117 protein-coding genes, 1 tRNA gene and 1 riboswitch (2 of these 119 only partly in view) are annotated in these 114,715 nt (G+C 39.5%); of the genes, 38 read left to right on the forward strand and 80 right to left on the reverse strand.

Going from position 1 to position 114,715, the window contains the following annotated elements; all coding sequences use genetic code 11:
- The 3 genes from lnt to ABDZ97_RS15195 all read right to left on the reverse strand — a co-directional run.
- Positions 1-1,514 carry the 5' portion of an apolipoprotein N-acyltransferase gene (gene lnt / locus ABDZ97_RS15185; protein ID WP_343789632.1) on the reverse strand. Its footprint begins 121 nt before the window's first position, so only the first 1,514 of its 1,635 coding nucleotides appear in the window; its start codon is at positions 1,512-1,514; its stop codon lies beyond the left edge, outside the window.
- Between the two features lie 102 nt (positions 1,515-1,616).
- Positions 1,617-2,828: a pyridoxal phosphate-dependent decarboxylase family protein gene (locus ABDZ97_RS15190; protein ID WP_343789635.1), complete on the reverse strand. Its 1,212-nt coding sequence runs from the start codon at positions 2,826-2,828 to the stop codon at positions 1,617-1,619.
- Between the two features lie 88 nt (positions 2,829-2,916).
- Positions 2,917-3,639: a class I SAM-dependent methyltransferase gene (locus tag ABDZ97_RS15195; RefSeq protein WP_343789638.1), complete on the reverse strand. Its 723-nt coding sequence runs from the start codon at positions 3,637-3,639 to the stop codon at positions 2,917-2,919.
- 112 nt (positions 3,640-3,751) lie between these two features.
- Here ABDZ97_RS15195 and ABDZ97_RS15200 point away from each other — a divergent pair, with 112 nt between their 5' ends.
- From ABDZ97_RS15200 to ABDZ97_RS15220, 5 genes are all read left to right on the forward strand, one after another.
- The gene (locus ABDZ97_RS15200; RefSeq protein WP_343789641.1) at positions 3,752-4,648 is read left to right on the forward strand and encodes a hypothetical protein; all 897 of its coding nucleotides are present in this window, start codon (positions 3,752-3,754) and stop codon (positions 4,646-4,648) included.
- A gap of 65 nt (positions 4,649-4,713) precedes the next feature.
- Complete coding sequence (locus tag ABDZ97_RS15205) at positions 4,714-5,334, forward strand: START domain-containing protein (RefSeq protein ID WP_343789644.1); 621 nt, start codon at positions 4,714-4,716, stop codon at positions 5,332-5,334.
- Between the two features lie 30 nt (positions 5,335-5,364).
- Positions 5,365-5,919 carry a GNAT family N-acetyltransferase gene (locus ABDZ97_RS15210; protein WP_343789647.1) on the forward strand — a complete coding sequence of 185 codons (555 nt, stop codon included), beginning with the start codon at positions 5,365-5,367 and terminating at the stop codon, positions 5,917-5,919.
- Between the two features lie 161 nt (positions 5,920-6,080).
- Positions 6,081-6,686 (forward strand): hypothetical protein, encoded by a 606-nt coding sequence (locus ABDZ97_RS15215; protein ID WP_343789650.1) that lies wholly within the window; start codon positions 6,081-6,083, stop codon positions 6,684-6,686.
- A 219-nt stretch (positions 6,687-6,905) separates the two neighbouring features.
- Positions 6,906-9,458, forward strand: a complete 2,553-nt coding sequence (locus ABDZ97_RS15220) for a T9SS-dependent choice-of-anchor J family protein (protein ID WP_343789653.1) — start codon at positions 6,906-6,908, stop codon at positions 9,456-9,458.
- 56 nt (positions 9,459-9,514) lie between these two features.
- Here the strand turns inward: ABDZ97_RS15220 and ABDZ97_RS15225 are convergent, their stop codons facing one another.
- The 42 genes from ABDZ97_RS15225 to rpsL all read right to left on the reverse strand — a co-directional run bounded on the left by ABDZ97_RS15225 (position 9,515) and on the right by rpsL (position 35,242).
- Entirely contained in the window at positions 9,515-9,943 is a 429-nt protein-coding gene (locus ABDZ97_RS15225) for a hypothetical protein (RefSeq protein WP_343789656.1), read from the reverse strand.
- 187 nt (positions 9,944-10,130) lie between these two features.
- Positions 10,131-10,901, reverse strand: coding sequence for a hypothetical protein (locus ABDZ97_RS15230; RefSeq protein ID WP_343789659.1), 771 nt, complete (start codon positions 10,899-10,901; stop codon positions 10,131-10,133).
- Positions 10,898-11,410, reverse strand: coding sequence for a glycine-rich domain-containing protein (locus ABDZ97_RS15235; protein WP_343789663.1), 513 nt, complete (start codon positions 11,408-11,410; stop codon positions 10,898-10,900). The genes ABDZ97_RS15230 and ABDZ97_RS15235 overlap by 4 nt, the downstream gene beginning before the upstream one ends.
- A complete protein-coding gene (locus tag ABDZ97_RS15240; protein ID WP_343789666.1) occupies positions 11,407-12,348 on the reverse strand; it encodes a hypothetical protein in 942 nt (313 codons plus the stop codon). Before ABDZ97_RS15240 ends, ABDZ97_RS15235 begins: the two co-directional genes overlap by 4 nt.
- A gap of 94 nt (positions 12,349-12,442) precedes the next feature.
- Positions 12,443-12,769 (reverse strand): DMT family transporter, encoded by a 327-nt coding sequence (locus tag ABDZ97_RS15245; RefSeq protein ID WP_343789669.1) that lies wholly within the window; start codon positions 12,767-12,769, stop codon positions 12,443-12,445.
- 22 nt (positions 12,770-12,791) lie between these two features.
- Entirely contained in the window at positions 12,792-13,394 is a 603-nt protein-coding gene (locus tag ABDZ97_RS15250; protein WP_343789672.1) for a hypothetical protein, read from the reverse strand.
- Positions 13,391-13,795 carry a GreA/GreB family elongation factor gene (locus ABDZ97_RS15255; RefSeq protein WP_343789675.1) on the reverse strand — a complete coding sequence of 135 codons (405 nt, stop codon included), beginning with the start codon at positions 13,793-13,795 and terminating at the stop codon, positions 13,391-13,393. Before ABDZ97_RS15255 ends, ABDZ97_RS15250 begins: the two co-directional genes overlap by 4 nt.
- A 19-nt stretch (positions 13,796-13,814) precedes the next feature.
- Positions 13,815-15,380 carry an FMN-binding glutamate synthase family protein gene (locus tag ABDZ97_RS15260; protein WP_343789678.1) on the reverse strand — a complete coding sequence of 522 codons (1,566 nt, stop codon included), beginning with the start codon at positions 15,378-15,380 and terminating at the stop codon, positions 13,815-13,817.
- Between the two features lie 385 nt (positions 15,381-15,765).
- Positions 15,766-17,052: a phosphopyruvate hydratase gene (gene eno, locus ABDZ97_RS15265; RefSeq protein ID WP_343789681.1), complete on the reverse strand. Its 1,287-nt coding sequence runs from the start codon at positions 17,050-17,052 to the stop codon at positions 15,766-15,768.
- A complete protein-coding gene (gene carA, locus ABDZ97_RS15270; protein WP_343789685.1) occupies positions 17,049-18,152 on the reverse strand; it encodes a glutamine-hydrolyzing carbamoyl-phosphate synthase small subunit in 1,104 nt (367 codons plus the stop codon). The genes eno and carA overlap by 4 nt, the downstream gene beginning before the upstream one ends.
- A 113-nt stretch (positions 18,153-18,265) precedes the next feature.
- The gene (gene rplQ / locus ABDZ97_RS15275) at positions 18,266-18,808 is read right to left on the reverse strand and encodes a 50S ribosomal protein L17 (protein ID WP_343789688.1); all 543 of its coding nucleotides are present in this window, start codon (positions 18,806-18,808) and stop codon (positions 18,266-18,268) included.
- 22 nt (positions 18,809-18,830) lie between these two features.
- A complete protein-coding gene (locus ABDZ97_RS15280; RefSeq protein WP_343789691.1) occupies positions 18,831-19,823 on the reverse strand; it encodes a DNA-directed RNA polymerase subunit alpha in 993 nt (330 codons plus the stop codon).
- Between the two features lie 16 nt (positions 19,824-19,839).
- Complete coding sequence (gene rpsD, locus ABDZ97_RS15285; protein WP_343789694.1) at positions 19,840-20,448, reverse strand: 30S ribosomal protein S4; 609 nt, start codon at positions 20,446-20,448, stop codon at positions 19,840-19,842.
- A 78-nt stretch (positions 20,449-20,526) separates the two neighbouring features.
- Positions 20,527-20,913 (reverse strand): 30S ribosomal protein S11, encoded by a 387-nt coding sequence (rpsK, locus tag ABDZ97_RS15290; RefSeq protein ID WP_343789698.1) that lies wholly within the window; start codon positions 20,911-20,913, stop codon positions 20,527-20,529.
- Between the two features lie 12 nt (positions 20,914-20,925).
- Positions 20,926-21,300 (reverse strand): 30S ribosomal protein S13, encoded by a 375-nt coding sequence (gene rpsM, locus ABDZ97_RS15295; RefSeq protein ID WP_343789701.1) that lies wholly within the window; start codon positions 21,298-21,300, stop codon positions 20,926-20,928.
- Positions 21,301-21,318: 18 nt separating this feature from the next.
- A complete protein-coding gene (rpmJ, locus tag ABDZ97_RS15300) occupies positions 21,319-21,435 on the reverse strand; it encodes a 50S ribosomal protein L36 (protein ID WP_090248872.1) in 117 nt (38 codons plus the stop codon).
- A gap of 21 nt (positions 21,436-21,456) precedes the next feature.
- A complete protein-coding gene (gene infA / locus ABDZ97_RS15305) occupies positions 21,457-21,675 on the reverse strand; it encodes a translation initiation factor IF-1 (RefSeq protein WP_343789708.1) in 219 nt (72 codons plus the stop codon).
- 2 nt (positions 21,676-21,677) lie between these two features.
- Complete coding sequence (gene secY, locus ABDZ97_RS15310) at positions 21,678-23,012, reverse strand: preprotein translocase subunit SecY (RefSeq protein ID WP_343789711.1); 1,335 nt, start codon at positions 23,010-23,012, stop codon at positions 21,678-21,680.
- 26 nt (positions 23,013-23,038) lie between these two features.
- Positions 23,039-23,485: a 50S ribosomal protein L15 gene (gene rplO, locus ABDZ97_RS15315; RefSeq protein WP_343789715.1), complete on the reverse strand. Its 447-nt coding sequence runs from the start codon at positions 23,483-23,485 to the stop codon at positions 23,039-23,041.
- 21 nt (positions 23,486-23,506) lie between these two features.
- Positions 23,507-23,683, reverse strand: a complete 177-nt coding sequence (gene rpmD / locus ABDZ97_RS15320; RefSeq protein ID WP_343789718.1) for a 50S ribosomal protein L30 — start codon at positions 23,681-23,683, stop codon at positions 23,507-23,509.
- 11 nt (positions 23,684-23,694) lie between these two features.
- Positions 23,695-24,210, reverse strand: a complete 516-nt coding sequence (gene rpsE, locus ABDZ97_RS15325; protein WP_343789721.1) for a 30S ribosomal protein S5 — start codon at positions 24,208-24,210, stop codon at positions 23,695-23,697.
- 5 nt (positions 24,211-24,215) lie between these two features.
- The gene (rplR, locus tag ABDZ97_RS15330; protein WP_343789724.1) at positions 24,216-24,569 is read right to left on the reverse strand and encodes a 50S ribosomal protein L18; all 354 of its coding nucleotides are present in this window, start codon (positions 24,567-24,569) and stop codon (positions 24,216-24,218) included.
- A 12-nt stretch (positions 24,570-24,581) separates the two neighbouring features.
- Positions 24,582-25,136, reverse strand: a complete 555-nt coding sequence (gene rplF / locus ABDZ97_RS15335) for a 50S ribosomal protein L6 (RefSeq protein ID WP_343789727.1) — start codon at positions 25,134-25,136, stop codon at positions 24,582-24,584.
- A 16-nt stretch (positions 25,137-25,152) separates the two neighbouring features.
- Positions 25,153-25,551: a 30S ribosomal protein S8 gene (gene rpsH / locus ABDZ97_RS15340; protein ID WP_343789730.1), complete on the reverse strand. Its 399-nt coding sequence runs from the start codon at positions 25,549-25,551 to the stop codon at positions 25,153-25,155.
- A gap of 19 nt (positions 25,552-25,570) precedes the next feature.
- Positions 25,571-25,885: a 30S ribosomal protein S14 gene (gene rpsN / locus ABDZ97_RS15345; RefSeq protein WP_343789733.1), complete on the reverse strand. Its 315-nt coding sequence runs from the start codon at positions 25,883-25,885 to the stop codon at positions 25,571-25,573.
- A 6-nt stretch (positions 25,886-25,891) separates the two neighbouring features.
- Positions 25,892-26,443 carry a 50S ribosomal protein L5 gene (rplE, locus tag ABDZ97_RS15350; protein WP_343789736.1) on the reverse strand — a complete coding sequence of 184 codons (552 nt, stop codon included), beginning with the start codon at positions 26,441-26,443 and terminating at the stop codon, positions 25,892-25,894.
- On the reverse strand, positions 26,443-26,760 hold the full coding sequence (gene rplX, locus ABDZ97_RS15355; protein ID WP_343789739.1) for a 50S ribosomal protein L24: 318 nt from the start codon (positions 26,758-26,760) through the stop codon (positions 26,443-26,445). The genes rplE and rplX overlap by 1 nt, the downstream gene beginning before the upstream one ends.
- 15 nt (positions 26,761-26,775) lie before the next feature.
- Positions 26,776-27,144 (reverse strand): 50S ribosomal protein L14, encoded by a 369-nt coding sequence (gene rplN, locus ABDZ97_RS15360; RefSeq protein ID WP_343789742.1) that lies wholly within the window; start codon positions 27,142-27,144, stop codon positions 26,776-26,778.
- 9 nt (positions 27,145-27,153) lie between these two features.
- Positions 27,154-27,411, reverse strand: coding sequence for a 30S ribosomal protein S17 (rpsQ, locus tag ABDZ97_RS15365; RefSeq protein WP_343789745.1), 258 nt, complete (start codon positions 27,409-27,411; stop codon positions 27,154-27,156).
- A gap of 26 nt (positions 27,412-27,437) precedes the next feature.
- Positions 27,438-27,632 carry a 50S ribosomal protein L29 gene (gene rpmC / locus ABDZ97_RS15370; protein WP_343789748.1) on the reverse strand — a complete coding sequence of 65 codons (195 nt, stop codon included), beginning with the start codon at positions 27,630-27,632 and terminating at the stop codon, positions 27,438-27,440.
- Positions 27,633-27,641: 9 nt separating this feature from the next.
- Positions 27,642-28,073 carry a 50S ribosomal protein L16 gene (gene rplP, locus ABDZ97_RS15375; protein ID WP_343789751.1) on the reverse strand — a complete coding sequence of 144 codons (432 nt, stop codon included), beginning with the start codon at positions 28,071-28,073 and terminating at the stop codon, positions 27,642-27,644.
- 32 nt (positions 28,074-28,105) lie between these two features.
- Positions 28,106-28,831 (reverse strand): 30S ribosomal protein S3, encoded by a 726-nt coding sequence (rpsC, locus tag ABDZ97_RS15380; protein WP_343789754.1) that lies wholly within the window; start codon positions 28,829-28,831, stop codon positions 28,106-28,108.
- Positions 28,832-28,839: 8 nt separating this feature from the next.
- Positions 28,840-29,238: a 50S ribosomal protein L22 gene (gene rplV / locus ABDZ97_RS15385; protein WP_343789757.1), complete on the reverse strand. Its 399-nt coding sequence runs from the start codon at positions 29,236-29,238 to the stop codon at positions 28,840-28,842.
- 18 nt (positions 29,239-29,256) lie between these two features.
- A complete protein-coding gene (rpsS, locus tag ABDZ97_RS15390) occupies positions 29,257-29,535 on the reverse strand; it encodes a 30S ribosomal protein S19 (protein ID WP_343789760.1) in 279 nt (92 codons plus the stop codon).
- Positions 29,536-29,542: 7 nt separating this feature from the next.
- Entirely contained in the window at positions 29,543-30,367 is an 825-nt protein-coding gene (gene rplB / locus ABDZ97_RS15395) for a 50S ribosomal protein L2 (RefSeq protein ID WP_343789763.1), read from the reverse strand.
- 11 nt (positions 30,368-30,378) lie between these two features.
- Positions 30,379-30,675 (reverse strand): 50S ribosomal protein L23, encoded by a 297-nt coding sequence (gene rplW / locus ABDZ97_RS15400; RefSeq protein WP_343789766.1) that lies wholly within the window; start codon positions 30,673-30,675, stop codon positions 30,379-30,381.
- A 6-nt stretch (positions 30,676-30,681) separates the two neighbouring features.
- A complete protein-coding gene (gene rplD / locus ABDZ97_RS15405) occupies positions 30,682-31,308 on the reverse strand; it encodes a 50S ribosomal protein L4 (RefSeq protein WP_343789769.1) in 627 nt (208 codons plus the stop codon).
- A complete protein-coding gene (gene rplC / locus ABDZ97_RS15410) occupies positions 31,299-31,919 on the reverse strand; it encodes a 50S ribosomal protein L3 (RefSeq protein ID WP_343789772.1) in 621 nt (206 codons plus the stop codon). Before rplC ends, rplD begins: the two co-directional genes overlap by 10 nt.
- An 18-nt stretch (positions 31,920-31,937) precedes the next feature.
- Positions 31,938-32,243: a 30S ribosomal protein S10 gene (rpsJ, locus tag ABDZ97_RS15415; RefSeq protein ID WP_343789776.1), complete on the reverse strand. Its 306-nt coding sequence runs from the start codon at positions 32,241-32,243 to the stop codon at positions 31,938-31,940.
- Between the two features lie 12 nt (positions 32,244-32,255).
- Positions 32,256-34,361: an elongation factor G gene (gene fusA / locus ABDZ97_RS15420; RefSeq protein WP_343789779.1), complete on the reverse strand. Its 2,106-nt coding sequence runs from the start codon at positions 34,359-34,361 to the stop codon at positions 32,256-32,258.
- Between the two features lie 14 nt (positions 34,362-34,375).
- Complete coding sequence (rpsG, locus tag ABDZ97_RS15425; RefSeq protein ID WP_343789781.1) at positions 34,376-34,846, reverse strand: 30S ribosomal protein S7; 471 nt, start codon at positions 34,844-34,846, stop codon at positions 34,376-34,378.
- Between the two features lie 18 nt (positions 34,847-34,864).
- Entirely contained in the window at positions 34,865-35,242 is a 378-nt protein-coding gene (gene rpsL / locus ABDZ97_RS15430; RefSeq protein ID WP_343789784.1) for a 30S ribosomal protein S12, read from the reverse strand.
- A gap of 301 nt (positions 35,243-35,543) precedes the next feature.
- Here rpsL and ABDZ97_RS15435 point away from each other — a divergent pair, with 301 nt between their 5' ends.
- Complete coding sequence (locus ABDZ97_RS15435; RefSeq protein WP_343789787.1) at positions 35,544-37,820, forward strand: ATP-dependent helicase; 2,277 nt, start codon at positions 35,544-35,546, stop codon at positions 37,818-37,820.
- Here the strand turns inward: ABDZ97_RS15435 and ABDZ97_RS15440 are convergent.
- Positions 37,817-38,203 carry a hypothetical protein gene (locus tag ABDZ97_RS15440; RefSeq protein WP_343789790.1) on the reverse strand — a complete coding sequence of 129 codons (387 nt, stop codon included), beginning with the start codon at positions 38,201-38,203 and terminating at the stop codon, positions 37,817-37,819. The two genes, ABDZ97_RS15435 and ABDZ97_RS15440, sit on opposite strands and share 4 nt — an antisense overlap.
- 222 nt (positions 38,204-38,425) lie before the next feature.
- On the opposite strand from ABDZ97_RS15440, the gene ABDZ97_RS15445 reads away from it, so the two are divergent.
- The gene (locus ABDZ97_RS15445; protein ID WP_343789793.1) at positions 38,426-39,844 is read left to right on the forward strand and encodes an ArnT family glycosyltransferase; all 1,419 of its coding nucleotides are present in this window, start codon (positions 38,426-38,428) and stop codon (positions 39,842-39,844) included.
- Between the two features lie 60 nt (positions 39,845-39,904).
- On the opposite strand, the gene ABDZ97_RS15450 is transcribed toward ABDZ97_RS15445, so the two are convergent.
- Both ABDZ97_RS15450 and ABDZ97_RS15455 read right to left on the reverse strand, forming a co-directional pair.
- Positions 39,905-41,974, reverse strand: a complete 2,070-nt coding sequence (locus tag ABDZ97_RS15450) for an OmpA family protein (RefSeq protein WP_343789796.1) — start codon at positions 41,972-41,974, stop codon at positions 39,905-39,907.
- Between the two features lie 26 nt (positions 41,975-42,000).
- Positions 42,001-43,110, reverse strand: a complete 1,110-nt coding sequence (locus tag ABDZ97_RS15455) for a tetratricopeptide repeat protein (RefSeq protein ID WP_343789799.1) — start codon at positions 43,108-43,110, stop codon at positions 42,001-42,003.
- A 197-nt stretch (positions 43,111-43,307) separates the two neighbouring features.
- On the opposite strand from ABDZ97_RS15455, the gene murB reads away from it, so the two are divergent.
- On the forward strand, positions 43,308-44,315 hold the full coding sequence (gene murB / locus ABDZ97_RS15460) for a UDP-N-acetylmuramate dehydrogenase (RefSeq protein ID WP_343789802.1): 1,008 nt from the start codon (positions 43,308-43,310) through the stop codon (positions 44,313-44,315).
- On the opposite strand, the gene ABDZ97_RS15465 is transcribed toward murB, so the two are convergent.
- On the reverse strand, positions 44,312-45,997 hold the full coding sequence (locus tag ABDZ97_RS15465; RefSeq protein ID WP_343789805.1) for an RluA family pseudouridine synthase: 1,686 nt from the start codon (positions 45,995-45,997) through the stop codon (positions 44,312-44,314). The two genes, murB and ABDZ97_RS15465, sit on opposite strands and share 4 nt — an antisense overlap.
- Before the next feature lie 106 nt (positions 45,998-46,103).
- Between ABDZ97_RS15465 and ABDZ97_RS15470 the strand changes: the two genes are divergently transcribed.
- Positions 46,104-46,823 carry an EI24 domain-containing protein gene (locus ABDZ97_RS15470; RefSeq protein WP_343789808.1) on the forward strand — a complete coding sequence of 240 codons (720 nt, stop codon included), beginning with the start codon at positions 46,104-46,106 and terminating at the stop codon, positions 46,821-46,823.
- A gap of 2 nt (positions 46,824-46,825) precedes the next feature.
- Here the strand turns inward: ABDZ97_RS15470 and ABDZ97_RS15475 are convergent, their stop codons facing one another.
- Positions 46,826-47,182 (reverse strand): winged helix-turn-helix transcriptional regulator, encoded by a 357-nt coding sequence (locus ABDZ97_RS15475; protein ID WP_343789812.1) that lies wholly within the window; start codon positions 47,180-47,182, stop codon positions 46,826-46,828.
- A 99-nt stretch (positions 47,183-47,281) separates the two neighbouring features.
- Here ABDZ97_RS15475 and ABDZ97_RS15480 point away from each other — a divergent pair, with 99 nt between their 5' ends.
- From ABDZ97_RS15480 to ABDZ97_RS15535, 12 genes are all read left to right on the forward strand, one after another.
- Entirely contained in the window at positions 47,282-47,914 is a 633-nt protein-coding gene (locus ABDZ97_RS15480; protein ID WP_343789815.1) for an NAD(P)H-dependent oxidoreductase, read from the forward strand.
- Between the two features lie 90 nt (positions 47,915-48,004).
- Positions 48,005-48,490 carry a GNAT family N-acetyltransferase gene (locus ABDZ97_RS15485; protein WP_343789817.1) on the forward strand — a complete coding sequence of 162 codons (486 nt, stop codon included), beginning with the start codon at positions 48,005-48,007 and terminating at the stop codon, positions 48,488-48,490.
- A gap of 4 nt (positions 48,491-48,494) precedes the next feature.
- Complete coding sequence (locus ABDZ97_RS15490) at positions 48,495-49,322, forward strand: AraC family transcriptional regulator (protein WP_343789820.1); 828 nt, start codon at positions 48,495-48,497, stop codon at positions 49,320-49,322.
- A gap of 102 nt (positions 49,323-49,424) precedes the next feature.
- Positions 49,425-49,853, forward strand: coding sequence for an OsmC family peroxiredoxin (locus ABDZ97_RS15495; RefSeq protein ID WP_343789823.1), 429 nt, complete (start codon positions 49,425-49,427; stop codon positions 49,851-49,853).
- Positions 49,854-49,939: 86 nt separating this feature from the next.
- Positions 49,940-50,386 carry a GNAT family N-acetyltransferase gene (locus tag ABDZ97_RS15500; protein WP_343789826.1) on the forward strand — a complete coding sequence of 149 codons (447 nt, stop codon included), beginning with the start codon at positions 49,940-49,942 and terminating at the stop codon, positions 50,384-50,386.
- Positions 50,387-50,521: 135 nt separating this feature from the next.
- Complete coding sequence (locus ABDZ97_RS15505) at positions 50,522-50,968, forward strand: hypothetical protein (RefSeq protein WP_343789829.1); 447 nt, start codon at positions 50,522-50,524, stop codon at positions 50,966-50,968.
- A 162-nt stretch (positions 50,969-51,130) separates the two neighbouring features.
- Entirely contained in the window at positions 51,131-54,049 is a 2,919-nt protein-coding gene (locus tag ABDZ97_RS15510) for a PKD domain-containing protein (RefSeq protein WP_343789832.1), read from the forward strand.
- A gap of 82 nt (positions 54,050-54,131) precedes the next feature.
- Positions 54,132-55,355, forward strand: a complete 1,224-nt coding sequence (locus tag ABDZ97_RS15515) for an MFS transporter (protein WP_343789835.1) — start codon at positions 54,132-54,134, stop codon at positions 55,353-55,355.
- 110 nt (positions 55,356-55,465) lie between these two features.
- The gene (locus tag ABDZ97_RS15520) at positions 55,466-55,849 is read left to right on the forward strand and encodes a hypothetical protein (protein ID WP_343789838.1); all 384 of its coding nucleotides are present in this window, start codon (positions 55,466-55,468) and stop codon (positions 55,847-55,849) included.
- Positions 55,850-55,887: 38 nt separating this feature from the next.
- Positions 55,888-60,213 carry a CusA/CzcA family heavy metal efflux RND transporter gene (locus ABDZ97_RS15525; RefSeq protein ID WP_343789841.1) on the forward strand — a complete coding sequence of 1,442 codons (4,326 nt, stop codon included), beginning with the start codon at positions 55,888-55,890 and terminating at the stop codon, positions 60,211-60,213.
- A gap of 10 nt (positions 60,214-60,223) precedes the next feature.
- Positions 60,224-61,336 carry an efflux RND transporter periplasmic adaptor subunit gene (locus tag ABDZ97_RS15530; RefSeq protein WP_343789844.1) on the forward strand — a complete coding sequence of 371 codons (1,113 nt, stop codon included), beginning with the start codon at positions 60,224-60,226 and terminating at the stop codon, positions 61,334-61,336.
- Positions 61,337-61,402: 66 nt separating this feature from the next.
- Positions 61,403-63,004 (forward strand): hypothetical protein, encoded by a 1,602-nt coding sequence (locus tag ABDZ97_RS15535; RefSeq protein ID WP_343789847.1) that lies wholly within the window; start codon positions 61,403-61,405, stop codon positions 63,002-63,004.
- Between the two features lie 64 nt (positions 63,005-63,068).
- On the opposite strand, the gene rocD is transcribed toward ABDZ97_RS15535, so the two are convergent.
- From rocD to ABDZ97_RS15580, 9 genes are all read right to left on the reverse strand, one after another.
- Positions 63,069-64,307 (reverse strand): ornithine--oxo-acid transaminase, encoded by a 1,239-nt coding sequence (gene rocD, locus ABDZ97_RS15540; RefSeq protein WP_343789850.1) that lies wholly within the window; start codon positions 64,305-64,307, stop codon positions 63,069-63,071.
- 213 nt (positions 64,308-64,520) lie between these two features.
- Entirely contained in the window at positions 64,521-66,704 is a 2,184-nt protein-coding gene (locus ABDZ97_RS15545) for a terpene cyclase/mutase family protein (protein ID WP_343789853.1), read from the reverse strand.
- A gap of 75 nt (positions 66,705-66,779) precedes the next feature.
- Positions 66,780-67,763 (reverse strand): polyprenyl synthetase family protein, encoded by a 984-nt coding sequence (locus ABDZ97_RS15550; RefSeq protein WP_343789856.1) that lies wholly within the window; start codon positions 67,761-67,763, stop codon positions 66,780-66,782.
- A 3-nt stretch (positions 67,764-67,766) separates the two neighbouring features.
- Positions 67,767-68,708: a mevalonate kinase family protein gene (locus ABDZ97_RS15555; protein WP_343789859.1), complete on the reverse strand. Its 942-nt coding sequence runs from the start codon at positions 68,706-68,708 to the stop codon at positions 67,767-67,769.
- Between the two features lie 10 nt (positions 68,709-68,718).
- Entirely contained in the window at positions 68,719-69,774 is a 1,056-nt protein-coding gene (locus ABDZ97_RS15560; protein WP_343789862.1) for a diphosphomevalonate decarboxylase, read from the reverse strand.
- Between the two features lie 21 nt (positions 69,775-69,795).
- The gene (locus ABDZ97_RS15565; protein WP_343789865.1) at positions 69,796-70,704 is read right to left on the reverse strand and encodes a GYDIA family GHMP kinase; all 909 of its coding nucleotides are present in this window, start codon (positions 70,702-70,704) and stop codon (positions 69,796-69,798) included.
- The gene (locus tag ABDZ97_RS15570; protein WP_343789868.1) at positions 70,701-72,047 is read right to left on the reverse strand and encodes a hydroxymethylglutaryl-CoA reductase, degradative; all 1,347 of its coding nucleotides are present in this window, start codon (positions 72,045-72,047) and stop codon (positions 70,701-70,703) included. The genes ABDZ97_RS15565 and ABDZ97_RS15570 overlap by 4 nt, the downstream gene beginning before the upstream one ends.
- A gap of 74 nt (positions 72,048-72,121) precedes the next feature.
- Positions 72,122-73,459: an FAD-dependent monooxygenase gene (locus ABDZ97_RS15575; RefSeq protein WP_343789872.1), complete on the reverse strand. Its 1,338-nt coding sequence runs from the start codon at positions 73,457-73,459 to the stop codon at positions 72,122-72,124.
- Entirely contained in the window at positions 73,443-74,507 is a 1,065-nt protein-coding gene (locus ABDZ97_RS15580; protein ID WP_343789875.1) for a squalene synthase, read from the reverse strand. The genes ABDZ97_RS15575 and ABDZ97_RS15580 overlap by 17 nt, the downstream gene beginning before the upstream one ends.
- A gap of 203 nt (positions 74,508-74,710) precedes the next feature.
- On the opposite strand from ABDZ97_RS15580, the gene ABDZ97_RS15585 reads away from it, so the two are divergent.
- From ABDZ97_RS15585 to ABDZ97_RS15600, 4 genes are all read left to right on the forward strand, one after another.
- Positions 74,711-75,322 carry a toxin-antitoxin system YwqK family antitoxin gene (locus ABDZ97_RS15585; RefSeq protein WP_343789878.1) on the forward strand — a complete coding sequence of 204 codons (612 nt, stop codon included), beginning with the start codon at positions 74,711-74,713 and terminating at the stop codon, positions 75,320-75,322.
- A 106-nt stretch (positions 75,323-75,428) separates the two neighbouring features.
- Positions 75,429-77,945: an FtsK/SpoIIIE family DNA translocase gene (locus ABDZ97_RS15590; protein WP_343789881.1), complete on the forward strand. Its 2,517-nt coding sequence runs from the start codon at positions 75,429-75,431 to the stop codon at positions 77,943-77,945.
- Positions 77,946-77,990: 45 nt separating this feature from the next.
- A complete protein-coding gene (gene lolA1, locus ABDZ97_RS15595; protein WP_343789884.1) occupies positions 77,991-78,608 on the forward strand; it encodes an outer membrane lipoprotein periplasmic chaperone LolA1 in 618 nt (205 codons plus the stop codon).
- A 133-nt stretch (positions 78,609-78,741) separates the two neighbouring features.
- On the forward strand, positions 78,742-79,404 hold the full coding sequence (locus tag ABDZ97_RS15600; protein ID WP_343789887.1) for an aspartate kinase: 663 nt from the start codon (positions 78,742-78,744) through the stop codon (positions 79,402-79,404).
- Between the two features lie 80 nt (positions 79,405-79,484).
- Here the strand turns inward: ABDZ97_RS15600 and pafA are convergent, their stop codons facing one another.
- The 5 genes from pafA to ABDZ97_RS17700 form a co-directional block, all read right to left on the reverse strand.
- Positions 79,485-81,131: an alkaline phosphatase PafA gene (gene pafA / locus ABDZ97_RS15605; protein ID WP_343789890.1), complete on the reverse strand. Its 1,647-nt coding sequence runs from the start codon at positions 81,129-81,131 to the stop codon at positions 79,485-79,487.
- Positions 81,124-82,812, reverse strand: a complete 1,689-nt coding sequence (gene menD, locus ABDZ97_RS15610; protein WP_343789893.1) for a 2-succinyl-5-enolpyruvyl-6-hydroxy-3-cyclohexene-1-carboxylic-acid synthase — start codon at positions 82,810-82,812, stop codon at positions 81,124-81,126. The genes pafA and menD overlap by 8 nt, the downstream gene beginning before the upstream one ends.
- On the reverse strand, positions 82,802-83,785 hold the full coding sequence (locus tag ABDZ97_RS15615; RefSeq protein WP_343789896.1) for a chorismate-binding protein: 984 nt from the start codon (positions 83,783-83,785) through the stop codon (positions 82,802-82,804). Before ABDZ97_RS15615 ends, menD begins: the two co-directional genes overlap by 11 nt.
- Positions 83,786-83,849: 64 nt before the next feature.
- A complete protein-coding gene (locus ABDZ97_RS15620) occupies positions 83,850-84,233 on the reverse strand; it encodes an acyl-CoA thioesterase (RefSeq protein ID WP_343789899.1) in 384 nt (127 codons plus the stop codon).
- The gene (locus tag ABDZ97_RS17700) at positions 84,230-84,433 is read right to left on the reverse strand and encodes a cysteine-rich CWC family protein (protein WP_425542669.1); all 204 of its coding nucleotides are present in this window, start codon (positions 84,431-84,433) and stop codon (positions 84,230-84,232) included. Before ABDZ97_RS17700 ends, ABDZ97_RS15620 begins: the two co-directional genes overlap by 4 nt.
- A gap of 168 nt (positions 84,434-84,601) precedes the next feature.
- A riboswitch (cobalamin riboswitch) is annotated at positions 84,602-84,791 on the reverse strand.
- Between the two features lie 186 nt (positions 84,792-84,977).
- On the opposite strand from ABDZ97_RS17700, the gene ABDZ97_RS15625 reads away from it, so the two are divergent.
- Positions 84,978-87,656: a hypothetical protein gene (locus tag ABDZ97_RS15625; protein ID WP_343789902.1), complete on the forward strand. Its 2,679-nt coding sequence runs from the start codon at positions 84,978-84,980 to the stop codon at positions 87,654-87,656.
- A gap of 62 nt (positions 87,657-87,718) precedes the next feature.
- On the opposite strand, the gene ABDZ97_RS15630 is transcribed toward ABDZ97_RS15625, so the two are convergent.
- From ABDZ97_RS15630 to ABDZ97_RS15640, 3 genes are read right to left on the reverse strand one after another with little or no spacing between them, the layout of a single operon-like run.
- Positions 87,719-88,138, reverse strand: a complete 420-nt coding sequence (locus ABDZ97_RS15630) for a TerB family tellurite resistance protein (protein ID WP_343789905.1) — start codon at positions 88,136-88,138, stop codon at positions 87,719-87,721.
- A 34-nt stretch (positions 88,139-88,172) separates the two neighbouring features.
- The gene (locus tag ABDZ97_RS15635) at positions 88,173-89,897 is read right to left on the reverse strand and encodes a hypothetical protein (protein ID WP_343789908.1); all 1,725 of its coding nucleotides are present in this window, start codon (positions 89,895-89,897) and stop codon (positions 88,173-88,175) included.
- Complete coding sequence (locus ABDZ97_RS15640) at positions 89,890-90,333, reverse strand: DUF2147 domain-containing protein (RefSeq protein ID WP_343789911.1); 444 nt, start codon at positions 90,331-90,333, stop codon at positions 89,890-89,892. Before ABDZ97_RS15640 ends, ABDZ97_RS15635 begins: the two co-directional genes overlap by 8 nt.
- A gap of 178 nt (positions 90,334-90,511) precedes the next feature.
- On the opposite strand from ABDZ97_RS15640, the gene ABDZ97_RS15645 reads away from it, so the two are divergent.
- From ABDZ97_RS15645 to ABDZ97_RS15660, 4 genes are all read left to right on the forward strand, one after another.
- Positions 90,512-91,402, forward strand: a complete 891-nt coding sequence (locus ABDZ97_RS15645) for a 3-hydroxybutyryl-CoA dehydrogenase (protein ID WP_343789914.1) — start codon at positions 90,512-90,514, stop codon at positions 91,400-91,402.
- Positions 91,403-91,556: 154 nt separating this feature from the next.
- Complete coding sequence (locus ABDZ97_RS15650) at positions 91,557-91,751, forward strand: hypothetical protein (RefSeq protein ID WP_343789918.1); 195 nt, start codon at positions 91,557-91,559, stop codon at positions 91,749-91,751.
- Between the two features lie 226 nt (positions 91,752-91,977).
- The gene (locus ABDZ97_RS15655; RefSeq protein WP_343789921.1) at positions 91,978-92,208 is read left to right on the forward strand and encodes a hypothetical protein; all 231 of its coding nucleotides are present in this window, start codon (positions 91,978-91,980) and stop codon (positions 92,206-92,208) included.
- An 11-nt stretch (positions 92,209-92,219) separates the two neighbouring features.
- Positions 92,220-92,444 carry a hypothetical protein gene (locus ABDZ97_RS15660; protein ID WP_343789924.1) on the forward strand — a complete coding sequence of 75 codons (225 nt, stop codon included), beginning with the start codon at positions 92,220-92,222 and terminating at the stop codon, positions 92,442-92,444.
- A 77-nt stretch (positions 92,445-92,521) separates the two neighbouring features.
- Here ABDZ97_RS15660 and clpX read toward each other — a convergent pair whose 3' ends face one another.
- The 4 genes from clpX to ABDZ97_RS15680 form a co-directional block, all read right to left on the reverse strand.
- Entirely contained in the window at positions 92,522-93,748 is a 1,227-nt protein-coding gene (gene clpX, locus ABDZ97_RS15665; protein ID WP_343789927.1) for an ATP-dependent Clp protease ATP-binding subunit ClpX, read from the reverse strand.
- A 75-nt stretch (positions 93,749-93,823) separates the two neighbouring features.
- Complete coding sequence (gene clpP / locus ABDZ97_RS15670; protein WP_343789930.1) at positions 93,824-94,492, reverse strand: ATP-dependent Clp endopeptidase proteolytic subunit ClpP; 669 nt, start codon at positions 94,490-94,492, stop codon at positions 93,824-93,826.
- Positions 94,493-94,644: 152 nt separating this feature from the next.
- Positions 94,645-96,000 carry a trigger factor gene (tig, locus tag ABDZ97_RS15675; RefSeq protein WP_343789933.1) on the reverse strand — a complete coding sequence of 452 codons (1,356 nt, stop codon included), beginning with the start codon at positions 95,998-96,000 and terminating at the stop codon, positions 94,645-94,647.
- A gap of 66 nt (positions 96,001-96,066) precedes the next feature.
- Positions 96,067-96,148 (reverse strand) — tRNA-Leu (locus tag ABDZ97_RS15680).
- Between the two features lie 269 nt (positions 96,149-96,417).
- Here ABDZ97_RS15680 and ABDZ97_RS15685 point away from each other — a divergent pair.
- From ABDZ97_RS15685 to ABDZ97_RS15695, 3 genes are all read left to right on the forward strand, one after another.
- Positions 96,418-97,311 carry a flavin reductase family protein gene (locus ABDZ97_RS15685; protein ID WP_343789938.1) on the forward strand — a complete coding sequence of 298 codons (894 nt, stop codon included), beginning with the start codon at positions 96,418-96,420 and terminating at the stop codon, positions 97,309-97,311.
- Positions 97,312-97,333: 22 nt separating this feature from the next.
- A complete protein-coding gene (locus ABDZ97_RS15690) occupies positions 97,334-97,705 on the forward strand; it encodes a DUF3127 domain-containing protein (RefSeq protein ID WP_343789941.1) in 372 nt (123 codons plus the stop codon).
- Positions 97,706-97,769: 64 nt separating this feature from the next.
- Positions 97,770-99,146 carry a TIGR00366 family protein gene (locus ABDZ97_RS15695; RefSeq protein ID WP_343789944.1) on the forward strand — a complete coding sequence of 459 codons (1,377 nt, stop codon included), beginning with the start codon at positions 97,770-97,772 and terminating at the stop codon, positions 99,144-99,146.
- Here ABDZ97_RS15695 and ABDZ97_RS15700 read toward each other — a convergent pair.
- Positions 99,143-99,682, reverse strand: a complete 540-nt coding sequence (locus ABDZ97_RS15700; protein WP_343789947.1) for an RNA methyltransferase — start codon at positions 99,680-99,682, stop codon at positions 99,143-99,145. The genes ABDZ97_RS15695 and ABDZ97_RS15700 overlap by 4 nt on opposite strands.
- A gap of 63 nt (positions 99,683-99,745) precedes the next feature.
- Positions 99,746-100,336: a hypothetical protein gene (locus ABDZ97_RS15705; RefSeq protein WP_343789950.1), complete on the reverse strand. Its 591-nt coding sequence runs from the start codon at positions 100,334-100,336 to the stop codon at positions 99,746-99,748.
- Between the two features lie 254 nt (positions 100,337-100,590).
- On the opposite strand from ABDZ97_RS15705, the gene mutS reads away from it, so the two are divergent.
- Positions 100,591-103,209 (forward strand): DNA mismatch repair protein MutS, encoded by a 2,619-nt coding sequence (mutS, locus tag ABDZ97_RS15710; RefSeq protein WP_343789952.1) that lies wholly within the window; start codon positions 100,591-100,593, stop codon positions 103,207-103,209.
- 63 nt (positions 103,210-103,272) lie between these two features.
- On the opposite strand, the gene ABDZ97_RS15715 is transcribed toward mutS, so the two are convergent.
- Positions 103,273-103,776: a hypothetical protein gene (locus tag ABDZ97_RS15715; RefSeq protein ID WP_343789955.1), complete on the reverse strand. Its 504-nt coding sequence runs from the start codon at positions 103,774-103,776 to the stop codon at positions 103,273-103,275.
- A 186-nt stretch (positions 103,777-103,962) separates the two neighbouring features.
- Here ABDZ97_RS15715 and purT point away from each other — a divergent pair, with 186 nt between their 5' ends.
- A complete protein-coding gene (purT, locus tag ABDZ97_RS15720; RefSeq protein ID WP_343789958.1) occupies positions 103,963-105,126 on the forward strand; it encodes a formate-dependent phosphoribosylglycinamide formyltransferase in 1,164 nt (387 codons plus the stop codon).
- 10 nt (positions 105,127-105,136) lie between these two features.
- Complete coding sequence (locus ABDZ97_RS15725) at positions 105,137-105,400, forward strand: hypothetical protein (protein WP_343789961.1); 264 nt, start codon at positions 105,137-105,139, stop codon at positions 105,398-105,400.
- Between the two features lie 97 nt (positions 105,401-105,497).
- Here ABDZ97_RS15725 and ABDZ97_RS15730 read toward each other — a convergent pair whose 3' ends face one another.
- On the reverse strand, positions 105,498-106,037 hold the full coding sequence (locus ABDZ97_RS15730) for a GNAT family N-acetyltransferase (RefSeq protein ID WP_343789964.1): 540 nt from the start codon (positions 106,035-106,037) through the stop codon (positions 105,498-105,500).
- Between the two features lie 78 nt (positions 106,038-106,115).
- Here ABDZ97_RS15730 and ABDZ97_RS15735 point away from each other — a divergent pair, with 78 nt between their 5' ends.
- On the forward strand, positions 106,116-107,822 hold the full coding sequence (locus tag ABDZ97_RS15735; protein WP_343789968.1) for a L,D-transpeptidase family protein: 1,707 nt from the start codon (positions 106,116-106,118) through the stop codon (positions 107,820-107,822).
- 2 nt (positions 107,823-107,824) lie between these two features.
- On the opposite strand, the gene hemF is transcribed toward ABDZ97_RS15735, so the two are convergent.
- From hemF to ABDZ97_RS15760, 5 genes are all read right to left on the reverse strand, one after another.
- Positions 107,825-108,718 carry an oxygen-dependent coproporphyrinogen oxidase gene (gene hemF / locus ABDZ97_RS15740; protein ID WP_343789971.1) on the reverse strand — a complete coding sequence of 298 codons (894 nt, stop codon included), beginning with the start codon at positions 108,716-108,718 and terminating at the stop codon, positions 107,825-107,827.
- Complete coding sequence (locus ABDZ97_RS15745; protein ID WP_343789974.1) at positions 108,708-110,564, reverse strand: LysM peptidoglycan-binding domain-containing protein; 1,857 nt, start codon at positions 110,562-110,564, stop codon at positions 108,708-108,710. The genes hemF and ABDZ97_RS15745 overlap by 11 nt, the downstream gene beginning before the upstream one ends.
- Before the next feature lie 12 nt (positions 110,565-110,576).
- Positions 110,577-112,109 carry a glutamine-hydrolyzing GMP synthase gene (guaA, locus tag ABDZ97_RS15750; RefSeq protein ID WP_343789976.1) on the reverse strand — a complete coding sequence of 511 codons (1,533 nt, stop codon included), beginning with the start codon at positions 112,107-112,109 and terminating at the stop codon, positions 110,577-110,579.
- 94 nt (positions 112,110-112,203) lie between these two features.
- The gene (locus ABDZ97_RS15755; RefSeq protein WP_343789980.1) at positions 112,204-113,157 is read right to left on the reverse strand and encodes a phosphoribosylaminoimidazolesuccinocarboxamide synthase; all 954 of its coding nucleotides are present in this window, start codon (positions 113,155-113,157) and stop codon (positions 112,204-112,206) included.
- A complete protein-coding gene (locus tag ABDZ97_RS15760) occupies positions 113,150-114,097 on the reverse strand; it encodes a PhoH family protein (RefSeq protein ID WP_425542671.1) in 948 nt (315 codons plus the stop codon). The genes ABDZ97_RS15755 and ABDZ97_RS15760 overlap by 8 nt, the downstream gene beginning before the upstream one ends.
- 106 nt (positions 114,098-114,203) lie before the next feature.
- On the opposite strand from ABDZ97_RS15760, the gene ABDZ97_RS15765 reads away from it, so the two are divergent.
- A protein-coding gene (locus ABDZ97_RS15765) for an SAM hydrolase/SAM-dependent halogenase family protein (RefSeq protein ID WP_343789983.1) crosses the window boundary here: on the forward strand, positions 114,204-114,715 show its 5' portion. It continues 349 nt past the right edge of the window; 512 of the gene's 861 nt are visible here — the first part of the coding sequence; its start codon is at positions 114,204-114,206; its stop codon lies off the right edge, out of view.

The following is a 114,715-nucleotide window of genomic DNA, read 5'->3' on the forward strand; positions in this document are numbered from 1 at the left end:
GTTGCGTAAATGGTTTGTTCAGCATTCAGATTCAATGTCTGTCTCAGAGCAATTTGTTCATCCCACCCGGATTTTTGTATCACATCTCCTCGCTGGTTGATAAACCCGGAAATTCCTGTATTGGCACTTCTGGCAACAGATCTTCTTGTTTCTATAGCCCTCAATCGTGAAAAATCAAAATGTTGTTTATAGCCCGGAGTGTCTTTCCACCACCCATCATTTGTTATTACAAACAAGATCTCTGCTCCTTCATTCACAAACTGTGATACAAAATCTCCATAAACCGATTCATAACATACCAAAGAAGCAAATTCAACCCCTTTTCCTTCTAATGTTACTGCTTTTTCTTCCACCCCCAAACTTCCACTGGCACCACCTAAATCCAGGGCAAAATTTTCAAGAAACGGAAACATGGATGCAAAAGGAATTTTCTCAACCCCCAACACCAGCTTAGATTTATGTACAAACCGAAGCGGATGATTTCTCCCCATGTGGACAGAAGTATTGTACGACTCATAAAATCTACCGTCTTTCATCAAGCGGGAAACGTATGAATTTTTAGTATCAAAGATCCGTACGGTAGAGGCACCTATTAACAAATCAGGACCATTCCAGGATTGCAATACACTATCCAGATATTCGTATATAATGGTTCTCGAAAAAGTAGCCTCGTCCAGTTCAAAAGGTATCGCTGTCTCAGGGGCCAAAACAAAATCAACTGAACTATCTATTACTTTGTTCGCACTGATTGTTATTCGATCCAATTGTTCCTGCCAACTTAGCATTTGCGGACCAAATTTCTCTACATAAGGATCAATATTCGGTTGAGTAACCACTATGTCCACTGGATTCTTTTTCTCATCATACGTAACATATCGGATGATGGAACCAACAATCGGAAGTAAAACAACCAGCGAAATTAATCCTCCCATCCTTTTTAAACCGCTCCACTCCTGTCTATGTACATACCTGTTACGAAGCAATTTATAGATCAAAAGATTAACAACCAACACCCATAATGTTCCCCCGGTAACACCTGTCCACTCGTACCACTGTACAAGAATCGGTGCATTGGCAAAAACATTTCCAAAACTTAACCAGGGCCAGGATAATTCCCAGTTAAAATGCTGGTATTCAAAAGCCATCCAAATAAATACAAAAGCAAGATATCCCTGATTTCTTCCTATATTTTTTTTGGCAAAATGAAATACCCAAAAGGCCAATGCCATCAGTAAGGAGTTTGCTAAAACAGCCATTATCGCTCCAATCGGATCAGCAAAATAAATCCACCAGGTTGTCAATAGATTATATACGAAAAATGCCAAATAACCTAGCCCCAGCATGCTCCAACCACTGCGTTTCTTTTCTGATAATCGATCTTCAGCAAGAAGAAGAGGGATCAATGCCACCAAAGCTACCAGATTCATTCCCCCGATATGTGGAAACGAAAGTGCCAGAAGCAGTCCGCTAAGAATTGCCAACCGAAAGTTTGAGGAAATTATTTTCGTTATCATGTAGCAAATGTAAGGAAAGCCACACAATAAACCCTTACTTTATCATGAAGTGATCATAAACTCATTTACAGGCTATTTTTGATAACCATCATTTTTTAGGGGTTACAGTTCCTGAACAAGAGGAAGCAATCGTTCGGTCGTTACATGCTCCATAATCACAATCTTATACCAATTCGGAGAATGATGATTGTCCGGAACCAGACCAAATCGCTGTGCTGTATCAGGTTTTACGTACCCAGCGCGAATTGTAACAATATTGCTGTATGGATTTCTGTAATATATAATCCCCATATCATCTAATTTTTTGCACAACCAGTCCGTACGGTTTTGTAAGATTAAAATCTTTTCATTATATCCAAACGGACCATACGTCATCAGAATCATCCAGATGGCTACAGCATTAGCTCCGGATCGGCTTCCTATCAATGTATAATCCTCTCCTTCCACATAACTGGCTTCTTTTGTATTCGTAAATTGAATCAAGCCTTTGCGACAAATGAATATTCCTGTACCATAAGGAGCCTGCAGCATTTTATGAGCATCCAATGTAACGGATGATACTTTTGGGTTTGAAAATGACAATTTCGTATCCTTATTGGTAAACGGATAATAAAATCCCCCATACGCCCCATCTACATGCAACTTATATGGCTCCTTCATTTCATCCAGCACCTCTGTGTAAGTATCTACAGAATCTACACTTCCAAACATGGTTGTCATCATATTTGCAACGACAATGAAGTGCGTTACTCCTTTTGATTTGAGACGCTCAACTGCCAACCTAACAGATACTGCTGAAATACTTCTGTCGTCTTCCTGCACTTCTACTTTTTCAATCTGAATAGAGAATACGTTAGCAGCTTTGTCCATCGAATAATGGCTATCTGTACTACAAATTATCCCTATATTCTCATTGGCTACTCCTGACTTTTGTTTAAAATAATTCCGGTAAATCCAGATTGCCTGCATATTTGCTTCTGTACCACCAGAAGCCACGTAACCATCCGAAGTATTTGATTCTGCTTTCAGAATATCAACAGCACAAACCTCTATTAATTCTTTTTCAATTTCCTGAGTCCCCTTAAAAAAGCTCTCTGACTTCCCTAATGTGTGGCACCCGATATGATTTGGATTTCGCACCAGGGTTGAAATAAAGGGGGCCTCTTTCAGGAAGGAAGCTCCCTGATAAAAAACCTGACTATCAAGATGGGATGCCGGAACGCCTAAAACAGATTGTTCATAATAGTTTACTGTGTTTTCCAGTGCTCCAAACACTCTGTTCTTTATTTCATCTGATGTCAATTTTCTCCACATAATTTAATTTTTCAGGCAAAGTTGGCGTTTTTACCGGGAGAAAAAATGTGTTTTATCAGTTTTCTCATTAAATACATGTCAGTTATTATCAACCTGATTTTTTACCTCTTATACCTGAAGCGCACCCAAAGAAGTACTCAACATATTCAACTTCCAGTCCGCTTTCTTTGAAAATACGAAGTACCTGCTCTGCATTTCCGAATTTCTCCGTATAAACTCCCAACATCTTATATTCATCGGAATTATTCAACAGCCATTTTCCGATAAAGGGAATAATCCGCTTCAGATACACCATGTAAAAAAACCGTAATCCCCTTGTCCTGGGTACGGACACATCAATAAAGGAAAACTCACCCTCTTCCTTAAGGATACGTTTCACTTCACTTGCTAAATCTCGCAGTTGTTTTTCTGAGAATGTTTTCAAACCAAATCCGGAAATTACATGTGAGGCAGAATTGTCAGGAATACTGTTCTCAAAAAGATTCTCTCTTAGTAAGCGAATATTCTTCTCATTAAATTGCTTTTTATTCCTTTCCGCTAACCTTATCATTCCCTCAGAGAAATCGAGTCCGACAATTTTTGTCTCATGGGGTGCTGTTTTATAGATATACTTCCAACACTCACCCATCCCACACATTAAATCAACTACAACGCCTGCATTAGATAAATCAATCTCTTTTAAAAATTGTCTTCTCCAGCGATTACTAAAACCAAACGACGTTATCGTGTTCATTCCTGAATACGTCTTACTCATCTTATCAAACAGATCTTGTACAAAAACCGTCTCGTATATATCATCCGGAACAATCATATTTGTTTTTTCTCTACAAGAGTAGAAAAATTCCTTTCTAAAAACTAAAAAAATGTTTTTTGATCTATTTACATTTTGGCAAAGATGTTGTTGAAGAAAACAAAAGTAATCTATGAATCAAACACCTATTATTTTGCTATCCTTTCTGTTCTTTATCAGTTCCTGTCTATCCGAAAAAGAGCCAGCGAATTGTTCCTCACGACAACAGAACATAAGCTTAGAGCAGCAATTAACCGGTGTTGGAAAGATCGGGCTTCATCCTGATTCTTTAGGAGAAGTATTTTACTACTTCCCTATTCCTGAAAGCGAAGAAAATTCTCACTCATTTTTTGCAAGAAGAATACACCCTCTGCTTTCTGGTGATACATTACTGTTTTCTTCACTATTTTTATTCAAACTCATGCCTGATAGCTCCCAAACCATCCAACAAGATACAGTAGCCTACAGAATAAAACGATTGTCCTCTCATCTTTTTCAACTAGAAAAGGTTTCGACGTCAGATGTATTTCCCGCACGATTATACTTTCAACATTACACCAATCAACTTCCTGAATCCTTTCTCTATTTTCGATTAGACATTACTTTCAGAAGGAAAAAGATAGATATTGAACTTACCGATACCAATTTTATCAAAATTCTTACCTCTTCTAATAGGGACTCTTCGCTAATCATTACAATAGGCTTACATGACAAACTATTTATTCATCAATATATCAATGCGTTGATTGATGTACGAAACAGTGCTACTGAATCAGGGATTATCTGTACACATGGGGATCGAGAGAGCCAAACCCTCGTATATCAGGATACAATTTTCGAATATAATCATTTACAATTTCTGAAATTATCCAGTTCTGTCTTACGTGATTATTTCTTCTACTCTATCCCTGATCATAAGTCAGTTCCGCTTCGTTCAAAAGATCCATCGTATTCTACCCGATTTACTCCTTACCGGAATCTTCCTCAGGGAAATGCATTATCCATTGAATCACCTCCTCCCCCTGATTAAAAAACCACACCTTATTCATCACTTTTTCCTATTTTAGATGTTTAGTTCGATAGACTTTTATTTTTATGGTACTACACTATTTTTCTATTTGTCTTTTCTTCATGCTGGGTACTTCTATTTCAGTAAGTAGTCAGGAAAGTTGGTCACAGGAAAAAACGATTGATAATATTCGTGCTTATTCCCGCATGAAAAGTGGAAAAGATTATTATGAATACAGAACTGTGTTTACCGTTAAGTCTTCTTTCCGGGGAGCAGTCGATCTCGTCTTTGACATTGCAAACTTTAAAAACTGGCTTCCCAACTGTGTTGAATCAAAAGTAATTCGCAAAGTCAGCGGCACTGTATTACTCGGCTATACAGTAACCGAAGCTCCCTGGCCGGCTTCTGACAGAGACGCTGCCTTCATTGTAACAAAACGCAAAGAAAAAGAGAATTGTTATTCGATTACAATGGAAGGAAAAGCTAACGACTACCCTTTACAAAAGGGGAAAGTACGTGTTCATGACTATCATGCTGTCTGGAAAATCACAGAATTAGCTCCGGATAATCTGGAAATAGAATATATCGCTTCTTTCAACCCGGGAAAGGGTGCCCCCAATTGGATGATCAAAAATTCGGTTATCGAAGCCCGGATTAAATCTTCTCAAAATTTGATAAAGGAGCTAAAAAAGAGAGAAGATTCGTAAATAAACTTACCTATCCATCAAAGACAAACAATGTTACAACTTAAAACAAAACGGCTTCTGCTCAGACCTGTACAGCTGAAAGACAAAGATGCTATTTTCACTTATCGTTCTGATAATGTTACTAACCAGCACCAGGGATGGATTCCCAAAACACCGGATGAAGTAAAAATCTTTATCCTTAAAACTCAAAAAGAGATCAATCAACCGGAAACCTGGTACCAACTGGTGATCATCGACAACGATACACATAAGGTGATTGGTGATTTGGGGCTTCATTTTTTCGGAAAAGAAAATAAACAGGTCGAGATAGGCTGTACATTACACCGTGACTTTCAGCAGAACGGTTACGCAACAGAAGCCTTGCAAAAAATACTTACTTACCTTTTTGTATCACTTAATAAGCATAGAATCATTGCTTCAATAGATCCGGCGAATAAAAAAGCAGAACAGTTAGTAACGCGTCTCGGATTTCGAAAAGAAGCACACTTCAGACAAAGTTTGTGGCTACATGGAAAATGGGTGGATGACGTTATCTACGCCCTACTTCATCAGGACTGGAAAACTAGTAATCAAAATGATCTTTGAGGCATCAATCAGTGGTATCCAGTTGTTTATTATCTGGATGTGACTATTTTTCTCAAATAAAAGAAGTATATTGGCACCCGAAAATTTAACTGAAAACAAATTCAACAATACGTTTTAACAATTAATCATGTTACTACTTCTGTTGGAATAATAAGCAAAAAATGAAAAAGAACCTGGTACTGATTTTTACAATCGCAATCGGACATATTTTTACCTCTTGTGTTAATGAAAATTCCGGTAATACAACAAGTGAAAATGTAAAAGAAGCTCAGGAGGAAATATCGTTTAATCCTGTATCCATCAATAATGAATATGAAATCAGTGTTCCTGATTACATGACTCCCGCCAAAGACCTGAACGCAGAAGCATCTTTACAATATCAGAATATCTATAAAGAAACCTATGTCATTATCATTGATGAATCGAAAGAGGACTTTGTAACTGCTTTTCGGGAATTAGGTGAATATGATGATTCGATGTCAACAATAGAGAATTATCGCAAAACTCAGCTTCTGTTTCTCATGGAAGGAATTAACCTAAAAAAACAAACAAAACCTAAAAATTTAACGATTAACGGTTTGAATGCTGAATATGTTGAATTGGACGGCATACCTGAAGGTTTAGATTTAGATATTTCCTATTTCTTCACTTTTATTGAAGGAAAAAATAAATTATATATGGTAATGGCCTGGACACTTGGCGACAGAAAAATGAAGTACAAATCAATGTTTGAACAACTATCCCAGTCCTTCAGGCTTCTGGATTAAAGAGTATTTTCCTACTATCTTCCCGTTAGCAAATAGCATTTCACTACTTTGGTTATAAAGTACTGTTAATTTAATAGATAACGCTATTGATTCTATTGATCCGATTAGTTTCCTTAAGAACTAATTAATTCATAATGAATAGAAACCCAAATAAAAACATTCTGTATATTTGGGTTTACTTTTTATATATTTACCTTTAACTAACATTAAATGATTACTATGAAACCATTAACTACTACCAGTAGAATACTCTTTCTACTGCTTTTTTTAATCCCTGGTATTTCGTTACATGCCCAATTGAGTGGATTTCACCTCGCAAATTTTGAAGAAGAGCAATTTCCGCCTATCGGATGGACAAGCCAAAGTATTATCGGAGATGCTGTATGGGAAAGATCAACTGATGAAAGTTACGATGGAACAGCCAGTGCCTATATGTCGTATGATTATCCCGACGGAGAAGATTGGTTGATTTCACCACAGTTCAGCGTAAATACGAACGACTCTCTTATTTTCTATTTAGCTACTGATTTTTCGGGGTATACTCCTGATTCATTAGTGATTCGTGTTTCTACTACGGACGCACTAATCCCTTCATTTACACAAAGTATTTTAAAGTACGAGGAAGGCGTTAACTATCCCTCTTCCGGTGGTGTGTGGCAAAGATGTGCGGTTTCATTAACCCCATTTGCAGGACAGGATATATACATCGCATTCAGTCATTATAATGAAGATGGTGATGGGATTTATATTGATCAGGTAACCATTGGTCAACTTCCTGTATTGGATGCACGGACTAATACACTTACCTCGCCATCCAGATTCGTTATCGGAACAAACTATAATCCTTCAGCAACTGTAACCAATATGAGTCAGACCTCTCAAGACTTTAATGTAACAATAGAAATTGAAGGTGGATATATTTCTACTATTCCTAGTGGAAGTCTTGCTTCTCTCGAAGTTACAGAGATTACGTTTACAGCATATACTCCAACAACATCAGGCATCACCCAGGGTAAAGTGTACACTCAATTAGCAGGAGATGAAAACAACCTTAATGACACGCTTTATTTTACGATTAACGTTTTAGATACTTTCCCCAATTATGGTTGGCAGGCACAAACATCACTTCCTACTCCAATTTGGGGTGGAGCCTCTGCTTTTCTGAAGTCTTGTGAAGGAGATACTGACACAGGATATCTATATTCTATTGCTGGTAATGATGGTGCAGGAACAACTCTTTCAACTGTATACAGATATAACACCACAACAGATACCTGGACATCTGTAAGTAACCTACCAGCAACAAAACAACAATTGAGTGCTGCTGTTATTCAGAATAAAATATATGTTCCAGGTGGATATACGCTATCATTTTCACCAAGCGTCAGCAGTCATGTATACGACCCTGCGACTGATACATGGAGTCCAATTGCAGACTTACTTCAGGCAACCGGAGATTATGCCATAGGTACTTATGCGGACAGTTTGCTCTATATAGTAGGTGGTTACGATGGTTCTGTAGATATTGCAGATGTACAAATCTACAATGTAAATACAGATAGTTGGGCAACGGGAACGCCTTTCCCAGGAACATTGAGTGCTGGTTTACGCATGGGTATTGCAGATGGAACAATTGTTTTGGTCGGTGGTTACAATCAAGACTTGGGGCAGCAAGATCAGGCATGGATTGGAGAGATTGACAATAATGATCCTTATTCCATTACATGGACTCAACTTTCAGATGGTTACCCAGCAGGAACTACAGGACGTTTTGCCGCCGGTACATCTACAATGAATGACGGAAAAGTATACTTTACCTCAGGAGACCCTGATGGAAACGGATCAAGTGCCCTTTCTTCTACATATGCTTACAATGTAAGGACACAACAATGGGAAGGTGGTCCTGCAAAATTAACCGGGGTAAGTAACGTTTCCAACTTCACACCTTACATACAAAATGATAGTTTATATATGGCTGTATTAGGTGGATATGACGGCGTAAACTTTGCTTCCGCATTTGAAAGCATCAATCTTGGTCGCTATACAACAACAACCAATGACGCCCTGATTGTTACAAGTGAAACAACAATATGTGAAGGTGAAAGCATTGATTTATCCATTTCAACTCAAAATATGGACGGTTTGACCTGGTCTCCATCTTCCCTATTTACGGATCCTACAGTAGGTAATTCTACAATTACACCAAGTGAAGATGTAAGAATCAAATTAAATCAGGTCACTTATTACGGATGTCCAATTCTAGACAGTATTGACATAACTGTACATCCAATTCCGGACGTTACTTTAACAGCGGCATTTGAATCAATTTGTGACTATAATGCTCCGATTACACTTACAGAGGGAACACCTTCTGGAGGAGTCTATAGTGGTCCGGGAATTACTGGTGATAGTTTTGATCCATCTGTAGCAGGAGCAGGAACCCATACGATTGTCTACACTTATACAGATGGAAATGGATGTTCCAATTCCACTGATGCTCCTATTAACGTTTCAGAATGTCTTGGGATCAATGATCCGGAATTAGCGGGCATCAACGTGTATCCGAATCCGGCTTCTGATTTTATTATGGTAAATGCTGATATGACAATAGAAAAGATTGAAATTTATCAGATGAATGGAAGCATTGTTATGCGTACAGACTCAGCTTCACTTTCTACAAAAGTAAATCTCGACACATTGTCTCCAGGACTTTATATGTTACATATTTATGTTGAGGGGAAAGTATATCCTTACAAAATCAGTAAACAATAACGAGTATAAATAAACAAAAAAGCAGTGGTTTTAAATCACTGCTTTTTTGTTTTCTATCAATTATTTGATGCACTAATAATATCCCAACCCAGCTTCTTAGTTCCTTTAAATCCATTGGTTTTGATTTTATAACGTTTAGAACTACCTGCGGGAAAAAACTCATAAATGGTATGTCTCTCCGTTCCAAGCAAAGTATTCGTTTTACTATAATACCTCACCTCCAAAACAACGTCCTTGTAGGTAGCAATTTTAGCAGAATTCAGAATACTCCCTTCCAAAACCCATTCTCCTAACAAATTTTTCCTGTATGTTCCATCATCCGTTAAAAAACGTAGTGGACTCGTCTTTTCCTGATCCTCCAATGTCACTTTTGTTTCCTGATATGAAACTTCTTCATTAGAATACATTGATGATGAAGACTCTGAACCACAACTCATAAAAGTTGACACTAATACTAGTGAAACAACAAAATATACTTTTTTCATATATAAATTATTTAGTTGAAATACTAACTATTGAGAAATCAAATAAATTTCCATTTTTTCATCTAAATAGCTACTGCTTTTGACTGACTTTGGTTTAGTTAATTTACAGATGATAAATATATTAACTTTTATGACATTCTATTCATTAGCTGAAAAACAGATTATATCTTTTAGCTTCTTTCATTCCCTATATCACCCCATACAAGATGCTACAACTATTACACCCGCTATCACTTCCGGTATTACTACTATTTAGTTCGTCAAAAATTGTATTGAACAGCATTTCATAAGATTCAAAAGCTATCCAGGTCATAAAATCGTAACTCCCTACTGATCGCTGAAGATCTTCTTTCAATTGGTAACTGATCTTTTGTAAAACTTTTGATCTCGCCTTCTCTAAAAGGAAAATATTGCCCCCAATTGTAGACACATCTGACCTTCCTTTTCCTGTGACATTCAAAATACTATCTGCCAAAGAAACATCAACCCTGCCTAAAGTTTGTAATAAGCTCTCTTTTTCGGATCTCCCTCTATCTGATAGGTTTAGTCGGGTGAAAAATATAGCAAATCGACTGCTTACAAAGAAATGCTTCATCTCCTCCCTCTTAAGGAAATTGTTCTGAATATACTTCTTTTCAGAGCCAGCATTTTGAATCCCCATTGAAATCAAATGTTGGAATAAAATTCTTATTGACTTACTTTTATAGTAGGGGCTTAAATAGATCATTTCATGAGGCAAAGGTTTATAATGCGTAAATTCTCTACCAACACGGACATAGTTATATACTTTTGCTTTTTCTCCCCTACTCTCGTTTTTGTGTTCTGTATTCATTTCTAATACACGTTTAAACAGTAAATCCATTAAAGTGTACTTCATTAATTCCTTGAGTCCTACATCCGCTTCTTTCAGAATAAAGTATGTTTCTGCCGGTGTATATTTTGAGAGAATTTCTATCATAGTCTTTTACGCTTCAGCTTTGGAATTACCCAATTACGATGGAGATTAATTCGAGCAAACCTAATTTCACTAAACCTGATTTCCTCCGAAGGCCAAATATCTTCCGGAGGAGGCTCAGAGAACACTTCTTGATACTTCTTTTTGGTCCGGATATAATAGTCTCTATGCTTCTCTTTCTCTTGTTTACCTCCTTTTGTAGGGCCGTGATGAATATCTCTTCCAAGAGTTTCTTTGCAAAAGCCAATCCAATACGATTGGGTATACAACAAATGTAAATGCCATGCCTGATCAACCGAATCAGAAGGCGTCATGGGCTGATCTGAGATACAAATAAGGTAAATGAATCGTTTATACTCAAATAGTACCCGCAGGGTAAATTCCAGAGTCCAGTTATTTTCCCTTGCCAATCTCTGACTAAAAGTAAACTCCGAATCAAGATCATCAAACTCAAACTGGTTGATTCTTTCCCAAAGCTCCCGCTTTGATTCTATGTGTTTTGAGAGAATCATTTAAAAGTCATCCGGGAATTTTCCTCCACTCTTATTCCAGGCATAATAAAAATAACTTCAGAGTAGTGATTTTTTATCCAGGTAGAATTCAAATCAATTCGTATGCTTTCTTTCTCAACAACTTCAAACTCATCTACATTTATCTCAAGACTCTCCGATTCCTCGTTTATTTTATCTGCAAGAAACTCTTTATCATACAGTAACTCTTTATAAATAAGCATATCATCTCCTTTTTCTTCTGAACTTATCACCATCACTGCGGGGAAATCAGTGTCTCCAAAACTCCCCATTGCATTAAGATCATTGACCATCATACTCTGCCTGTACTCGCCCTCAATCGGAAAGGAATACGAATATGCCTGTAGTAAATAGTTTACTCCATTCAATGCTGTTTGAATCATAGCAGAAGCCTGTTCTTTCATAAAAGGCCCCATCATTTCTTTCATCATTGAAAAATCCTCTTCACTCTTTCCCATTTGCTCCCCAATCAAACGAAGTGTTTGTAGCATAGTCTCCTCAATAAACTCCAGAAACGCTTTTTCATTCTGTACTTCATATGCCTCACCTGTCTCTTTATCAACAGAAACAACATATTCATAATTCTCAATACTGCTCTGAATTTCTTTCAGGATTGTCATTACTATATTCTCAACTGTTGAATTATCTTCTGACAAGTCCACATCAAAATCACTAAATAATTGCGAATACTTCAATGAAAAATAATCTTCTGTCCCTATTACTTCCATTTTATACTTTACTTCAGTATTTGTACGGGAAAAGACAGTATCTCCTACATATACTACAGACTCTGATTTCACATGGACAATTTTACTATCCCCAACCGACCAATCCGGCAGAATCTGGTACAATTCTGCTTCCTGACCAAAGGATAAAAATGAAATCAGCAAAGAAATCTGGAAGATGAAATTAATTTTCATAGTTATAATAAAAGATAATGGTATCGGGTTTTGTTTCTCTTCATTCGAATTTGCCTGCAAAAATAACAATTAGTTATTCCCTAAATCAGAAAAATCAGTGAGTAACTAATTTCAACCCTACAATAGAGGCAATTAGAGTGACAATAAAAAAGACTCTCCAAAAGTCAGCCGGCTCATTGAAAAAGAAAATTCCGGCTAGTACTGTTCCTACAGCACCGATTCCGGTCCAAACAGCGTATGCTGTACCTATGGGAAGAGTTTGCGTTGCTTTTATAAGCAAAAGCATACTTGCAATCAGAAATACGAAAAACCCCACATACCACTTCCAGTGATCAGCAGGATCAGTAACTTTAATTTTCCCCAGACAAAAAGCGAATGCAACTTCAAAAAGTCCTGCCAATACTAAGAGTATCCAATTCATTTTTTCCTTTTTTGTTTTAAAACTACTTCAGTGGTTTTATCAATTTAAGACGATCAAAATGACGGATTATCAACAACATGATGACAATTAATGCAGATGTTTCTATCTGAGAAAACATGGTAGCAACTTCTGAAAAACTATTGACACGCCCGATAAGTGTCTTCGTTTCTTCTAATTGAATTTCACTCATTTCCCGAATAAGTATTGACGCTTCATCAAGAGAAACAAGAACTGCTTTCTCATCTTCCGATTGACAAGCATGTAACAATCTTACCTGAACATGGGTTAGTTCCTCCAAAAATTCACGCTCTTCAACAGTCATTTCTGTTGTCGAATAGCGTTTACTAATCATTTTCATTTCATTTACAGCCTCCGATATTAGAAGCCGCTTCTCTGACTCAGAAACCGAAGGGGTTAAAATTGTTTTGGAGACATCCAATAATAAGAGGCTATAATACGTCAGGTCAACACCTACATTCAAACGATCTTTATATATTTCTGAGGAAATATCTGAAATCTGCTCATTCCGGTATTGCTCGTACAAATTACTTAATAAAGTTTGTGAAATCAATACGACAATCAGCACATAGTATACTTTTACCGGAATTTTATTCAGAATATTCATGACCAGTCTTTATTTACCCGCGCTGCTTGTTTAACTTCTAAAATAGTAATTTGTTTCTCTCCTCCCGGAAAAACCCAGTTAATTTCGGATCCCACCCGATAACCTATAACTGCTACTCCTAATGGCGAAAGGATTGAGATTTTCTTTTCTTTCAGATCTGCTTCTTTAGGTAAAACCAGTTGGTAACTTACCTGAAGTGAAGAAGATTTTTCTTTCATCATGAAAGTGGATTGTAACTGAATAACCGAATTGTCTATCACTTCGTCATCGACGATATCCGCTTTACCCAGTTCCACTTTCAATTTCTGAATATGAATTGTATTCGATTCGGGAGTTAATCGCTCCAGAATGTTTGTGATTGTTTCTAAATCAGATTTCTTTATTACCAATGTTTTTTCCATGATTGCCTTTTTACCGGAACTATTGCTGTCCCATTTTTTCTACCCGGCTTCGTAGTTTATGATCCGGATAGTAAATGTCTTTAAAACTACGGTTAGAGTTGTGTGAAAGTCGACGGAAGAAAGAACGCGCATCGATCTCAGACAAACTTCGATACCCGCATGCTCCGACAAATTCCGCTAATGCTTTCATTGTATTCGTATGGAAATTAGCTACTCTGACACTTTTATCTGTAATATCCAATCCCTTATAAAAGGATTTATCCTGTGTCGCCACACCAACCGGACATTTTCCGCTATCACACTGTAATGCCTGAATACACCCCAGAGCAAACATCATCCCTCTGGCACTGTAAACAGCATCTGCACCAAGTGCAATATTTCTGGCAATATCAAATGCAGTGATCACCTTCCCGGAAGCTATAACCTTCACTTTTCTTCGTAAACCATGATCAATCAGAACCTGGTTTACAAATACAAGTGCATCCGAAAGAGCCATCCCCATATAGTCAATAAACTCAAGTGGTGCTGCTCCTGTTCCTCCTTCTGCTCCATCAATCACAATAAAGTCCGGAACAATTCCTGTTACATTCATTGCTGCAACAATCTCTTCAAACTCCTCTTTCCTTCCTATACAAATTTTAAAACCTACAGGTTTCCCATCAGAAAGCTGACGTAGCCTGTTAATAAACCACATCATTTCAGTTGCGTTGGAAAATGCTGAGTGACCGGCAGGAGAATGGACCGTTGTATACGGTTCTATATTTCTGATTTTTGCAATTTCTTCTGTATTCTTATGTGCCGGAAGAAGTCCTCCATGCCCTGGTTTAGCTCCTTGCGAAAGCTTAATTTCGATCATCTTCACATTCTCTAGTAATGCTTTCTCACGAAACAGGTCTTCGTCAAAATGTCCGTTTTTATCGCGACATCCAAAGTATCCGGTTCCTATCTGCCAGATAAGATCGCCTCCTAACAAGTGGAATTCACTAATTCCTCCTTCTCCCGTGTTGTGTGCAAAACCAGCCAGAGATGCGCCTTTATTCAGCGCACTGACAGCTGATTTACTGAGCGCTCCGTAACTCATTGCGCTAATATTCATAATACTTGCGCTATACGGATACTTACACTGATCGTTTCCTATAGTGATTCGAAAAGAGGAAAAATCAGCCTGTTTGGGATAAACACTATGTGCCGCCCATTCGTAACCAATTCGTTGCGGATCATCCTGCATTCCAAATGAAATTGTCTGCTTTTCATTCTTTGCCCGCTGATAAACAATAGATCGCTGACGTCTGTTAAACGGTTTACCATCTAACTCTCCTTCGAAAAAGTACTGTCTGAACTCCGGACGAAACGCTTCAAACATATATCTGGCGTGTCCTATCAATGGAAAATTTTTCAAAAGCGTATGCCTTGACTGTATCGAGTCATATACTGCAAGCATGGCCGGTAAAGCCGTTAACAATAACCACCAGTAACTTATCATGTCCAACATTGCAAGACTTAGTAGAAGCGTGTTTACAGACAAAATAATAGCCCATATCAATACAAACGGTTTCACCGTTACAATCAACTTTTTACGTTTCATTTTTATACTAAAAAAAGATTAATACCCTAATCAGAAATAACCGGGTAGTTTATGGTTACCTCCTAACTCTTCAATAAAGTCAGGAGGAAAGGTTTACAAAAGCTTTGTTGTGGGTAATCAATAGCATAGCAGATACAAAACCCGCTTGGTTTCGCCCTGAAAATACTGTGCTATTTTGGTCTAACCCCATTTTAAAATTACCAATTCAATACAAAGATAGGTCTTATTTCAATACATTACCTTTTTACCGGGAATAATGCACTTTTTTTTGCGAAGTTTAACATGTCCTTAAAAAGAGGAGTATGAGAAATAGATTCAAAAACTTCAACTTATAAAAAGAGCCGGGAAATTCCCGGCTCTTTTTGATCATTATCTCTTGCTTTCTTTACTTAAGATATCTGAAATCCATTCCCGGATAAACAGCTGTATCTCCTAATTCCGCCTCGATACGAAGTAACTGATTGTATTTTGCAATACGATCACTTCTGGATGCTGAACCTGTTTTAATTTGTCCTGTATTTAAGGCTACTGCCAAATCAGCGATTGTTGTATCTTCTGTTTCTCCACTTCTATGGCTCATTACTGAAGTATACTGGTTAGCTGTAGCCATCTGAACAGCTTCGATTGTTTCAGTAAGCGATCCAATCTGGTTTACTTTTACAAGAATTGAATTCGCTGTTCCTGTTTCAATTCCTCTTTTCAGACGTTTTGTATTGGTAACGAACAAATCATCTCCGACAAGCTGAACTTTCTTCCCTAATTCATCTGTCAATTCCTTCCATCCGTCCCAATCATCTTCATCTAACCCATCCTCAATGGAAACAATCGGATATTTAGAAGACCAGTCTTTCCAGAAAGTTACCATTTCTGAAGAAGTACGCTCATCTCCTGTAGATTCAAAAACGTATTTCTTCTTTTCCTTATTATAGAATTCGGAAGAAGCTGCATCCAATGCAATAAACATATCTTTTCCCGGAGAGTAACCTGCTGATTCGATTGCCTGAAGAACCACTTCAATCGCTTCCTCATTTGATCCCAAATTAGGTGCAAAACCACCTTCGTCTCCAACATTCGTACTCATTCCTTTCGACTTCAGGACATTCTTCAGATGGTGAAACACTTCTGTTCCCATACGCAACCCCTCCGAAAACGATGTCGCTCCAAAAGGCATAACCATAAATTCCTGAATATCGATACGATTGTCAGCATGAGAACCTCCATTAAGGATGTTCATCATTGGAACAGGCATTGTAACGGCTCCAACTCCTCCAATATAACGATATAAAGACATATTCGTTTCATTTGCTGCAGCGCGTGCAACAGCCAAAGAAACTCCTAAAATAGCATTTGCACCAAGATTTCCTTTATTCTCAGTTGCATCCATCTTAATCAATAAGGTATCAATTGCTTTCTGATCCAAAACATATTGTCCCTGAAGCGCTTCATTAATTACTGTATTTATATTATTCACAGCATTAAGAACTCCCTTCCCCATGTAGCGTCCCTTATCACCATCACGAAGTTCTACTGCCTCATGAACTCCGGTTGAGGCACCGGAAGGAACTGCTGCTCTACCAAAACCTCCGTTGGTGGTATACACATCTACTTCAACTGTTGGATTTCCACGTGAATCCAGAATTTGTCTTCCAATTACTTTGGCTATGTAAGTCATGATTTGAATGTTTTCATGTTAGAGATAAAGTCATCAAACAGATAACGTGAATCGTGCGGACCAGCAGATGCTTCCGGATGGTACTGTACTGTAAATACCGGTTTTCCTTTCAATCGGATACCAGCTACTGTATTATCATTAAGATGAATATGTGTCAACTCTATAGCACTATGTGCTTCAAGACTCTCATGCGTCACAACAAACCCATGATTTTGTGATGTTATTTCACTCTTTCCGGTGATCAGGTTCTTTATAGGATGATTCAATCCACGGTGTCCATTGTGCATTTTTGCCGTTGTCAGACCTTGACTTAATGCAAAAATCTGGTGTCCTAGGCAGATTCCGAAAACAGGAATATCCCAGTTGATAATTTCCTTAACCAGATTAATTTGTTCCGGCATCGCTGAAGGGTCTCCAGGTCCGTTGGATAACATAACACCATCCGGATTGAATGCTTTTAACTCCTCAATTGAGACCGTCATCGGGAAAACTCTTACAAAACATCCTCGCTCGGCAAGGCAACGTACGATATTCTTCTTTACACCAAAGTCAACTAAAGCAACTCTAAACTCACTTTCTTCGCTACCAACTTCATAACTCTCTTTCGTCGCAACAAATGAAGATAACTCAAGACCTTCCATAGATGGAACTTCCTGCAATCTATTCATAAGTTCTTTTTCATCCAGAATCTCACTTGAAATGATTGCATTCATTGCCCCTTTACTTCTGATATGGCGAACCAAAGCACGCGTATCTACATCAGAAATTCCAACACGTTCCTCTGTTTCCATATAGTCTCCTAAAGAGGCTACTCCTGCTGTACGGGAATATATATCAGAAAACTTTTTCGTAACTAACCCTGCGATTTTCATACCTTCCGATTCTACCTCTTCAGGATGTACTCCGTAATTCCCAATATGAGAAGTCGTCATAACAAGGATTTGTCCATAATATGAAGGATCCGTAAAAACTTCCTGGTAACCGGTCATTCCGGTGTTAAACGCTATTTCTCCTGTGGTTGTTCCGATTTTTCCACATGCAAAACCATCAAATCGGGTTCCGTCTTCCAACAATAAAACTGCGGGTTGTTTTTCGTGCATAAACAGAATTTTTGGCAAAAATAAAACTTAATAATGAGGTAACAAGCAATAACAGACCATAAAAAAAGGCGATACATTGCTGTATCGCCTTTCCTATTTCAAGAATACTATCATTATTCTTTTGTCTCTTCAGTAGCATCTGCTGAATTCTCATCCTCTTTTGCTTCAGGCTGAGTTGCTTCTGTTTCTTCAGTAGCTTTCGCTTCTGCAACAGGAGCTTCATCTTCAGTTTTTGCTTTTTTAGAACGTGAACGACGTGTAGTTTTCTTCTCTGGCTTGTTATCTCCTAACAACAATTCGTTGAAGTCAACCAATTCGATCATACACATTTCAGCGTTATCTCCTAATCGGTATCCGGTACGGATAATACGTGTATATCCTCCTGAACGATCAGCAATTTTAGGAGCTACTTCTCTGAATAGTTCAGTAACTGTTTCCTTATTCTGCAGATAGCTGAATACCACACGACGTGAATGTGTTGAATCCGTCTTCGCTTTTGTCAAAATTGGCTCAATATATGTACGCAATGCTTTTGCTTTCGCCAATGTAGTATTAATTCTCTTGTGCTCGATAAGTGAGCTCGCCATATTAGACAACATTGCTTTTCTGTGAGAAGCTGTTCTGCCTAAATGGTTATTTTTCTTTCCGTGTCTCATGTCAAATCAACTTATTAGGTTGTTAATCTTTATCCAACTTGTATTTAGCAACATTCATACCGAAAGAAAGTCCTTTTGAATCTACTAAGTCTTCCAACTCAGTCAATGATTTCTTTCCGAAGTTTCTAAATTTCAAGAGGTCATTTTTATTGTATGAAACCAAATCACCTAAGGTCTCAACATCTGCAGCTTTCAAACAGTTCAATGCACGTACAGACAAGTCCATATCAACCAACTTGGTTTTCAACAGCTGACGCATGTGCAATGATGTTTCGTCAAACTCTTCTGTTTCTGACTTCACTTCACTATCCAAAGTAATTTTCTCGTCTGAGAACAGCATGAAGTGGTGAATAAGGATTTTCGCTGATTCTTTCAATGCATCTTTCGGATGAATCGATCCGTCAGTTCTGATCTCTAACACCAGTTTTTCGTAATCCGTTTTCTGCTCAACACGGTAGTTCTCTACGTTGAATTTAACATTTTTGATCGGAGTAAAAATCGAATCGATAAAAATCGTTCCGAAAGGAGCTCCGTTCACTTTGTTCTCTTCAGCAGGAACATAACCACGACCTTTAATTATCGTAATCTCCATATCCAGTTTAACAGAAGGCTCCATGTTACAAATAACCAGATCAGGATTCAGTACCTGGAAAGCAGAAGTAAACTTACCGATATCACCAGCTGTAAATTTATCCTGTCCAGAAACAGAAATAACTACAGTTTCGTTATCAGTATCTTCAATTTGCTGCTTGAAACGTACCTGCTTCAAGTTAAGCACAATCTCAGTCATGTCTTCCACTACTCCCTTAATAGTAGAGAATTCATGATCCACTCCTTCGATACGAACTGAAGAAATCGCAAAACCTTCCAAAGAAGAAAGTAAAATTCTTCTAAGTGCGTTTCCTACTGTAATACCATATCCCGGTTCTAGTGGACGGAATTCAAACTGACCTTCGTGTTCATCAGATTGAATCATGATTACCTTATCAGGTCTTTGGAAGTCTAGAATAGCCATTTTAATGCTTTAATTATTATTTAGAATACAATTCGACGATAAGCTGTTCTTTGATGTTCTCAGAGATCATCTCTCTGTTTGGAACATTAACAACAGTACCTGACATTTGAGATGGGTTCCATGTCAACCAGTCATTCGATCTGTTACCTGCAGAAGACAACGAATCAGAAATAGCTTCAAGTGACTTAGACTTTTCTCTAACTTCAACAACATCGCCTGGTTTAAGTGAATAAGAAGGAATATTTACCACCTGTCCATTCACTACAATATGTTTGTGTGTTACCAACTGACGAGCAGCTCTTCTTGATGGAGCTACACCTAGACGGTAAATAACATTATCAAGACGTAATTCACACAATTGCAACAGGTTTTCACCTGTAATACCTTTCATTCGGGTTGCTTTCTTGAACATGTTCGAGAACTGACGCTCAAGAATTCCGTACGTATACTTAGCTTTTTGCTTTTCTGCAAGCTGAATAGCGTACTCAGACTGCTTACCTCTTCTCTTGTTCGGACCATGTTGTCCAGGAGGGTAATTTCGTCTTTCCAATGCCTTGTCAGGACCGAAGATCGGTTCTCTGAACTTACGGGCAATCTTAGATTTTGGACCTGTATATCTTGCCATTTTTCAAAAATTAAGGGGCGGTGTGAATTAAGGTCAACTATCCTTCGACAACCGGGATCCCCATTGTTACTATATAAATTATACTCTTCTTCGTTTTGGTGGACGACATCCGTTGTGCGGTAATGGAGTTACATCAATGATTTCAGTAACTTCAATCCCAGAGTTGTGAAGGGAGCGAATTGCAGACTCACGTCCAGCTCCTGGACCTTTTACATATACACGCACCTTACGTAGACCATTGTCGAAAGCTTCTTTCGCACAGTCTTCTGCAGCAACCTGCGCTGCGTACGGAGTGTTTTTCTTAGATCCTCTGAAGCCCATTTTCCCTGCTGATGACCAGGAAATTACCTGACCAGAATTGTTTGTAAGGGAAATGATGATGTTATTGAAGGTAGCCTGGATATGTGCTTCACCATGCGCTTCAACTTTAACATTCTTTTTCTTCTTCTGATTTGACTTTGCCATAATTAAGCGTTATTATTTAGTTGCTTTCTTCTTGTTAGCAACAGTTTTTCTTCTACCTTTTCTTGTTCTTGAGTTGTTCTTCGTACGCTGACCACGTAACGGAAGCCCTGCACGGTGACGCACTCCTCTGTAACAACCGATATCCATCAATCGCTTGATGTTCAATTGTACTTCAGAACGTAATGCACCTTCTACTTTGATTTCAGCCATTTGTGTACGGATTGCTGCAAGATGCTCATCGTTCCAGTCCTGTACTTTAATGTTTTCATCAACTCCGGCATCTTTCAACACCTTCTTTGCAGTGCTCAATCCGATTCCGTAGATATACGTTAATCCGATAACACCTCTTTTGTTCTTTGGTAGATCTATACCTGCAATTCTAGCCATAATTTAAACTAATTAGCTTTATCCTTGTCTTTGTTTAAGTTTAGGATTCTTCTTGTTAATCACGTAAACTCTTCCTTTTCTCTTAACGATCTTGCAATCAGCAGAACGTTTTTTAACAGATGCTCTTACTTTCATCTCTTTTAATTTTACGATACTCTATTTGTATCTGAACGTTATTCTTCCTTTTGTTAAATCATAGGGAGACATTTCAACTTTCACTCTATCTCCTGGAAGAATTTTAATGTAATACATTCTCATTTTCCCGGAGATATGTGCTGTGATAACATGTCCATTCTCAAGTTCCACACGGAACATTGCATTAGACAATGCCTCCTTAATTACTCCATCTTGTTCTATCGACGCTTGTTTTGCCATAATTAAATACCGGACATTTCTCCTTGTGTTCTTCTACCTCTAACTCTGGTTCCTTCCATCAAACCGTCATAATGACGATTCAACAGATAACTTTCAATTTGTTGCAATGTATCCAATACAACTGCAACCATAATCAAAAGAGAAGTACCTCCGTAGAACATTGCAAATCCATCTGTTACACCTGCTACTTTAGCAAAAGCAGGAATAATTGCAATTAGTCCGAGGAATATCGAACCTGGCAAAGTAATACGCGATACTAACTGATCCAGATACTCTGCAGTTGCCTCTCCGGGTTTAACACCAGGAATAAAACTTCCGTTTCGCTTCATGTCATCAGCCATTTTCTTTGGGTTAATCATAATTGCCGTATAGAAATACGTAAATACGATAATAAGGAAGAACAGTATCAGGTTGTATGTGAATCCATACATATCTCCCAAACCAAAGAATGTTGACGTACCGTCAGAACTTTGCAATAACATAAGAGGTACAGTCATAATTGCCTGAGCAAAAATGATAGGCATTACACCTGAAGCGTTTACCTTAATAGGCAAATACTGACGCGCTCCCTGCTCTGCAACGTTGGTTCTTCCTCCCGCCATTCGCTTAGCAACGTTCATCGGCACTTTTCTGACTCCCTGTACAATCAATACAGTTGCCATAACAATTACCATAAACATTACTAACTCAACAATGATCATAATCGGATTGTCACTCTTTGTTGTCACCTCCTGGATGAAGCTAAGTGGTAAATTGGCAAGGATACCTACAGTAATCAATAACGAAATACCGTTACCAACTCCTTTGTCTGTTATCCTTTCACCCAACCACATTGCAAACATGGTTCCGGCTATAAGCAAAATAACACTTTGAACCCACCATAGAGGAGTCTCGTTGACAATCGAACCATTGATACTCTTCACATATAAACCAATGTACGAAGGTGCCTGAAAAGCACAAATGATAATCGTCAGAATTCGTGTGAAATTATTAATCTTATTTCGTCCGCTCTCTCCCTCGTTTTGCATCTTCTGAACAGCAGGAACTGCCATCCCAAGGAGCTGCATAATAATTGATGCGGAGATGTAGGGCATAATTCCCAAAGCTAAAATAGAAGCATTAGAGAATGCACCACCGGAAAGTAACGAGAGTAATCCCGCCAGACCTCCCTGGTCAGCATTCTGGGCAGCTTCTGCTAAAACAGTGGCATTAACACCCGGCAAAACGATAAACGAACCTATACGAAAAATAAGGATTAGACCCAGCGTCACAAGGATGCGGGATCTAAGTTCCTCTACTTTCCAAATATTCTGTAATGTTTGAAAAAACTTCTTCATTGGATTAAAATAGTTGGCAAAGATAATTAAAGTTCTGTTACATTTCCACCTTGAGCTTCAATAACTGATTTTGCTGAAGCTGAAAATTTGTGTGCGGAAATCTTCACAGCTGCTTTCAATTCTCCTCTACCCAAAATTTTCACTAGGTCATTTCCGGATGCCAAACCGTTAGCTTTGAATACTTCAGGAGTAAATTCAGTGATATTCTTCTTTTCTACAAGACTCTGAATTACATCCAAATTGATCGCTTTGTATTCAACTCTGTTGATGTTCTTAAATCCGAACTTAGGTACACGACGCTGTAATGGCATCTGTCCTCCTTCGAATCCAATCTTTGATTTGTATCCTGAACGAGATTTAGCACCTTTGTGCCCACGTGTCGAAGTCCCTCCGTGTCCGGATCCCTGACCTCTCGCAATTCTCTTCTTTGATTTTACAGAACCACTTGCGGGCTTTAAATTATTCAAATTCATTATTTCTAAACTTTACAGGTTCTACTCTACTACTTCAACTAGGTGTTGAACTTTCTTAATCATTCCAAGAATTTGTGGAGTTGATTCTTTCTCCACAACCTGGTTTATTTTCTTCAGACCAAGCGCCTGTACGGTAGCCTTTTGGTTTTTTGGACGCTTGATGGTACTTCTTACCAATTTAACTTTTACTGTTGCCATAATAACCTTTATTAACCGTTAAACACTTTATCCAAAGTTACCCCTCTTTGCTTAGCAACTGATACTGCATCTCTCATTTGAGAAAGTGCATCAAATGTTGCTTTTACTACGTTGTGAGGGTTAGATGAACCTTGTGATTTTGCCAATACATTGTGAACTCCAACGCTCTCCAATACAGCACGCATCGCACCACCTGCGATAACTCCTGTACCATCTGAAGCTGGCTTCAACAATACGCGTGCTCCAGCGTATTTTCCTTTTTGAGTATGAGGAACAGTACCCTTACGGATAGGAACAGAGATAAGGTTTTTCTTAGCGTCATCAATTCCTTTTTGAATCGCTTCAGTTACCTCTTTCGCTTTTCCAAGACCATGACCTACCATTCCATTCTCGTTTCCAACTACCACGATTGCAGAGAAACTGAAGGTACGTCCACCTTTTGTTACTTTTGTAACACGGTTGATAGCTACAAGCTTATCTTTTAACTCAACATCAACCGCTTTCAAATTATTTACTTTTTCTGCCATGATAATTAGAATTTAAGACCTCCCTCACGAGCGGAGTCAGCCAATGATTTTACACGTCCGTGATACAAGTAACCGTTACGGTCAAATACCACTTTCTCAATTCCTGCCTTCAAAGCTTTCTCTGCCAATTGTTTTCCAACAACTTTAGCCTGCTCAATTTTAGGAAGCTTTACAAGCTCCTCATTTTTGTATGATGATGCTGCTACAAGAGTTACTCCGTTTACATCGTCAATAATCTGAGCATAGATCTGCTTATTACTACGGAAGACACTCAAACGAGGTACATCAGAAGTCCCAGAAATGTTCTTTCTGATTCTTCTTTTGATCTTCGCTCTTCTGATTTCTTTACTGAATGCCATGATTTTTATCTATTATTTTTTACCTGCAGATTTACCAGCTTTTCTTCTGATCTGCTCACCTTTAAACTTAATACCTTTACCTTTATATGGTTCTGGCTTACGGAAAGAGCGGATCTTCGCTGCTACTTGTCCGATCAATTGCTTGTCGTATGATTCCAATGTAATCAACGGAGCCTGACCTTTGACAGTTTCTGTAGATACTTTAATTTCAGAGGGAAGTTCCATTACGATTGGATGTGAGAATCCTAACGCAAGTTCAAGTCTTTGTCCTGCTGCATTAGCACGATATCCGACTCCAACAACTTCCAACTCCTTTTTAAACCCTTCCGATACACCAACAATCATATTGTTGATTAACGCTCTGTACAAACCATGCTTTGCACGGTGAGACGGCGAGTCCGATTCGCGGGTGAACGTGATTGTTCCGTCCTCAACTGCTAATTCAACACAAGCATCAACTTCTTGTGTCAATTCACCTTTAGAACCTTTAACAGTTACAGTTGTACCGTTAACTTTCACTTCAACTCCACTCGGGATTGTGATTGGATTTTTTCCTATCCTTGACATTTCTTATTCCTCCAAATTAATATACGTAGCAAACAACTTCTCCACCTACGTTCTCTTTACGAGCTTCCTTGTCTGTAATAAGACCTTTAGAAGTGGAAATCATAGCGATTCCCAATCCGTTAAGAACGCGTGGCAAACTTGATGCATCGCAATACTTTCTTAAACCTGGTTTACTTACGCGATCCAAACGTGTGATCGCATTTTTCTTCGTTACGGGATTATAACGCAATGCTATTTTAATAACACCTTGCTTTCCATCCTCTTCGAAACGGAAGTTATCAATATACCCTTTATCGAAAAGAATTTTTGTCATCTCTCTTTTCATATTTGAACCAGGGATTTCAACAACTTTATGATTCGCTCTGACCGCATTACGAATACGTGTCAAATAATCTGCTATAGGATCAGTATACATAATTTTCCTATTAATTCAATTACCAACTTGATTTCTTAACTCCCGGGATCTTACCATTCAAAGCCATTTCACGGAATGTTACCCTTGAAATACCGAATTGTCTCATATATCCACGAGGACGACCCGTAAGTTTACATCTATTATGCAATCTTACTTTTGAAGAGTTAGCAGGCAATTTCTGTAATTTCATCATCGCCTCCCACTTCGCTTGTTGCATTTCTTCAGAATCATCGCTAGATTTCAAAATCTTTGTTAATTCTTCACGTGTATTTGCATAGCGAGCAGCTAACCTTTCTCTTTTGCGCTCACGCGCTTTCATTGATTCTTTTGCCATTTTCTTCTATTTTTTTGTGAATGGGAATCCAAAAGCATCAAGCAGCGCCTTTGCTTCTTCGTCGCTATCAGCTGATGTAACAAAAGTAATATCCATACCCATAATACGGTTCACCTTATCGATATCGATTTCAGGGAAAATAATGTGTTCTTTAACACCCATATTAAAGTTTCCGCGTCCGTCAAACCCTTTCACATTTACTCCACGGAAGTCACGTGTACGAGGCAATGCAACAGAGATCAAACGATCCAGGAATTCGTACATTTGGTCACCTCTAAGAGTAACTTTTGTACCGATCGGCATTCCTTTTCTCAATTTAAAGTTTGAGATATCTTTTTTAGATATTGTAGCTACAGCCTTCTGACCAGCAATCATTGAAAGGTCACTAACAGCAGAATCAACCAATTTCTTGTCACCCACTGCGTCACCAATACCCTGGCTGATCACAATTTTCTCAATATGCGGAACAGACATTGGTGTCTTGTATCCGAATTTTTCAGTCAAAGAAGCGATAACTTCGCTCTTATACTTTTCTTTAAGTCTTGGTTGGTAACTCATTACTTAATCTCCTCCCCAGTCTTTTTAGAATAACGTACTAATTTTCCATTTGCGTCTGCGCGACGACCAATACGTGTAGGCTGGCCATCAACAACAAGCAACAAATTGGAAATATGAATTCCAGCTTCTTGTTCAACAATACCACCCTGAGGGTTAGCCGCACTTGGCTTCACGTGTTTCTTAATCACGTTCACACCTTCTACAAGCGCACGGTCCTTCTTTCTGTCAATAGCGATAACTTTACCGCTCTGACCTTTTGATTCACCACTCATTACCTGAACAGTGTCTCCTACTTTAATGTGTAACTTCTTTTGCATGACGTTTACATTTTTTTAGAGCACCTCAGGTGCAAGTGAAACAATTTTCATGTAGTTATTCTCACGAAGTTCTCTCGCGACTGGCCCGAATATACGAGTACCACGCATTTCTCCCGCTTGATTCAAAATAACCACGGCGTTGTCATCGAAACGAATGTAAGAACCGTCAGGACGACGTACTTCTTTTCTCGTTCTTACTACTACGGCCTTAGCAACGCTTCCTTTTTTCACGTTCCCAGAGGGCACTGCACTCTTGACAGCTACAACAATTTTATCACCAACTGAAGCGTATCTTCTTTTCGTTCCACCCAGAACGCGAATACAAAGCACTTCTTTGGCACCGCTATTGTCTGCTACTGCAAGTCTTGATTCCTGTTGTATCATTACTACAAACTATTTAGCTCTTTCAACAATTTCTACTAATCTCCAGTTCTTTGTTTTTGACAAAGGACGAGTTTCCATGATTCTCACAGTATCACCGATACCAGATTCATTTTTTTCATCGTGGGCGACAAATTTAGTAGTTTTTTTTACGAACTTACCATATTTTGGGTGTTTTACTTTTCTTTCTACTGCAACAACTATGGATTTCTCCATTTTATTGCTAGTAACAACACCGATTCGCTCTTTTCTTAAATTACGCTTCTCCATTATCAAGCTTATTTAATTACTAGGCCTTACGCCTGTTTTTGTCTTTTTGTCAACTCAGTATTCAAACGAGCTACGGTTTTGCGAATTTCACGGATCTGCATTGGGTTTTCCAATGGAGAAACTACGTGTGTCAACTCTAGTTTCTGCAACTGATCTTTAAAGTCCGCGATTCTTTCCTGTAGATCGCCATCTGATAGTTGTACGATTTCTTGCTGTTTCATAACTCGTTATTATTTAGCAGTTGGAATAACATAATCGTTTCTAACTACAAACTTACATTTAACGGGAAGTTTCTGAGCTGCCAAACGCATTGCTTCTTTGGCAGTTTCATAAGGTACACCGTCTGCTTCAAACATAATACGTCCAGGTTTCACAACTGCTACCCAGTGACTAGGAGCACCTTTACCTTTACCCATACGTACCTCTGCTGGTTTTGCAGTAACCGGTTTGTCCGGGAAAATACGAATCCAGACTTTACCTTCCCTTTTCATATAACGTGTAACGGCGATACGTGACGCTTCAATCTGACGAGAAGTGATCCATCCCGGCTCAAGCGCTTTCAAACCGAAGGAACCGAAAGCGATTTGTCCTCCACGATGTGCAAGACCTCTATTTCGTCCTTTCTGTGCTTTTCTAAACTTCGTTCTTTTTGGCTGTAACATTTTACCAAGTTTTTACAGGTTGTAAAACCTAATTACTTTTTCTTTCTTCTCCCACCTTTTGGTGCCTGACGACCAGAAGTTCCGGCTCCTGACCCTTTAGCATTTTGTCCGATGTTCGGAGAAAGATCTCTTTTACCATAGACTTCACCTTTACAGATCCAAACCTTAATACCGATTCGACCGTAAGTTGTGTGAGCCTCCGACAATGCATAGTCGATATCTGCACGGAATGTATGCAACGGTGTTCTACCATCTTTATACATTTCATCACGCGCCATCTCAGCACCGTTAAGACGTCCGGAAATTTTCACCTTAATCCCTTCAGCACCCATACGCATTGTTGATGCGATAGCCATTTTAATCGCACGACGGAAAGAAATACGCGCTTCAATCTGACGGGCAATACCATCTGCCACTAATCGTGCATCCAATTCAGGACGTTTGATTTCAAAGATATTAATTTGAATATCCTTTTTTGTCAGCTTCTTAAGCTCTTCTTTCAGTTTGTCAACCTCTTGACCACCTTTACCGATGATTACACCCGGACGAGCCGTGTTGATAGTAACGGTTACCAACTTAAGTGTACGCTCAATAATTATCTTAGAGATACTCGCTCTGGATAAACGAGCCTGAAGATAACGACGGATCTTGTGATCCTCAAGCAATTTATCGCCATAGTTATCTCCACCATACCAATTAGACTCCCATCCGTGGATGAAACCTAGTCTATTTCCGATTGGATTCGTTTTTTGTCCCATGCTTTCTCCTAATTATTTACGCCATCAACGATGATGGTTACGTGGTTTGACCTTTTTCTAATTCGATGTGCTCTACCCTGAGGAGCAGCCTGAATTCTTTTCAGCATTCCTGCCTGACCTACTTCAATAGATTTTACTACCAATACCTCTTCTTCAAGAGATTTATCCTCATTCTTCTGCTCCCAGTTAGCAATAGCTGAACGCAAAAGTTTCTCAAGATAAATGGCAGCATCCTTTGGATTATGTTGCAATACATTTAGAGCCTTATTTACTTCAACTCCCCTTACAAGATCTGCAACTAATCTCATCTTTCTCGGAGAAATCGGACAGTTACGAAGTTTAGCTATCGCCAAATTCTTTTTGTCCTCTTTTAACTTCTCGGCTCTTAGTCTTTTTCTAGCGCCCATAGTCACTACAATTTTTTACTATCTTCTTTTATCTTTCTTATTACCACCGTGACCTCGGAAGTTTCTGGTTGGAGCAAACTCACCAAGTTTGTGTCCTACCATGTTTTCCGTCACGAAAACAGGAATAAACTTATTCCCATTGTGAACTGCAAATGTCATCCCAACAAAATCGGGGGTAATGGTTGAAGCTCTTGACCATGTCTTGATCACGCTCTTCTTTCCTGACTCTTGTGCCTCTTCCACACGTTTTGCCAACTTATAGTGAACGAAAGGCGGTTTTTTTAACGAACGGCTCATAAGCTACTTATTTCTTTCTTTTTTCAATGATAAACTTATTCGAATACTTGGTTTTCGAACGCGTCTTGTATCCTTTAGCTGGCATACCATTACGCGAACGAGGGTGTCCTCCTGACGAACGACCTTCACCACCACCCATCGGGTGATCAACCGGGTTCATCACAACTCCACGAACACGTGGACGACGACCTAACCATCTGCTTCGACCTGCTTTACCAGAAACAATAAGGTTATGCTCTGAGTTCGATACAGCTCCGATTGTAGCCATACACTCAACCAATACCATTCTAGTTTCCCCTGAAGGAAGCTTAACAATTGCATACTTACCGTCACGTGCATTCAGCTGAGCGTAAGTTCCGGCACCACGTGCAATTGCACCACCTTTACCTGGCTTCAACTCAATGTTGTGGATAACAGTACCCAACGGAATTTCAGAAAGCAACAATGCGTTTCCTACTTCAGGTGTTGCACCTTTTCCGGAAACTACTGTATCTCCTGCTTTCAATCCTTCGGGAGCGATAATGTAGCGTTTCTCACCATCAGCATAGTACAACAAAGCAATTCTTGCTGTTCTGTTCGGATCGTATTCAATCGACTTTACTGTAGCCGGAACACCTTGCTTGTCACGTTTGAAATCGATAACACGATAACGTTGTTTGTGACCACCACCGATGTAACGCATAGTCATACGACCATCATTGTTACGACCACCAGACTTTTTCTTGGCAGCCAACAAGCTTTTTTCAGGAGCACTTTTAGTTACTTCTGAAAAATCGCTGATGATTTTGTGTCTTTGCCCTGGAGTTGTAGGCTTTAATTTTCTAAGACCCATTTCAAATTTTCTTAAATGTTACTATACAAATCAATCGTTTCTCCTTCAGCAACAGTAACAATAGCTTTTTTCCAAACGCTGTTACGCTGCTCAACGATACCTCTGTTTGTGTACTTCACAGAAGGCTTTCCACCACCATAGGTTAATGTACGAACTGACTCAACAGTCACTCCGTACATCTTTTCGATGGCTTTCTTAATTTCAATCTTATTTGCCTTTCTATCCACTACGAAAGCAAAACGGTTGTTCAACTCACTGTCCAACGTAGCTTTCTCTGTGATAATAGGCTTTTTAATAATCGTGCTCATTTCGAATTAGTTTAATACCTTTTCAATTACTTCAATTGAGCTTTCTGCTAAAACTAGCTTACCGGCATTCATGATATCGTAAGTGTTCAACGAATCAGCTGTTACGACCTTAGCACGCTGAAGGTTACGTGATGACAAAAATACATTGTCATTCTTAGCTCCCATTACTAACAATACTTTCTGATCGTTCAATTTCAAATTCCCCATCAAAGCAACAAAATCCTTTGTTTTAGGAGTATCAAAGTTGAAATCTTCCAATACCATGATATTCTCTCCCTGTGCTTTGTAGCTCAATGCCGACTTACGTGCCAAACGCTTCAACTTTGTATTCAATTTGAAGCTGTAGTTACGTGGGCGAGGTCCGAAGATACGTCCACCACCAACACGAGTTCCGGATTTAACGCTACCTGCACGAGCTCCACCGGTACCTTTTTGTTTTTTGATCTTACGTGTACTTCCGGCGATTTCACTTCTTTCTTTCGCCTTGTGTGTTCCTTGACGACGGCTGGCAAGGTAATGCTTCACGTCCATGTAAATAGCATGATCGTTTGGCTCAATTCCAAAAACCTCGTCAGAAAGTGTTACACTTTTGGAAGTAGCTTTTCCTTTGGTATCTACAATCTTTAATTCCATTTCTCAATAATTACTGTTGAACCTTTTGGTCCGGGAATCGAACCTTTAACTACTAACAAATTCTTATCAGTCAACACTTTCAGAACTTGTAAGTTCTCGATCATTACTCGCTTGTTACCAGTCTGACCAGCCATGCGCATTCCTTTGAATACACGTGCAGGGTACGAAGCAGCTCCAATCGATCCAGGTGCTCTCATTCGGTTGTGCTGACCGTGAGTTGACTGACCAACTCCACCAAATCCGTGACGTTTCACAACCCCCTGGAACCCTTTTCCTTTTGATGTTCCTGTTACATCAACAAATTCTCCTTCTTCGAAGATGTCAACTGTAACAACATCACCAAGGTTTAATCCCTCGAACTCTTCAAACTCTACTAGTTTTTGTTTAGGCGTGGTGTTTGCTTTTTTGAAGTGTCCTTTCAAAGAACCCGGTGTGTTTTTTTCTTTACGCTCACCAAATCCTAACTGAACAGCCTCATAACCATCCTTATCTTGTGTCTTAACTTGCGTTACTACACAAGGACCAGCTTCTATCACTGTGCATGGTGTTGCCTTACCCTCGGCACTGTAGATACTAGTCATCCCGATTTTTCTACCAATTATTCCAGGCATCCTTTATTATTTAAATTATCAAACTTTAATTTCTACATCCACTCCACTTGGAAGCTCCAAACGCATCAACGCATCAACTGTTTTTGATGATGAACTGTAAATGTCCATCAGTCTGTTGTATGAACACAACTCAAACTGCTCACGCGCTTTTTTGTTTACGTGTGGAGACTTCAATACAGTATAAATACGCTTGTGCGTCGGAAGTGGAATTGGACCACTAACTACAGCTCCTGTAGCTTTTACTGTCTTTACGATTTTCTCAGCTGATTTGTCAACTAAATTGTGATCGTATGACTTTAACTTAATTCTGATCTTTTGGCTCATGCTACCTTTATATTAAGCAGTAATTTTTCCTTTAACTTTAGCAATAACATCCTCTGAAACGCTCTTCGGACATTCTTCATAGTGTGAGAATTCCATAGAGGAGTTCGCTCGTCCTGAAGTAATTGTACGTAATTGAGTTACATATCCGAACATTTCTGAAAGTGGAACATCCGCTTTAACTACTTTCGCTCCATTTCTGTCGTCCATCCCTTTAATCAAACCACGACGGCGGTTAAGGTCAGCAACAACATCACCCATGTTCTCCTCAGGAGTAACTACTTCAAGCTTCATGATAGGCTCCATAAGTACTGGTCTTGCTTTAGGCAATGCATTACGGTATGCCATTTTCGCACAGACTTCGAAAGACAATGAATCTGAATCGACAGCATGGAAAGATCCATCCTTCAACTCAACTTTCAATGAATCTACAGGATATCCTGCCAATACACCGTTAGACATTGCGTCTCTGAATCCTTTTTCAACAGAAGGGATAAATTCTCTAGGAACGTTACCACCTTTGATGCTGTTAACGAACTCAAGTCCTGATTTCGTTGGATCTTCCAATGGAGAGATTTCCACAACGATATCCGCAAACTTACCACGTCCACCAGACTGCTTTTTGTACACTTCACGGTGATCAACAGATCCTGTGATTTTCTCGCGGTAAGATACCTGAGGTGCTCCCTGGTTCACTTCCACTTTAAACTCACGTTTCAAACGGTCAACGATGATATCAAGGTGAAGCTCACCCATACCACTAATAACAGTTTGTCCGCTTTCTTCATCTGTATGAACACGGAAAGTAGGATCCTCTTCTGCAAGTTTCTGAAGACCTGTAGACAATCTATCTGTATCCGCCTGTGTTTTAGGCTCAATTGCCAATCCGATTACCGGATCAGGGAAGTCCATTGATTCCAATACGATTGGTGCATTCTCAGCACACAATGTATCTCCAGTACGGATATCTTTAAATCCTACAACTGCACCAATATCTCCTGCTCCAAGTTCATCAATCTGAATTTGCTTGTTCGCATGCATCTGGAAGATACGTGAAATACGTTCTTTGTTTCCTGAACGTGTATTCAATACGTATGACCCTGCAGGTAGTTTACCTGAATAAGCACGTACAAAACAAAGTCTTCCTACGTAAGGGTCTGTAGCAATTTTAAACGCCAAAGCCGAGAATGGCTCATCATAAGAAGGCTTACGCTCTGCCGGCTCATCTGTTTTAGGGTTAGTACCCTGAATTGCTTCCTGATCCATTGGTGATGGCAATAGAGCCATAACATAATCCAACATGGTCTGAACTCCTTTATTCTTGAAAGAAGAACCACATACCATAGGAATAATTTTTCCTGAGATAGTAGCCTGACGCAATGCTGTCAACATTTCTTCTTCCGTGATAGAGTTTGCATCCTCAAAGAATTTCTCCATCAACGTATCGTCGAATTCTGCAACCTGCTCTAAAAGCATTTCACGGTACATTGTTGCTTCTTCAACCAAATCATCAGGAATCGGAACTTCAGTAAAGGTCATTCCTTTATCTTCCTCGTTCCAAACAATACCTCTCCAGTTTACAAGATCGACAACCCCTTTGAAGTCATCCTCTGCACCAATAGGCAACTGAAGCGGAACTGCATTACTTCCCAACATTTCCTTAACCTGCTTAACAACATTAAGGAAATCAGCTCCTGAACGGTCCATTTTGTTAACGAATCCGATACGAGGAACATTATAGTTATCAGCCAATCGCCAGTTTGTTTCTGACTGAGGCTCTACACCGTCAACTGCTGAAAACAAGAAAACCAGACCGTCCAATACACGAAGTGAACGATTCACCTCTACTGTAAAGTCAACGTGTCCGGGAGTATCAATAATGTTAACGTGGTATTCGTTGTTTTTGTAAGGCCACTTTACTGTAACAGCCGCCGAAGTAATGGTAATACCACGCTCCTGCTCCTGCTCCATCCAGTCGGTTGTTGCTCCACCATCGTGAACCTCTCCGATCTTGTGACTCAATCCTGAGTAATAAAGGATACGCTCTGTTGTGGTTGTTTTACCCGCATCAATGTGGGCAGCAATACCAATGTTTCTTGTATGTTTAAGATCTCTTGCCATTTCTTTTCTTTTTTTTAGAATCTGAAGTGAGAGAACGCTTTGTTCGCCTCAGCCATTCTATGCGTATCTTCTTTCTTCTTGAATGCAGCACCTTCTTCTTTTGAAGCAGCAATAATCTCTGCAGCAAGTTTTGCACTCATCGATTTTTCATTTCTCTTTCGGGAAAAACTGATCAACCACTTCATCGCAAGTGACTGCTTACGGCTATCTCGAACAGGGGTAGGGATCTGGAAAGTAGCTCCACCAACGCGACGGCTACGAACCTCTACGTTTGGCGTTACATTATCCAACGCTCTTTTCCACACTTCCAAACCACTTTCACCTTCAAGTTTAGACTCTATAACATCAATTGCGTCATAAAATATTTTGAAGGCTAATCCTTTTTTCCCTGAATACATCAAGTTATTCACAAACTTTGTTACTACCACCTCGTTAAAACGCGGATCCGGCAGAATGGGAATTTTTTTCGCTTTTCTTCTTCTCATCTCTTAGAAAGCTTTAAATTATTTTTGTTTAGGTCTCTTTGTTCCATACTTAGAACGACGCTGTGATCTACCTTCCACTCCGGCAGTATCCTCAGCTCCTCGAACGATGTGATAACGCACACCAGGAAGGTCTTTTACCCTTCCTCCGCGAACCAACACCAATGAGTGTTCCTGTAAGTTATGACCTTCACCACCAATATAAGCGTTCACCTCTTTACCATTAGTGAGACGCACCCTAGCTACTTTACGCATAGCTGAGTTTGGCTTCTTAGGAGTAGTGGTGTAAACCCTTACACATACCCCTTTGCGCTGCGGACACGAATCCAAAGCAGCAGACTTGCTCTTCTTCACCGGTGCCGTGCGACCTTTGCGAACTAATTGTTGAATAGTTGGCATATTACCTCTTAACTTTTAATAATTACTATTTGCCTCAAAAACACATTTTGAGGGGTGCAAAGATAGAGAATTTTCGCTAGTACACAATAAATCAGTTGATTTTCTTTTGGTTTTTTCACAAGGGCTTGTGAAAAAACTTTCCTCTTTTTCAGACAAAGCATCATCCCAAACACATAAAACCCATGACAAACAAATAGTTACAACCCAAATGTTAATAATTAAACATTAAAAAACAAATATGTTTTTTATTTAACACTTAATCTTCGGGCTCCCAGCTACAAATATAATTAACTTTGTAATTATGGATTTTCTGAATGAGTTAAACCCAAACCAACTTGAAGCCGCTACACATGTTGACGGTCCGATGATGGTTATCGCCGGAGCAGGATCCGGGAAAACAAAGGTTCTTACCTATCGTATTGCCTATCTGATGGAAAAAGGGGTGGATCCTTTTAACATTCTGGCGCTAACCTTTACCAATAAAGCTGCGCGGGAAATGAAAGAACGGATCGCAAATGTTGTCGGTGAGAGTGAGGCACGAAATGTTACTATGGGTACGTTCCACTCCGTATTTGCTAAGATTCTTCGTTATCATTCAGACAAAATTGGTTATCCAAACAACTTTACAATATACGACAGTCAGGACTCAAGGAGTCTTTTAAAATCTATAATAAAAGAAATGGGATTAGACGATAAGGTCTATAAACCCGGCTTAGTACATTCCCGGATTTCATCCGCCAAAAACAACCTTATTTCTCCCCAACAATATGAAGCTAATGCAGAAATTGTAGGAGAAGATCGCATGAGCGGAAAACCAAAGCTCTTTATTATTTATAAACAATATGAAGCCCGCTGTTTCAAAGCAGGAGCTATGGACTTTGATGATCTTCTATTCAAAACCAACGTTTTATTGCGAGACTTTCCTGATGTCCTTAATTTTTACCAGCATCGCTTCCGCTATATTCTTGTTGATGAGTACCAGGACACCAATTACAGTCAGTATCTGATTGTAAAAAAACTAGCCGCTCTTTATGAGAATATATGTGTGGTTGGAGATGATGCCCAAAGTATTTATGCTTTCAGGGGAGCCAATATTGAAAACATACTCAACTTCAGAAAAGATTATCCGGATTATAAGCTGTATAAACTAGAGCAAAACTATAGAAGTACTAAAAATATCGTGGATGCTGCTAACAGCATAATCGCTCATAATAAGGATCAGATTAAGAAAAAGGTATGGACCCAAAATGAAGACGGGAATACAATAAAGGTATTACGCACACTCACGGATAATGAAGAAGGAAGAGTAATCTCTAACGCTATTTTCGAAGCAAAAAAGGCAAAGGGACTCGATTATAAAGACTTTGCAATACTCTACCGCACCAATGCGCAATCTCGTTCATTTGAGGAAGCACTTCGCAAACTAAATCTTCCTTATAAGATCTATGGAGGTTTATCTTTCTATCAACGAAAAGAAATAAAAGATATTATTTCGTACTATCGTCTTGCTGCAAACCCAAAAGATGAAGAAGCATTAAAACGTGTAATCAATTACCCAAGGAGAGGAATTGGAAATACCTCAATGGAAGAAGTCACCGCCGCTGCCAACCGCTATGGTGTTTCCATCTGGGAGGTAATCTCTGACTTTGAGACGTACCCTGTTTCTATGAATACGGCAGCGAAGAAAAAGATGCAGGCTTTCGCCACCATGATTACAAGCTTTGGGATTAAACTCGAAACTACTCCAGCCTTTGATCTTGCACAGGAAATAGCACAATCATCCGGGATACTGAAAGAATTATATGATGACCGTTCACCTGAGGGTGTTGCCCGCTATGAGAATATTCAGGAACTTTTAGCCGGTATCAAAGAATTCACAGTTTCTCAGGAAGAAGGTGTACTTGTTTCTTTGAGTGATTTCCTGATTGATGTTGCATTGTTAACAGATGCAGATAATGAAAGCGAAGAGGATAGAAATAAAGTCACACTAATGACTATTCACGCCTCAAAAGGATTGGAGTTCCCTTACGTTTATATTGTAGGATTGGAGGAAAATTTGTTCCCCTCACAAATGTCTCTTCATTCGCGTACCGAACTTGAAGAAGAAAGACGTCTTTTCTACGTTGCTCTAACCCGTGCCGAAACAAGTTGTACGTTGAGTTACTCCATGAGCAGGTACAAATGGGGACAGGCAACGACCTCAGAACCCAGTAGATTTATACAGGAAATTGACGATAAATTTTTACAGCACGAAAGCCCCTATGCCTCAGGTCCCGGAAAATCTCTTAATAACTCCGGTTTGTCTAAGCGATCTGTTTCATCAGGAGAAGCCAGTAGCATGGGAAGAACAGGGAAAATGACCCCACTTTCTACAGCTACTAAAAAAACAAATCCATCTTCGAATGCAACCAATGCAGCACTCAAAGTTGGATACAATGTTCAACACGAACGATTTGGAAAAGGCAAAGTGGTAAAAATTGAAGGAGCAGACCCCGACAAAAAAGTAACCGTATTTTTCCCAAAACACGGCCAGAAAGTTTTACTTATGCGATTTGCAAAATTGGAAATCCTGGATTAATCAATCCGAATCTTGAGGATACGAATTTCCTGTTCCCAATCTAATTGCACAAAGTAAAATCCAGTTTTCAGGTTTTCAGTAGGAATTGAAATACTCAAAGGAGTATGTGAATCTTCAATCAACTGAAAGAAAACCTCTTCACCTTTGGAGTTTGTTAGTGCCAAAGTGGCCCATCCCTGAATATCGCCGGTAATTCCAACCTCTATGGTTGACAGGCTGTCTATTACATCAACGGATAATGTAAGACTCCCATCTGTTTCAATTCGCGACGTAACACGGTTAATGACTTCATCCGATTCACCTCCACCCGGAAACACAGTGGTTTTTGCTTGTAGGTTCATACTCATTCCAAGGAGTAAAGCAAAGGCAATTTTCTTTTTCATTTGTCTTCTTTTGTTTTGACGCTGCAAATATACGTGCACAAAAAGTCGCAAATCAAGGGTAATCAACTCATTTAAAGAAGACTTAACCTTCCCCCCTCTCTATTAGGATTAGGGTAACACAAAAGTGATTTTATCATCACAATTTTTCTCTTTCCATATCGTTACCTGTACTATTTGGAATAATTCACCTAATTTCGCGTGAAATAAGAAATATTCATTTACATGCTACTAAGCCCCGGAACTAAATTATATGCAATTTGGTTAGGATTATTTCTGATTCTAACGGCTCCTTATCTCTGGGTTAAAAGCATGTTCATGGACGGGATGATTTATAGTGCTATTGCTCACAATTTATACCTTGGCAAGGGAAGTTTCTGGGACTTACAATTTACACAAACTCTGTATCCGCAATTCAACGAACACCCACCTTTAGCGATGTGGATTCAAAGTAAGTTCTATTTTCTATTAGGTGATAGCTGGGTAGTAGATAAATTATTTTCTCTTTTCACCTACCTTGTAATAGCACTACTTATTCGTGCAATCTGGCAACAACTTGGATTTAAAAAAGAGCTGGCCTGGGGACCTCTTCTATTATGGTCGTTTATCCCGGTTGTTTTTTGGGCGAGCGGGAACAATGTACTGGAGAACACGATGAGTATATTCCTATTATCGGCTGTTTTATTTCTCTTTCACTACGAAAAAAGCAATAATTATGGCTGGGTTATTCTCGCCGGAATTATGCTCCTGTTAGGTTTTTTAACGAAAGGATTTGTTGCGTTATACCCTCTCAGCTTTCCCTTCTTCAGTTATCTGATTCTGAAAAACAAACGTTTTTCTCAAATGCTCTTTACAAGTCTTTTGTTACTTCTAAGCGCACTTCTTCCACTTCTACTTCTGTACTTCTTTTCAAATGCTGCGCACACCAGTCTATCGACTTATTTAGATAAGCAGGTGGTAAGAAGTATCTCTTCCATACAGACTGTTGACTCCCGCTTTTTTATCCTAAAACGTTTTCTGTCAGAGTTGATCCCTCCTATCCTTATAGGGTTATTACTTTTCCTTTTTACCAGAAAGAGTTACCGTAAAATTGATTCTCTTCAAAAGAGAAATGCTCTACTTCTTATAGCAGTAGCACTCGCAGGCGTTTTACCCATTATGGTTAGTATGAAACAAAGTGGATTTTACATCTTAACAGTATATCCACTTATCGCGTTAGCAGGAGGGATTCTACTGAATTCGAGTTTTGAAAGCATCTTCCGTCAAATGAATACTTCCTTACTGAGAAGACGTGTTACTCTATTCCTCTCCGGAGGAGTACTCCTAACCGGTATACTATTCGTTGTTTCTTATTTTGGAACACCCGGAAAGGATAAAGACAAAGTCACTCCTCTTCCGGAGTTTATTACAGCAATTGGTAACGACAAAATGATCTCAGTATGTCCATCTATGACTGCTGATTGGGGGCTACATGCCTACTTCCAACGTTTTGGTTCAATAAGTCTTGATGCCAACCCGGAATTCAGGCATGACTTTCTTCTTATTGATCACTCGATCTGCGACCTTCCTGAAGATCCGATTTTCACACCTGTTCCGAACATATCGGATCGGTTCTTTCTATTCAAAAGAGAAATTCAAAACTAGAAAAGGAGCTACAAAAACTGCAACTCCTTTTCCTATCAACAATCAATCTACTATAGATTACTAATTGGCTTTAATTTCAAATTCTGTTCTTCTGTTTTCCTGACGTCCCTCTGCATTACCATTAGAAGCAATTGGTCGTGATGAACCATACCCCATAGCTGTCATACGGTCTGCAGCAACACCTTTTGACTTCAGATAGTTTACAACTGCCTCAGCTCGTTCCTGAGAGAGTTTATCATTCAATGATGCTGACCCTGTATTATCAGTATGTCCTGAAATCTCAATCTTTAAGCGAGGTACATCTTTCATTAACTTAACAAGACGTTCTAACTCGGCATTCGATTCACTTCTCAATGTAGATTTTCCAGTATCAAAGAAAATATTCCGTAGAGCAATTTTACTTCCTATTTTAATGTTTTTCAACCGGATTTCTTTATCTACCAGGTTATCAGCACTTCCGTTCGGGATGTCAAAATTCTCCGAATGGAATAAATAACCATCTGCTTTAACAGCGATACCATAATTTTTTCCTGAATTAAGAGAAATAATAAACTTTCCGGTCGCACTGTTCGTGGTAAAATTCTGAATAACCTTACCTGTAGCGTTATCCGTGATTTCGATCACAGCTTCCACTGCTTTTCCTGTCATATCATCCAGTGTTTTTCCTTTGAACACCGTCAAACTCTTCTTTTTAACTTCAACAGTAGCTTCTACCTCAGCATCTTTCATCGGCATAATAATTGATGCCAACAAGTAATCCTCTGTAACAACTGCAGGTTGTTTTTCCGGTCCCCAAAAAGTTACCTTATAAATATCAAATCCTCCAGCTCCTCCATCACGGTTAGAAGCGATATAAGCAAATTTACCATTAGCAGTTGAGGCGAAAAAGAAATCGTCATACGGAGTATTGATTGGGTATCCCATATTGACCGGCTTAGTCCATTGTCCGTTTACCTTTTTTGACACGAAGATATCGTATCCTCCCATGGACTCGTGACCTTCCGAAGCCATGTACATGGTTTCCCCATCAAGATGAAGAAAAACAGGTCCGTCGTGGAAACGGGTATTAACCGGACTCACCATAACTCCCATTCCAAATGTTTTTTCCTTAAACGACTCTACACCCGACACCATAATATCAAATCCGTTTGATCGGTTTGCATTATCCCTAGCATAATATACGCGGTAATTATCGTAATCATAGGATGCAAAACGCTCGTTTGCCTTCGAATTGATATTGTAATGCATTGCTTTGGGTTCTGACCAGTCCAATCCTCTCAGAAAAGTTTCATAAATATCAGATTGTCCACCATTATCGCGGTGAATAAGCATTTTTGTCCCGTCGTAATATAAGTTATTGGAAACCTCATCAGCAGCAGTGTTTACAGAACCTTTAAGCGGAAGAGCTTTCTGCCACTCTCCTTCAACAGAAGTCGAGCTATAGATATCCATATCGTATCCACCTATTTCATTCGGCGTATTCTTATTCGGACGGTTTGATGAAAAAACAATCTCGGCTCCATCTGTTGTAATTGAAGGGGCTATTTCATCGTACTCCGTATTTAAAACCGAAACATTGTCCACCCATGCTCTCAGTTCGTTTCTTTCGTACTGTTCTCCGTGCTTACATTGTCCTTTTCGTTGTGATACGAACTTCGAAAAGTTATCTGATTTCTTGTAATTATTCTCGAAAGTCTGAAACGATTTAACTGCTTCCTGGTATTTTCCCTGTAAGTGTAACATTACTCCTTTATAGTACGGAAGGAAAGGATCGCAGGCAGGATCAAGTTCATCTGCTTTTTGAATAAACGCAAATCCTTTATACGGCGAGGTGCTGTTAATATAACAAGCTCCTATTTTAAAGTTGAGTAGTGCATTATCCGGATTAAAAGTCTGTGCTTTTTCATACTCTTTCAATGCCAGATGAAAGTTAAAACCAGGTTCCCGGGTTTCAAAAATCGCCTGATTTGCCAACTCAAAATATGCATCTCCAGCTTTAATTGCCTCCGTAGCATTTTTAAATCCATCCTTATCATCCTTAAAGTTTCCGGATTTAAATTCAACATTTTGGGCATGTATTGTTCCTGCAAGAAGTAGTAGTACAGGAAATAATAGTTTATATTTTATCATGTCTTTGTTCGTTTTTGATACAGGAATTAAAATCCGCAATTTGTAGAATTATACATTTTTCCGGCTGACTCTCCAAGTTGACTGGCTTTTTCCCAATCTTCACAAGCAGAAGACATATCACGCAACATTTCATTTGCCATTCCCCGGTTTACATAAGCCGATCCATATTCTTTGTTTAGTTGGATGGCTTTGTCTGCATACTCCTTAGACTTTGCGTAGTCCTTTTTCTTAAACATCAAAGCAGAAAGATTAGAATACGCAGGAACATAATCTTTCTTGATAGATAACGCTTTTTCAAAATCAGACTTTGCATCATCTAATCTTCCCTGCTCCATTTGCGTTGCTCCTCTATTATTCAACGCAAGGTAAAAGTTAGCATCAATACTAAGCGCCCGGTTAAAAGCTGCCATAGCACCCGAATAATCCTTCATATTCTTTTTTGTTGTTCCCAGATTATTCAGGACAAAAACAAGGTTTGGGTTCTTCTTTAACGCAAGATCATACTGCGCAACAGCTTTTGCATATTCACCTTTCATTCGATAGCAACTTCCTTTATCATTGTAAGCATACGCGAAATCAGGTTTAAGTTCAATCGTTTTATCAAACATGGTAATCGCACCATCGTAGTCCTGCTGAAGAAAACGGAGGGTTGCGTAATTATACCACGCCTTATCATCTTTCGGGTTTAAGCCTACTGATTTTTCATAATCCTTCTCTGCTTCTGAGTATTTATTTTTCCCCTGATAAGCTCTTCCCCGCTGGAAATACGCTTTTGTGTACCCGGGATCTTTCTCAACCAATGCATTCAATGTTTTTACTGCATCATCATATTTACCGGCCTCATTCTCTGCAACAGCTTTATTATAATACGCTGCCGTAAAATTCGGATCTGCACTAACAGATTTGGCAAACTCTTTTATCGCCTCTGAATATTGTTTTTTCTCAAAAAAAGAAATCCCTTTGTTATAGGCTTCCTGTGACTGAGCAATAGCGGCATTTGTTTCGTTCAATGCAGTAATAGAATCCCGGTAGGCCTGTTCCCTGGGGGTCAGCTCAACTTCCTGTCCTCCCTGAGCGTACCCCATCTGTCCGAATGCCAAAACGGCTCCGAACATCAGCAAATTTTTTCTCTTCACATCAGTAGTTTTTAGTTCGTATTTATTTCCGTGGGATTATAAAAATAAGAGAATAATTTAAAAACGGGAGATTAAGTTTTCAACAGGAACAGCTATTTCACACATTGAGGTTTTGAAAAGTAAATTCTTAATAAGAATTAGTTGACAACCTCATTTTCCTTCTTCGTTCCTCCTATTTTTGTCAAAAAAAGACGTTTATGTTCCAACAAGACACAAAGCTTCAGCCCTATAACACTTTTGGATTAAATGTGACTGCAAAGTATTTTGCTTCTTTTGACTCAACAGACAGGCTCCGTCTTTTGTTACAGAACCTACCGACGGAAAACTTCCTTATCCTCGGCGGTGGTAGTAATTTACTTTTTACCCAATCTTACAATGGAACTGTACTTCGCAATGAAGTGAAAGGGATTGAAAAAGTAAGAGAAGATGAAGACTTTGTGTATGTAAAAGCAGGAGGCGGTGAAGTTTGGCACAATTTTGTTCTTTACACTATTGATAAAGGGTGGGGAGGGATCGAAAATTTGTCTCTTATCCCCGGGAGTGTAGGGGCAAGCCCTATGCAAAACATAGGAGCGTATGGTGTGGAAATTAAAGATGTTTTTGAGGAATTGGAAGCCTATCATATACCTACCGGTGAGATCCATACTTTTACAACAGAATCCTGCCAATTTGGTTACCGCGAAAGTGTTTTTAAACGAAAACTTAAAGGTCAGTACATCTTACTCAACGTCACGTACCGCCTGTCCAAAAAACCTATTGTCAATACCCGGTACGGTGCTATTACTGATGAATTACAAAAAGCAGGCATAACTTCCCCTACTATAAAAGATGTAAGTGATGCTGTAATACGTATCCGGCAAAGTAAGCTGCCCAATCCTGCAGAGATCGGGAATGCGGGGAGCTTCTTTAAAAACCCTGTAGTAGAAAAGGCTATTCTGGAAAAAATTAAAGTCAAGTATCCTGAAATCCCTCTTTATCCGGTAGATGATCATTCAGTAAAAATTCCTGCGGGATGGTTAATTGAAAAAGCAGGGTGGAAAGGAAAACGTTTTGGTAATTATGGTGTCCACACGCAACAGGCTCTTGTCTTGGTCAACTATAGTGATGCCAATGGAAAAGATATATTTAATCTTTCTCAGGAGATTATTGATTCCGTAAAATCCGGCTTTGGAATTGAACTTGAAAGAGAAGTAAATATTATTTAAAAATCAGGAGTAACTTCAATTTCTATCACGTCTTTTGTCACCGGATGAACAAAACGAATCCATTCCGCATGCAGACAAAGTCGTTCAGATCGTGTTCCATACAAATCATCTCCCACGATAGGAGCTCTCAGTCCGGAATTGTGTGCAGCATGTACACGCAACTGGTGTGTTCGTCCCGTTACCGGAAAAAAATGAATTCGGGTTACGCCATTCTTTCTTTCCAGTACTTTGTATCTGGTTAAAGCGTGTTTCCCAAACTCATAACATACCAATTGATGGGGTCTGTTATCCAAATCGACACGTAAGGGCAACTCGATCTCGCCTTGTTCTTCTTTTATTTCACCTTCCAGAAGAGCGACATACCGCTTTTCTACTTTTCTTCTTATAAACTGGCTCTGCAGATGTTTATGTACCCGTTCGTTTTTTGCTGCCAGCAAAATTCCGGAGGTCGACATATCCAAACGATGCACCAATAGAGGTCCCGTTGCATCCGGATAAAGTGCCTGCAATCGTGTTAAAACCGAATCCTGAATCGTTTTTCCCGGAACTGACAAAAATTCATGCGGCTTATTTATGACGACAAGGTATTCATCTTCAAAAATGATCTCCAATTCTTTTCCCTCTGCAGGATTCTCCAACATCGGATTAGGATCTGTTTTCACTCCCTCCAACATATATCCGAGCACAGGTTCACACTTACTCCGGCAAGCCGGGTAATAATTTCCATGTACTCTCACCTCAGATTTCGGAGAAGCACCCCACCAGAATTCTGCCATACAAACAGGTTTGTACCTGTTCGCAAAAGCATATTGCAAAAGTTTGGGTGCTGCACACTCTCCTGTCCCTGCCGGAGGAGTTCCTGCAGCCGTAGGTAAAAAGATATCGATTACATTTTTCGTTTCCCCACAACCATTAAAAAAGTTGTACTGCTCAAATAACTGTTTTTGCAATTGAGAGGAGCGCTCCCTTCTCTCCTTTTTCAGCATTTCTATTTCCTGTAGAAAGTCATCCAACTTTTTCTCTGACTTCTCAATCTCCCCCTTCCAATACAGTGTCTGATCCTTTAGTATATAGTGCCCTCGGATACTTTCCTGTCGCAACTCTTCCTCGATTTCCTCTCGGGTAATTTCTGATAGCTCCTTTATCTCTTTACGACGCTGATCCCGCTGACGTTTTGCGGCCTTTAACTCGCCTTTTATTTCTTTCAGTTTTTGGTCTCTGTTTTGTGTTGTCTGCTCAAGAATCCCCTGCAGTTTTTTCAAGTATTCCGAAGTCTCCAGTAATTCAATCTCCCGGTTCAAAGCATTCAGCACCTCTTCTTCTTTTCGGAAAAAACCATCCTTCTGCAACATATCAAAAATCGGAGGAACAAAACCTTTATGTGTATTAGAGTTGGCAAGTTTTCCTGAAAAAGCAGATAAAAATCCTAATTTACCCTGTTGATTTTCCACCACCAGGACACCAAACATTTTCCCTATGACTAACCCCTCTTTTCCCGGAATAATACCAAAGTTATGATCTGATTTTACAGACAGTTCTTTCAGATACCCCTGTAATTGTTCGGCTGCTTTCTGCGCCAGTATATGCGGAACATAGTAAAAAGGATAAGTAAAACTTTCCGGTACATTTACCCCTGAAATATTTTCCCTGAATTCATGAAAACACTCATCCCTTTCTTCCATCCTGCAAATTTAGTTCAATTCAGGAAGTATTCCTCTCCCTTCAAAAAGAGTTTACGATCTGATTCCCATTTTTATTATTTTAGCGGAAGTACAATTCTAAACAGACATGATCCAACAATCCTTTGATGTTTTAAAACGTCTTCTGGAGTATAAAAAACTCTATTTATTTCTGATTCCCGGAGCCTTAATCACATTAAGCTACCTTTTTTTTCAGTGGATTTTCGGATGGTTAGACCCAACTGATTCTCTTCCGGCAGATGCCGGTTGGTGGTCTCGTCTTATGCATACGATAGAAGAATCAGGAAAATGGATCGTACATTCTTTTTATCAATTCATCATGATCACCTTACTGTCTCCAGTAATGGCTATTCTTGCAGAAAGAGCTGACAATTTCCTTTCAGGAGCTAAATTCGATGGTGGACTTACCCGTATTCTGAAAGACCTGCTACGAACAATCATGATTGTCACGACAGCCTTTTTCTTCTTTTTTATTATTTATCTGGTATGGAATATGTTTGCATGGATTGTAGGACTAGGTTTTCTGACGCCCTACATTATGTTTCTAGTCAACGCCTTTTTTATTGGATTCGCATATATGGACTACGCGTTGGAACGCTACCAGTATTCCATTGGGAAAAGCTGGCAATACGGAGTAAAAAATTCGTGGGTGATGCTTGGTTTAGGGGCTCTCTTTTCTGCTATCTTCTATATCCCTTATCTGGGAGCGTTAGCTGCACCATTTCTGATTACCCTTCTTGCCACCTCAATATGGCACGTTAAAGAAGTACAAGGTAACACACCCTCTCACAACCAGTCGCCTTCATAAGTTTACTCATCACGACCTGCCAGTTTTTTACGGTGTTCCATCCCCCATTCTGCTAATTTATCAATTACAGGAATCAGCTTTTTGCCGTACTCAGTAAGTTCATACTGTACGGTTATGGGGCGGGTATCTTTCACAACCCGACTAATCAGCATATTAATTTCCATTTCCTTCAGCGACCGGCTTAACATCTTTCCGGAAATACCATCAATATCTTCCAGAATATCCGAGTACCTCTTTTTTCCATAATACAGAGACGTCATGATGTGAATTGTCCATTTTCCTCCAAGGACATACATCGCATCATTTATTGCCATAACCTTCTTTTCACACGACCGAATCTGAACATCTTTCTTATCCATAGCAAGTTCCTTTGTTACCCAAAAGTAACTATTACTTTTTGAAATCTAGTGACAAAAGTAAACAAGAAATATTGAACTTTGCAAAAAAATAATTTTAGAATGGATTTACTAGAAGTCTTAAATTGGCGATACGCCGTTAAAAAGTATAACAAGGATTTAGTTGTGAATAATGAGAAATTGCAAGAGATTATTCAGGCAATTTCACTATCCGCTTCCTCAACGGGGTTACAACCGTATCGTGTATTCCTAATTAACAACTCTGAAATAAAGCAAGAGTTAGCTAAAAGTTCCTTCAACTCACAAATAGCAGAAGCTCCCCATTTATTAGTATTCGCCGCATTTGACTCGATTTCAAAAGAACAAATCGGTGCTATGATTCGTCTCATGGCAACAGAGAGAAATATTCCAGAGGAACAATTAGCCGATTACAAAAATGCGCTTGAAGCAACACTTCTAACCCGAAGTAATGAAGAAAACTTTAACTGGTCTGCAAAACAAGCCTATATTGCTTTGGGAACAGCGATGATCGCAGCCGCGAATCTCCATATAGATGCTACTCCTATGGAAGGTTTTGATCCTGCGAAACTGGATGAGTTGTTACAACTAAAGAAAAAAGGACTAAAAAGTGTTTTACTTCTCTCTTTGGGATACCGGGACGAAGAAAATGATTTTCTTGCCAAGCAAAAGAAAGTCCGGTTACCCATCGAAGAATTTGTTACTGAAATTCATTAAAGAATAGTTCATCGTTATCTGTTAAAACAAACGCAATAGTATTCCCCGTTTTGTATATCTTTATCACTCTATTGCGTTTGTTTTAGGATAATGGATATTAAATTCACAAGGCTGACTGAAGTATCATCGACAGCGATTATCGAACTGATGAACCACCCGTTAGTACGCCGTCAGATGCCTTTACTCACTAATACCTTCACAGAAAAAGACTATACTGATTTCATCTTAAAAAAAGAAGAGTTATGGTCTGATTACGGTTATGGTCCATGGGCATTTACAGTTCAGGAAAGATTCATTGGCTGGGGAGGATTACAGCCTGAAAACACCAATACAGAAATAGCGCTTGTTTTACACCCTGACTTTTGGGGATACGGAAACGAGATCTACAAACGAATTATTGATTATGCCTTTAATGATCTCTGCTTAACCTCCATTACTCTTTTATTTCCTACCACGAGAACAAACGTTAACGGTCTATCTCGACTAGGATTTAAACAAGAAAGTATAATTATCATCGAAGGTTTAGAATTTATTCGATATCGCATAATGAATAGGCGAAAAGACACATTTCTATAAAAAAATGGATCAGAAATTAAATTATGGTATTCAAACAGTTGAAAGGCTCTCCTCTTCCCGCTCTGAAATAAAAAAACTCTATCCTTATAACAAAGTTGTCCTTCTGAAAAAAGGTAGTAAACTACTCATAGATTTCGACTGGTATATATGCAAAAGCGATACCGTTTATTTTATTAATCCGAACCAGCACTTTACATTTCAGGACTCAAATGGAGTACTTCTGTTCTTTGACCCTGATTTTTATTGTATTGAAATACATGATAACGAATTAGCTTGCGACGGAATCCTATATAGTAATGTATTCTCAACTACCTCTATCCCTCTCACTGAAACAGTAGGGTCAAAAGTTCAATTTATACTCCAGGAAATTCAGTCGGAAATGCAATCAAAAGATTTCTGGACAAATGAAAAAATCAGGCTGTTGATAAAGTATATTATTATTGAATGTACAAGAGAATGGGTGAAATTAGAAGGGAATAAACTGCCCCAGCTAACACGTGAACAAGAAATATCCAGACAGTTTAGTGTACTTGTTGACAAATATCATTGTCAAATTCACAACATTCATAAATATGCTGAAAAAATGAACCTCAGTACAAAAACACTTCACAAGTACATTTCTACAAATTATGGGACTTCTCCTGGATGTATTTTAGCAAAAAAAATTATTCTTGAAGCAAAAAAACTTCTTGTTCATACTACTTTAAGCGTAAAAGAAATAGCTTTTAAGCTCGGTTATAGTGACGCTTCCTATTTCAATAGGTATTTCAAACAACAAACTCAATCAACTCCCCTTCAGTTTAGAAAAGCATATCAGGAACGTTATAAATAGTATTCTTCTGATGAAGAGATAAAAGTCCAGTAAACTCTCTTTTATCTACCATTTTATCCAATACTGTTCACTTAGTTTTGCATCAAACTAAAATATATCAATATGCAAGCTAATATTCGTGCTCACTGGAAAGGAAGTCTAAAGACAGGTAAAGGGCATTTTACTTCCAAGAACCCCTTGCTTCATGAAACCGGATATCACTTTTCGGAACAACACCCCAACAAAAGGACAAGTGTACCTGAAGAATTTCTTGCCGCAGCCCATACTGCATGTTTTAACATGACTTTTGCAATGATTTTGTCACAAAATGGACTTGAAGCCAACTTTATCACAACGGAATGCACTATCACTTACAGTGGAGATCAAGTCAGTCATGCTACATTACATGTAAACGCGAGTATTTCTGATATATCTCAGGATGAGTTTACTAGACTGATTAAAGAAGCAAAAGAATTGTGTCCGATCGGAAGAGCTTTTAACTATCCAGTTTCAATTACCTCTGAACTTTTTTCACACTCACAAAATGAATAATTGGACTACCGATTTATCCTGAAACTGGATGACAAACAACGCTTTCTTCCATTCTACTTTTGACATCAGTTAAAATTTGCAGAATTATGAAACATACAATTAAAAAAGCAAGTCTGGAAGATCTTGAGGAGGCAGCAGATCTGTTCAATCAATACCGGGTCTTCTACCGACAGGAATCAAATTATGAAAAAGGGAGAAGTTTTTTAAAAGAACGGCTTCTCAATAATGAATCAGACATTTTTCTGGCTTTTACAGACGGAAAAGCTGTAGGGTTTGTTCAACTCTATAAGTTATTTCACTATATCAAACTACAAAAACAATGGTTGTTGAGTGATTTATTTGTCCACCCCGACTATCGTGGAAAAGGAATCTCCGTTTCATTAATTGACACGAGTAAACAATGGTGCATAGAAACAGATGCATGTGGATTAATGCTGGAAACAGAAAAAACAAATTTGGTTGGAAACAATTTGTATCCCCGATGCGGTTTCGAAGTGGATGAATTACACAATTACTATCATTGGTGGAAATAAAAAGCAGGAGGGAATGAGACTCTATCCCTCCTGCTTTTTTATATGCTAATAAACCGACATAATATCTGTAACACTAGTTACATTTCGCCCCTGTTATCCTTCCTAACTTTGCACTTCACAAAAACACAAAGCAATATGTTAAAAAGAGTCATTGTATTATTCATCGGGATCACCTCTTTATCTGTTTCCTCCTTCGCACAGGAGCAAACAAACACTATTTCCACAAAAACAGTTAAAACCCTTAGTAAAACTCCGGATTATGCGATGGGGGTATCGACTGAGAAACATCTCAAAGCAGCTATTCAACTCTTTCATCAGTTTGAAACCAGCGGAGTCACTGTCAATAACTTCGAAATTGTAGTTTGGGGCAAAGTTGTTTCTGAGTTAAAAAACGGTGGAGAATTGGCTGAACTAATTAGCAAACAGGTAAAAGGTAAACTAAAGATCACTATTTGTAATGTTGCATTAAACTTTTTTGATATGACCGGGTCGGACATTCCGGATAACGTAGAAATAATACCTAATGCATATATCCGCATGTATGAACTAAATGCTCTTGGTTACAATACCTTTATTCCTTAAAGATTAGTACTCTATGCTTGTCGGTCAGATATTAGAACCGACAAGCATTAAATAATATCCTCCTAACCAAACACTTAACCATCTCTTTTTTTTTGCAATTGCCTACTAGAAATAAATGACGTATTTTTGCTCTGTGTAATACCTATTTTTACTCACGGCTCAATGATCAAAATACGAATAACTTTATTATTCCTTTTCCTTTTAACCTTAGGTTCTTACTACAGTCAACTTCCCTGTGGACAAAGTATAAATTTCAATACGTGGACACAGGAAGGCGCTAGTTCAAGTGGACAATGGGACGTTACTCCATCAGGAGATGCCGTTGAGCAGAACATTAATGGGACCGGGACATGGTTCGTAAGTCCTAATAATTTTTTTAATATTTTGATTCAAGGCTCTATTCAGGTCAATACAGCTAATGACGACGATCTCGTTGGTTTCGTTTTTGGATACCAAAGCCCGTTTGGTTCTCTTACCTCACCAACAAACACATACGTAAAATCCTTTGTTTTTGACTGGAAACAAAGCACACAAAACTTTATGGGACTGACCAGTTTCGAAGGCTTCGCTCTTTACGAAGTTGATGGATTATTTGACTTCACAAACATAGTTGGTTCAGGAGGAGGAGTTGTTTATCCGGAGTTATGGGAGAGAGTAAACTCTCCAACAGTAACCGTTCTTGACACGGACTACGGAAATAATGGATGGAATGATTTTCAACAATATAATTTCCAGCTTAAGTATACGGCCGACTCAATAATTATCTGGATAGATGGAAACAAAATATTTGAAGAAACCGGATGTTTTGAACCAGGTCGATTTGGATTTTACAACCATTCTCAAGATGATGTTATTTACTCTAATTTCTCCTATACATTTGACTATGACTTCAGTATTTCTGATACGATAATCTGTATTAATGATGTTGCGGATTTCTTAATTGGTTCAGGTTGTCTCAATTATTTTCCGGCATCAACAACATTTGATTGGGATTTTGGTGATGGAAATACACATCAGGGCATCAACCCATCACACCAATATACAACACCTGGGCTCTACAATGTTCAACTACTTTCTGTGGACTCCCTGGGCTGTTCAAGCTCAGCTGTTCATAGTTTGGAAGTACTTCCTCCTCTTTCGATTAATGCAGGAGTTAATGATACTATCTGCGGTTTAACCTACCAGTTAAACGCAACTACTCCTTCAGGAAACTGGACAGGTTCTTCAGACGTACTATTTGACGCTCCTAACTCTCCAAACTCTTCTGTAACTGTTCCTTCCGCCGGATTATATACTTTTACATGGACTGCATACAACGCAGGAGGATGCGCTTATTCGGACAGTGTATCTATTCTTTTTGATACACTAACACTTTCTTCGTCAATTCTTTCACCTACATGTTATAATGAACATAATGGAGAAATTAGCATTTCACCCACCGGAGGACAACCTCCTTATTCATTTCAATGGGATAATAATGCTAATAATCAAACGACCAATCCGGCAACTTCCCTTTCAGCAGGAAATTATTCTGTTTCAGTAACAGATTTACTTGGTTGTTCCGTAGACTCCACGTTTCAACTCACAGCTCCCTCACAATTTAACTTTTCTGTATCTATTACGCCTTCGGAATGTCATATTAACAATGGAGTAATCAGTATAGATAATCTTAATGGGGGGAGTCCTCCTTATTATTTTGATTGGGGAAATGGATTCAATACAAATCCTATTAACTCTAATCTCATTAATGGTAGCTACTCCGTTACGATACAAGATGACAATGGATGTGATACAACAATTAATGCCGTTATTCCTACAAATTTGTTTACTGCTCAGATAGACTCAATACGACATGTTAGTTGCTATGGAGACTCTACTGGGGTTATTAGTGTATCAGGTCCTGTTTCAACAGAAACATATACCTACACATGGAGTAACCTTTCAGGAAATCCAACCACTCATACCGTTTCCGATTTAGCTTCCGGCACTTATAATGTTATCGTTTCTTCAATAGACGGAAGATGTTCCGATACATTACAAATTATAATTAACGAGCCCCAGCCCATGGTATTAGTCACCTCTCCAGACACGATAATCTGTCAGACAATGACTGTACCTCTTTATTCCTCGGCAAGTGGAGGAACTCCCCCTTATACTTACCTGTGGGACAATAATCTTGGAAACGGCTCTTCACACACTGTATCTCCGGATCATACAACTATTTATCAAGTCACTGCAATTGATAATAATGGATGTTCAGAGTCAGACTCTTCTATCGTATTTATTGTAACTACACCGGATATCGTATTCTCTGTAGATACAACTGTACAATGCTTTTCTCCCAATAATCAGTTTGTTTTCTATAATCAAACACCACATACAACCACAACAAATTGGAATTTTGGAGATCAAACCGGAGGAATCGGGGATACTACTCTCCACTCTTATTCGACTCCGGGAATATATAGTGTAACACTTACAGTTGTAGATACTAATGGCTGCTTTTCATCCAAAACAGACACCAATATGGTCAGAGTTATTGCTAATCCTGTTGCTAATTTCGAAATAACTCCAAATCCTGTTAGTATTCTTCCTCCCACAGTATATTTTATAGACTTATCTGAAGGAAATCAAATCAATTCTTGGAACTGGTATTATGATACAACTTTTTTCAGTCAGGAGAAGAATCCCAAGCATACATTTTCCGATGCTGTTAATCAATATATGACCCAGTTGATCATTGAAGATCTATTTGGCTGTAAAGATTCTATTACCAAACTACTCTTTATTGAAGAGTCAATCAGTATTTATGCTCCTAATACGTTTACTCCGGATGCAAATAAATTTAATGAAACCTGGCAAATTTATGCAAACGGAATAGATAGTAATTCAGTTAAAATACAGCTATTCAACAGATGGGGCGAAATTATCTGGGAATCAAATAATATACATGTCCCCTGGGATGGCACATATGCCGGCACCCCGGTTCCTGACGGTACTTACATTTGGACTTTACAAGTAAAAAGCAACTCCTCGGACAAAGTCTATCAGCGCACCGGTCACGTAAATGTTCTAAGGTAACTTATCCGTTTCTATACCCACTAGTAACAATTGTCACAACTCACCATCTTATTTTACACGAAATTTGTATCTTTTATAAGATATGCAGCAGATAAAACTCGGATTAAGAGAAAACTGGAAACAATTCACCTTACTGGTTATTGTTAATGCTTTTGTTGGTGGTATGGTTGGAATGGAGCGATCGATTTTACCACAAATCGCCGAGCAGGAATTTGCTATTGCTGCTAAAACTGCCATACTTTCTTTTATTATTGTTTTTGGAATTGTTAAAGCCATAACTAATTATTACACGGGAGTTTTAGCGAATAAATTCGGGCGTAAGAATTTATTGATTGCCGGTTGGATTATTGCCATTCCAATTCCTTTTCTACTCATGTATGCTCAAAACTGGAACTGGATTATAGCGGCTAACGTTTTACTAGGTATAAACCAGGGGCTTGCATGGAGTTCTACCGTAGTGATGAAGATCGATCTTGTCGGCGAAAAACAAAGAGGGTTTGCCATGGGGCTCAATGAGTTTGCCGGGTATATTGCTGTTGCTGTAGTAGCTTTTCTCACAGGTTGGATAGCTTCTGAATTCGGAGTTCGCCCCTACCCTTTTTACATTGGTATCGGATTAGTTATTCTTGGTCTATTTACCAGTCTCCTATTTATTAGGGATACACGACATCATGTCAATGCAGAAACAAAAAACAATACTGTTCCACTATTGAAAAATGTATTCTGGGATACTACCTGGCGGGATAAAAACTTAGGATCTGTCTCTCAGGCTGGAATGATTAACAACCTGAATGATGGAATGGCATGGGGTATTTTTCCGATTCTTTTAAGTAGCAAAGGATTTTCGCTTGAAGAAATCGGTATCATCGTATCTGTTTACCCAGCTGTCTGGGGATTAGGTCAGTTATTTACAGGAAAAATGGCTGATAAGTTTTGTAAAAAGAACATGTTGTTTATCGGTATGTCATTACAAGCCATCGCTTTACTGTTCTTTGCCGGAGCTACCTCTTTTACACACTATATTATTCTGTCTGCCATTCTTGGGTGGGGTACCGCTATGGTATACCCGACTTTCCTGGCAACAGTAGCTGAAAACACACATCCTAAAGACAGAGCCAAAAGTATTGGCGTCTTCCGACTATGGCGAGATCTCGGCTATGCTATTGGAGCAATATTAACCGGAATAATTGCTGATACCTTCGGGATTTTATCTTCCATTCTCTTTATTGCTTTTCTTACATTTATTTCTTCGGGGATCATTCTTTTCAGAATGCAATGTCGTCAAAAACATCACGTAACAATCTGAAAACAAATCGACTTATCACAGCTATCAGATCAGGTTAACAAATCATTAAACCTACTCTCTTCTCATAATTTAGAATCATTATTAAAAGTAATTGTTCTAACTTTGTACTAATGAGATCGTGGTTTATTATACCTATAATGACCTTACTGGTTCTTCAGTCTATCAATCTGAATTTGGTGGATCTGGTTAAAATTCCTGTTCTCATTGAGCACTACAACAAACATCAGGAGAAATACGGAGATGATTTTTTCTCTTTTCTTGATAAGCACTACGGACACGACAAGGAAGAACACAATACTGAGCATTCAGAACATCAAGATCTTCCTTTTCACCACTCATTACAATTCTTAACTGGTGTAGAATGGCAACATCCACCTGTATTTATCTGGAAGCATTCTTTCGTATTTGAATCTTCGCATTATTTTGTTTACAAAGCACCTCACAGTGCGAGTGCTGCTATATCTATTAATCAACCACCCCGGACAACCTGTTAGAAAAAGAATTTAGTTATTCATTTTTTATCAGGTAAAACATGTTATTATCAATTATACGTTCCAGTGTAAGGAACAAATTTATCGTACTTCTTTTCACTATTTTTATAATAGGATATGGTATCTATTCTATTTTTCAGATTCCGGTCGGTGCCGTACCGGATGTAACCAATAATCAGGTTCAGGTTCTGACGACATCCAGGAATCTGTCTACGTTGGATATTGAGCAATTTATTACGTATCCTATTGAACTGGAAATGGCAAACCTCCCTGGAATTCAGGAAATCCGCTCCGTTTCCAAATTCGGCTTGTCCGTCGTAACACTTGTCTTTGATGACAAAATGGGGACTTACTTACCCCGTCAGCTTATTGCTGAAAAGATTAAATCAGCCACAGAAAAAATCCCCCCGGAATTTGGCTCACCTGAAATGGGTCCTATTACGACCGGACTCGGAGAGATCTATCAGTATACGCTGGAAGTTGAAAACGAATTTAAAGACAACTACTCTTTAACTGATCTCCGTACTATTCAGGACTGGATTGTAAAACGGCAACTTGCGGGAATTCAGGGAGTCGTAGAAGTCAACACATGGGGCGGTTATCTTAAGCAATACGAAGTTGCCATACGAACAGAAGACCTGAATGCCGCAGGAGTGACTATTTCCGAATTGTTCAGTGCTCTCGAAAATAATAATGGAATTGCCGGAGGAAGTTATATCCAACGGGAAGGACAGGCATATTTTATACGTGGTGAAGGACTCATCGGAAGTATGGAGGATATTCGGAACACAGTTGTTGCTGTACGAAATACAACCCCTATACTGGTAAAAGACATAGCCGAAGTACGAATTGGTCATGCCCCAAGATTCGGAGCTGTAACCGGAAACGGAGAAGGTGAAAAAGTACTCGGACAAATCATGATGTTAAAGGGAGCCAACTCCGAAAAGGTCATCTCTGAAGTTAAAAATCGTGTAGAAAAGGTACAACAATCACTTCCTCCGGGTGTTTATATTCATCCTTTTCTGGATCGCAGCGACCTGGTAGAAAAAACTATATCTACTGTTATTGAAAATCTCGTAATTGGTTTTCTGATTGTCGCTGTTATCGTTATCCTTTTAATCGGAAATTTCCGAGCAGGGATGATCATAGCATCCGTGATTCCAATTTGTTTTCTGATCGCACTTTCCCTCATGCACATCTTCCAGATTGACGTAAATCTTATGAGTATGGGAGCATTAGATTTTGGGATTATCATTGACGGTGCTGTGATTATTGTTGAATTTGTAGCCCTTCAATTATTCCGAAAGTCAGGTGAATTTAAGAATCTTTCTGTTCCGGAACTTCGTTCTCTCCGGGACTCCATCACTATTGAGGGCACAACAAGAATGATGAAATCCGCCATATTCGGTCAGCTGATTATTATTATTGTTTTTATTCCCATATTATCACTGGGTGGTGTCGAAGGTAAAATGTTTATTCCAATGGCACTGACATTTATTTTTGCCATTATTGCTGCCATACTTGTCTGCCTGACCTATGTACCTGTAATGGCTTCCATTTTTCTGAGTACGAAAGAACAACCCCGTTTTGCCATTTCAAGAAAAATAATGGATTTTCTGGACAAACTTTATGTTCCTGTTCTAAAGACTGCTTTGAATAAGAAAAAAACGGTTCTTCTGGTAAGTTTGGCTGTTGTGGTATCTGGGATCTTTCTATTCAGACAAATGGGTGGTGAGTTTATTCCGCAACTTGACGAAGGTGATTTTGTTATTCAACCTGTTATGAAAACAGGAAAATCACTTGATGATGTCATTGCCACAACGACAAAAATGGAGAAAATACTACTGGATAAATTTCCTGAAGTAAAAACAGTAGTGACAAGAATCGGAGCGGCGGAGGTACCGACAGATCCCATGTCTATGGAAGAGACCGATGTGATGGTAATGTTACACCCTAAATCAGAATGGGTAACTGCCGACACGAAGGATGGACTAGCCTCGGCAATTGAAAAAGAGTTAAAAAAGATTCCCGGAGTCGAAATTGAATTCACGCAACCTATTGAAATGCGCTTCAATGAATTGATTACCGGCGTCCGTTCTGATATTGCCATCAAGCTTTTCGGGAATGATTTAGATGTTCTTCAACGCAAGGGACAAGAGATAAAATCGCTCATTCAACATATAGAAGGCGCGGCCGATATCGTTGTTGAAAAGGTAACTGGTTTACCTCAGCTTTCTGTCCGTTATAATCGGGAAAGCCTTGCCGCACATGGCTTACAAATTGCCGATATAAATTCACTGGTTGCTCTTGCTTTTGCTGGTAAAAACTCAGGTGTGATTTTTGAAAAAGAAAAACGATTTGATCTTGTAATCCGGTTAAGTGAAGACAAACGAAAGGGAATTGAAGATCTGAAAAACTTACTGGTAGACACGCCTAAAGGCACTAAAATTCCCCTTCGGGAACTGGCGGACATCCAAATTACAGAAGGACCTGCCAAAATTTCCCGCGACGAGACCAATCGGCGGATTGTTGTAGGAGTTAATGTCCGCAATAGTGATCTCCAAACAGTTGTAGACCAAATTCAAAAAACACTGGATGAAAAATTATCGATTCCTCCCGGTTATCGAATTACCTATGGAGGTCAGTTTGAAAATTATCAACGTGCCACTAATCGGTTATTATTAGCTGTTCCTGTTTCTTTAATTCTGATCTTCCTCATGCTCTATTTCGCATTCAAATCAGTTACGGAAGCTCTGCTGATTTATACCGCTATTCCAATTGCAGCCATGGGAGGCATCTTCCTTTTATGGGCACGTGATATGCCGTTTAGTATATCAGCAGGAGTCGGTTTTATTGCTCTTTTTGGAGTAGCTGTTCTCAATGGAATTGTACTTCTTGAGCACTACAAAACATTTGATTTTTCAGGTGGTGCTACTTCGATAAAAAACTTAATTATTGAAGGGGCCCGCGACCGATTATTACCGGTTATGCTTACTGCCAGCACAACCGCTTTAGGATTTCTTCCTATGGCTATCTCTACCGGAGCGGGTGCAGAAGTACAACGCCCTGTTGCTACAGTTGTCATTGGCGGCTTAATTACTTCTACACTTTTAACACTGGTTGTACTTCCGGTGTTCTACTCTATTCTAAAACAAAGACAAATCACAGCAAAAGGTACCAGAATGAAAACTACACTCGTATTACTCTTGCTATTCAGTCCTATGACGCACGCACAGTTACCTGAAATGGATCTGGATCAGTTAAAGCAAATGGCTCTGGAAAATAATCGTGAGATTAAATCGAATCAGTTAAACATAGAAGCCAATCGCCTGTTAATTCGTTCTGCCTTCACATTTTCACCTACCGAAATTTATCAGGCTTTTGATCAGAATGATCTGGCTCTGAACGGTCTTCCTAATTACAAATTTGGTCTGCAACAGGATTTTGCATTCCCTACAAGTTATGGCAGTCGTAAACATTTAACCGAGTCGCGCTATCATCTTGCCAGTCAGGAATACAAGTTTCTGACAGCACTTATTTTTCAGGAAATAACCCGCAAGTACTATCAGGTAAACTACCTGCATAGCAAAGAACGGATTTTACGTGAACTGAATACTTCTTATGAGAATTTCACACAACTTGCCCGACAACGCTTTGAAGCAGGAGAAACTAATAGTCTGGAGAGTTCATTAGCCACAGCCCGACATCAGAAAGTACAAACGGAACTCCGTTCTGTATCTCTCGAACTTAAAGCTGCATACGAGGAATTGTACAGCCTAACCCAGTCTCCTTCGGAATTTAGTATAAAAGAAACAAAATATGCGCGGTTCCAAACTACTGAAAACGATACGCTGACCGCATCGGGAAAAGACGTTGTTCAACTTCAGAAAACAGTTTCTGTCAATGAATATAAGGTACAGAAACAGCAATTTCTTCCCGGAATAAGTATGGAATATTTTGCAGGAACAAACCGGGGAATCAATCAATTTCTTCACGGATACCAAATCGGGTTAAAAATTCCGTTGCTATTTGGTGGGGATAAAGCTCAGGTCAAAGCCAAAGAGCTGGCTGTTCAGATGGCCGAACTCGATTATTCGAATTATACATATCGATTGGAACGTTACAAAAATCAACTTCAACAACTTTTGGAGGCACATGCACTAAAAGTAACCTATTACGAATCAGAAGGGCTCGATCTGGCGGAGAATATCCTGCACACTTCTTCCTTGAGTTATGAATTGGGAGAAATTGATTTTTTCCGCTATATCCAGAGTCTGGAAAGTGCCCAAATGATACAGCTTGAGTATCTGGATGCGCTGAATAGTTACAACCAAACTGCTATAACACTTAGTTACTTACTTCTTTAAAATCAAAAAAATGAAAATCTCATATTTATTTCCTCTGGTCCTACTTCTTGTAGCCTGTTCACAAAGTTCTCCCGAAACTCAGGAACAACAAAAAGAAGCACTCCACCTTGTCACGCTTTCGGAAGAGCAATTACAGACCAATGATTTGAAAATAGGTCCTATTGCAACACATTTCTTTAATCGCGAGATACAAACAAACGGGACTGTTGATGTTCCTCCTGCTAATCGTTTTAAGATAAGCGCCTACTTTAAGGGCTATGTGAAAGAAATCCGTGTTATTGAAGGAGATGCTGTAACTAAAGGTCAGCTCCTGGCACGCATCGAGCACCCGGACCTGTTAGAACTCCAAAAGCAATACGCTGCGACAATAAGTCGTTTTACTTATATTGAAAAAGAATACAATCGTATTCAACTACTCGAACAAAATGACGCGATCGCAAAAAAAGAACTAAATCGCATCCAAAGTGAGTTTGAGACTCTGAAAGCTGAACGCAATAATCTGGAACAACAACTGGTATTAATTCATTTACCAATATCGAAGATTGCAGAAGGTAACTTCTTCAGTAGTTATGGAATATATGCTCCCACATCCGGACAGATCACTCAGGTTAATGTTTCAAGCGGGGAGTTGGTAGGGGATGAAAAGCCCATTCTGGAAATGATCAATACAGATAAGATAAGAGTTGAACTGGAAGTTTTTGAAAAAGATATTGCCCACTTAAAGGAACAACAACCTGTTCGCTTTAGCGTTCAGGGAGACGAAACTATCCATACGGGAGTTATATTCCGAATCGGATCAGAAATAAAAACCGACAGAAGAGTCACCGTTACGGTTGATATTACGGATTCAAAATCGCTTGTTCTTAAAACAGGTGCGTATGTATCTGCCAATATTATTCTTGATCAAAAACAGCTGCCTGCTCTTCCTGGCTCGGCGATTGTCAAAAAGGGAGAACAATACTTTGCATTGCTTCTGACCCGAGAGGAAGATCAATACTACTACTTTAAGCAGGTGAAAGTTCCGGTGACATTAACAAACGGCAACTGGTATGGAATTGATCCGGAGCAAATTGACACGTCAGCTCAATTTCTCCTGAATGGTGCATTCGATCTTGTCTATTAAAAATAGGCTGCGTAACAAAAGTCACTTTGTCAGTAGTTAATTATCAATATCTTGATCAAAAAAACTATGTTTAAATACTACCTACATTTATTGATTCTGATTCTGAGTACATTTTCACTACAGGCTCAGGATGAATTTGAGTATTCCGTTGAACTAACCCCAGTTATAATTCCAGGTTTACCGGGAGTACATTCTTATGCATTTGGTCAACACGAAGGCAAGTGGTTAATTTTGGGAGGACGTTTAGATGGTATTCATGCCCGACAACCCTTCAATGCCTTTCCGGCATCACAAAACAACAATGAAATTTTTGTGATAGATGCAGCAAGTCAACAATTCTGGACAGCTCCTTTAGCTATTTTACCTACAGGTATTGCCGAACAGTTGCAGTCTACCAATATGAATTTTTATCAGGATGCAGATACCTTATATATCATTGGTGGCTACTCTTTTTCTGCCAGCACCAATGATCATATCACCCATGATAAGATGACTTCTATCCTTGTTTCTGCCACCATTGATGCTGTTATTAACGGAAGTTCATACACCGATTATTTTAAACAGATTACAGATCCCATATTTGCTAATACTGGTGGACAAATGGGGAAAATCGGAACCTTCTTTTACCTCATCGGTGGACAACGATTTGACGGCAGATACAACCCGATGAACAACCCTACCTTTACCCAAACCTATCATACGATGGTTCAGAAATTTAAAATCAATAATAGCGGACAGTTATCTTTCTCCGATTACTCATCGGTAAGTGATCCGATACACCTGCGCAGACGGGATTATAATCTGTTACCCCAACGATTCCCAGACGGAACAGAGGGATATATGATTTCCTCCGGAGTATTTCAGCAAGATACGGATCTTCCTTTTCTATACCCTGTTTATATCACGGAAAACGGCTATACGGCTGTTACAGAATTTAATCAGTACTTGAGTAATTATCACAGTGCTACTGCATCTCTTTATTCCGTTTCCAATACCACTGCTCATAATTTATTCTTCGGCGGAATTAGTCAATATTACTACGAAAACGGACAACTCATTCAGGACGATCTCGTTCCCTTTGTGAAAACAATCAGTAGAGTCAGCCGATCTTCGGATGGTACCCTGACTGAGTTTAAGCTCCCTGTTGAAATGCCGGGTCTCAAAGGAGCCGGGGCAGAGTTTATTCCGGCAGAATCAGCGCCTTATTCAGAAAAGGAAATTCTCCTGATCGATCAGCTAACGGAGGATGAAACGGTAATAGGGCACATTTATGGTGGCATAGAAAGTTCTTCCTTAAATCCTTTTTCTGAGAACAGTGTAAATCAGACACTGGCCGATCCTATTATTTATGCTGTCACATTGATAAAAACTCCTGATCTCGGAACAGAGGAAATTCATGGAAATAATCCTTTCAGTATGTCTGTTTTCCCTAATCCGGTTAAAGATCAATTCAAAGTAGAAATAGACTTACAGTATGCCACATCTACAAGATATTTCATTTATACCATGGAAGGACAAATGATTCAGGAAGGTCAATTTGATCAATCAAAAAATGGACTACATACGGAAACAATAAAACTGAAAAGAACAAAAAATAACCAGACGGTCAATTTTGTTGTAGTAGTTGACGGGAAGTACTTTTTATCCGAAAAAATAGTATTGCACTAAATATAATCCAATAAAAAAGCAGGTAATATATTACCTGCTTTTTTATATACAGTTGACTCTGTAATTACTTCACAAACTCTGTAATTGTCTTTTCAATAATAGCAACGCATTCCATCAGTTGTTCTTCAGTCATTACCAATGGCGGAGCGAAACGGATGATGTTTCCATGTGTAGGTTTTGCCAAAAGACCGTTATCTCTTAAAGAAAGACACAATCTCCATGCTGTATCGCTATCCGGTGTATCATTCACAATAATTGCATTCAGTAATCCTTTTCCTCTCACTTTAACTACTAAGTCAGAGCTTTCAATGATACGATTCATTTCCTTACGGAAAAGCTCTCCTAATCGCATCGCGTTTTCTGAAAGTTTTTCGTCCCGGACAACTTCCAAAGCTGCAATAGCAACCTTAGCCGCAACAGGATTTCCACCAAAAGTAGATCCGTGTTGTCCCGGCTTAATGACCATCATTATTTCATCATTCGCCAGTACTGCTGAAACAGGATAATTTCCACCTGAAAGCGCTTTACCAAGAATTAAAATATCAGGTTTTACATTTTCATGATCACAGGCCAAAAGTTCTCCTGTACGTGCAATTCCTGTTTGTACTTCATCAGCTATGAAAAGTACATTGTTCTTCTTGCACAACTCCAGTGCACCTGAAAGGTATCCTTCCTGTGGAACATAAACACCTGCTTCTCCCTGAATTGGTTCTACTAAAAATGCAGCCACATTTTCCTCTTTCAAAGCATTCTCCAACGCAGATAAATCATCATACTGAATACGTATGAATCCCGGAGTATACGGTCCAAAGTTTTTTCTTGCATCCGGATCGTTAGAGAAAGATATAATTGTAGTTGTTCGTCCGTGAAAATTATTCTCACATACGATTATTTTCGCTTCATTTTCAGCTATTCCTTTCTTCTCATACGCCCATTTTCTAGCCAGCTTAATTGCTGTTTCCACAGCTTCAGCCCCTGTATTCATAGGAAGTACTTTATCAAAGCCGAAAAACTCAGTCATGAATTTTTCATACACTCCCAATGAATCATTGTAGAACGCCCGTGAAGTCAGTGCCAATGTTCCTGCCTGATCCGCCATTGCCTTAACAATCTTTGGATGACAGTGCCCCTGATTTACGGCTGAATAAGCCGATAAAAAGTCAAAATAGTGTTTACCTTCTACATCCCAAACATGTACTCCCTCACCTTTTGCCAGTACTACAGGTAATGGGTGATAGTTATGAGCTCCATGTTTGTCCTCCAGTTCCATCAATTGCGATGAGGATAATTTTTCCTGAATCATGTCCATAATTTTATGTGTTTAATGTAATCACACTCATCGCGGAGAGTGTACATCCTTTCCTACTTTTATTGGAGAGAAATCATCCGGTTAACAAAATTAGTGAAGGAAAAATGAATAAGCAAATCTAAAAAGGGATTCAACAAAACATCCTGCAAAGAAAAAGGTGTAGAAAAATCTACACCTCATCTATTTACTTTATTCACATCACAACAACTATCCATTTTTTGCTTTCATATACCGCTGCAACGCCCAGATAGGGAAAATGTTTCGGTAATTAATGTATCCGGTCGTACAATTCAGGTTAAATATTCCGGAAATATTTTGTTGCGGCCAGTCTCCCGTATCAATCTGACGATCTACGAGGAATTGAATTGCTTTTTCCACTTTATCATCAATCGGATAGCCCGCTTCAAACAAAGTTAATAAGGCCCAGGCTGTATTTACCACCTGACCATCCTCACTTTCAATGTATCGTTTTTCTGCACATGCCTGCCATACTTCTCCCCAACTGCCATCAGCTTTCTGAATCGAAAACAAACCATGACAAGCCTTGGTTACAGGATTTTCAGCATCATTCTCGTCATATTTTATGCCTCCTGCCTGAACCAGAGCTTCGACCCCAAACCAGGTTGCATACGTATAACAAACGGCCCAATTTGCATACCAAAGTCCATCATCCTGTTGGCGATCCATTATAAATTTCAGCCCCCTTGCAACTGCCTTGGAGATATCGTCTTTCCGATAAGACGGATTAAATTTTCTGTATGCCAATAATCCCTGAATAGTAGATGAACTGCATTCAGTATATGAATACTCAACCATAATATCTCCAAAAACACGGGAAGGGTTCATTTTTTCCAACCATTTCGGAGCGCGTGTCGGTTCGTAAGAAGCCCAACCGCCGTCTTTATTCTGACAGGAAAGAAGGAAGTCAACTGAATGTGTCAACTTTTTGATAATTTCCTGATCCGATGCAAGCCCCAGATTGTTTAACCCTAAAACGGTACGCATCCCTTGAGAAGTACAATCCGTTACCGGCCATCCATTTTCTTTTGTTGAAAACGGCCACCCACCCTTGGAAGGAAGACGATCAAAACGTTCTGTCTCCCATCGGTCTTCATCCAGGAAGGTATAGTTAACGAAGTGATCAATTTTCTTTAGTGCTGCTTTTATCTCCGGTGTACGATCCGGATCTTCCTGAAGTGCCTGTGCCATGAAACACGTATCCCAGAGTTGGGTTCCATTATACATGTTCATTTTGATTCCGTCTTCGCTTAACCAGATATAATCCTCCAGGCGCTCTCTATGCCTCTTAAATTCAGGTGATTCGCTCCCATCTATATAATATACAGCCAGCAAATTCAGGACTTTATTCACAGGTCCCAGATTCACACTGTCCGTATGCCGATCTTCTGCGTGAATACGATCAGCAACATTCTTGAGAGCTTTTTTCCGGAGGCCTTTCCAGGTTATTTTTTCAAGTACTCCCAGAACTCCTGCCAAAAACTTATACAATCCTTTTTCCGTATAGTAATCGTCAATCGGACAACAAGCTCTACGGGCTTTTTTCCAGTTTACCTGCTCATACTTTCCCGCGTATAACATATCCCGAAAAGCAAGCAGGTTATCATCTGTTTTTGTTAATTTTCTACCATATACATACGACATAGGAAGATAAACCATCCGTGTATGATTCCAGTAATTCCCCGGATAAAATGGTAACCATTTTGGTAACAACCATAACTCCGGCATCAAGGGGTCCATTCCTTTCCAGTCATACAACCCAATAGCAGCAAGATAGAACTTTCCCCATGAAGGAACACCTGTAACACCACCATTCGCATGAATCCATGCAATTGCTTTCTGTACGGGTTCACTATGTATATCCTGTCCGCCAACAACCAATCCAGCAAGATTTACCGCTGTGCCGAACATGGAAGAGTCTCCTTCAATATGTAGTCCCCATCCTCCATCCGGATTCTGGTGATTCAGTAGATAACGTCTCATCAATACCAGGCGTGCTTCGTCCGGCATTGAATCGGAACAATACGTTGCTATGAGTAATCCTGGGAGTAAAAAATGAGGTCCTCCTGACTCTCCGCACCAGTTCCCGTCTTCCTGCTGAATGGAAAGAAAATAGTTAAGCCCGTTATCCAAGGCTTCATCGGCTGTTTCCGGTTTCTTTCCAACGGGTCGGGCATATTTATCTCTGTAGAGATTATCCTGAGCGTTCGGGTTTCCGGATTTGTCCCAGATGAACTCTTCATCCATCTTTTTCCAGAGTTCCTCATCACTTTTTGTACCCGCTATTTCCTGTGCTTTTTCTTTATTGAAAAACCACAATTGACGACCATTGGTATTCGTAAATGTCCACGCTTCTTTTAGAGACTGCCCCATAGCAATTCCTGTTCTAGTTTATAACTCTTGCTCTTCTGATTATACCTCCTCTAAAAGAGGGGATTGATGCTTTCTTTACTTCACTCGACGTAACATTACATCTCCCAGGTACTCTAACCTTTCTTTATTCTCTTCACTTATTGTGGTAGAACGTAGACGTCCCAGTGCCTTATCGTGTAATTCTTCCATCTTATTCAGACACAACTGAGGCAGATTCATTTCTGTAAACAACGCTTTGAATTGTTCTATTTTAGATGCTTCATTTGTCTCGTTAAACAAGGTTTCTATTTGTTGTTTTTGCTCAGGTGTTGCCATTTTTATAGCATTCGTCAACAAGAATGTTTTCTTGTTCAGCAAAATGTCTCCTCCCACTTTCTTTCCGAATGTTTTAGGGTCTCCGAATGCATCCAGGTAATCATCCATAATCTGGAATGCGAGTCCTGTGTATAAACCAAAATCATATAATTTTTGACGATCATCTTCTGACGCTCCACCGATAACTCCTCCAATTTCCATAGAAGCACCAAACAGAACAGATGTCTTCAAACGGATCATTTCCATGTATTCTTCCGGAGTAACTTCGTCCATTGTTTCGAAGTTCATATCATACTGCTGCCCCTCCATTACTTCGATAGCCATTTTACTGAAAACAGCCAGCAAATCAGCCGCTTTATCTTCGTTGCCCAATGTCAACAGGTTATACGAATGGGGTAGCATAGCATCACCAGTGACAATCGCTTTGTTTACACCAAACTTTTCGTGCACGGTTACCTGACCGCGACGTACTTTCGCCTCGTCCATAATATCGTCATGAACAAGCGTGAAATTATGGAATACTTCGATAGCGATAGCCGCATTTAAAGCCTTCTCATACTTTTCATCATACGACATATAACTCATCAATACCATAATCGGGCGCAATCGCTTCCCGTCCAATGTCATAATATGATGAGCCGAGTCAGTAAGGTTTGACGGAAAATTCTTCAGCGAATATTGCTCAAGGTAATTTTCAATAATTTCTTTATAGTTGTTCAAATCGATTTTGTTCATTGTTTCCATTTCCTAAAATTTATAAATTACCTCAACATCTAATCCTTTAAGCGCTTTTTCAGTCGCTTCCCAATCCTTTGTAAAACCAAGCATAAATCCTCCTCCTCCGGAGCCACATATTTTCAGGAAATAATCCCCGTTATTCAGTCCGCCTTTTACTGCATCTTTAAATTGATCCGGGATGAGGTAATGCATTTCTTTCAATTGAAATTGTACCAGATTGTCCAAATTTGTATAAAGCTCTCCTGCTTTATTATCTAAAAAAGACTGAATACTCCCATTAGTAAATTGTACCAACTCCCGATCCATTCGCTCTCGAAACCCCTGATCTTCACAAGAGGTTTTAAAGCGATTCACAAGACCTGAAGTACTTCTGCTGAGACCTGTATTCAGAAGAAATACGACATTTTTCCCTTCCGGATTAAATGCCGGAATTTTAACTGGTGCTACATCATGTGTATTTTTGAATAGAAGAGGCTGGTTCAAAAGAATACTCAACGGGTCAATACCCGAGCTGGAACCATGAAAGTAAGACTCCATCTGGCTCAATGTTTTTTTGAGTACAGATATCTTCTCTTTCGTCAGGTTCTTCAATTCGGATTTGAACTCATGTGCTTTGTCCAGATAACGCAGAAATATAGCTGCAACGATAGCTCCGGAACTCCCCAGTCCAAATCCCTGTGGGATGTTACTCTCGAAAAAGAGACCGTCTTCCAATTCCTTCTTAAACTTCTTTACATTCAGCGCAAAATTCTCGTCCATGTGATTTTCGAGAATATGATGACAGAAATTGGTTAGGCTTAAGTTAGACGACTGTATGGAAGGATCTGTAAGTCCGTCTTTACAGAATGTGAACTTTCCTGAAAAACGATCATACGGTATTGTAAGAGCCATGCTGTTATACATCAGGCTATACTCTCCGAACATCAAAACTTTTGAGTTAAGGGTATCCATTTTCGGCAATTTATTTTACTGAAACCGGTCCTGTTCCTTGTTTGTCAAAAATGACCTTTTTATACGTATCCTGTAAATCATTCATGATAAAGCTTTCTACTTTATCCTTGTATTGTTCCGGATAAAGGACATGTACATTAGGTCCTGCATCCAGGGTGAAACAAACAGGTATTCCTGTTTCACGACGGTATTCTAACAATCGTTCGATTGCCAGTAATGTACCTGGTTTCATCAACAGATAATAATCCACTGATGTCATCATCATAGCGTGCAATGTCAGTGCTTCCGATTCTGCAATATGAATAAATTCCGCATAATCCCCGTTCTTCAAAACCTCAGCTAATCGTGCTGTACGTTCGTTTGCCTGTAAAAAACGCTGATCAGCATATTGATGATTATTCATCAATGAATGTCCTGCGCTGGAAGAAACCTTTTTCGGCTCATCTTCTACAATCAGAATCGCATCGTACATATTTGAAAAATTCGCATGAATCTCCGTAACCGGAATTGCAAATTCATCCGATGAACCGGGAATCAATGTGTTTTTACCCCATTCTGCCCAGTTTGCAAACATAGAACGTGAAGCACTTCCTGATCCTAAACGGGCAAGATTGGAAGCTACATGGTAAAATTCCTGATCCAGTTCTTTATTCTCCAGGCGATAGGTAGCTTCGTACAGAGAAAGTGCAATAGCACCGAACGCTGATGCCGAAGAAGCTATTCCAGCAGAATGCGGGAAACTGTTTTCGGAATCAATACGTACAGCATAATCGGTAAGAAATGGAAAAAAGCGTGCATTATCCTGCATGTATTTTGCCACACGTTCCGAAAATTTTTCATTTTTCTGTCCCTCGAAAAAATAGTCCAGTTCTACAGGAGAAACGGTTTCTTTTTTCTGCAAAGCCAGTTTAACTTCCGTATAAGAGTTCGAAAGCGTCAGACTCAAAGATGAGTTACAGGGAATCTGATTCTCTCTTTTTCCCCAGTATTTTACAATTGCAATATTGGATGGACATTGCCATGTCAGAGCCAATTGCGTTTCACGTTTTTCTGTTGTTGATTGCATTTGATTGGTTTCTTTCTTCTTTTATCTAAAAATCAATTCACGATACGTAAACATGGTATCATATCCTTTTTCAAGGAAGTACGCTCTTGCTTGCTCTTCTTCCCGAAAAGTCGCAAGAAAAAAATCTCCTCCCCAGGCTCCCAGTGATTTAATCTCAAACGGATAGTCAGAAAAACGCTCTTGTTTTAGCGTTTGCATTCCCAGAATTTCCGATAATAGATTTTCACTTTCCGACAACGATTTCTCAAAGTCGCTAATGGTTTCTGCACGTAGAGATTGAGTTATAATTTCCTGAATCTGTTTTACATCTTCAGGTGCTGTTTCTCTCTTGTTAAATCGTTTAATCTCGTTGCGAGAATTCTGTTTATTCCCACTGTAAACAAACAAAAAATTACTTGTAACGGATTCCGGCAGTTCTACTTCCTGTGTTTTTCTTCCCGCAACCTCATAAAGAATTGGTTGCACAGCAGTTGCACAGGCTATGTCATACCCTGAACCTCCAAACGTCTCCTCTAAAATCCTATATGGATTAACACCTGACCACTGCGCCAGTAAACTGACTAATGTAGAACTGGACCCCAGTCCCCACTGCAGGTTAAAATCAGACTGAGCTTTAAATCGTAATCCGGTTTCAAATAATTCCGGCTTCTCCTTTCGGATGACATTTAGCAAATTCACTAACACCTCTGACTTTTCCTGATCAGAAGTCTCAATACTATTAAATGCCGTATCCAGACGGGTTGTAAACCATACATCATTCAATTCAAAGCTTTTCCACTCCACACCTGGCTCCGAAATCTCTTCAACCTGAAGCGTTTGTCCGTAGTGTAGAGGAATAGCTAAACATGGCGCTCCTTTGAGCACCATGTATTCTCCGAACAGCATCAATTTCCCAGATGCTCTGTATGTCTTCGTTTCTGTAACTATCATATATTCATGCAACCTGCGTCCTGTACCATTCGGAGTTCTTCTACGAATTTCCGCACTCCCGAAACCGATACACTTCGGTCTTTAAAATATTCTACCACACGGTCTTTTTCAGAATTACACACATCCAACTGTTTCATAATATTGAACAGGTGCATTTTCATGTGTCCCTGCTGAATTCCGGTAGTCACTAATGACTTAACGGCTCCAAAATTATTAGCCAGACCAGCTGCTGCTGCAATCCCCATTAGTTCACGGGCATCTGGATTTCCCAGCATAGCCATGGAAAGTTTAACCAAAGGATGCAGATTTGTCAATCCTCCGACAACCCCCAATGCAATAGGTAAATGCAATGTAAATGTGAATTTATCTCCATCTATCTGACAATCGGTAAGGGATGAATACCCTCCATTCATAGATGCATACGCATGCCCACAAGCTTCAACCGCGCGAAAATCGTTTCCACTCGCCAAAACCACAGCATCTATACCGTTGTAAATCCCTTTATTATGTGTTGTCGCTCTGTACGGGTCAATTTGTGCAATACGAACTGCTGTTCGGAAGCGACGGGCAAAATCAGCACCATCCGTACCCGGCACAAGGTTGTCAAACTCTTTTACCTCGCATTCCACCCAACATTTTACCATACAGTTTGGCGTAAGGTTAGATAAAATACACATAACTATTTCAAGACCTTCCCCTGAAAACTCAGATTGAGAAGCATACCATCTCTTGAAAAGATCCGCAAAGCGCTCCAGACAAGAATTAACAAAGTTGGCTCCCATCGAATCCTTTGTTTCGAAAGTTACAAACAACTGCATCAGTCCTTCTTCCTGATCACTAAAGTCTTTCAGCTCAATATCAAGAACACCTCCACCACGCTTACGCATGTTTTCGGTAATATCCTCCGTTCCTGAAATCAGGTAATGTTTTAATTCGTCAAATCGTTGTATCAACGTCTCTTTATCATCTTTCCAGATAAAATGAACCTGTCCCACTTTTTGGGTATCAACGATCTCAGCGTGAAAACCACCTCTTGAGAACCAAAATTTAGCGGCATTTGAAGCAGCAGCAACTACCGAACTTTCTTCAATTACCATTGGTACTACATACGGTTTCCCGTTAATCATAAAATTAGGTGCAACGCTGTAGGGAAGATGAAAATTAGAAATAGAATTCTCACTGAATTCACTAATCATTTCCTGAATAACTTCATCCGGATGCTCAAAACTTTTAAACCCTTCGATAGCTTCATCGCTGTTATCAAACAGCCCGCCAATCACCTCTAACTTCTCCTCTCTCGTAAGCTTTGAAAAACCATTTAACAAACTCGCTCTATTATTCATCTTCTCTTATTTATCTAACTACGCTCTTCTATTAGTCCCTTCGCTATCACAAAGGTACGTCATTTAATCCACTATTATTTACCCGCATCCGTGTCCAAAACAGCGGGTTTTCCTTCTTCTTTCAGTATGGGACGGATAATCCCAACTGCTTTGTTCAACAATCGAAACTGTTTCGCCGGGCGTAAAACAAAATCTACAGGATGCTGCATAGCAACCCGAAAAAAGTGTTTCAGTAAAAACTGTTTATCCCGGTTCATTCCTGCAAGAATAGAAAGAGGTCCTGAAGACTTTTCCCCACCCGCATTCAAATATTCGAAACAAGCCATCTTCAGATCTTCGTCAATCATCACCTGATAAAGTGCATTCGCAAGAATATTAATTGTCTCAACTCCTCTTGATCGATTCAAATAGTATGCATTTACTGCATCTGCTGTTTTCTTTTTATCAGAAAAATCAACTCCGTCCAACTTTGAATTCAGTGTGATAATATCCGAAAAGACAGCTGTCATCCCTCCACCTGTTAATGGGTGACGCATATTCAGAATATCTCCCAAAAGAGCGACCCCGTCCTTATGCCTTGCCTGCGCCTTCATCTTATGATTTGGCATAACCTGTAACGGATCATTCTCCAAAGCCGTAACAAAAGGTTGTTGCATTCCTTCAGGTAACAACGGTGTGACTTCCTTTTTCAGGGATTCTTTCAATTTCTCTCCTAAACGGGGTGGTTTTGTCCCTGGGTAATCAATAAGAATTCTCCATTCGTTATCATTGATCGGATAAACCAAAACCGGTGAATCTCCCGAAACGATCATATGACCATGACTTTCTTTCAACGGTTGAACATCCTTCAAGACTAACCCCATGAAGTAGCTACTCACTTCCTTATTCGGAACACTTAATTTTTCACGAAATAACGACAATGGTCCATCACATACCACTGTTAACGGCGCATGTGCTTCAACCTGATTCCCGGTAGATTTGTCCGTGTATTTCACTCCTGTCACACGCCCACCGGATTCTATTGTATCTGTGACATCTCCTTCAACAAGAGTGACATTCTCAAGGTTCTGCAGCTCTGTGCGAATAGTTGTCAGGAATTTCCCATTTCTCAACCCCAAACCATAAGCAGCAGACCCTGCATCTTTGTATTCAATCGAGAAGTTACGATCTCCTTTGATTAAGGTGTAGCCATACACGGGTTGTGCTCCGAAGCCTTCCGTAAGGTAATCCAGCTTTAATGCTTTTAACGACTCCAAACCTCCGGGTTGCAATAATTCTCCGATAATACGATCCGGTTCAGACAAATCCCTCTCAACAACAAGTATTTTCCGCCCTGTATCTTTTTGAGAACATGCAAAAACACCTCCTGCCACGCCGGCTCCAACTACTATGATATCATACTCCGACTGCATTGCGTTGTTCAATTTTATTTATAATGTCTTTAATCGTTTTATCTCCGCTTCTATTGTAGAGCTTTTCTAAAAAAGTTCTAAATTCTGACTCCGTCGCCTGAAAGTCCATGTCTGACATAAAATAGCGCGCTGTTTTCCCTTTTCGGATCTTTACATTTTTAATCAGAACATCCTGATTACCATAAAGTTCAAATAGAGTAGCGATTGCCATTAACTGAGGTATTGCACAAAAGCGGAAAACATCATAATTTTTCAGGGCACTCATGTAGTTTAAACAGTGAGGAACATGCTGAAGCGCATTTACAACCAAACTATTTAATACTTCCATCCCCTGCTTTTCATTTTTCTGCAAGTCAGCAGGATCAGACACTACTTTATTCCAGGCTGCTTTTGGCCAGAAAAGACGATCACCGTCAAGATCTTCTGCAAAATCCCGAATTATATTCGTTTTCTGCAACAACAACCCCATATGATTGGAAAGTGCTTCATCTTTCAAACGCGCATCATCTTCTATTCCGGATGCAATAAATAACTGGCTCAAACCAATCCCTACCAACCCGGCAACGTAATAACAATAGTCATCCCAGTCTTCATACGAATCAACTTCTCCTACAAAGTATTTATTCATCCCAAACGCCATGCGTTCTGTGATATCCGTGATAACTACCTTGTACTTTTCTTCCAGCTGATGATATTCACGAAGCACTTTATCAAAATGCTTCATCAAATCTCTGTAATCCTGGGTATCTCCTACATTATCCAGTGTAAATGCTTCCTGATTCATTCTGGAAGCAAATGTATTTAACCACTCAACTTTCTGTTTGTGATCAATTTTCATATCATCTTCAACCGTATCCAAACCGCGAAGAATCAGATAAAATAAACAGACCGGTTTCCGAAGCTCTTCAGGTAATTGTTGAATTACTACAGAAAATGAACGGGAAACTTTTTTTAGTGCTTCAAAACAAAACTCATCATCCGACATATCCGGAGCCATCGTATCCAAACGTTCTTCTGAAGGTCGAAAGTCTTTAAACTTCCGCTTCATTTGAAACAAATACGTTAGCTCAGACGGGTGAACTGAATAATATAATAATCTTTCCAGCATAGAAAAGTTTTGCTGTAAGACGGGCACCTACCTTATAAGTTACACCCCATTTCATTTTTTTAAAATTTTAACACGCCACACCCAGTATTGAATCTACTTCTAACACCAAATCAGATCATTTCGTTATTTTTGCAAAAAAAGCCATGTTGAAATTTATTGTTTACATTTTCCCTATTGCATTCTTCTTCTATTCATGTTCGCCCGACAGTGAAAGTATTGAAGCTGCTATTCTCTCCGGAGATTACAGTATTTATGAGATGTTGGAAAAATGTGATTGCAATGCATTAGAAAAACAGCAAGCAGGAACTACCGAAACTTACATGAAAGCAGGCACCCCTTTTACCGGAACCTGTTACAGAAACTATCCCAGCACAGAACTTGTAATGGAGGAGAAACAATTATTCAAAGGTAAACTCTACGGATACAATTTTATCTATGACATGGAAGGCAACCTCATGACCAAGACACTATACAAAGATGGAATTTTGCTCAATCCAACAGCCGACAACGCTATTACTTGCTCTTGCAGTGAATTAACTGATTATAGAGACACACTGAACGGACAAGATTTCAAACTGTATCAAAATGAATTCTTCACCGGAGTCTGCTATAATTACTATCCTGACTCCACACTTTCTCTTTCAGCAGAATATCGTGCCGGTGTAAAACATGGGAAAGTAACATTTTACAACAAACTAGGAGAAGTAATCGTTAGTGAGTTATACGAAGAAGGAACACGGACCGAACAGCAATAAACACCGGAAACATTCGATTAACACTTCCCTGTGGAAACATCAGGAAGCTAGTTCCTATTATTTCTTCATTTACCTGTTATCTTCGTAAGATTAAGAATTTCTGTAAATGGCAAAAAAGAACAAACTTGTAACCAAGGAAGATGAAAGACAAGAGAAAAAAGCAGCTAAAAGCAGCTCTAAACTTTCTATTCCTTCGTTTAAGGGCGGAAATTTCTTAAAAGGCAAACTGAATAAGAATAAAACACGGAACATTCTTGGTGCTGTTTTCTTACTATTTTCTGTTTATTTTCTTCTGGCCTGTATCTCCTATTTTTTCACCTGGCAGGCAGACCAGGACCGTGTAATTGGCAAGAGCCTCTGGGAGTTTCTATTTGAAGAAAATGCGGATCCTGTAGAAAACTGGCTGGGGAAATTTGGTGCATGGATTTCGCACCTCTTCATTTATCGCTGGTTTGGTGTCTCCTCCATGCTTTTCTCTTTTGTGGCATTGGTAATAGGGTCAAAATTGTTACTCAGACTTCATATTATGAAGATCAGTAAAATGCTGGCCATTTCATCTATCAGCATTGTATGGTTCAGTATTTTTCTTGGTTTTTTTGCTGCTCACATCTCCAATTTAGGAGGAACTTTTGGTTACGAGATTAATGAATGGCTCAAACTCAACCTTGGAGGGTTCGGTGCCTTCTTATTTGTTGCCATTACCGGATTTATTGGATTCGTCATTCTCTTCAACCCCAACATACAGGCCTTTATGGTTCGACTAAAAGGAGAAGCTTCAGAAGAAACTGCATCTAAAACAGAGGAAGAACATATTAATGCAAACGAATACGAGGCTGTAAACACGATCCGGGAGGAAGATATTACAGAAGAAAAACCCTCAGCAACTATTGATCTTACTGAAGAAGAGGAAGAAGAAATGACCGAGGAAGAAGAGGAAGCCTTTGAAACTCTGGAAATCATTTCTACCGGGGAAACAGAAAAGCAAACAGACACCACTTCTAACAACAAAGAGAAAGAGAATGACCTGAGTGATGATGAAGATTTTTCGGTTGAGATCGCAGAAACGGAAGAAGAACTAACAGATAAAGAAATTAACCGGAAAGTGGAAGAGTTCGGAGAGTATGATCCGACACTCGAATTGTCCAGCTATAAGCTCCCCCCAATTGACCTGATGAAGGATTATGGAGGAAAGCAAATTAACGTTGACAAATCAGAACTTGAGAACAATAAAAACAGGATTGTTGAAACACTCGGAAATTACAATATTGAGATTTCCAAGATCAAGGCCACTGTAGGACCTACAGTTACTTTGTACGAAATTATCCCTGCTCCGGGAGTACGTATTTCGAAGATTAAAAATCTGGAAGATGATATTGCTTTGAGTCTTGCTGCTCTCGGAATACGTATTATTGCTCCTATTCCCGGAAAAGGAACGATAGGAATTGAAGTTCCTAATTCAAAACCTGAGATGGTTTCCATGCGCTCATTGATTTCTTCCGAGAAATTCCAGAATGCAGATATGGAGCTTCCTGTTGTGATGGGAAAAACCATTACCAACGAAACTATGGTTTTCGATCTTACAAAAATGCCTCACCTTCTGGTTGCAGGAGCTACTGGTCAGGGTAAATCTGTCGGGTTGAATGCCATCATGATTTCCATACTCTACAAAAAACACCCCGCTCAGGTAAAGTTTGTTCTTGTCGATCCTAAAAAAGTTGAATTAACACTATACAACAAAATAGAACGACATTTCCTGGCTAAACTTCCGGGAGAGGAAGATGCAATTATTACGGATACCAGTAAGGTAGTAGCTACGCTAAATTCACTTTGTATTGAGATGGACGATCGCTATGAACTGTTAAAAGAAGCGCATGTACGTAATATCAAGGAATACAATCAGAAGTTCATCAACCGGAAACTGAACCCCGAAAAAGGACACCGGTATATGCCATACATTGTTGTTCTTATTGATGAGTTTGCCGATCTGATTATGACAGCAGGGAAAGAAGTTGAACATCCTATTGCGCGACTAGCTCAGCTTGCACGAGCCATTGGTATTCACCTTATTGTCGCAACGCAACGTCCTTCGGTGAATGTTATCACCGGTATGATCAAAGCCAACTTCCCAGCAAGGATTGCTTTCCGTGTTCTTTCTAAAATTGACTCGCGGACCATTCTTGATGGCTCCGGAGCTGATCAATTGATCGGACGGGGAGACATGCTTATCTCGACTGGAAATGACCTTACCCGTCTTCAGTGTGGTTTTGTAGACACACCGGAAGTGGATGAGGTTTGTGATTTCATCGGAAACCAACGTGCCTATCCAAGTGCTTACGAACTACCTGAGTATGTTGGCGAAGGAGGAGATTCCGCAGATGTGGACATGGATGATCTGGATTCGATGTTTGTTGAAGGAGCCCGCGTTATAGTAACCCACCAACAAGGATCTGCCAGTTTATTACAACGTAAACTCAAATTAGGTTATAACCGTGCAGGAAGAATTGTAGATCAACTTGAAGCCCATGGAATAATAGGGCCTTTCAAAGGTTCTAAAGCACGGGAAGTACTGGTTCAGGATGAAATACAACTGGAAGAGTTGCTAAAATCGAAAGGACTTTTGTAATTTTGGCATGGTTTATGCGTAACTAGCATTAAAATAATGAACATCATGAGATTTTTAGTAGTATTTTTTTTATTGGCCACAACGCCATTCTTTGCTCAGGATAAATCACAATCCATCCTGAATGATTTGAGTAAAAAGATCAAATCTTACAAATCCTTTTATGTAGATTTTAAAGCAACCATAAAGAACACGGATACCGGGATCAATGAAAACACTACCGGAAAAGGATGGGTACAGGGTGATAAATTCCATACCGTTTACGGAGAAAACACGATCATTTCAAACGGAATTAAATTGTGGGTTGTTTCCAAAGAAGATAAAGCTGTTTATATTTCTTCTGCCGGAGATGAAGATGAAGAATCATTAAACCCTAAAAAGTTAATGAGTATTTGGGAAAATGGTTTCTCCAGTAAATACGTTAAGCAGGAAGGAAGTAATCACGTTATTAATTTGTACCCGAAAGATCCGGGGAAAAGTGAATATCACACGATTATCCTGAAGGTCTCTACTTCAAATGATCTGAAATCCGTTCAGGTTAAAATGAAAGACGGAACTGCAATGACTTATGAAATGGTAAAATTTGACGGAAATATTGATATTCCGGCTTCAAAGTTTGTTTTTGACAAACGCAACTACCCGGGTTATCAGGAAGTAGATAATTAAAAAACTATACTAATTTGTGAAAAGAGGGGGCAGCCCCTCTTTTTTGGTTTCCAAAGGTTTTAGACGTGTTTTTTTAACAAGTGATTCGAATTAATCTCTAAATTAGCGACAAATTCAACACAATTTTCATGATATGTTAACCATCGGGAAAATAACAGAAGACATTATTAATCGTTCACCTTTTTTGCGAGAAGCCATCACTGAAGAACTCATTAATATTTCTGCATTAGCCAGGAAGCTAAAGCCCGAAATAGAGGAGTTGATGAAAAAGGAAGTAAAAGAAGGTGCCATTGTTATGGCAATTAAACGAATGTCTCCCGGTTCATATCACAAAATCAACATGAAAATTCGCCACATGATGGGCGAATTGGGTGACTTCCTGGTTCGTAGTGATCTGGAAGATTACACGTACCAGAATTCAGATAATCTGAAAAATAAACAGATAGAGCTTATGCGCAAACTATCTGAAAAACAAGACACATTTTTCACCGTATGCCATGGTGTTACAGAAACTACCTATATAACAAGTAGTGTTGCCGCTCCCTTATTTAAGGAAATTTTCGCCGGAGAAAGTCTGCGGGCTCACATTGCAAATTTGGCTTCTGTCACCATAAAACTTCCTACAACCAATAAGGATATATCAGGTGTTTATTATTACATTCTGAAACACCTCGCATGGGAAGGGATTAATATTGTAGAGATCGTATCTACCGCAAACGAGTTTTCAATTATTGTTGACACCAACGATATTGATTTGACTTTCTCGGTTCTGATGCGCCTGAAAAAAGGTATTTAAGAGTCTACCTCAAAAAGAAACAGCCTTCACGTAACATTTTTTAGTTATCATGAAGGCTGTTTTTTTATTTCCTCTTCGTTTTATTTATTCTCCAGCAATTCTGTAAGAATCTTTCCTGTTGTTCCTCCGGGCTTTGTCAGCCCCAACAAAATAGCCAAAGTAGGTGTAATATCAGTGATTTCAACTTCTCTGTACACATTGGTTGAAGAAATTCCTTTTCCGAAGAAAATCAAAGGAACCTGCGTATCATAATTAAATGCAGAACCGTGACTTGTTCCCTGTTTACTCGCAAAGGAATCTTCCTTTACCCCCAGGTATCCCGGTTCCAAAGTAAAAAGAACATCCCCTGCTTCAGCCGGGTGGAATCCTTTTGCAATGCGAACGGACCAGTCATGTACAAAATTATTATTCATCAATTCAGAAGAAGTGTATGCCTGTTTAACATGTTCATAAGCAGCTACTTCGTCCCGAACAAATGTAACCACCTCCTGTTTATCAAAACCATTAGCCCGAATAAGACTATCATTTAGGTATATGGAATAATTATATACATCTGAGACAATATCTTTCCCAAACTTTTCTTCTGCTTTCTTTTTAATCTGTTCAATAAATGGTTTGTAAAAGAAATATCCGGCAGCCATTTTGTGATCAATCAGGTATTGAGGAATAGGTTCTACCGCATGATCTGCTGTCAGAAATAACAGATACTCTCCTTTGCCAACCGACTCATCCAGAAAACGCAGTAAGTCTGCGATATCCCTGTCCAGACGAATCATAACATCCTGCATTTCTTTTGAATACGGACCGTATGAATGGCCTATTATATCCGGAGAAGAGTAACTAACCGCTAAAAAGTCGGTTACTTCATCTTTTCCCAATTCCTCGCTAACTATTCCTTTTTTTGCAAAATCCGTCAGGAAAGTGTTAGCAAACGGTGTTTGTACAAATATCCTGGTTAAGCTTTCGCCTTTCTTAACCGCTTTTTTTAAATCGTATGGAAACACAGGTTTATCTCCTGTCACAGCGCGTTCAAAAGCATAATCATCTTCTCTGCTTTCCAAATAAGTTGAGATCGGTTTTACCGTTTCCCAGCTCTCTGGGAAATATGTTTGAGCTGCATTTTCTTTATTAAACGTGGCTACCCACTCCGGAAGTTTTGCTCTGTAATAAGTTCCTGTCATAAAACCACCATTGGAATAATCATACCAATATGCTCCGTCAGGATGATGTCCCCCGGGCAGAATCGCACCACGATTTTTTATTGATACGGAAAGAATTTTAGCACGACTATCGGTCAACTTAATCTGATCGGTGATCGTATTTGCTTTGAGGCGGGCAGGAGAGAAATTCCCTTCCGTTTTTTCTGATGATCCTACCGGCAAACTTGTTACATCCTCCACACAATTCACTCTTTTCTGTTCAGCCTTACTAAACCAGGTGTTTGCTACAATCCCATGATTTGCGGGAGTTGTCCCGGTATAAATAGAAGCGTGCCCCGGTCCCGTAAAGGTTGGAACGTAATTGTAATGGCAATTCTGGTAATTTACTCCTTCTTTCATCAAACGAACAAATCCGTCCTCCCCATAATGATGAGCAAACCGATACAGGTAATCCGCTCTCATTTGATCGACAACTACTCCTACAATCAATTTAGGAGCTTTCTTCTGTCCCCATCCCGCCAGTGATGACAGAATACAAATTAATACTAACCAACCCGTTTTAACCATTTCCAAGTGTTTTAAAATATTCTTTGAGGTACTTATCATTTACTGTTCCGGGAGTAAAAACTTCCAGTAGTACAGGGCGGTTATTTTCAACCGGTCTGTATAGTTCTGCAATATTTAATTCCAGTTCTTCTTCTGAAGAAGCTGATAAATAGGTTATATCAAATGCTTTACAAATATATTCAGCAGAGTATGCATGCTGTGTAACGAAGTAGTCATCTAATTGTGCAGTTGTATCCGGACCGGGAATAATTCTAAATATACCTCCTCCTCCATTGTGAATAACAATTATGCGAAGATTTGTCGTTAAGAACTGATTCCATAGTGCATTTGAATCGTAGAAAAATGAAATGTCACCTACTACAAGTGTGTGAGCTGATTTTGTATCTGCATAGGCAGCTCCTGCCGCTGTACTGACACAGCCATCAATTCCACTGGTTCCTCTATTACTTCTATAGGTAACAAATCGTAGCGGATCAAACAATTGTGCATAACGCACGACTGAACTATTCCCCAAATGTAATACGCTTTTTTCGGGAATAGAATCATGAACAATCTCCATTACTTTTAAATCACAGAATGATAACTCACTCAGACACGCATTATGTAGGTCTATTGCTTTATAATCTGCCATTTTCCACTTATTTCCAAACCCTGATGTAACCTTCACTTCCAATCCGGCTGTAAATTGTTCCAGAAAGTCCACAGGTGAAACGGGAATTGACTGTGTCAGGTGTTTGTAGGTATCCATAAATGGCATATCCTCTCCTATTCGCCAGTGTTTTAGATTTGCTGATCGCAGAAAAGCTTTAATTTTTTTTGAAACGACAGCACCTCCAAAAGTAATTAACAGGTCAGGAAGATATTCTTCTTTTTCTGCTTCAATAATAGCAAGTGTCCTGTCTATGCAATGGACAGCTCTTTGATGAACAATATTGGACGTGTTTTCAACCAACACAGCCGTATCATCATCGTTTAACAGAGCATCCAGTAAGGTTATAAATCGCGGATCACGATCCTGCTGTCCGACAATAATCATTTTCCGTTTTGCTTGCTTCCACTGTTCCCGTAACGACGATATTACGGCATCACTCAAGTATTTTTTCACCTCTGGAAAATGAATGGATTCTCTTTCCCGGATAGTTTCAACTTTTTGCGCGTACAAAGGCTCTTCAAACGGTATATTAATATGAACAGGACCCTTCACAGAAAGATTAACAGCTGTTTCTACTTCTCTGTGATACAACCACTCCTGAGTTTCCGTAGCAGGTTCCACAGGCAAACTCACCTGATAGTCAATAAAATTGGAATACACTCCTGCCTGACGGATAGTTTGCCCGTCTCCCTGATCGATCCACTCCAGGGGTCTGTCAGCAGAAATCACCAAAAAAGGAATTCGTTGATAAAATGCCTCAGCCACAGCGGGAGCATAATTCAGTAAAGCACTTCCGCTCGTACATATAACAGGTACCGGCCTTCCGGTCTGTTGAGCAATTCCCAATGCAAAGAAGGCAGCGCTTCGCTCATCCGGTAATGAAATCGTTTTAAACTTTCCAGAACCAACTATACCTACCACTAATGGAGCATTTCTTGAACCCGGAGAAAAAACAATATCTGTTACACCGTGCCTCAATAGTGAGTGAACCAGAATCTGAACTCCCGTTTTTACGGTACTATCTTTCATGTTTACTTAAAAATTGTCCCAGCGTATTTGCTTTCCGAACGGTTTCTTCCCATTCCTTGCCCGGAACAGAATCTTTTGTGATCCCACCGCCTACATACAAATCTACTGAATCGATATAACACTCCATACAACGTAAGTTTACGAAAAGATTAAACTTCTCTCTTCCTACTCTTCCTATAAATCCGGTATATAGTTTTCGTTGATGTTTTTCATATTTCCTGTACAAAGCACGAGCTTCTTCTAGTGGAATACCACATACTGCCGGGGTAGGATGAAGTCGACGGATAAATGGTTCCAGACGACCATCCTTTAGCACGAATTGAAAGCGAGTACACAAGTGTTTAACCGGTCCTGCAAATCGTTCTTCTACTTCTGACTGTTGCAATAAACTTCCCTCTTCCTGTATCGCTTCCAGGATATATTTCTCCACGTACGCCTGCTCTTCTCTTTCCTTTTCCGTCCAGTCTTCCGTCGTATTTGCAGGCAATGTACCTGCAAGTGCCATAGAATTAAAATGATCTACTGAACTAGCCAATAGAGTTTCAGGAGTTGCTCCCAACCACGTTCCCCATTGCCCGGAAACAAGAATATAAACTAATGTGTTCGGGTACGCTTCTTCCAACGCGTCGAAAACTTCCAGAATTCCGGTTGCATCCCAATGACGTCGGTCAATTCTGGAAAATACTGTTTTCTGAATGTCCCCCTCCATCTCCTTCAAAACTTCCGCTAAAGCAATACTATAATCTTCCTGTGAAACAGCAATCTGATCGCTTTTATTTTTCAATTGAGGATGGAAACCTTCTCGCTCAATCTTTACCTCAGAAACGAAAGCAAAAACCTCCTTACCATCATCTGTAGAGACAACAAATCGTCCGGTTTGATCTAACACATTTTGAAGTGTGGTTTTCTCCCAACGTCCTAAAAAATACTGTACAGATTCTCCGGGAAAGCGATATATAAGATACTCGTCCATGTCACACACAAAATTAACAAAGAATACGAGAGTTTGTTGCAGTTCCCGTAACAAATACGTTTGATCATTCGATCTTCACCGGTTGCTTATTTTCATCAATGGCTACAAAAGTAAATTCGCCACTAACCGCCTTCTCTCTCTCATCCGAATACATCTGTTCGATATAGATATCTACCCGCACTTTAAGACTTGTATTTCCCAAATATGTAATTCTCCCCACTAACTCTATAATGGTTCCTGCCGGGATCGGTTTTTTGAAATCAATACGGTCACTACTTACCGTTACCATACGCTGTCTGCTAAAACGAGTTGCTGTAATAAAAGCAACCTCATCCATTAATTGCATGGCGGTTCCCCCGAATAGTGTATCATAGTGGTTCGTTGTGTTTGGAAAAACAGCTTTAAAAATACGTGTTTCCGACCTGCTAATTTTTTCATCTTTTGTCATAACTTACTTTTATTATCAGTATTTTTTTCAATCTTCATCAAACAGCTATTGCAAAGACAATCGTCATAACATTGCTTTAGCAACTCCTGCTGCTCTGTCGTTAGTATCACTGTACTACAATGGCATTGATCGATTTGATTTGCATTGCAATAAAACTCTATTCCGCATTGCGAACATTTCTTATTCCCGTTTTGCCGCATTGGTTTCCCTCTTTTGTATTAAGAAGCACATGATGTACCTACTCTTGTAGAACTTTTATCTCGGATTTGTATTGAAGATAGGGCACAACAACAGTAGAAGTGTTTACCCAAACAGTAACACCCTTACCTACGTATCATACCTGGTTTTCAACTTCAAATCGCGAAAGTTAAACCCTATCGGAACAGGCAGGTCTCCTGACTTGTAACAATTCCGGCTCCCTTCCCATCCATTCATTGACAGACAGTGGGTATTTCAGCCAAAACCTTTACGTTACTTACAGTTGCGCGACAGTTCGTGATTTACACACGATTCCCTTTTCATACATCATCCGATGTAACCTTTTCCGTTTGATTGTAAGAATCAACTTAAAGAACTCGTGTCAAAGGTAGAATATTTATCCCAATTGTTCGTATGGGGTAGTAAAGATCGCTATCCTGTTCCTGAAAGCAAACAAACTAATTCGGAATAGATGAATGAAATTGGCTATCTTTGATGAATAGCCCGAATGCAGGATTTTATTTTCGGAAACTACGACACGGTAATATGCGAAAGTGCTTGATTCTTCTCGTTTTCTTCGGACTGATGCTTTCAGTAACAGGTCAGAATCAAATCATTTCCACCTATAGAGAAGCCGGGCAACTTCCTTTTATTGAATTCAGAAGTAACCCTAAACAGTCTTACGGTTTTGACTCTTTTCGTTACCCGGAATGGGAAGACAAATATGATCTCTGGAATTTACCCCTTTCCGGCAACTATTACATTCCCTATAAATCTGTAGGCTTCCGAGCAAAAGATCTGGTAGATGCTATTCTTGTTAATCCTGTCGATTTTAACCCCGGGAAATTATCCTTCAGAATAAATGACACACTCAAGACAGGGCTAAAATATGTATTCAGAAATGACAGTACAATTACCGTACAACTTCCCGAACAGGAAGAAAGTTATGTACTGAAAGCGTATTATGACAGCACCATTATTGGTCGGTTACGGGTCAATGTCTACCCGAAAGAAACGGAAAAGCTGATCCTAATCCCTCTTGTACCGAGAACCTTCTCAAAAGATAGTGTCCAGATTTATCTAAATACGGTTTTTAAGCCCGCCAACCTCAGTTTTGAAGTTGAGATTGGTCCTTGTTTCATTCATTCTGACTTTGATTCCACGATTCTTTTTGACAATCCTCCTCAGGGATTTGATCATTATACACATCAAATGCGTAGTTTGCGTGATACCTGGTTTGATCTAAACCCCACAGCCGAAAAAAAGGCAAACTATATTTTCGTTATTTCAGGATTTGTTGATCCCCACATAAAAAGCTTCATGCCCCGAAATAAGGCGATGGGCTTTTTAAAAGATGAAGCAGACTCTGTTTTTTATCTACAACTGGCAAAAAGTCTGGGAAGAGGCATTGGGTTTCTACAAGAAAGCTGGGCCGATCAGGGTCCCACTGCCGGATCTACAAACAATCTGATGGACACACTTGGAAGGATCCATCTAACCCATTTTCAATGGGATCAGCTTCGACACGGAACAGGAAGTTATTCTTTTTTTGATGCGGATGAAGATGTTCGCACCAATAACGGTCGGGTTGCTTATTATTTTTGGGAAGAAGACGAAAATGGTTATATCCGGACAGAAGAAGGCAACTTACTTTCTGCAATAAAAAGACCTTTCAAGAAAAACTATTTATCCTATCATTTGGATATTCAGGACCTTCTCTTCAAACCTTTATTTTCGATTGGTCAGTATTTTGTTTGCTGGTGGCATATTATCGCCAGCGTATGTATTTTATTGTTGGTTTGGATCGGTAATAGACAACTTCGCTCCCGATTTGAAAAGAAAGAAGGAAAAGTACGGATCTGGGAGCTTTTACTAAAAAGAGGAGTTTCGCTAGTAGGACTTACACTAATCGTATTTGTTTTTTTCTTTATCAACGCAGAGCTTGATAAGTATGAAGTAACTTCGGGGTATCTTGAAGAACTTAAAGGAACAGAATACCCACAGGCCTATCGTTATATCCTATACAATAAGAATCTGAAACGTGCCAATGAGGAAGAAATGTCTTCTGAGATCTTACTAAAACGTGGAGAAAGCTGGTTTATGAAACGTCGTAAAAAAGTACTCTATTTTGAAGCACACAAAGACAGCACAGGTAAATGGAACAAGTATAAACTAAAATCAGAGAATGATTCTCTTATTGTGGTTACGTTTCAGTATAAAGAACCTGCCTCCAGTCATTATTTTGTTGTCAACTATATGGATGAAAATGGCTACTACGATCACCAGAAAGTATTCAATCATACCGGTTTTAATATCACGGACCGACTTATCCCTGACGAGGACCCTGCCAAACGAATTTTAGTTTTTGTCAATGGATACCGTCCCACTTCCATAGGTCGCACATTCGAAGAGAACTTTGCTGACATTCGTAAAAACGGTCTGGAATTTCCCGATTCACGAAATCTTATCTACAACTTCGATCGGTATGATTATTGGCGTCCCTGGCAGGAATTTGATCTTGTCATGCAAAAACGCATCAATCCGAGTGAAACGTTTTATGCAGATGGTCACTTTTCTGTAGCCACATCCAATCACCGGAGTCTGCTTAACTTTACATCTCTTGCAAACAAATATCCAAAACGTTGCTCAAACCCGGAACACCACATTTGTCAATATACAGATGCTGGCGGATCAAGATGGTTTGGCTCAACCAAGCGAGAAACAGCTACTCTTCTTCCAGACAACGCAAACAAATCAGGATTTAACAAACGAAAAGAAAATGGAAAAATAGCCGGTTTGAATTTACTACAGTTACTTAATGAAGTTCCAAACAAATCATTTAATGACACCTTGTTTATCGTAGCGCATTCAATGGGATTTGCCTATACACTTGGAATGCTGGAAGAATTAAGGGGTAAAATAAACTTTGGCGAATTTTACATCATTGCTCCTGAAAATGCAGAAAGTGGTAAAGTATATTTGGAGGAATGGCAAAAAGTCTGGCAATACGGTTGTAACCATGAACGGTGGAAATCGTCAGCTCCCTGCATGTTGGATGGTGTAGCTCCGCAAACCAAGGTTGACGGTCTTCATGACACCCAGCGTGTCTATATTCCCGACACCCTCTACAAAAGGCACGGGTTCTTCAACTCACACTTCATTGGTTATTACACCTGGATACTGGATATTCCGGAAGACCAACCCGGCTATATGAAACAGCGATAATACCAAACAAAAACTCCCGCCGCATCTGCAACAGGAGTTTCTTATAGACTCAGCTTTTTCGATTATATAAGCTCTTCCAATATCATTGTTCGGGTTTTCCCCTCTTTGAACATCTTAATTGTCTTTTCAAACAATTCATTGTAGTTACCTTCCGTAAAACCCAGTGCAATAGCTATCCGATGGATTACTTTTTGCTCTCCTGAAGTCACCTCTCCATCCAGAGCAATCATTTCGCACAACTGTACAAACCGCTCAATTCGTTCTTCTTTTCCGGAAGGTGGTGTAACAGGATAACGCTCAGGATTCTCACAAATATCTTCAACCTGTGCCTGCGTAAGACTTAAACGTCGTGCAATTCGGTTAAGCAACACCTGCTCTTCCTCACTTACACCTCCATCAGCTCTCGCTAATAATACAAGGTTTCTGAAGTGACCTTTATCTTGTTTTCGCTCTCCCGATTCGAAAATTTCTGCAATTGACATGTTCAAAAAAATTTTCGGCAAATATAACTACCTTTTAATGATAATCAGCATCCCAGTGATGTTTTTTCAGCTTAAATTCTTCGTGCCAATCGTAACTATTGCTCTGAATATTTCCAGGTTTCCAGGGATCAAACCTTCTGAACCGGGTTTCAATCATACCCTCACGCATTTTCATCCGGGCACCTTCTCCCCTAATTTCATACCCTGTGCGTAAATGAAGAAAATAGCATAATGAATCACTGTTCTTCAACTCAATAGTATGAAACGAATTGAATACTTTCCCCTCATCCTTCTTCTCAATGACAGTAGCATCAATTATTCTGTCAGTGAGATTCTGATACTCTGGTAACTCTCGTTTAGCTGTCAGATAATACAAATTGTGCATTAACATATAATCCAAACCGGCATAGAACCCTCTGTACACGTTTTCATCAGCATAACCGCTATTCTGATACTTTTCAGCGCTACTGTACTTTAAATGACATGTCCAGCCTTCGGGAGATACAGGAATTCCATTTTCTTTTGCGAAATCTTCAACAATACCATTTGTCATGTTATGCGTACCGTAGACCGGTGCCTGATTTAAATCAGCATGCACCTTATCTTCAATTTCATAGGCATCAATATCTACTCCGTGAAGATAATTCATCAACGGAAGATAGAAATTCCCCCAATTACTTTCTTCCCATGTACGTTCAATTCTCTTTACGGTCTTCTCCACATCTTTTCCCCACTTCCCGGACATAGCCGCTAAAATGGTAATCATTTGCCCGTTAACATTTTTATAGGGAATCCATATTTTGGTCAATCCCCACTGGAATCTTCCCGGTTTCTTTTTAAAAGGTTGGGCATTTTCAGCCTTTTCTGTATACATCATTTCACCTATGTGACTCAATGGATATTTGAATGCAAAAACGTTTTGTCCGGGAAACACTTTTTCACCATCCGGTCTGAAAATCCTCCATTTTGTTTTATCAGGTTTCTCAGGATACTTATAACGACAGTAATTAATCATATTCGTTGCATGCCTTCTTGCCTGAAAGTGAAAGTCATATTTTACACGGGTACCATCCTGTAGCGCTACCGAGTCCATTCCCTGATCAAAAGATTTTTCTACAAGCATATAGCCCATTAACAGCCACAACACCTGATCCTGTGACATCTCAGGTGTAGCTTTTACATCCGCCAAATCTTTCAATGGTTCTCCGTCAAAACAATAATCTGACGTCTGTATCTTGTACACGCTACCTGTTCCGGGAGCAATTGTTTTATTCTGATTGAAGTGCCGATAGTTATCCGGATTGACCAGTGAATCTATAAAATCACACGGGATATCATCACGCGCTATATATCCGTTAATCACCCCTTCCTTTCCAAACATTTCTTCTCCAAAACGATCCAACCGCTCGTACGCCTTGATGGCATAATAGAGTTCTGTCTTCGTTTTTTCAACATCCTCATACCGTTGATTATTGAGTAAAAGTCTATACTCGGTCGCTAATACACCAATGTAAAACCCCAGATAAATGGTCGCGTCTACCACTTCGATATCATTCACCCACCAGATTCCTTTGCGACTTTGTATGGGTAATGAATGTCCAACCCCTTCTCCGACCTTAACAAAATCATTCTGAAGGCGCCATCTGTAATACCAGTATTTCTGCAGGTTTATCTGATCATCTGTAGGTTGAAGATTCTGCCCGACTGTTCCTGATACTACACAAAGAAATAAAAAGGTGAGAGAACAGTACTTAATCATTCTTCCCTGTAAACCTTATCCATTTTTGTGTTCTGTAGAAAGGTCCCAGATAACCACGAACATTCAGTTGATTCTTATTCGAATCTGACAACCAGATTTTACACGAGTATATTTTCCCGTTTGCTGGGTCAAGAATTTCACCACCTTTGTACTCACTTCCTTTCTTGTAGAGACCTTCGACTATTTTCATCCCAACAATTTTCTTCCCTTTTCTATGATCTTCACATTCTTCACAAACCGGATCATCAGGTCTTCCGGGACGCGGATAGAGTTTCACAATTGTTCCTTCTACCTTTCCCTGAACAACCTTCAGTTCAACAATTGATTTTGGCTTATTGGTTTCATCGTCAATCGTGACCCAGTACCCCTCAATATCAGATTGTGCAAATACAGGCATAATAAAACATACTAATACAGCTGCAATAAATGATTTCATAGTCCTTTTTTGCCCCAATTTACAAAAAAACACAATATATCCTTCAATAGAAAAACGCGTCTTTCAAATTTATCTCTGTGCCGTATCCCTTAGCATTTGTGTGAGCATTCTCACTAAACTTTGATAACAATTACTAACTTTACCCAATACGAAAATTGATAAAAATTAATTATACATCATGAAAAATGTAGCAGTAATCGGTTCCGGGACAATGGGTAACGGAATTGCACATGTCTTTGCGCAAAAAGGATATAAAGTAGCATTAATTGACATTTCACAATCTGCTTTAGATAAAGGTGTCGCGACGATAACCAAGAATCTGGACAGAATGATCGCCAAAGAAAAAATTTCGGAGGCCGACAAATCAGCAACTCTGGGTAACATTACCACTTTCACTGACATGAAAGAAGGCGTAAAAGATGTTCAACTGGTTGTTGAAGCAGCTACAGAAAATGTTGATCTGAAACTTAAGATTTTCCGCGATCTTTCGGAAGCTACTTCGGACGATGTCATTCTAGCAAGTAATACAAGTTCCATTTCGATTACCCAAATTGCTGCAGTTACTAATCGTCCGGACAAAGTAATCGGAATGCATTTTATGAATCCGGTTCCCGTTATGAAATTGGTAGAGATTATCAGGGGATATAGTACATCTGATGAGGTTACCAATCTTATTATGGAGACATCGAAAAAGCTTGGTAAAGTTCCTGTAGAAGTAAATGATTATCCCGGATTCGTTGCAAACCGCATTCTAATGCCTATGATTAATGAAGCAATTATTACTTTACATGAAGGCGTTGCCGGTGTTGAAGAGATTGATACAGTAATGAAACTTGGAATGGCACATCCAATGGGACCACTTCAGTTAGCCGATTTTATCGGGCTGGATGTTTGTCTTGCTATTATGAATGTATTATACGAAGGATTTGGTAACCCCAAATATGCTCCATGCCCACTTTTAGTAAATATGGTGACAGCTGGTAAAAGAGGGGTTAAATCAGGTGAAGGTTTCTACTCCTGGACACACGGTACAAAGGATCTGATTGTTTCTGATAATTTCAAAAAATAATCTAGAGCAATCAAAACGAACCAGTTAAGATTTTTGAATTTTATTGAAAAAATTTGGTTTTTTCAATAAAACTGCTAGTTTTGCATTGCCTGCTTTAACCTAACGAGGTATAAAGTATTTAGAAGTGTATTTTTTAACCCTAATTTTTTATATCATGAAAATTAAATTTGTATTTGCTGCAGCAGCAGTAGCGATGCTTTCTCTAGCATCTTGTAAGAAAGATTACGTTTGTACTTGGGAAGCTGATGGTGTTTCTTTATCTCAAGACTACCCAGGTTTAGACAAAGATGCTGCTGAAGCTACTGAGACTACTTGTAAAAATGCTGGAGGAACTTGGTCTACAAAATAATTGAAGACTCATTTTTCTTAAAAGGGGAGCATTTTCTAAATGCTCCCTTTGTTTTTCACATACTTTTTTGTTTGACGGAATAAAGATCGCACCTACCCTTCCTAAAACGACCCCACAGTTAATAAAACTACAATTTCCCTTCATCTTGTTAAGATATTAATAGTTAACATCTTCGATTCATTTTCTTTCCTACTTTTAGTCGTTACTAAATGAATAATTGTAAACTATGAAAAGAAATCTGTCTGTCTTCCTACCCGCAACGCTAATGCTTACACTTGTATCTTGCAAGAAAGACTACACTTGTGAATGCTCTGCCTATAGCTATTCCAGTTCTGAAATCTACCTTAATGTTTCAGAAAAGGATGCAAAAAGTAAATGTGAAGATTTAGAAACCAGTATTCATAAAGAAGGAGAAGGAATCCCCGGAATGAATCAAGTTAAATGCTCTATCAACTAATATTTATAAATATGAAATTAAAATCAATTTTTGCTATTGCTGCTGTTACTCTTATCAGTTTTTCATCCTGTAAGAAAGATTATGTTTGTGTCTGTAGTGCGTTTGGCTTCTCAGGTGAAGCTGAAGTAATAGAAAATTCTACTAAAAAAGACGCTGAAAGCAGATGTGAGGAAATAGAAAAAGATTCCAAGGAAGCTATAGCAAGTGCAACATGTTCTATTGAGAAAAAAGATTAATTATCTTTTGATACCCCATGAATAAAAAAATCCCCGCTTTCAATAAGCAGGGATTTTTATTTTATCCTAAGATCCGGCTATGCTACCTTTAATTTTGCCAGCTTTGATTTAGAGAATTGTTCCTCTGCATACTGAGCCGTAATCTTTAATTCTTTCATTTCCTCAGATGAAGGTGCTTCAAACATTGCATCATTCAGGATCGCTTCACAAATTGACCGCAACCCTCTTGCTCCCAATTTAAATTCAACAGCCTTCTCTACAATGAAATCCAATGCTTCCGATTCGAATGTCAAACGAATGCCATCTAATTCGAACAAACGAACATATTGTTTAACTAGTGCATTTTTAGGTTCTGTAAGGATCTTTCTGAGACTTGCCGCATCTAGCGGATTTAAGTAAGTCAAAACCGGAAAACGACCGATTAATTCAGGGATTAACCCGAATGACTTCAAATCTGTCGGATTGATGTATTTCAATAAGTTCTCTCCGTCAATTTTCTCGCGATCTGCCGAACTAAAACCTATTGCCTGACTATTTACACGTCGCGCAATAACTTTTTCTATTCCATCGAAAGCTCCACCACAGATAAACAGTATATTCTTTGTATCAATCTGGATCATCTTCTGCTCAGGATGTTTTCTTCCTCCTTGTGGTGGTACATTTACAACAGAACCTTCCAATAATTTAAGCAGAGCCTGCTGAACACCTTCTCCCGAAACATCTCTCGTAATAGAAGGATTGTCTGATTTTCTGGCAATCTTATCTATCTCATCAATAAAAACGATTCCTTTTTCCGCAGCCTTTGGATTGTAATCAGCAGCCTGTAACAAACGCGAAAGAATACTCTCCACATCCTCACCTACGTAACCAGCCTCTGTTAAAACAGTCGCGTCAGCGATACAAAACGGAACATTTAACATTCGCGCAATTGTTTTGGCCAGTAATGTTTTCCCTGTTCCTGTTCGCCCTACCAAAATGACATTGGACTTTTCTATCTCCACTTCATTTTTGGAAGGTTTTTGCCCTAATCTCTTGTAGTGATTATACACTGCAACGGATAAAACTTTCTTTGCATCATCCTGACCAATAACATAATCCTCTAACGAAGCTTTTATCTCTTTCGGCTTGAGGACATTTACAGGAGCATCATCCTGTTGCGGGTATGCAGCCGTTTCATCTTTTATAATGCTTTGCGCCTGCGTAATACAGTGATCACAGATGTGTCCTGAAATCCCGGCAATCAAGACATTCACCTGACTTCTTGATCGTCCGCAGAACGAACATGTGGTTTCTTTTTTTGACATATAGTTTTAATCCTGACAAAAAAGGTCATACGTCAGCGACGTTTGACCCTTTTTCTAATTTTCTGCAAAGATAGTCTATTTTGAATTGCGAAGCAAAACCTCATCTACCATTCCATAGTCTTTTGCTTCCTGCGCAGTCATCCAGTAATCCCGATCCGAATCAGCATATACTTTATCGTACTCCTGCTTACTGTGAGTAGCAATGATATCGTATAATTCTTTCTTCAACTTCAGAATCTCACGTGCAGTAATTTCAATATCTGAAGCTTGTCCCTGGGCTCCTCCTAAAGGCTGGTGAATCATTACGCGAGAGTGCTTCAAAGCGGAACGTTTCCCATCTGCACCTGCACACAATAATACTGCCCCCATCGAAGCTGCAATTCCTGTACAAATCGTTGCCACATCACACTGAATGTATTGCATCGTGTCATAAATCCCCAAGCCTGCGTAAACAGAACCTCCCGGAGAATTCAGGTAAATCTGAATATCTTTCTTAGCATCTACAGACTCCAAAAACAACAACTGAGCTGTAATGATATTTGCCACCTGATCATTAATTCCCGTACCTAGAAAAATGATGCGATCCATCATCAGGCGCGAGAACACATCCATCTGAGCAACATTCAGTTGACGCTCTTCAATGATATAAGGAGTGAGCGAGGATTCAATATAACTATCCAGGTGCATACTGCTGATTCCCTGGTGCTTTGTTGCGTATTTTTTAAATTCATTCTGGTCAAACATATCTCTTCTGTTTTAGTTCAATTGGGTTAAAGATAAACATTCTGAAGCTTTCTCCGACAACCTGAAGATTCAAATTATTCACCAGAGTCTGCTACCAATAAAAAAGGCCGTACAATACAGTACGACCCTTAAAACCTAAGCTAAGCTTTTATTTAATTTCCCTGAGCCAGCTTAACAAACTCATCGTAGGAAACTTCTTTTTCGTTCAATTTCACAATTCCTTTGAACAGTTCTGTTAGTTTGCGTTCAGCCAACATATCGTATACACGATTTGCTTCTTCCTGATTGGCTAAAACCTTTCTGGCAGACTCTGTCAATTCATTATCTTCAGGAGCAGGAATACCGTACTGTGCATATTGAGAAACAAGTAATGATTTTGTAAACTCTAATGCTTCATCCGGGTTAATTTTCACTTCATTATCCTTAAATAATTTCCCCTGAATCAACTGCCATCTCAGACCTTTAGCGTACTCATCGTACTCTGCTTCAATCTGCTCATCAGTAATTTCTTTCTGATTTGACATCTTGATCCATCGCTTAAGAAACTCATCAGGCAAAGCCATTTCTGTCTTTTCTATCAGATGATCATACACTTTACGTGTAAACAAACGGTCGCTATCACCATCAAACATACCGTTCATATCATTAGAGATACGCTCGCGCATTTCCGCTTCTGACTTTACTTCACCCTCACCAAAAAGTTTGTCAAACAACTCCTGATTCAGTTCTGCCATTTCCATTTTACGAATCTCATTGATCGTAAACTGGAATTTATCGTTTAGATTAGGAAGGTCTTCCTTCGTTACTCCCAACATAGCAGCAAGATCAGCTTCACCTTTTGCCAACTTAGCAGGATCAACAACTAATTTATCTCCTACTTTTTTACCTTTCAGCTCTTTCAAAGTAGCTTTATCTTCTACAAATTCAATACTTACTGTAGAAGAATTCATTACACCACCTTCTTTGATCTCTCCGTTTTCGTCCAACTCAACAAACTGACCCAGCACTAATTCCGTACCTGTCACTTCTTCTCCGGCGATCAATTTACCGTAACGACGACGCAAATCATCAATCTGCTGATCTACTAATTTGTCATCTGTCTTTACTTTAACGTAGTCAAACTTGTTACGTCCTGAAAGCTTAATTTCAAACTCAGGTGTAAGTCCGATTTCGTATTGAAACTCAAAATCCGAAGGATTATCCCAATCACCTTTTACTTCAGCATCATACTTTGGAATCGGATTCCCCAATATCTCTACCTTTTCAGCATTCAGGTAATTGTAAAGAGCTTCGTTTACCGTTTTATTCAATTCTTCAGCTAACACCCCTTTACCGTATTGCTTTTTCACAAGCCCCATAGGAACTTTTCCTTTACGGAATCCCGGAATATTAGCGCGTTTTCTATAATCTTCAAGTGCTTTCTCTACTTTCCCCAGATAATCTTCAGGAGCAATCTGCACTTTCAAAACTGCGTTTAGCGCATCAACGTTTTCACGAATTACATTCATTTCAACACAAATATGGTTAAATAAAAAATGGTATAAGAGGCGAACCGATCTTATACCATTAAATCGTGCGGGTGGAGGGACTCGAACCCCCACGCCGTGAAGCACTAGATCCTAAGTCTAGCGTGTCTACCAATTTCACCACACCCGCAATAAACAAAGACCTTTAACCCGTTTGGGACTGCAAAGATAACGTTTTTTTGAATCTCCAAACAATTTTTTCATTTTTTTTTACTCTTTTTTTATTCGTCCGATGAAGCGACTCCGGCATGCATAAGTGCCTCAACCCGGACACTCAATCTAAAACGCTATTTATCAACAGGAAATCACTTATTTTATCCACCTATGAATAAAAAATGTATCTGACAAGATTTTCATAAGCAAGGTTTCATTGTTACCTTTGTCGGAAAAACAGATAGAATGTTATCAATTGATCCAAAATCACTCCCTGTACCTCAACTCCATGGCTACTTATTAGGAGCCATCGGACCTCGTCCGATAGCTTTTGCCAGCACGATTGACGAAAATGGTCATAATAATCTGGCTCCTTTTAGCTTCTTCAATGTTTTCAGTGCAAATCCCCCGGTACTTATATTTTCTCCGGCACGTAGTGGAAGAACAAATGAAACAAAAGACACGTATAACAATGTTAAACGTATTCCGGAATGCGTGATCAATATTGTCAGTTATGATATGGTACACCAAATGAGTCTGGCAAGCTCTCCTTATTCTCCCGAGATTGATGAGTTTGTAAAGTCCGGATTCACTCCGCTTCCTTCCGAAACGGTTCAGCCAATGCGTGTAGCAGAGTCCCCTGTTCAGTTTGAGTGTAAAGTAACAGAGGTGAAAGAACTTGGTGAAGGTGGGGGAGCCGGGAACCTTGTAATTTGTGAAGTAACACGCATACATATCAATGAGAAAGTTTTGGATGAGAATGGGAAAATTGATCAATTAAAGATCGATCTGGTTTCACGAATGGGAGGAAACTGGTACTGCAGAGCAGATAAAAACTCGATGTTTGAAGTTCAAAAACCCCTCACAACCATAGGGATAGGATTTGATAATCTTCCGGATGACATCCGCAACAGCGCTATACTCACAGGAAACGATCTTGGCATTCTGGCAAATGTGGAAGAACTCCCGAATGAGACAGATGTAAACGAGTATAAACTCATTGAATTAAGCGATTTGTTCGTAAAATTAGAAGACAATCCTATTGAACTCGAGAAAGAATTGCATAAATTAGCACAATCCTTATTAAAAGAGAATAAAGTAGCAGAAGCCTGGAAAACGCTTTTGTCTTTCAATAATTAACCCGTAAAACACGAAAAGTTATATGTATACATTAGTAGGAAACATCAAAGTCATTAATGACACGCAGGTTATTTCAGAAAAATTCAGAAAAAGAGAATTTGTTGTTACGGACAATTCCGGACAATACCCTCAGGATGTTTTGTTTCAATTAACACAAGACAAAACCGATTTGCTTAATGACATGCAGCTCAATGAGATGGTTTCCGTTTCTTTCTTTATCCGCGGAAGAGAGTGGACCAGCCCTTCCGGTGAGGTGCGCTATTTCAACTCTCTTGATGTATGGAAAATTGAAAAACAAAGCGGAGGAATGCCAACTCCACAAGATATGTCTCCAGCTTCTTCGGATAGTGCTGAGACGTTTGTAGAAGAAGGAGACGACGACCTTCCATTCTAGTTACAGGAATTTATTTATCTTCAACACCTGGTTATTTCGATAATCAGGTGTTTTTTTTGAGCCTATGACGAATTTTCTTCAGAAGTATGTTCCCTCTCCTTTCAGTATTGCTATTTTACTGACGCTGTTCACATTTATCATGGCTCTTTTACTCACCCGTCCGGAACATACGGGAATAATGGAATACACAGGGAAACTAGCAACTGACTGGCAAAAAGGACTTTGGGACACTTCCTCCGGTGGACTTTATTTTGGTTTCCAGATGATGTTGATTCTGATTCTGGGACACTGCCTTGCCTTAACTCCTTTTGTTGCCCGAATACTAAATAAACTGCTGATTTATTGTACCGACAGCGCAACAAGTGCTTTTACTGTCGCTTTGGCAACCATGTTGGTCAGTTATTTCAACTGGGGAATGGGATTAGTTTTCGGAGCTTTATTAGCACGTAAAGTCGGAGAGAAATTCAAAAAAAACAACCGCGAACTCAATTATGGATTGATTGGCGCCGCCGCCTATAGTGGAATGTTAATCTGGCATGGCGGGATTTCAGGTAGCGCTCCGACAAAAGCAATGGAACCGGACTCAATCACTGCTATGATGACAAATGCAGGTTATCAGGTTTCTAACACACTTCCTTCTTCGCTCTCTTTTGAAGAGACTCTACTCTCCCCTTTAAACCTCACTACCGCTTCGGTAATGCTTCTCCTCATTCCCTTCCTGCTGTATTTGGTCGGAAAGAAAACTCAGTCAGAATCGCTTCCTTTTCTCGATTTAGCAAGTGAAACAAGCTCTACTACCGAATCTACTCCATCAACTCAACTTGATTCTAACACCGTATTCGGATCAATCATAGGGATACTGTTTATCCTAACGGCCTTCTGGGTTGCTTATAACTTTAAAGGCTCAACAACACTGGGTTTTATCTCTGTCAACTTTATTAATTTTACGCTATTAGGTCTATCACTACTCTTACATGGCTCCATCCGTTCCTTTTTGCAGGGAATTAATACCTCTATTTCTGATGGCGCAGGTATCCTGATCCAGTTTCCATTATATTTTGGGATTATGGGAATTATGAGTGGTTCGGGATTAATACAGGAAATCTCAGATTTTCTCACCTCCACTGCTACACCAACCACTTTTCCCGTTCTTTCTTTTCTGGGGGCTGGAATCGTCAACTTTTTTGTCCCCAGCGGAGGAGGTCAATGGTATATTCAGGGACCTATGCTTCTTCAATCCGCACAGGAACTGGGAGTAAGCATTCCTAAAACCGTTATGGCGTTATCGTACGGTGACCAATGGACAAATATGCTGCAACCTTTTTGGGCACTCCCACTTCTGGGAATTACAAAACTGAAAGCGGGAGAAATTCTTCCCTATACCCTATTGCTGTTTGTTGTTGGTGGAATTGTTTTTATTTCCGCACTCCTTATCTTTTAGACAATTTTTCGGATCAATTCCCAAAGAACGATTCCGGCAGAAACCGATACATTGAAGGAATGTTTCGTTCCAAACTGAGGAATTTCTACCACTTCATCACAACAATCAACTACTTCCTGCTGTACTCCATCTACCTCGTTTCCAAAAATAAGCGCAACCGGTTCTTTCCCGTTCCATTCCAATGTCTGTAACATCGTAGTTTGTTCCGTTTGTTCCAAGACCAGAGTACGCACTCCTTCTGACTTCAGTTGGTGAATCGTATCAACAGTCGACTGAGCATACTCCCACTCGACCGTTTCTGTAGCTCCCAATGCTGTTTTATGAATATCTCTGTGTGGTGGTTTTGCTGTAATACCGCAGAGAAAAATTTTCTGAACATTAAATGCATCTCCTGTTCTGAAAAATGTACCAACATTATTCAGGCTACGGATATTATCCAAAACAAGAATAACAGGAAATTTATCCTGCTCTTTGAATTCCTCGTTAGAAACCCTTCCCAGCTCCCACAATTTCAATTTCCTGTTTTGGTTATCCATCCGATTTCATTTTTGACAAAAATAAAGAAAGTGAACAGAACTTAACAAGCAAAGAAATTTAGATTAATCTCTATCATCTCCGTAATACTCCTCTATACAAACCGTACAACCATCAACCCGATTCTGATATCCTCTAAGATGAAGACTCTCATCAATACACTTCAGGAAACCTTCCATTTCAGGAATATCTTTTTTATATGTCAGAACCCGATTTATCACATGTATATCACTTTCCAAATTATCCGAATAATAGATTACATCTGTCGATCTGGTTGTTTTCATTCCCTCTCCGTCAAGATAATTCAAAAACATATATCCATCATTGTAAAAAATTAAATCGCTAATCTTCACAATCGTTACCGGAAGTCTTTTCGCCATTCTAAACACTACGTTACCTACACGAAAACCCCATAACTCATCATGTTTTAATGGATATTTTATTTCAACCCCATCTTTTTTGACAAACAAAATATTCTTGTTAGAAACTAAGTCATTCGTCCATTTATGTGACTCATATTCTCCTATGAATTCTCCCTTATCATTTTGTGCATCTTCAAAGGTCTTGTAGACATAAACCTCTCGATCTAGTTCTTTATAATCTTGTCCGAATGCTACCCCGTAAAAAAACATCAAAAAAATGATAAGTACTCTCATGTTGATTTTATATTTAGATTTTGTTTACTTCCTGCACCAAAAACAGCTTTTTCGGTAAATTGAAAGGGCGCAAAGATAAACTATTTATCAACTTGCCACTTCCTACTTCTATATATTCCTGCTCAATGACAAGAGGCACCTTGTCCCTAAAGAATAAAATTTGGAACTGTTCATAATTATTGAAAAGTCCCCTGATCGTAAATTGGCTGTTTTTCGGGTTTATTTTACATTTACGATTCTAAAAAATCACAACATTGGCAGGGAAAGAGAAAAAAGTAGCGGAGACTCCTTTGATGAAGCAATATAATCAGATCAAGGCAAAGCATCCTGATGCTTTGTTATTGTTTCGCGTTGGGGATTTTTATGAAACTTTTGGAGACGATGCGGTAAAGGCATCCAGGATATTGGGAATCATTCTTACGAAACGAAAAAACGGTTCGGCTTCTCATATCGAACTGGCAGGCTTTCCACATCACTCGCTTGAATCTTACCTGCCCAAACTGGTAAAAGCCGGACAGCGTGTTGCAATCTGTGATCAGCTTGAAGACCCGAAAATGACAAAAACAATTGTCAAGAGAGGGGTTACCGAACTTGTAACTCCCGGAGTTGCTTTTAACGACCAGGTACTTCAAAACAAACAAAACAACTTTCTTGCCTCTGTTCATTTCGGGAAAAACAGCTCTGGAGTTGCATTTCTTGATATATCGACAGGTGAGTTTCTTGTAGCAGAAGGAACGGAAGAGTATATCGACAAGCTTTTACAGGGATTCAAACCCAGTGAGGTATTGTACCAGAAAAATCGCACCTCACGGTTTAAAGAAGTTTTTGGAGAAGGATTCTACACCTTTAAACTGGAAGACTGGGTTTTTACAACTGATTTTGCCGATGAGATTCTTAATAAACAATTTGGCACAGCTTCTTTGAAGGGATTCGGAATTGAACATCTTTCACAAGGAATTATCGCAGCCGGAGCGGCTTTGCATTATCTTTCAGAAACGCAGCACGACCGAATCGGACACATTACACGAATTAATCGAATTGAAGAGGATAAATACGTTTGGCTAGACCGATTTACGATCCGAAATCTCGAATTGATCCATTCACAAAATATCGGTGCGACGGTTTTAATCGATATTATTGATCAGACACTCACTCCGATGGGAGGACGTATGCTAAAACGCTGGATGGTTTTGCCAATGAAAGACCTTAAAACGATACAGCAACGACTGGATGCTGTTGAGTTCTTCGTTACACATCCTGAAGATGCAGAAACACTTGCTTTTCACCTGGATCAGATCGGAGATCTGGAACGATTGATTTCGAAGGTTGCTGTCGGACGGATTAACCCCAAGGAGGTTATTATTCTCCGTAATGCAATTCGCGAATTACAACCGATACGCGAGAAATTGAGTGCTGCTGATTCGGAAGCCATTTCACAAATCGCCGGTCAGTTGGACTTATGTGAGAAGTTTCTGGAAATGATCGACACGCAGCTGCATCCCGAACCGGCTATTGCAGTAGGAAAAGGATCTGTAATTGCCGATGGTTTTCACAAAGACCTGGATGAACTCCGAAAAATTGCTTTTTCAGGGAAAGATTATCTGGATCAACTACAAGAAAGAGAATCCGAAGCAACAGGGATTCCATCACTGAAAATTGCCTTTAATAATGTATTCGGCTATTATATTGAAGTCCGTAATACACACAAAGACAAAGTACCTGAAGGCTGGATCCGTAAGCAAACCCTCGTAAATGCCGAACGTTATATAACTGAAGAGTTAAAAGAGTATGAAAGTAAAATTCTGGGAGCAGAAGACAAAATACACGCTCTCGAATCTCAACTTTTTCAGGAACTTATTCTTTCCATGGCTCCCTACACGGAAACCATTCAACGCAATGCGCAACGCATCGCTATGTTAGATTGTCTGCACTCGTTTGCTACAGTTGCCCAGGAAAATCAGTATACCAAACCCGAAGTAAATGACGGGAAAGTTCTTGATATCAAAAATGGACGACACCCGGTCATTGAAAAACAGCTACCTCTGGGAGAAGAATATATTGCCAACGATGTCTATCTGAACCCAGACAGCCAACAAATCATTATGATAACAGGGCCCAATATGTCCGGTAAATCAGCCATATTGCGTCAGACAGCGTTGATTACTCTATTGGCACAGATCGGGTCATTTGTTCCAGCCAGTCAGGCAAAAATAGGAATTGTAGATAAAATCTTCACCCGTGTCGGAGCTTCGGACAACATTTCAAGTGGCGAATCGACGTTCATGGTAGAAATGAACGAGACCGCCAGTATTCTGAATAATGTCACAGACAGAAGTCTTGTTCTTCTGGATGAAATCGGGCGGGGAACCTCGACGTATGACGGGATCTCAATCGCTTGGGCTATTGCCGAATATCTTCATCAGCATCCACAGGCACATTGCAAAACGTTATTTGCAACACACTACCACGAATTAAATGAAATGACCCATCAGTTTGATCGGATTCGCAATTTCAATGTCGCAGTTAAGGAAATCGGAAACAAGGTCATTTTTCTTCGTAAGCTTATGGAGGGAGGAAGCGAACACTCCTTTGGTATTCATGTCGCTAAAATGGCCGGAATGCCTCCTCAGGTAATTCAGCGCGCGACAAAAATGCTGATGCACCTTGAAAAGACACACAAACCCGAGGAGCGAAACAAAGTGGTAGAAGCCGTCAGTTCACCGGAAATGCAACTCAGCATCTTTCAGCTTGATGATCCTGTTTTACAAAACATCAAAGAGGAATTGATTTCGATTGACATTGATACACTGACTCCGGTGGAGGCGTTGATGAAGTTGAATGAAATTAAGAAGTTGGTGGGTGTGAAATCGTAGTTTTCCGATACGACTATACTTGTCATAAAAAACATAGCGTTTAGATATGGTATATGCTGAATATTATTTTAATTCGGGTTTATTGGTAATTAACTCATAGCCCACAAACTTCTTCCCTTCCTTATCCACACCAATAAAATACCATACTACTTTACTTTCTCTATTACCAAGGTTATTAGACATTGACCAATTATTATTATCCGTATATTCCTTTCCTGTTTTTAAGACTCCGTCCGGAGCACCATACCATTTTTCAAACTCTCTATTATTAAATGGTCTCGACCGAATAGTCCTTTCAACCCAAGAGTTATTCTCTTCAATAAGTCCTCCAAACTCTATTATCCTCAGCTCCTTATCCATCGTTGAAACAGTAGTTGCATAGCTCCATTTGTATTTACCCCATCTGGATAGAGTATCATTTAACGACGCATAGGCTGTATCCACACTATGCTTAACTTCTATTCCTACTGGCAGATTTCTGATTTTCTCAGGAAGATTTATAGTCTTACGATCCAAATCGGAACAGCCGATTAACAGTGTTAAGGATAATAATAAAAAGTATTTCATTGTTTGCATTATATAATCCGTACCAGAACTATAGGTCTGCCTCAAATGTAGTTAATTACATTAAAACATATCAGTTGGCAGTTCAACTGATTTTGACAAACTTGCCTCGCAAGCACCTCATTCGTGGGATAAAAATCACTAAATTTGAAAGCAAAAGAATCACGGTTGTCTTCAAACAGTTTTACGATGAAAAAAATACTTCTTTTAGGTTCGGGTGAGTTAGGTAAAGAATTTGCTATAGCTGCGCAGCGTAACGGACAATACATTATTGCAGTGGACAGTTACGAAGGTGCTCCGGCAATGCAGGTCGCCCATGAATCAGAAGTAATTAATATGTTAGATGGCAGTGAACTCGATCGCATTGTCGCTAAACATCAACCGGATTTGATTGTACCTGAAATTGAAGCTATTCGAACGGAACGCTTCTACATTTACGAAGATCAGGGAATTCAGGTTGTCCCGAGTGCAAAAGCTGCCAACTTCACGATGAACCGAAAAGCAATCCGTGATCTTGCGGCAAAAGATCTGGGAGTTCGTACAGCCAACTACCGATATGCGACTTCTTACGAAGAATTAAAAGCCGGTGTAGCACATACCGGAATGCCTTGTGTTGTTAAACCTCTTATGTCCAGTTCCGGAAAAGGACAATCTGTTATTCGTACAGAAGAGGATATTGAAAAGGCATGGAATTATGCACTTGAAGGATCAAGAGGAGATTTGAAAGAAGTCATTGTTGAGTCTTTTGTTGATTTTGATTACGAAATTACCTTACTGACTGTCACTCAAAAGAACGGGGAAACACTATTCTGTGCTCCCATTGGTCACCGCCAGGAAAGAGGAGATTATCAGGAAAGTTGGCAACCCGCTCCGATGTTGGAAACTCATCTGAAAGAAGCGCAGGAGATGGCTGAAAACGTTACCCGTGCGCTGGGCGGTGCAGGAATCTGGGGCGTTGAATTTTTTATAGCTAAAGAAGGAGCTTACTTTTCAGAACTCTCCCCACGTCCACATGACACAGGAATGGTAACACTTGCCGGAACACAAAATCTGAACGAATTCGAGTTACACTTACGAGCAATTCTTGGTTGGCCTATTCCGGAAATAGAACTACTCCAATCCGGAGCCAGTGCTGTAATTCTCAGTGAAATTTCCGAAGAAAAAACTCCGGAGTTTGAAGGAGTCGAAAAGGCCTTAAGCTATCCTTCATCTGATATCCGACTGTTCGGAAAGCCTTCCACCCGTAAGTACAGACGTATGGGAGTCGGGTTGTATCACGATACGGTTGATACAGATATTGAGGAAGTAGTAGCAAAAGCGAAAGAGATTGCAGGGGCAATAAAAGTTAAATAAGTATTAGCCCTTGAAAAGACCAATAAAATGGAAACAGGGTGTAATACCTCCTCTTATTTTCGTATTACTCTTTTTTGCCGCTCTTAGTAATCTAAGCGGGCAATCAGGTGGTGATTTAGTTCTGCGCTTACTTACAAGCGTACTACTCTTACTTCAAACCTTTGTTACAGGTCTGGCTACATTTCGTCAAACTTTTCAGGAAAAAATGTTCTGGATACTCGGACTACTTCTTACATGGCTGTCAGGTGGTATTCTGCTTTACAATATCACATAAATTTAAGTCCTGTTTCTCCTGCTGACACCACTATACATAGAACTTTATAAAGATCCGAAGCAGGAGAAACAAAACCTGATCCACTATCTATTTAAACCTATTTCGATGAAGAGAGTTCTCGCCTGTATACCCACACGTCCAATCCCTGATAAAGCGTTTTCTTATCTCTTTTGAAACCATTTTTTTCGGCTACTCTTTCCGACTTTACATTACCCACATCAATAATTGAGATCAGCGAGTCAATCAACTGATGCTCTATTGCAAAATCCATAAACAAGCGCGCTGCTTCGGCTGCATAACCCTTCCCCCAGTATTGAGGCAATAACTGGTAACCGATCTCTATCTCATAGTTCCCATCAACCTCTTTACCCAAAAGTCCACACAACCCAATAAAATTTCCGGTCTCTTTTTCGATCAATGCTTTTAAGCCATAGGTCTTCTCTTCATACCGGGTAAACTGACTAGACAAAAACTTTTCCGCCGCAGGAAGCGGGTTCTCCGGAGCATAATATTCCGGAAAAAACTCTGTTGCATCTTTACTTCTCACAAAATCACACCAGTGCACAGCATCTGCCGGAACAAGGAAACGAGTGACAATTCGTGGTGACTCGATCTTAGCTTTATAATAATGCTCCATGTATTCAAAATTACGATTATTCTTCGGAATTTTGTGCGCGCATATTTTTTTGTATTTTAGAATAGACAAACATCAATTATGATTTTTAACAAACTTATTTACCTGCCAGTCATTATCTTACTCTTACAATCCTGTACCTCTACAAACTCTGAAACAACTCCGGAAACTGTATTTGAAAATCAATTTATTGCAGCAAAAAAGGAGGCCTCGGACTACATTCGCAAAACGATACAGTTGTCTGACTCTACAAAAGGGATTTCCATTCATGGTATTCGCCTAAAAAACCCGAAAGAAATTGAGACTTTTTATACAACTCACCACTTTTCGCCAGGCTGGTTAAAACATAGCGACAACATGGGCTTAATAAATGAAATGGCTCGTTATATAGAAAATATATACTACCACGGATTGAACCCGTCCGACTATCTGGCAGATACTATTCTCCACTATTCTCAATTAGTTCAGACCAATAAAAACCTCTTATTACAGCCTGATTTTATTGCCCGTTTCGATCTTTTACTCAGCGATGCATTCTTTTCGTTATCCCAGCATCTTTACTACGGAAAAGTTTCACCCAAGAGTCTTTCTGCCGGATGGGAAATAGATCAGGTTAAACCTGCTTTGAATTTTACTTCCGAACTGGCACTGTTTCTCAAAGGAGCCCAAAGTTTGAATTCGTTTATGCAACGTTTTTACCCATCCCATCCCGGATACAATAAAATGGTAACCTATGCGCAATTGCTATCGGAAACACAAAAAGAGGACAGTTTTCTGGTAATTATCCCGGAAAACAAAATCACACTGCATATTCTTGAAGATAGTTCATACAATGAACAACTTGTAAACCGACTACGTTATCTCGGTTATACACATCAGACCCTTCTTGATTATACCGACAGTTTACAAAACCTGTTTACAGCCATCAAAAACCTTCAGGAGCATTATGGGTTAAATCAGGATGGTGCAGTTGGCAAACGAACCTATAGTGCTCTCAACGAAACCACTGAAGAAAAACTGGGTAAACTTTTTGTAAATATGGAACGCTTGCGCTGGATGCCCGCTTCTTTTTCGGAACACTATCTTCTGGTAAATATTGCCGATTACACACTTGATTATATTAAAAATCAGGATACTTTACTTCACATGCGTACCGTTGTCGGAAAAGATGCCCGTCAGACTCCGGTTTTTCAAGCCCGTATGACTTATCTGGTTTTCAGCCCGACCTGGACCTTACCTCCGAGCATTCTCTATGAGGATGTTATTCCGGCAGTAGCCAAAAACATTGATTATCTGCAAAAAAAGGAAATGATTGTTCTGGATCGGTCAGGAAATAGTGTTGACCCCAATACTATTGACTGGAAAAAAGCCGGAAAAGGGAACTTCCCTTATCGCATCCGACAAAAACCGGGAGGTCTCAATGCTCTGGGGCGTGTTAAGTTCATGTTTCCGAATACGCATAGCATTTATTTACATGATACACCTTCCAAAAGCTTTTTTCAACGGGACTCCCGTACTTTTAGTTCCGGATGCATCCGCATTGAAAAGCCCATAGCACTGGCCGAGTTGTTACTGGAAAATAATTCTGCTGAATGGACAGAAGAAGAAATAAAAGAAGCCATGTTCTCTGAAGAAGAACAGATCGTCACTCTAAAAGAAAAACCGGATGTTTATATCTATTATTTAACTGCCTGGAGTACTATGACAGGTGAAATTCATTTCCGCGAGGATGTGTACTCCAGAGATCCTGAAATTCTGAAAGCTTTACAACTAACAAAAAAGAAATAAGCTTATACCGTCTCCGGTGTTGTTTTTCCTGAAAGGAAGTCCAGTGTTTTCTGTTCTTCTTCCGTAGCTTTATAATCATATATCCATGAAGCAGTAACGGGAAGTGACATTAGTATAGACTCCGTTCTTCCACCCGTCTTTAATCCGAAAGTAGTTCCCCGATCATAAACCAGATTAAACTCTACGTAACGTCCTCGCCGGTAATTTCTCCATGCAATATTCTGCTCAGAATATTCTTTTTCCCGCTCTCCGGTTTGCTCCGCGTATATCTCAACAAAAGCTCTTCCCAATTCGCATGAAAAGGCAAACAGTTCCTCTTTCGAAAGGGAGTTTCCTTCGTGCTGGTGATCGTAAAAGATACCGCCAACTCCCCTTGTTTCATTTCGATGCGGAATAAAGAAATAGGTATCTGCCCATTCTTTAAACTTTGGGTAAAAAGAAGCGTCGTATTTATCACAAATTTTCTTTAAACGACTGTGAAACAGGCTTGCTTTTTCAGGAACGACGTAATGCGGTGTCAGATCTATTCCCCCACCTAACCAATACTCGCCCGTATCCATTTCAAAATAACGGATATTCATGTGAATGATGGGCACAAACGGATTTTTCGGATGAAGCACAATAGAAACCCCTGTTGCAAAGAATTCGCTTCCGTTCAACCCCAGTTGTTTGTTCATCGCTTCGGAAACAGGCCCGTGGACTGCGGAGAAATTCACACCACCTTTTTCGATCAGGTCTCCATCGGAAAGCACACGGGTTCTTCCCCCTCCTCCTTCTTCTCTTGTCCAAAGATCTTCTACAAAAGTTGATTTGCCATCCAGTTCTTCTAATCCCTTACAGATCTCATCCTGGATTTTACGATACTCTTCCGCTATTACTTCTCTACTAATAGACACGACCAGCCTCCTCTATCACAAAGTTATTATACCGAACGATAAACACATTATTGTTCTCAAAACCATTCTGAACACCTCTTGTTGAATAATGTATATTGTTTATCACCCCTTCAATCGGTTTCTTGGATTTCAATAAGTATTTCAAAACAAATTGCATTGTAACGTCAAATCCCTGCATAGCATATTTATCCGGATCTGTTTTATATACATCACGAAAAATCTTGATAAAATCCTGTACCTGTTGCTCCTCGTAATTGACCGAAACTGCAGATGGATAATGTAAGTTCAGACGGCGTTTGTAATCCAGCTTCACCTCGTCATAACCATCCCAATCGCGAAGTCCGTATACGCGGATATCGGCTTCGTCATAGGTTCTGGATATATTCCTCACCTTATTCATGGTCGTCATAAAGTTTGCTGCAAAAACACGGCTTTCGGAAGGAACCACAAAAATATTCACCATGTCCTTCTGAATATGCGTCGCAATATCTCTTCCTGAAGTAGATCCTAAATTAATTTCCTTCAGAACAGGTCTGAACGCTCCGGTTCCCAATTGATCATTTAATCGTTTCCGAACGATTTCGTAATTCTTTTCATCTGCTTTCAAACCACTTTTCACAAGAATAATATTGTGCTTCGCATGATTCTTAATCAATTCATCTGCCATTCCCTCCAGTAATCTTGTATCCGAAGGAACAGAAGCAAATACAAAACGATTACTCTTCAGATTAGAAACAGGTATAGGTACGGGAGCAAGAATGGGAACTTTATTCTTCTTCGCCCAGCTTGCAACAGCTTTAGATGGTCCGGGCATAAGTGGTCCAATCACTAAATCCCAATCCGACCCTTCCATTTTTCCAAGAAGCTTACTGGTAGTCAATGAATCAGATTTAGTATCAAACAAACTCACTTCTGCATTCAAGCCCAAATTCGCTAACGAATCAAGTGCCAGTTTTATTCCCATATAGAACTCTACAGCTACACTTGTGTATTTATTCATGGAAGCTCCGACAGAAACCCCATAAACTCCACCATTGAGATCATAATTCATCGGAAGTAAAACAGCAACCCGAAACTGATCTTTTCTCGGGAACAGCAAAACAGAATCTGCGATCAAATCATCATCTGCCTCCGGAACTTCCCGCACAACAACGCCTGTAATTGTTTCTTTTTTCAGGGGAATGACTAATACATCTCCTGTTCTTATTTTATTATTTTTGATCTTATTGACTTTCACAAGTGTATCCATCGACACCATGAACCGCTTCGAGATTGAATACAGGGTCTCGTGTTTCAGAACCGTATGTTCTACCAGTGAATCTTCAAAAATCACCCGAGTTACAGGCTGTTGTTCTCTTACCTGATCTTCAACTTGTTCTGGAGTCGTTGAATTTGTTGCTTGTTCATCAGTTCTTCCCTCAATAATCAATTCCTGACCGATGGAAAGTCCGTTTTCAACTCCCGGGTTTTTTGCCATTAAAACATCAACAGAGATTCCATACTTTCGCGATATGCCATACAACGTTTCTCCCTGCTCAACTTTATGGATTGTTCTTCTCTCTGTTTTCTGAACAGGTGCTGTAGTCGTCTCCTCTCCCGGAACAGGAATCCAGACAATCTGACCGATAGACAAACCGCTCTCTACTCCCGGATTTTCCCGAATAATCGATTCTACAGGCACTTTATAGGTATTATACAAACCCCAAAGTGTATTTCCCTGCTGGACAACATGTACATAAAACTTTTTCCCCTCTCTTTCCTTCACTTCGACTTCACCCGGTTGAGCGAAAGCGAACTGAACAAAAGACACACACAACACTAAACAATACAGCAGTCTGCTACTCATATTTTACTGTTTTTATTCCCACTCAATTGTCGCAGGTGGTTTAGAACTGATATCGTAAGTAACCCGATTAATCCCTTTCACCTGATTGATAATTTTATTTGAGATCTTAGAAAGAAAATCATACGGCAAATGACACCAGTCAGCAGTCATACCATCTGTAGAGGTAACTGCTCTGAGAGCAACCGCATTTTCGTATGTTCTTTCATCTCCCATAACTCCTACTGACTGAACCGGAAGTAAAATTGCACCGGCCTGCCAAACGTCGTCGTATAAACCGTCTTCTTTTAATCCGTTGATAAAAATAGCATCAACTTCCTGAAGAATGCGTACTTTTTCTGCTGTTACTTCTCCCAGAATACGGATCCCTAATCCAGGACCTGGGAATGGATGACGACCAAGGATGTTCGCCGGAATATTTAGCGTACTTCCTACCCGACGCACTTCATCTTTAAACAACAAACGCAAAGGCTCTACTACTTTTAGCTGCATATAATCCGGTAATCCACCGACATTATGATGTGACTTAATTGTAGCAGAAGGTCCTCCCGAAACGGAAACGGATTCGATTACGTCCGGATAAATAGTTCCCTGCCCCAGCCATTTTGCATCTTTCACTTTCTTCGATTCTTCATCAAAGACGTCTACAAATACTTTGCCAATCGCTTTTCGTTTTGCTTCAGGATCTGTCACTCCGGACAAGGCACTATAGAAATCAGAACTTGCATCTACACCTTTCACATTCAGCCCCATTCCTTTATAGGACTCCAACACATCCTGAAATTCGTTCTTTCTCAACAAACCATTATCAACAAAGATACAGTGTAAATTTGCACCGATAGCTTTGTGAAGTAACATCGCCGCAACTGAAGAATCGACTCCTCCGGAAAGACCTAATATCACTTTATCATCACCCAGTTTTTCTTTCAACTCCGCAACTGTTTCCTCAACAAATGATTGAGGTGTCCAATCCATTTTACAACCACAGATGTCCTTAACAAAGTTTCTCAGCATTTCCATTCCTTCTAAAGAATGGTATACTTCCGGGTGAAATTGGATTCCGTATGTTTCTTCTCCTTCAACATAATAAGCAGCTACCTGCACATCTTTTGTACTGGCAATTACCTTAAAGTTGTCCGGTAAAATCTTTATCGTATCTCCATGCGACATCCACACTTGTGAACCGTGGGAAACATTTTGCATCAACACATGACTCTGATCTACGAAAGACAGATTTGCTCTTCCGTATTCTCTTGTTGAAGAAGGAAGTACCTCTCCTCCAAAATTATGCGCCATGTACTGTGCACCAAAACACACTCCCAATAAAGGAAGTTTTCCTTTGATTTCTGACAAGTCCGGTCTGGGTGCTTTTTCATCCCTTACAGAAAAAGGAGAACCTGAAAGGATCACTCCTTTTACTTCTTCCCCATATTCAGGAACTTTATTCCAGGGATGAATTTCACAATAAACATTTAGCTCTCTTAATCTTCGAGCTATTAGTTGGGTGTACTGTGACCCAAAATCGAGAATCAGAATCATTTCTTGCATGGCGCAAAGATACTTAGTTGAATTTAATTTAAACGGCGGAATCCTGAAAAACCTCATTCATCCGCATTATCTTAATTGGTGGTACAAAGAGCACCTATATTCCCTTTTCTTTTAAGAACTCTAGAACATTCTTTTCTATACGGTTTTCCAAATCAGAAACATCTCCTTTCACGAAAGTCTTTCCTGAAATTTTTTCGTACAACTCAATGTATCTTTCGGTAATTGTAGCGACAAATTCATTCGTCATTTCAGGAATTTGTTGTCCCTCTTTCCCCTGAAAGCCGTTTTCTATCAACCATTCACGAACAAACTCTTTAGAAAGTTGCTTCTGCTTCTCTCCTTTCTCTTGTCGTTCGCTGTATCCCTCAGCATAAAAATAACGGGAGGAATCAGGTGTATGAATTTCATCTATCAGATAAATTTCATCTCCCCGTTTACCAAATTCATATTTGGTATCGACCAAAATAAGTCCCTGTTTTGCCGCCATTTCAGTACCTCGTTCGAAAAGCTCACGTGTATATTTTTCCAACAATTGGTAATCTTCCTCTGACACAAGTCCCTGAGCAATGATTTCTTCACGGGTAATATCTTCATCATGTCCTTCAAGGGCTTTCGCAGCAGGTGTGATAATGGGTTCAGGAAATTTATCATTTTCCTTCATCCCTTCCGGCATTTGTACACCGCACAACACTCTTTTACCCGCCTTGTATTCACGCCAGGCATGCCCTGCCAGATATCCGCGTATCACCATTTCAACACGAATCGGCTCACAGGCATATCCGATTGCAACCGAAGGATCAGGCGCTCCCAATAACCAGTTGGGACAGATATCTCTCGTTGCCTCAAGGAACATAGTCGCTACCTGATTCAATACTTGTCCTTTGAATGGTATTCCCTTGGGAAGGATCACATCAAAAGCAGAAATTCTGTCTGTTGCAACCATTACCATGTACTCATCTTTAATTGTATACACTTCGCGTACTTTTCCCTTGTAGACATTTGTTTGTCCGGGGAAATTAAAAGAAGTGGTTGTTACCGTATTACTCATTATTATCTGCTTTATCAAATGCTTCTATTATTCGTTTCACTAACCTGTGTCGTATCACATCATTCTGATTCAGATGCACAATACCAATCCCGTCAATTCCATCCAGAATAGTAAGTGCATACCGCAATCCCGAACGTTGTCTGTGCGGTAAATCTACCTGAGACATATCTCCGGTTATGACAAACTTAGCTGTTCGTCCCATACGGGTCAGGAACATTTTTATCTGACTCTCCGTTGCGTTCTGAGCTTCATCGAGAATCACAAATGCCTTATCCAAGGTTCGCCCTCTCATAAATGCAAGCGGGGCAATTTCTATCACACCATTTTCCAAAAAGTCATTTAACTTTTCCGGAGGAATCATGTCCCGCAAAGCGTCGTATAGAGGCATCAGGTACGGATCCAGTTTTTCTTTTAAATCCCCGGGAAGGAATCCCAAATTCTCCCCTGCTTCAACTGCCGGACGTGTAAGGATAATTCTCCGAATTTCCTTATTCTTCAGTGCCCGTACTGCTAAAGCAACAGCTGTATAGGTTTTCCCGGTACCTGCCGGACCAACTGCAAAAACCATATCATTTACATTGACAGTTTCAACCAGTTTTCGTTGGTTGAGTGTTCTGGCCATAATCCTGTGCCCGCCATTTCCATGTACCAACACTTCTCCCCCGTCTCCGGAAACTACTTTCGGACCATCTTCCAACATAAGATTATCAATGTTATTCTCAGAAAGTGAATTGTATTTATGCAAATGCGCAAGTATCAGTTCCAGTTTTGACTCAAATACTTCCAGACGCTCGTCATCCCCTATGGCAGTTAGCTCGTTACCTCTTGCCATAATTTTAATACCCGGGAAATACTTCCTGATATAGTTCAGCTTTTCGTTGTTCACCCCCAGTAGCAGAACCGGGTCTAGTCCCTTAATTTCAAACTTCTTTTCTTTCAAGTCCTGTTATCAATCAAAATTCAATTGCTATCCCAATTCAAAAAATAGGATTATTTTTGGGTCAAAATTAGGAAATAAATCATTTAGCTGCACATTTGCAAAACAAATGAGTATAATTACACTGACATCTGACATGGGTTTACAGGACTACTACGTGGGTTCCCTTAAGGGCTTCATCCTCCGTCAGTACCCTGAAGCAAGACTAATAGATATCAGCCACAGTGTACAGCCCTTCAATATTCTTCAGGCTGCTTTTTTCCTGCGCAACTGCATTTCTGACTTTCCGGAAGGCACTATACATCTCATCGCTGTAAACAGTGAGCCTGTCATTAATTTCGGACGACCGGAAGATGGTAAGTTCCCCAGTATAATGAAATTTAAGGGGCAGTACTTTGTATCGACTGACAATGGTTTCTTTTCCTTACTACTTAAAGATGCCGAACCAGAAAAAATCTATCGTATAGATGGCGCCGTTTCTTCTCCGGCTGCTCTGCGCTATCCTGCAAAAAATATTCTTGCAAAAGCTGCGGCTCAACTTGCTTCCGGAATTCCCGCAGATGAAATTGGTGAAGAAGTAGATTATTTCAACAAAGCTTTTGCCGTAAACGCTGTTATTGA

Source organism: Wandonia haliotis (genome assembly GCF_039523435.1).
Lineage (GTDB): Bacteria > Bacteroidota > Bacteroidia > Flavobacteriales_D > Crocinitomicaceae > Wandonia > Wandonia haliotis.

What these genes read in the sequence shown, in the direction of transcription:
- ABDZ97_RS15190 (WP_343789635.1), bottom strand. Translation starts at nt 2,828, where the DNA reads ATGTGGAGAAAATTGACATCAGATGAAATAAAGAACAGAGTGTTTGGA.
- ABDZ97_RS15195 (WP_343789638.1), bottom strand. Translation starts at nt 3,639, where the DNA reads ATGATTGTTCCGGATGATATATACGAGACGGTTTTTGTACAAGATCTG.
- ABDZ97_RS15200 (WP_343789641.1), top strand. Translation starts at nt 3,752, where the DNA reads ATGAATCAAACACCTATTATTTTGCTATCCTTTCTGTTCTTTATCAGT.
- ABDZ97_RS15205 (WP_343789644.1), top strand. Translation starts at nt 4,714, where the DNA reads ATGGTACTACACTATTTTTCTATTTGTCTTTTCTTCATGCTGGGTACT.
- ABDZ97_RS15210 (WP_343789647.1), top strand. Translation starts at nt 5,365, where the DNA reads ATGTTACAACTTAAAACAAAACGGCTTCTGCTCAGACCTGTACAGCTG.
- ABDZ97_RS15215 (WP_343789650.1), top strand. Translation starts at nt 6,081, where the DNA reads ATGAAAAAGAACCTGGTACTGATTTTTACAATCGCAATCGGACATATT.
- ABDZ97_RS15220 (WP_343789653.1), top strand. Translation starts at nt 6,906, where the DNA reads ATGAAACCATTAACTACTACCAGTAGAATACTCTTTCTACTGCTTTTT.
- ABDZ97_RS15225 (WP_343789656.1), bottom strand. Translation starts at nt 9,943, where the DNA reads ATGAAAAAAGTATATTTTGTTGTTTCACTAGTATTAGTGTCAACTTTT.
- ABDZ97_RS15230 (WP_343789659.1), bottom strand. Translation starts at nt 10,901, where the DNA reads ATGATAGAAATTCTCTCAAAATATACACCGGCAGAAACATACTTTATT.
- ABDZ97_RS15235 (WP_343789663.1), bottom strand. Translation starts at nt 11,410, where the DNA reads ATGATTCTCTCAAAACACATAGAATCAAAGCGGGAGCTTTGGGAAAGA.
- ABDZ97_RS15240 (WP_343789666.1), bottom strand. Translation starts at nt 12,348, where the DNA reads ATGAAAATTAATTTCATCTTCCAGATTTCTTTGCTGATTTCATTTTTA.
- ABDZ97_RS15245 (WP_343789669.1), bottom strand. Translation starts at nt 12,769, where the DNA reads ATGAATTGGATACTCTTAGTATTGGCAGGACTTTTTGAAGTTGCATTC.
- ABDZ97_RS15250 (WP_343789672.1), bottom strand. Translation starts at nt 13,394, where the DNA reads ATGAATATTCTGAATAAAATTCCGGTAAAAGTATACTATGTGCTGATT.
- ABDZ97_RS15255 (WP_343789675.1), bottom strand. Translation starts at nt 13,795, where the DNA reads ATGGAAAAAACATTGGTAATAAAGAAATCTGATTTAGAAACAATCACA.
- ABDZ97_RS15260 (WP_343789678.1), bottom strand. Translation starts at nt 15,380, where the DNA reads ATGAAACGTAAAAAGTTGATTGTAACGGTGAAACCGTTTGTATTGATA.
- eno (WP_343789681.1), bottom strand. Translation starts at nt 17,052, where the DNA reads ATGACTTACATAGCCAAAGTAATTGGAAGACAAATTCTGGATTCACGT.
- carA (WP_343789685.1), bottom strand. Translation starts at nt 18,152, where the DNA reads ATGCACGAAAAACAACCCGCAGTTTTATTGTTGGAAGACGGAACCCGA.
- rplQ (WP_343789688.1), bottom strand. Translation starts at nt 18,808, where the DNA reads ATGAGACACGGAAAGAAAAATAACCATTTAGGCAGAACAGCTTCTCAC.
- ABDZ97_RS15280 (WP_343789691.1), bottom strand. Translation starts at nt 19,823, where the DNA reads ATGGCTATTCTAGACTTCCAAAGACCTGATAAGGTAATCATGATTCAA.
- rpsD (WP_343789694.1), bottom strand. Translation starts at nt 20,448, where the DNA reads ATGGCAAGATATACAGGTCCAAAATCTAAGATTGCCCGTAAGTTCAGA.
- rpsK (WP_343789698.1), bottom strand. Translation starts at nt 20,913, where the DNA reads ATGGCAAAGTCAAATCAGAAGAAGAAAAAGAATGTTAAAGTTGAAGCG.
- rpsM (WP_343789701.1), bottom strand. Translation starts at nt 21,300, where the DNA reads ATGGCTAGAATTGCAGGTATAGATCTACCAAAGAACAAAAGAGGTGTT.
- rpmJ (WP_090248872.1), bottom strand. Translation starts at nt 21,435, where the DNA reads ATGAAAGTAAGAGCATCTGTTAAAAAACGTTCTGCTGATTGCAAGATC.
- infA (WP_343789708.1), bottom strand. Translation starts at nt 21,675, where the DNA reads ATGGCAAAACAAGCGTCGATAGAACAAGATGGAGTAATTAAGGAGGCA.
- secY (WP_343789711.1), bottom strand. Translation starts at nt 23,012, where the DNA reads ATGAAGAAGTTTTTTCAAACATTACAGAATATTTGGAAAGTAGAGGAA.
- rplO (WP_343789715.1), bottom strand. Translation starts at nt 23,485, where the DNA reads ATGAATTTGAATAATTTAAAGCCCGCAAGTGGTTCTGTAAAATCAAAG.
- rpmD (WP_343789718.1), bottom strand. Translation starts at nt 23,683, where the DNA reads ATGGCAACAGTAAAAGTTAAATTGGTAAGAAGTACCATCAAGCGTCCA.
- rpsE (WP_343789721.1), bottom strand. Translation starts at nt 24,210, where the DNA reads ATGGCAGAAAAAGTAAATAATTTGAAAGCGGTTGATGTTGAGTTAAAA.
- rplR (WP_343789724.1), bottom strand. Translation starts at nt 24,569, where the DNA reads ATGGCATTCAGTAAAGAAATCAGAAGAGCGAAGATCAAAAGAAGAATC.
- rplF (WP_343789727.1), bottom strand. Translation starts at nt 25,136, where the DNA reads ATGTCAAGGATAGGAAAAAATCCAATCACAATCCCGAGTGGAGTTGAA.
- rpsH (WP_343789730.1), bottom strand. Translation starts at nt 25,551, where the DNA reads ATGTATACTGATCCTATAGCAGATTATTTGACACGTATTCGTAATGCG.
- rpsN (WP_343789733.1), bottom strand. Translation starts at nt 25,885, where the DNA reads ATGGCAAAAGAATCAATGAAAGCGCGTGAGCGCAAAAGAGAAAGGTTA.
- rplE (WP_343789736.1), bottom strand. Translation starts at nt 26,443, where the DNA reads ATGAGTTACCAACCAAGACTTAAAGAAAAGTATAAGAGCGAAGTTATC.
- rplX (WP_343789739.1), bottom strand. Translation starts at nt 26,760, where the DNA reads ATGCAAAAGAAGTTACACATTAAAGTAGGAGACACTGTTCAGGTAATG.
- rplN (WP_343789742.1), bottom strand. Translation starts at nt 27,144, where the DNA reads ATGATACAACAGGAATCAAGACTTGCAGTAGCAGACAATAGCGGTGCC.
- rpsQ (WP_343789745.1), bottom strand. Translation starts at nt 27,411, where the DNA reads ATGGAGAAGCGTAATTTAAGAAAAGAGCGAATCGGTGTTGTTACTAGC.
- rpmC (WP_343789748.1), bottom strand. Translation starts at nt 27,632, where the DNA reads ATGAAACAGCAAGAAATCGTACAACTATCAGATGGCGATCTACAGGAA.
- rplP (WP_343789751.1), bottom strand. Translation starts at nt 28,073, where the DNA reads ATGTTACAGCCAAAAAGAACGAAGTTTAGAAAAGCACAGAAAGGACGA.
- rpsC (WP_343789754.1), bottom strand. Translation starts at nt 28,831, where the DNA reads ATGGGACAAAAAACGAATCCAATCGGAAATAGACTAGGTTTCATCCAC.
- rplV (WP_343789757.1), bottom strand. Translation starts at nt 29,238, where the DNA reads ATGGGCGCTAGAAAAAGACTAAGAGCCGAGAAGTTAAAAGAGGACAAA.
- rpsS (WP_343789760.1), bottom strand. Translation starts at nt 29,535, where the DNA reads ATGAGCCGTTCGTTAAAAAAACCGCCTTTCGTTCACTATAAGTTGGCA.
- rplB (WP_343789763.1), bottom strand. Translation starts at nt 30,367, where the DNA reads ATGGGTCTTAGAAAATTAAAGCCTACAACTCCAGGGCAAAGACACAAA.
- rplW (WP_343789766.1), bottom strand. Translation starts at nt 30,675, where the DNA reads ATGAGCACGATTATTAAAAAGCCTATTATCACAGAGAAAGCTACGTTG.
- rplD (WP_343789769.1), bottom strand. Translation starts at nt 31,308, where the DNA reads ATGGAATTAAAGATTGTAGATACCAAAGGAAAAGCTACTTCCAAAAGT.
- rplC (WP_343789772.1), bottom strand. Translation starts at nt 31,919, where the DNA reads ATGCCTGGAATAATTGGTAGAAAAATCGGGATGACTAGTATCTACAGT.
- rpsJ (WP_343789776.1), bottom strand. Translation starts at nt 32,243, where the DNA reads ATGAGCCAAAAGATCAGAATTAAGTTAAAGTCATACGATCACAATTTA.
- fusA (WP_343789779.1), bottom strand. Translation starts at nt 34,361, where the DNA reads ATGGCAAGAGATCTTAAACATACAAGAAACATTGGTATTGCTGCCCAC.
- rpsG (WP_343789781.1), bottom strand. Translation starts at nt 34,846, where the DNA reads ATGAGAAGAAGAAAAGCGAAAAAAATTCCCATTCTGCCGGATCCGCGT.
- rpsL (WP_343789784.1), bottom strand. Translation starts at nt 35,242, where the DNA reads ATGCCAACTATTCAACAATTAGTTCGCAAAGGTCGCACGGCACCGGTG.
- ABDZ97_RS15435 (WP_343789787.1), top strand. Translation starts at nt 35,544, where the DNA reads ATGGATTTTCTGAATGAGTTAAACCCAAACCAACTTGAAGCCGCTACA.
- ABDZ97_RS15440 (WP_343789790.1), bottom strand. Translation starts at nt 38,203, where the DNA reads ATGAAAAAGAAAATTGCCTTTGCTTTACTCCTTGGAATGAGTATGAAC.
- ABDZ97_RS15445 (WP_343789793.1), top strand. Translation starts at nt 38,426, where the DNA reads ATGCTACTAAGCCCCGGAACTAAATTATATGCAATTTGGTTAGGATTA.
- ABDZ97_RS15450 (WP_343789796.1), bottom strand. Translation starts at nt 41,974, where the DNA reads ATGATAAAATATAAACTATTATTTCCTGTACTACTACTTCTTGCAGGA.
- murB (WP_343789802.1), top strand. Translation starts at nt 43,308, where the DNA reads ATGTTCCAACAAGACACAAAGCTTCAGCCCTATAACACTTTTGGATTA.
- ABDZ97_RS15465 (WP_343789805.1), bottom strand. Translation starts at nt 45,997, where the DNA reads ATGGAAGAAAGGGATGAGTGTTTTCATGAATTCAGGGAAAATATTTCA.
- ABDZ97_RS15470 (WP_343789808.1), top strand. Translation starts at nt 46,104, where the DNA reads ATGATCCAACAATCCTTTGATGTTTTAAAACGTCTTCTGGAGTATAAA.
- ABDZ97_RS15475 (WP_343789812.1), bottom strand. Translation starts at nt 47,182, where the DNA reads ATGGATAAGAAAGATGTTCAGATTCGGTCGTGTGAAAAGAAGGTTATG.
- ABDZ97_RS15480 (WP_343789815.1), top strand. Translation starts at nt 47,282, where the DNA reads ATGGATTTACTAGAAGTCTTAAATTGGCGATACGCCGTTAAAAAGTAT.
- ABDZ97_RS15485 (WP_343789817.1), top strand. Translation starts at nt 48,005, where the DNA reads ATGGATATTAAATTCACAAGGCTGACTGAAGTATCATCGACAGCGATT.
- ABDZ97_RS15490 (WP_343789820.1), top strand. Translation starts at nt 48,495, where the DNA reads ATGGATCAGAAATTAAATTATGGTATTCAAACAGTTGAAAGGCTCTCC.
- ABDZ97_RS15495 (WP_343789823.1), top strand. Translation starts at nt 49,425, where the DNA reads ATGCAAGCTAATATTCGTGCTCACTGGAAAGGAAGTCTAAAGACAGGT.
- ABDZ97_RS15500 (WP_343789826.1), top strand. Translation starts at nt 49,940, where the DNA reads ATGAAACATACAATTAAAAAAGCAAGTCTGGAAGATCTTGAGGAGGCA.
- ABDZ97_RS15505 (WP_343789829.1), top strand. Translation starts at nt 50,522, where the DNA reads ATGTTAAAAAGAGTCATTGTATTATTCATCGGGATCACCTCTTTATCT.
- ABDZ97_RS15510 (WP_343789832.1), top strand. Translation starts at nt 51,131, where the DNA reads ATGATCAAAATACGAATAACTTTATTATTCCTTTTCCTTTTAACCTTA.
- ABDZ97_RS15515 (WP_343789835.1), top strand. Translation starts at nt 54,132, where the DNA reads ATGCAGCAGATAAAACTCGGATTAAGAGAAAACTGGAAACAATTCACC.
- ABDZ97_RS15520 (WP_343789838.1), top strand. Translation starts at nt 55,466, where the DNA reads ATGAGATCGTGGTTTATTATACCTATAATGACCTTACTGGTTCTTCAG.
- ABDZ97_RS15525 (WP_343789841.1), top strand. Translation starts at nt 55,888, where the DNA reads ATGTTATTATCAATTATACGTTCCAGTGTAAGGAACAAATTTATCGTA.
- ABDZ97_RS15530 (WP_343789844.1), top strand. Translation starts at nt 60,224, where the DNA reads ATGAAAATCTCATATTTATTTCCTCTGGTCCTACTTCTTGTAGCCTGT.
- ABDZ97_RS15535 (WP_343789847.1), top strand. Translation starts at nt 61,403, where the DNA reads ATGTTTAAATACTACCTACATTTATTGATTCTGATTCTGAGTACATTT.
- rocD (WP_343789850.1), bottom strand. Translation starts at nt 64,307, where the DNA reads ATGATTCAGGAAAAATTATCCTCATCGCAATTGATGGAACTGGAGGAC.
- ABDZ97_RS15545 (WP_343789853.1), bottom strand. Translation starts at nt 66,704, where the DNA reads ATGGGGCAGTCTCTAAAAGAAGCGTGGACATTTACGAATACCAATGGT.
- ABDZ97_RS15550 (WP_343789856.1), bottom strand. Translation starts at nt 67,763, where the DNA reads ATGGAAACAATGAACAAAATCGATTTGAACAACTATAAAGAAATTATT.
- ABDZ97_RS15555 (WP_343789859.1), bottom strand. Translation starts at nt 68,708, where the DNA reads ATGGATACCCTTAACTCAAAAGTTTTGATGTTCGGAGAGTATAGCCTG.
- ABDZ97_RS15560 (WP_343789862.1), bottom strand. Translation starts at nt 69,774, where the DNA reads ATGCAATCAACAACAGAAAAACGTGAAACGCAATTGGCTCTGACATGG.
- ABDZ97_RS15565 (WP_343789865.1), bottom strand. Translation starts at nt 70,704, where the DNA reads ATGATAGTTACAGAAACGAAGACATACAGAGCATCTGGGAAATTGATG.
- ABDZ97_RS15570 (WP_343789868.1), bottom strand. Translation starts at nt 72,047, where the DNA reads ATGAATAATAGAGCGAGTTTGTTAAATGGTTTTTCAAAGCTTACGAGA.
- ABDZ97_RS15575 (WP_343789872.1), bottom strand. Translation starts at nt 73,459, where the DNA reads ATGCAGTCGGAGTATGATATCATAGTAGTTGGAGCCGGCGTGGCAGGA.
- ABDZ97_RS15580 (WP_343789875.1), bottom strand. Translation starts at nt 74,507, where the DNA reads ATGAAGCGGAAGTTTAAAGACTTTCGACCTTCAGAAGAACGTTTGGAT.
- ABDZ97_RS15585 (WP_343789878.1), top strand. Translation starts at nt 74,711, where the DNA reads ATGTTGAAATTTATTGTTTACATTTTCCCTATTGCATTCTTCTTCTAT.
- ABDZ97_RS15590 (WP_343789881.1), top strand. Translation starts at nt 75,429, where the DNA reads ATGGCAAAAAAGAACAAACTTGTAACCAAGGAAGATGAAAGACAAGAG.
- lolA1 (WP_343789884.1), top strand. Translation starts at nt 77,991, where the DNA reads ATGAGATTTTTAGTAGTATTTTTTTTATTGGCCACAACGCCATTCTTT.
- ABDZ97_RS15600 (WP_343789887.1), top strand. Translation starts at nt 78,742, where the DNA reads ATGTTAACCATCGGGAAAATAACAGAAGACATTATTAATCGTTCACCT.
- pafA (WP_343789890.1), bottom strand. Translation starts at nt 81,131, where the DNA reads ATGGTTAAAACGGGTTGGTTAGTATTAATTTGTATTCTGTCATCACTG.
- menD (WP_343789893.1), bottom strand. Translation starts at nt 82,812, where the DNA reads ATGAAAGATAGTACCGTAAAAACGGGAGTTCAGATTCTGGTTCACTCA.
- ABDZ97_RS15615 (WP_343789896.1), bottom strand. Translation starts at nt 83,785, where the DNA reads ATGGACGAGTATCTTATATATCGCTTTCCCGGAGAATCTGTACAGTAT.
- ABDZ97_RS15620 (WP_343789899.1), bottom strand. Translation starts at nt 84,233, where the DNA reads ATGACAAAAGATGAAAAAATTAGCAGGTCGGAAACACGTATTTTTAAA.
- ABDZ97_RS17700 (WP_425542669.1), bottom strand. Translation starts at nt 84,433, where the DNA reads ATGCGGCAAAACGGGAATAAGAAATGTTCGCAATGCGGAATAGAGTTT.
- ABDZ97_RS15625 (WP_343789902.1), top strand. Translation starts at nt 84,978, where the DNA reads ATGCGAAAGTGCTTGATTCTTCTCGTTTTCTTCGGACTGATGCTTTCA.
- ABDZ97_RS15630 (WP_343789905.1), bottom strand. Translation starts at nt 88,138, where the DNA reads ATGTCAATTGCAGAAATTTTCGAATCGGGAGAGCGAAAACAAGATAAA.
- ABDZ97_RS15635 (WP_343789908.1), bottom strand. Translation starts at nt 89,897, where the DNA reads ATGATTAAGTACTGTTCTCTCACCTTTTTATTTCTTTGTGTAGTATCA.
- ABDZ97_RS15640 (WP_343789911.1), bottom strand. Translation starts at nt 90,333, where the DNA reads ATGAAATCATTTATTGCAGCTGTATTAGTATGTTTTATTATGCCTGTA.
- ABDZ97_RS15645 (WP_343789914.1), top strand. Translation starts at nt 90,512, where the DNA reads ATGAAAAATGTAGCAGTAATCGGTTCCGGGACAATGGGTAACGGAATT.
- ABDZ97_RS15650 (WP_343789918.1), top strand. Translation starts at nt 91,557, where the DNA reads ATGAAAATTAAATTTGTATTTGCTGCAGCAGCAGTAGCGATGCTTTCT.
- ABDZ97_RS15655 (WP_343789921.1), top strand. Translation starts at nt 91,978, where the DNA reads ATGAAAAGAAATCTGTCTGTCTTCCTACCCGCAACGCTAATGCTTACA.
- ABDZ97_RS15660 (WP_343789924.1), top strand. Translation starts at nt 92,220, where the DNA reads ATGAAATTAAAATCAATTTTTGCTATTGCTGCTGTTACTCTTATCAGT.
- clpX (WP_343789927.1), bottom strand. Translation starts at nt 93,748, where the DNA reads ATGTCAAAAAAAGAAACCACATGTTCGTTCTGCGGACGATCAAGAAGT.
- clpP (WP_343789930.1), bottom strand. Translation starts at nt 94,492, where the DNA reads ATGTTTGACCAGAATGAATTTAAAAAATACGCAACAAAGCACCAGGGA.
- tig (WP_343789933.1), bottom strand. Translation starts at nt 96,000, where the DNA reads ATGAATGTAATTCGTGAAAACGTTGATGCGCTAAACGCAGTTTTGAAA.
- ABDZ97_RS15685 (WP_343789938.1), top strand. Translation starts at nt 96,418, where the DNA reads ATGTTATCAATTGATCCAAAATCACTCCCTGTACCTCAACTCCATGGC.
- ABDZ97_RS15690 (WP_343789941.1), top strand. Translation starts at nt 97,334, where the DNA reads ATGTATACATTAGTAGGAAACATCAAAGTCATTAATGACACGCAGGTT.
- ABDZ97_RS15695 (WP_343789944.1), top strand. Translation starts at nt 97,770, where the DNA reads ATGACGAATTTTCTTCAGAAGTATGTTCCCTCTCCTTTCAGTATTGCT.
- ABDZ97_RS15700 (WP_343789947.1), bottom strand. Translation starts at nt 99,682, where the DNA reads ATGGATAACCAAAACAGGAAATTGAAATTGTGGGAGCTGGGAAGGGTT.
- ABDZ97_RS15705 (WP_343789950.1), bottom strand. Translation starts at nt 100,336, where the DNA reads ATGAGAGTACTTATCATTTTTTTGATGTTTTTTTACGGGGTAGCATTC.
- ABDZ97_RS15715 (WP_343789955.1), bottom strand. Translation starts at nt 103,776, where the DNA reads ATGAAATACTTTTTATTATTATCCTTAACACTGTTAATCGGCTGTTCC.
- purT (WP_343789958.1), top strand. Translation starts at nt 103,963, where the DNA reads ATGAAAAAAATACTTCTTTTAGGTTCGGGTGAGTTAGGTAAAGAATTT.
- ABDZ97_RS15730 (WP_343789964.1), bottom strand. Translation starts at nt 106,037, where the DNA reads ATGGAGCATTATTATAAAGCTAAGATCGAGTCACCACGAATTGTCACT.
- ABDZ97_RS15735 (WP_343789968.1), top strand. Translation starts at nt 106,116, where the DNA reads ATGATTTTTAACAAACTTATTTACCTGCCAGTCATTATCTTACTCTTA.
- ABDZ97_RS15745 (WP_343789974.1), bottom strand. Translation starts at nt 110,564, where the DNA reads ATGAGTAGCAGACTGCTGTATTGTTTAGTGTTGTGTGTGTCTTTTGTT.
- guaA (WP_343789976.1), bottom strand. Translation starts at nt 112,109, where the DNA reads ATGCAAGAAATGATTCTGATTCTCGATTTTGGGTCACAGTACACCCAA.
- ABDZ97_RS15755 (WP_343789980.1), bottom strand. Translation starts at nt 113,157, where the DNA reads ATGAGTAATACGGTAACAACCACTTCTTTTAATTTCCCCGGACAAACA.